Genomic DNA, 111399 nt, shown 5'->3' with positions numbered 1-111399 from the left:
CTCGCCATCCGGCGATAGTGTGGCCAACAGATCGATGCCGGCAAAGCGCGCGAACGCCTCAGCCAGGGTCAGCCGCTCGCACGCGGCGAACGGGTCGGCCTCCCGGCCCCGGTAGACGAACCGGCGTGTGCCGGCGGTCTCGGCGGCAAGCGCCAGAAGCTCGGCGCAATCGGCCATCAACGCCGTGTAGGGCACGCCAGCGCGGTACCATTCCAGCATGGTGAATTCAGGATGGTGCAGAGGGCCGCGCTCACGGTTTCGGAACACCCGGGCGACACTGAGGAGCCGCGTCTCGCCCGCAGCCAGCAGCTTCTTGCAGGCGAATTCCGGGGAAGTGTGCAGGTAGAGCGGCGTCCGCGCGCCACTGCCGCCGATGGCTTCGGTGGCGAAGGCCGAGAGATGCGCTTCGTTGCCGGGTGAGACCTGCAGGCAGGCGGTCTCGGCCTCGACGAAGTCCCGCTCCGCGAACCAGGCCCGGAACGCGGCCAGAATCCGGTTGCGCAGCAGCAGGCGAGGCCTGCGGTCGGCGTGGCGGTCGGGCGCCCACCAGGGCGAGACAGCTCCGGTCACAATCGGTCTCCAGCATGGCCGGCCCCAGGCACGAGCGAGCCGCCCTGAGTGCGACCCAGGCGCGAGGCTGGCCTCCGATCCACCGCGGGGAAGCATCGGTGCCTTTCGCCGAGACCGCCGGGTGAGGTTCGCCGGCTGGCAACCACGCCGCAGATGCGATAGTGGCGGGGCCTGAGATCCAGTGCACGCGCTTGGCGCGTGCCGACCCGCCTTGTCAATGCAGGACCGAATTCCGTGAAGGTGATCGCCTCAACGCTCCGCAAGGGCAACGTCGTCGACAAGGACGGCAAGCTCTACGTGATCCTGTTCGTCGAGAACATCCATCCCGGCAAGGGCACCCCGGTGACCCAGCTCGACATGCGCCGCATCACGGACGGCGTGAAGGTGTCCGAGCGCTACCGGACCACCGAGCAGGTCGAGCGGGCCTTCGTGGAGGATCGCGAGCACACCTTCCTCTACAGCGACGCCGAGGGGTTCCACTTCATGAACCCCGAGAGCTACGAGCAGGTCGCTGTACCGGCGGACGTGGTCGGCGACGCCGCCCCCTACCTTCAGGAGGGCATGGCCGTGATGCTGTCGAGCCATAACGACGTGCCGCTGACCATCGAGTTGCCCCAGCGGGTGACCTTGGAGGTCACCGAAACCGAGCCGGTGCTCAAGGGCCAGACCGCCTCCTCGTCCTACAAGCCCGCCACCCTCTCGAACGGCGTCCGCACCACCGTGCCGCCTCACATCGCCGCCGGTACCCGCGTGGTGGTGATGACGGCGGACGGCGCCTACGTCGAGCGCGCCAAGGATTGATTTGCTAGGGGATTCTGACTGCGAGACGATCATGGCGTGGGCTGGAGATCTTATCTTGCCCGCGCCCTGATCCTGGGATGCCGACGCAAAGCGGGTGGTGATCAGGAGTTCTCCCGATCGTTCGACGATCCCTGAGCGGCTCCTTCGAAGCCCGCGATACGTTCTTCGCTGGACCAAGGCAGTGGGTTGGACGCACCCTGCGCTGTCTTGCAAGGCTGCCGCGGTTCGTATCCTACTTCGGCATTCGAGAGGCCGCCTCGATCGACCCGTAGCAGCCCTGCGATAGGGCCTGTGCCCGCAACCGCTCTGCCGGGCTGAAGGGGCGACCATCCTCCCGGAAAAGATCCTCCTTGATCAGCGCATCGGAGGTGCACCGGGCCGCGATGCGGCAGAGCGGCGGCTCCCCGCCGGTGCGTGTGCAGATCGTCACGTAATCGGCCCGAAACGCGCGGAGACCAGCCATCGGGTTCGGTCCCGTCAGGGTGACGAGACCGGTGAGCAGCCCCAGCAGCACGGGCTGGTGCACGAGATACACGATCAGGCTGTGGCGCCCCAAGAACGTCGCTGCACGCCCAGGTGCCGAACGCGGCGCCCAGTTGCCGAGCCGGGACCGCGCAAGAATCGGCAGGCCGAGCCGCCCGAGGACGATCCCCGACAAGACGAACCCGAACCACGGGAATAACGGCACGTAATCGTTGGTTCGCGGCGTCCCGGAACCAAGGCCGAGGAAGAACAGGATCGGGTCATCGAGCCGAGACCCGTGCACCACGAGCGGTGCGGCGAAGACCGCCATCGTGGCGAGCGCCGTCACCGCCACAGGGGCGAAGAGGAACGGCAGGCCGAGCACGCTCGAGAGGGCAATGCAGTGCAGGATGCCGAAGAACACGTACGCGTCGGGAAACGCGATCCAGGTCCCGAGTGTCACGAGGAGCGCAGCCCCGCCGATCCGCGCAAGCCTCAGCACGGTCTGGCGCGCACGAATGCCGCGCCCGTTCATCAAGACCAGTCCGACGCCGACGAGCGTGAGGAAGGTCCCGGCGATCGTCTCCGCCGCCCGATGGCCCGCCGCCGTCAGCGCGTAATTCTCGGCTGTCAGCCGCAGGAAGCCGAGGTCCCAAAGCGTGTGGTAGCTCGCCATCGCCACGAGGGCCGCCGCCCGCACCGCGTCGATGATCGGGTAGCGGCCTGACCGCGCGGCGCGCGTGGTCGTCTCAGGGGGCGTGGGAAGTGCGGGGGCTATCGACATGGCGATGGGCTCAAACCACGCCTGGACCTCGGACGCCACCGCTGCTCGTGATCGCGCCGCGCCCTTGCCGCGATCGAAACTGCTCTCGAAGACGTGAACACGGGCGCACGAAGGTCGCAAAAACCTGATTGGACGCGATATGGCGGGCGATCCAGATGCCTTGGTGGCGACAGGACGCCCAATTCCGCTCTCCCTGCGACCGATCGACTGTTGCGGACCTGCCTCCCCCAGGCAAGATTGCAACTCGCGAGGGCCCCTATGCCGGTCATATGGGCTTTCCGGGAATCAGGACTTCGTTAATCTTGCTGTGAGAGCGCGCGGCGTGATTCGGTGTAGGTTGCTCGGCCATGTCTGATGAACGCGGATCCGGGCCGCAGAATCCCAATCGGACCGAGGACAGCCGTGTCGCCGAAGCGGCCGCCGGTGAGGACGAGGCACTCGACCTCGTAGAGGTCTCCGGCCGCATCAAGTGGTTCGACGTGTCCAAGGGCTTCGGCTTCATCGTACCCGACGACGGCGCCCCCGACATCCTGCTGCACGTCACCTGCCTGCGGCGGGACGGGTTCCAGGCGGCCAGCGAAGGCGCGCGCATCGTCGTCGAGGCGGTGGAGCGCCCGCGCGGCTGGCAGGCGTTCAAAGTTCTGACTTTGGATCAGTCCGCGGCCGTGCATCCCTCCGAGATGCCGATGCCGCGCACCCACGTCTCGGTCACGCCAACGAGTGGCCTGGAGACGGCGGTGGTGAAGTGGTTCAACCGGCTGCGCGGCTTCGGCTTCCTGACCCGCGGCGACGGCACGCCGGATATTTTCGTCCACATGGAAACCCTGCGCCGCTACGGCATCGCCGAGCTCAAGCCGGGCGACGCCGTTTTGGTGCGCTACGGCGACGGCTCCAAGGGCGTCATGGCGGCCGAGATCCGTCTCGTCGACGGGGCGCTCCCGGCCTCTCACTGACGCCCCATTTCGCGCGCGCTATCTGAATCTGCGGTCGGCACACCGCCCGCGACCGCATTTCCCGAGAGGCTGTCCTTGAGAGTTCTATTCCGCGTCCCGCAAGCGGCGGCCATCGCCTGCCTCATCCTGGTCGCGCCGCTTTCCGTCCATCAGGCCACTGCCCAGAGCGCATCACCGCAGAACGCCGCCAAGACAGAGCCACTGACCATCGCCACCAAGGCCGGGCCGAAGCGGTTCGACGTCGAGGTGATGCGTGACGACGCCGGCCGATCCCGCGGGCTGATGTTCCGCCGGCACATGGCGCCCGAGCATGGCATGCTGTTCGATTTCGAACGCGCCGAACCTGTGACCATGTGGATGAAGAACACCTATCTGCCGCTCGACATGCTGTTCATTCGTCCGGACGGGACCGTGAGCCGGATCGCCGCCGACACCGAGCCGCTATCGACCGCGATCATCCCGTCCGGCAGCCCTGTCTCTGCCGTACTCGAACTCAATGCCGGGACGGCCGCCAAGCTCGGGATCCAGGCCGGCGACCGGATCGAGCACCCTTTGTTCAAGGGTCGCTGAGGCGACTGGGTCTGGCGTGAACGCAGCGGGAACAATGGCCTTGACCGTCGGGATGTTCCGGGCCAATGTTCCGGAATTGTTCCGGCGCTTCGGAGTGCCGGCCTTGCGCGGAGGACCCGATGAGCAACGTGGCCGATGCCGAGCTGTTCGGCAACGACGATTGGTCGGTGAGCGCGGACGGGCTAGAGCACCGTTGCACGGGTTACTTCATCAGCCGGGACGGCCTTACGACGCGGCGGGCCGAAAACCTTTGGGACTGGCCGCTGCAGATGGCCGAAAAGTCCTGGTGCCGGCCAAGCCTGTTTCGCGAGGCATTCCTGGCAGCGCTCGACCAATTCGGAATCGCGCGCGATGCCGACCTGACTCGATCCTTTGCATTGGGCTACGGGATCCGAGCAGTGAACGCATCCACGCCGGACAGCTTCGTAACGCTTGCGGACGTGCTGAAGCCCCGCGCGGCTCCGGCGACGGTCCGTGTCGCGGCCAAGCCGGTCAGGCGCGCACTGGCGGCGGCAGGCGCGTGAAGGTTCGGGTGTGCTGCGGACGCATTTGACCATGGCCGGTGCCGGCGGATAGCCCTCTACGTAGGACCGCGGGAGGGAAGATCATGGCAGACAGCAATCACGCCGAACTCGACGGGCTGATGACACCGCCATTGTCGCGGCGCGGCTTCGTGATGACCAGTCTCATCAGTGGCTTGACTGTCGCGACGACCCGTGTCGAGGCGCAGGCGATTCACACCGATGCCACCGGTATCGAGGCCGGCGAGGTCAAGATCCCCGCGGCAGATGGTCCGATGCCCGCCTACCGGGCGGTACCCAATGGGGCGGGGCCGTTTCCGATCGTGCTGGTGATCGAAGAGATCTTCGGGGTTCACGAGTACATCAAAGACATCTGCCGTCGCCTCGCCAAGGCTGGATACTGCGCCGTCGCGCCCGAACTATATGCACGGCAGGGCGACCTCTCGACCATGACCGATCCCAAGATCATCATCCGGGACATCATCTCGAAGACGCCGGACGCGCAGTGGATCGGCGATCTCGACGCCACCGCGGCTTGGGCCGCCTCCGCTGCCAAGGGCGATGCCGGTCGGCTCGGCGTGATGGGTTGGTGCCGCGGTGGTCGCGACGCTTGGCTGTACGCGGCGCATCGTCGCGACCTGAAGGCGGCGGTCGCATGGTATGGCCCCCTCGGCGGTGATCGGACTGCTATCCAGCCGCGCACAGCCGGAGATGTCGCGGCCGAGATCCACGCGCCGTTGCTTGCACTCTACGGCGGCGCCGATACCGGCATCCCGCCGGCCTCCGCAGAGGAAGCGCGCGACAAGGCCAGGCAGGCGGGCAGGAGCGTCGAACTGGTGATCTACCCGGATGCGCCGCACGGATTCCACGCGGATTATCGGCCGAGCTACCGCAAGGACGCCGCCGAGGACGGCTGGACCCGCGCTCTCGCCTTCCTGAAAGCCAACGGCGTCGGCTGATCAAACCGATCCTGGCGGTCTTACCAGGATGTTCCTGGATGGCTGTGCTTCCCGGGACACGGCCACAACTTGCCGAATATGCCAGGGTCGCAGGAGGATCTGTGCCTGCGCGGGTCCGGCCATTCGCTGCGATCGGAGCGTTGAACCGATCGTCGCGACCGCCGTTCAGCCCCTGTAGAGTGTCCCGGCCCATGAGCGACTCGGTACAGCCCGGACAGAAGCCCGTCATCCTCGTCGTGGAGGACCAACCCGACGAGCGCTTCCTCGCGGCCACGCTCCTGGAGGATACCGGCTTCACGGTGATCGAGGCTGAGACTGCCGAACGGGCGCTCGCCATCCTCAACGACCGCGCGGACGAAGTCAGCGTCGTGTTCTCCGACGTGCGTACGCCCGGACCGATCGGCGGCTTCGAACTTGCGCGGATCATCGGCGTGACCTGGCCGCGGGTCCGGGTGCTGCTGACCTCCGGGGATGCGGGCGACCAGCCGAGCGACCTGCGCATGTCGGCGACCTTCATCCCGAAGCCCTGGCGCGCCGAGGATATTCTGGCCTGGGTCGAGCAGGCGGCCGGTCGTCCGTCGGCGTCGACCGGCCCGGCGGTGATCGGACCGGGCGGAAAATTAATTATGCCGGGTCTGGAAACCTGAGACCTACTCCGGGTTGTACGGCACTCCCGGGGCGCAAGACCCCCGATCCCGAGCAACTCCGTCGGCAGCTCAGATCAATCATGCTCATCGTCGCTGCCAACTACGCCGATTCCCTGCGTCGGCGCTCTTGGGACGCCCATCAGGAGGCCGATCTCCTCGACACGGTGACCGACGAGCTGCGCGCGCACTACAGGCCCATCGCCGATGCCGTCCCAGCCGAGATCCTGGCGCTGGCCGAGCGCCTGGACCGTCCGGAATCCGAGCGCGCTTGCGGCGCCTGACCGATCAGGTCGGGATGAGTCGCCAAGGCCAATGAATCTGCTATTCAGCGCGCTCTGACCTGCCGGCGCATCGCGTCTCTCAGTCGAGCCCCTCATGCGTCTCAATGTTCTTCGCGGATCGTTTGCCGCCGGTGTGATCCTGGCGCTTGCGGGGTTGAGCGTTGCCCAAGCCGCGTCCCCGCCGCCGCAGCCGTCTGAGGGGGCCGGCGGTTTCGGCGACCGCAAGGCGACGATCGTGAAGCGTCTGCTCGGGCGTGGGACCGCGACGACGTTCGCGTTCCACGCTGCGGGCGCCGTCCCGGAGGCCGGCCGGCCCGTGGTTGTGTTCCTGCACGGATGGGGCGTGGTCAATCCGCAAAGCTACGGCGGCTGGATCGACCATCTCACCCGCCAGGGTTGGCTTGTGCTCTACCCGCGCTTTCAGGACGTGAACCGGACGCGCCCGGCCGACGCACCCGGCCTCGCCGAAAGCCTGGTCAAAGCGGCGCTGGCGGATTTGGCCTCGGACGCGGACGCCAAACCCGATCTCGGCCGCGTCGCCCTAATCGGGCACCTGGCTGGCGCCCCGCTCGCCATGGACATGGCCGCCGACGCCAAGCAGCATGGCCTCCCCGTCCCGAAGCTGATCTTCATGGCCGCGCCGGGCGGCATCGCCAGCGGCCCCAAATCGCGGGGAATCGCGCTGACGGAGCTGTCCGGCATCGAGTCCTCCACCCTGCTCATCGCCATGGTCGGCGACAAGGATACCCGGGCGGCGGACCTCGCGGCGAAACGGCTGCTGCGTGAAGCGAGTGCCGTACCGCTGGAGCGTAAGCTGTTCGTGCGCGCCCTCTCGGACGATCACGGCTTCCCCGCTCTGACGGCCACGCTCGCGGCTCCCGCCGGAACCGACACAGCCTATGATGGCGGCGCGATCAAGCCGGGGCCGGATCCAAAGGACGCGGCCAAGGACGCCCCGAAGCCGCCGCCGTTCCGCTGGTCCGCCGATATGGCGTTGACCGGCGAACAGCAGACGCTGGTCGCACAGATCAATATCGCCCGCGTCGACGCGCTGGACTACCTCGGGTTCTGGAAGACCTTCGACATCGCCGCTGCCGCTGCCTTCGCCGGCTCGGACGCGAATGCGATGAAGAACAATCCGCGGCTCGCAGACATGGAGCGCTGGAGCGACGGGTGGCCGGTGAAGCGCCTCTCGGTGGAAACGCCCCGACTGGCGGCGCCGGCGGCCCAGGCAGCCACTCCGGCTTCGCCAGGTAGAAAGCGCTGATCGACAAACACCCGCCTTTCCCTTGGCGTAGGGCTTGCTACTCTGTCCGTGTTCGACACGGGAAACGAAGCATGCCCGAGTTCGTCGCCAGTCTGCTCGCTGCAGCAGCCTTCTGCCTGACTCTCCTTGCGCTGAACGCGCTGACACGATTGCTGATCCAGGCGCATTATGCGCCGGCGGATCTCGGTGAATCCGGTTTTCTCCAGATCGGTGGCGCCCTTGTCATCGCCCGCATCGCCTACCGTCGGGCGCCAAACCGTCAGCTGGACTGAGCGATCGGTTCGTTCCGTGGATTAGACCCAATGGATGGTTGCGGAGGCCCGGCATAGATCGGGAGCGTCTTACCTGAATGGTCGGGCAAGACGCTTTCGCGGCGGGCAGTTGCCTTCGCACGGGCGCCAGGAACTACGATTCCGCAGCCTCAGCCGTCTCTTCACCGTCCGCGACGCCGAGCGCGACTTTCTCGGCCAGCAGGGCGGCCAAGGCGATGCGGATCAGATTGCCTTGCTCGCGATGCGGGTGATCAAGGGCGGCAGTCATGGCGCGACGGTAGCGGTCCTGGATCGCAGCGAGCTGCGTAGCCATGCCGACCTTGGCAGGTGGTTTCACGATGGGCTTAGCCCGCTTCGGCTTCGCCGGCGTTTTCTTCTTTGCGGGTGTCGTGTCCGGCATGCAAGGGCAAGCGACTTGGCCGTTTCGAGGTTCCTCGGCGCATTTCACATGCGGCCTGCTCGGTTCTCGGGCGCGGACTCTCGGAGCCTTGGGCAGGCTACGTCGCCGATCGAGCCGAGGGCGCGGATTGCAATGCGTGCGGACCGGATCGGCCTTGCGGGCTACCTCAGTGATCCGGCGCGCTCCGATCGCGAGGCTGTGCCCCGCTTGCCGCGCTGCCGCTCTGTGTCGGGGTTGTCCGGCACGGCGTTCCATTCAAGGACGCCTCCGGTCGACCGATCAGGGCTCACACGCCACATCGTTGGTCTGGATGCCCGGTGACGTGCTTTCGCTACTCACAATCGCGGTTGCTACACGCCCGTCATCGCGAACAGTTCGAAGCGGCCATCACCCTTGAACGGGGCGATGAAGGTGTGGGGGCGACCCACGATCTTGCAGCTGCACTACCTGAGGAAATCGCCGAACGCGCGGGGGCCGTTCCCGGTCGGGATGGTCGTCAGCACCTTCAGCGTCCGGCCGTCGAGGACGCTCAGCGTGTTGTCACCCCAATTGGCGACGTAGAGGCGACCGCCAGCGTCGGCCGCGATGCCTTCGGGATGATCGCCGACGTCGATATCCGCGAGCGGCTTGAGAGTCGTGAGATCGAAGGCTGTGACGCTGCCGGCATACTGATCGGTCACGAAGCCGCGCCCTTGCGTAAGGGCGATCACATAGGGTCGCCGACCGGTTGGGATCCGACCGATCTCCCGTCCGGCCGCCAGATCGATCACGGAGACGTCGTCGCTCGTGACGTTCGCCGTGTAGGCGCGGCCAGTGGCAGCATCCAGGGTAATTCCGAACGGGTGCTGCCCGACGGGGATGACCTTGGTTTCTTTGCGGGTCCTGGCATCGACCACGGAGACCGTGTTGGCCTCCCGGTTGGCCACGTAGAGCGTCGCACCGTCGGGTGAGACGGCGATACCCGATGGCGAGGCGCCGACCGCGATCTCGCCATCGGGGATCAGGTGGCCGTCGCGCTCGGTCAAAACGAACAGGCGATGCCCGTACCAATCCGCCACGTAGATTTTGACGCCCATCGGATCGGCAGCGACGCCCAAGGGTCCACCCGGCAGCGGCACTTCTGCGGCAACGAGGCCGGCATCGAGATCAAGCACCGCGAGACCGTGACCTTCGGGCCGCGTGACGTATGCACGCTTGCGATCGGGCGACAGGGCGATTCCTGCCGGCGCCCCGTCGAGCTTGATGCTACGCACCACCTTGCCGGCTGCGAGATCGACAATTTCGACCGCGCCGCCAAGCTGCGTCGTCACGATCGCTTCCCGCGCCTGTTCGGCGCGGGCGTGCGTCGCGGTCAGGGACAGGCCGGCGACGAACGCCGCCTGGCCCCATTTGCGGTGACGGCGCAGGTTTTTATCGCAAAACCGCAGGACGCTTTTGCCAAACCCGCGTAGGCTCACGAGCCCTTCTCGACCTTGGCCTTTAAGTTGGCGAGGCTCGCCTTGATCCAGGCACCGACGCCCTTCTCGGAGGCTTCGTCGTTGAGTTCGGGCGGCGGATCGTTGTTCATGTAGCCGCGATAAAAGGCGGCTTTCCACTCGACCTTGGACTTGGCGTCGCCCGCGGGCTCGACCGTGATCGTAGCAGAATAGTCGTTGGCCGGCAGGTCCTTCACATCGACCTTCTCGATGTAGTACGAGAAAAGCTTCTCGTCCGGCTTGTACTTGTTACTAGTCTCTTGAATCTGGTTGCCGTTCTTCAGCGTTAGGGTGCGCTTGAACTTGTTCGGCACGTCGCCGCTGACCTCGGTCTTAATGACGTCCTCCATCCAGTCGGCGTTCTTAACGTCACCAATCACGGCCCAGACCTTGTCGGCCGGGGCGTTGATCTCGATCGACTCGGAAATCTTGCGCCGGGTCGGGCCGTGGGCCTGCGCGGTCGCCGCCACCAGGGCGGCCGTGGCCGCCAGGGCCAGGGTCATTTTCTTCATCGTGTCCTGCTCCTCCCGCCTCCGGGGCGCGGTCCGGCATCGAGATACCGGTTCTACGTCCGAGTGCGTGTCACAAGTGAGTGTCAGAGCCGCATTCGATTTCTCGGATACGGATCTAGCTTGCGTCCCGACCGAGAATGCGCGCTTCGGCCCCGAAAGCCTCAGCGACCTTGTCCTCGATCCAGCCCCAGGCCTCGCGCTCGCGCGGGCCCGCGGTCTTGGTGATGGCGATGGCGAGGTAGGCCATCTCCGTCAACACCTTGTCCGGCTCAAGCATGTGGAGCCGGGTCGAGAGGATCGCCGCCTCGAGCACCGCGGCCTGGGCGCGGTTGTGGCCAATGAACGGTGCGTGGGCGGCCGAATGCACGAGGCGGCCGTGGAAGCGCGGCCGGGTCTCCTGGTCCTCGACCGATGCGACCTGGAACTCGGCATGGCCGAAACTGTCGGCTAGCCGCCGGCCGGCAATGACCGCGCACGCCACGGTCGGCCATTCGCGCCGGCCCGTTACCGCACCCGCGATGACTCTGATGTCCCTCGGGCTCGACGCCGCGAAACACGGATTGGCCTCGAGATTGACGATGGTCGGTGAGGGTCGGAACGGCGCCAGCACGTAGCCGTTTTCCTTGCCGATCAGCCCAAACGGCACGAGATGCAGCTCACCGGACGGCGCAAGCGTGGTGACGATGGTCTCGAGGATCAGCGGCATCGCTCAGGCCCTGTCCGCCGGCACCAGTCGGCCGCAGACCAGCTTGGTTGCGGGCTGCGGGTTCTCTGGCTGCGCCTCGTCGCGGACCTCGACTTCCGAGATCGTCTTTGGGGCGTCGGCATCCGCCTCGGGCTTCACCAGCCGTGCATCGCGGGTACCGGGCGGAGGCGCGTCGGGACCGGAATGGCGGGTGTGTCCGGCCTTCTTGAACGCGGTCGAGTCCTCGACGTCAGCGTCGGCCGCGCAGCCCCAGTCGAGGGCCTCGTCCTGGACGTAGCGCTTGCCGAGCCGCCAGGCGGTCTCGGCCTTGGCGAGCTCGGCTCCGAGATAGAAGGCGTGGGCGCCGTCGCTCCTCACGTCGAGATCGGGGAAGAAGGCCATCGCGTCGGTGCCGACCCTGTGGACGTCGCGGTTGTAGACGTGGATCCCGTCCTCGGCGACCGCGATCCGGTAATTCGGATCCCGGACCTCGCCTGCAGCCTGGGCAACTTCCGCAGCGGTCTGCACGAACGGGCGCTTGTCGTGAAGGGCCAACAGCGCGCTCCCATAGCCTTTCGGCAGGGCGGAGTCGGCCTTGGCCGCGTACATCACCCGCCGGGCGGCGTCGTGCTCCTCGACAGTGCGGCGGGTGTGGTTCGAAACCTGGACGATCAGCACATTGCCGATCGACAGTTCCGAGCACATTCCCACCAACAGAGCGGTGACGCCGAGCGAATCGGCCTCGGTCAGCTCCGTCAGGTTGCCGGTGCCCATCATCATCTGGATGTCGGGCCAGCGGGCACGGGTGTCGCGGTAGCGGCCGATTGAATCCACGAAGCCGTGATGGATCGGCTCCAGGATCGGGTCGGCCAGGAACGGGCGCCCGGCCTTCAGCATCCGCTCGATCGCGCGGTCGAGCGAGGGCAGGTCGTCCGGGCGCAGGGGCACCAGGATCGGCACTGCGTCGGTCTCGAACGCGAGGTCGAGCGTGTCGATGTTCAGGCTGAGCAGGTAATCCGCCCCGGCCCCGGCGCCCCGGGCGAGCTCGTCCAGAGAGAAGGAATCGACGCTCACCTGAAGGCCGGCGCCCTTCAGGGCAGCGACGGAATCCTCGAGATGCGGGAAGGTCGTGTCCGGCAGCCCGCCCAGGTCGATCACGTCGGCGCCGCGGCGGGCCAGGTCGAGCCCTTTTGCCAGGATCTCGTCGGGGGTCATCTTCGAGGCATCGACGATTTCGGAGAAGATCCGCAGGTCGTGCTTCGAAAGGTCCACCTTGCGCCCGGCGAGCCCCAGCCAGGCCGGCAGATCGACCACCTCGTCCGGGCCGCGCTCGACCGGCACATGAAAATGCTCGGCCAGCCGGGCGGTATCGGCCCGGCAGCGACCCGGAAGGACGATCCGGGTCGCGCCTTCGGGAATCTCGATCCGGCGGCGGATGATTTCTTCCGTCATCAGCGCTGCGACCTTAACGCCGGCATCCGCGATGCTCCACCGGATCGTCGCCGGCAAACCGGCCGCGACTTTTTCGAGCCGCGCCCGGGCGAGGCGACCGGTGACGAATACGATGTGCTCGAGGGCGCTCAAACAGCCACCCGCTGGCGGAGTGTGACGTTCCGGGTCGGTCCCCAGATCGCGATCGAGCCGCCGTAGCGTGCAGCGAAAGCGGGGAAGGCGGCATCCATCAGCCCGCTTTGGGCAAGTCCATCGGCATCCTCCTGTGACGATGCGTCGGCCGACTTCACCAGCACGCAGCGTGCGGCACGCATTCGTAGCGCAAGCCAGAGCGCGAGACTGTCGGATGTGACGTCCCAAGTCTCGGGGATGTCAGGGTCGCCGACCTGCAAGTTCGTCGGGTCCCAGACCCAGGAAGTGTCGATGTTCTCCGCCCAAGGCGCCGGGCTACGTGCGAGGCGGGGCTCGATTGAGCAAAAGTCCGCCGCCATGCGACCCATCGCGGCCAGCGCCCGGCGGTGGGCCTCCGCATCGTCGAAGACCTCGTGGATCTGGGCGGCACGGACGGCATCCGCGTAGGCACCACCGCCGGGCACCACGACGCAGCGTCCGTGGAGCCCTGCCGCTACATCTGCCAGAAGGGCGCTGCGGCGGTCCGAATCCGCCGCCAGGCTGCCGCCGATCTTGAGGATTGTCGTCACGCGGCGTCCCGTTGGTTCGGGCGCAGGGCGCGCACGGCCTCGGCGACCCGCAGCGGGTCGATACCGTTGCGCCGGTCCAGGTCGCGGCACAGGCCGCCGCGGAAACCGAAATAGTCGGGGCGGTGCACGCTGAGGGTCGCGATGTCGGTGACCCTGAGTGAACCTGCCAATCCGCTCATCAACCCGTGGCTCCGGCAGGCCGTCGTGAAGGCCGCGAGCGCCTGGGGCTCGACGAGGTCGGTCAGGCGGACGCCGGCCTTTCCGGACGTGTCGATCATCGCACCTGCAAATCCTGCCCGGGCCAGAGCCGGGACGAGGTCCGCCGCCGAGCCGTCTTCGGCGAACAGGACCGCGATCAGGCAGCCGGGGGCGGTCTGAGCGAGGGCAGCGAGCGCCTTGGGATCGCGGCGTTGCGCAGGGGCGAGGCCGGCCTTCACCCAGTCGATCCCGGTGCCGGCCATCGCGGCCACGGATTCAGGCGTCGGGTCTGCCACCGCGCTGGTCACGGCCGCGCCGGCGACGCGCGCCACGATCTCGTTCACCACTGCGGGGGCGAGCGCGCCGAGCGCGCCGCGCTCCGGATCCTTGGCGTCGATCAGGTCGGCCCCGGCGAGCTGGGCGGCCTCGGCCTCGGCCGGATCGCGCACGCTGACGAGGAGGCGGGGCAGGGGGCTTGGCGGAACGGGGTACGCGGACACGGATCTCTCGAAGATGGGCGGCACGCAATCACGACTTGCCGGGCAACGGCTCGGCGAGCAGGCGGTTCTTCACGACCCAGCGCATGGCGTGCGCCCAGGTGTCGTCGGTATCGGCCCGGATCGTCACCTGCCCGCCGCGTACCATCTTGCCGGTTTCGGCCTCGGCGATGGTGACGTTCAGGTTGAAGATCTGGCCGGATCCCTTCTCCACATAACCGGTCACGACGAGATCCGCACCCAGGCTCTTGGCGATGTCGGCCGCGCAGCCGTTGCACTTGTAGAGCGGGCCCTCCTTGGCGACCACGTCGGATTTCGGGGCTGTGTCGATGATATCCAGGCCGGCCTGGTTGCGAAGGGCGTTGCGCAGCTCGTCCGTGACCAGCGTCAACTTCTTGGTGTCGATGGGCCGGACCCGCGTGCCGTAGGTGGCGCCGGGATCGAACAACTCCACCGGGAACACCGCGGCTTTCTCGGCGGCGTGGGCACCGGACGCCCCGGCCAGCAGACACGCGGTCACCGCGCACGATACCAGGTGGTGCATCCTCGGGGCTCCCTCTCGTTGACCGGCGCTGATGCTGCCGGCGGCGTTTTCGCCACTATAGCTCGGGCGAAGGGACAATTTGGCAATGTACATCGGCGCGCCGGTGGCCCACGACACGAACGTGAACGTCCGACCAAGAAGCCGCGGTTGAGCGGCCGGATCCGAAGCTGCTAGAGGCCGCGTCATGCACGATCCTGCACACGCCCCGGCCCGAATTCCCGTCCAGCCTTCGCGTTATCGGACGCAGCGCCCAGTCAGCCTTCGCGTTCTCTTCGCGGGCTGGATGTTGGCGACACCCGTCGCCGCGCAGGCCCAGCAGCCGGCGCCGCAACCGATCGAAACGTCGATCGGCCTGATCTACCGGCCGCAGCCGGCACCGTCCTCGTACGACGCCGAGGCCGCCCCGGAAGACGAGGGGCTGGCCGGCGCCAAGATGGGCATCGCCGACAACAACACCACCGGCCGGTTCACCAAGCAGACCTTCTCGCTCGATGCGGTCGCGCTGAGCGACGACAAGCCCGATGCCGTTGCGGCGGCCAGGGAGCTGGTGGCCAAGGGCGTGCACTACCTGGTCCTGGCGCTGCCGGCGGATGCGGTGCTGGCGGTGGCAGACGCGGTGAAGGACACCGGGGCGGTGGTGCTGAACGCCGGCGCCCCGGACGACCGCCTGCGTGGCGCCGACTGCCGGTCCAACGTATTCCACATCCTGCCGTCCCGGGCGATGCTGACGGACGCCATCGCGCAGTACATGACGGTGATGCGGTGGCGGAAGGTCTTTCTGATCGTCGGGCCGACCGAGGCCGACAAGGCCTATGCCGAGGCCGTACGAAACTCCGCGCGCAAGTTCGGCCTAAAGATCACCGCGGAGAAACCCTGGACCTTCGGGCCGCTGGCCAAGGCGCGGGGCGATACCCCGACCCGGGCCGAGGCGATGGTCTTCACCCGCGGGCTCGACTACGACATGGCGCTCGTGGCCGACGAGGAGGGCGACTGGGGCGACTACGTGTCCTACCGCACCGTCGATCCGCGGCCCGTCGGCGGCACGCAGGCGCTGACCTCGACCACGTGGTCGCCGGTTCTGGAGACCTGGGGGGCCGCGCAGGCGCAGAACCGGTTCCGGCGGCTCGCCTCCCGGCTGATGCGCCCGCTGGATTACCAGGCCTGGGCGGCGATCCGGACCGTGGGCGAAGCCGTCACCGCCAAGAAGACCAACGATCCCGCCGTGCTGACCCCGTACCTGGTCGATCCGGCCTTCAACCTGCCGGCCTACAAGGGTGTGTCGCTGAGCTTCCGCCCCTGGGATCACCAGCTGCGCCAGCCGGTCATCGTCGTCCAGCCCAAGGCCCTAGTCTCGGTCGCGCCGGAGCAGGGCTTCCTGCACCAGCGCACGCTGCTCGACACGCTGGGCGTCGACCTGCCGGAGACCACCTGCAAGTTCAAATGACCGTGTTCTCGCGGGTCGTCGAGCGATTCCATCGCGGGGCACATGAATGTCGCCGCCACCATTGACGCGGGCGGCCCAGGGGGGCCACCTTCCGGAGGCGCGCTCCACCGAGACGGTGTCCTCTCGAAGTCCGAGACTCACGATGAGCCACGAGGTCCAAGAAGCACGGCCCATAATGGAGACCAGGAGCCCCGGCATCAGCGTCAACGATGCGATCGACCGCGCGAAAGAGTGGCTTTTGTCGACGATGTCGACGGAGAACGTCTCGAATCTCGGCCTCGAAGAGGTCGAGCATCATCCAGGATACTGGAATATCACTCTGGGCTTCTCTCGACCGTGGGATGAGGCGCGCAACGCCATATCGGTGCTGAGCGGCACTGTCGTCATGCGCAGGACCTACAAAATCGTGACGGTCGATGAGACGACCGGGGAGATCGTTTCGATGAAGAGCCGCGACGTCGAATAGCGATGCGGAAATACGTTCTGCTCGATACGAACGTCCTCGTGCTGTTCATCGTCGGCGGAACGCGCGCGGACTACATCCGAATCCATAAAAACTGCTCGCGGTTCTCGCGCGCCGACTACGATGCCCTGCTGCTGCATATTTCGGTGGCGGCCGGGGTCATCACCACGGCGCAGATCCTGTCCGAGACCGCCAACCTGCTCCGCCAGGTCCGGGATCCGATCAGGTCTGAGATCGCCGCGTTCTTCAAGCTGTTCGTCTTGCACGTCCGCGAGTTGCAGCCGACGGGCTGGGATGCCGTCCATGACGACACCTACGCGTGGCTCGGGTTCAACGACGCCTCGATCCTGGCCTGTCTGGCTCCAGACCGGGTGCTCATCACGGAGGACGGTAACCTGCACGCTGCAGCACGCACGCGCTCGACTGATGTCCTGCACTTCACAGAGCTGAGGATGTGTGAATAAGCATCGCGGCTGACGCCCTGCGAGGGGAACGCCGGCCACGGCCGCAAACGCCGCAACCCCTCGCAACCGGCCAAGATCGCACTACAGTTGGTGCCAGAAAGTGCCGAAAAGGGCACCCAGGGAAGGAAGTCGTATGCGCCGCCGCGTCGAGGCAGGTCTGAGTGTTGTCGCCCTCGGAGCGGGGCTCGCCCTCTGCGGACCGGCTTTTGCCTACACCGCCTACGTGAGCAACGAGAAGGGCAACTCCGTCAGCGTCATCGATACGACGACGATGACCGTCACCGCCACCTGGAAGGTCGGGCGCCGGCCGCGCGGGATCACCGTGTCGAAGGACGGCAAGGAGGTGTTCGTCTGCGCCAGCGACGACGACCGAATTGACGTGCTCGATGCCAGCTCCGGAAAGGTCGTGCGCTCGCTCCGCTCCGGCCCCGATCCCGAGCAGTTCATCCTCGATGCCTCCGGCAACCCGCTCTACGTCGCCAACGAGGACGACAGCCAGGTCACGATCATCGACATCGAGAAGAACAAGGTCCTGGCCGAGGTGCCGGTCGGGGTCGAGCCGGAGGGGATGGGCCTGTCGCCGGACGGGAAGATCCTGGTCAACACCTCCGAGACCACCAACATGGCGCACTTCATCGACACCAAGACGTTCCAGGTGATCGACAACGTGCTGGTTGACGCCCGGCCGCGCTTTGCCGAGTTCACCGCCGACGGCAAATTCCTGTGGGTCTCCGCGGAGGTCGGCGGCACGGTCAGCGTGATCGACGTGGCGCAGCGCCGGGTGGTGAAGAAGATCACCTTCAAGATCCCCAGCGTGAACGATGAGGCGATCCAGCCGGTCGGCATCCGCATCAACAAGGACGGCACCAAGGCGTTCGTGGCTTTGGGCCCGGCCAACCGGGTCGCGGTGATCGATGCCAAGAGCTACGAGGTCCAGAAGTACCTCCCCGTCGGCCAGCGCGTCTGGCAGCTCGCCTTCACGCCGGACCAGAAGATGCTGTTCACGACGAACGGCACCTCCAACGACGTCTCGGTGATCGATGTGGCCGCCGAGAAGGTGGTCAAGAGCATCCCGGTCGGCCTGCTGCCCTGGGGCGTCGCCATCTCCCCGAACTGATGGGATTTGGGATTTCGCACGGGTGTCTGGCCGGACGCGGCCGGACGCCCATGACGCAGAACACGACCGCCGGACGGGCGGCGCACGGTTTAGGAACGCCATGACGCGGATGCTTCGGATCGCAGCCCTGACCCTGGCCGGCCTGTTCGCCGCCGGGCCGGCCACGGCCCTCGACCTGACCAAGAAGCGCGAGAACCTGCCCGACCTCGTCCTGGGCGACGATCAGGGCAACGATTTCGCGGTCGAGAACAAGGACATCACGCTGGAATCCGGCAAGGCCTACCGGCTGCGCATCGTCGCCAAGGGGCGGCAGGAGTACAAGTTCTACGCGCCCGAGTTCTTCCGCTACATCTGGCTCAACCAGATCGTCATCGAGCACAAGGAGATCCACGGCGGCGGCGCGCCCGATCACCTGGAGTTTGACGATCCCGGCGAGATCGCCGTCGAGTTCGTGGCGATCAAGCCCGGTACCTATAAGTGGGAGGCGCGCGGCCTTGAGGCGAAGGGCATGAGCGGCACGTTGACGGTGAAGTGATGGGTGCCGGGTTCAGAATTTGGCGCAAGGCCAAAAACGCATCTCCCTCCCCCCTCTGTGGGGGAGGTTGGGCCGGCCGTCAGGCCGGGTCGGGAGAGGGGAGCCCGGCTTCAGGACAAGGCTGCGTCGGTATGAAGGTCGCCACCTCATCCTTCACCGTCGCTCCCCTCTCCCGACCCCCTTCGGGGGCCACCCTCCCCCGCAGAGGGGGGAGGGGGTTCGCGCTCTTACTCGTCAGCATCTTTTTGACCACCCCCGCCCTGGCGGCCGACGACGCGGCGTCCTGCGCGGAGGGCATCACGATGATCCGCGACGCGTTGGCGGCGAATCCGTCCGAAGCCGCTCTCCCAAAACTCAAGAAAGCCCTCCGGGTAGCCGAGCGCGAGCAGAAGGAGGGCGAGTTCGACGAGTGCCTCGACGCGGTGACGGATGCCCGCAAGGCGCTGGGCCGATGAGCGAGGCGGCGCTGCAGGTCGAGCATGTCGGCCACCGGTTCGGGGCCCGCGCGGCGCTGGACGACGTGTCGATCACGGTGGAGCGCGGGCGCTTCGCGGCGTTGCTGGGGCCGAACGGCGCCGGCAAGACCACGTTGTTCTCGGTGATCACCCGGCTCTACAACAACCAGAGCGGCCGGGTCTCGATCTTCGGCCATGGGCTCGACCGGGAGCCGTCCCGGGCCCTGGCCCGGCTCGGCGTGGTGTTCCAGGCGCGCACGCTGGATACCGACCTCACCGTCGAGCAGAACCTGCTCTACCACGCCAGCCTGCACGGCATCACTCGCACGGTCGGGAAGCTGCGCGTCGGCGCGTTGCTCGATCGGGTCGGCCTGGCGGACCGCCGTCACGACAAGGTCCGCACGCTGTCGGGCGGCCAGTCGCGCCGGATCGAGATCGCCCGCTCGCTGATTCACCGGCCGGACCTGCTCCTGCTCGACGAGCCGACCGTCGGGCTCGATCTCGAATCCCGGGCCGACATCGTGGCCATCGTTCGCGCCCTGGTGCGCGAGGAGGGTCTGTCGGTCCTGTGGGCGACCCACATCTTCGAGGAGATCTCTCCGGAGGACGAGGCCGTGGTCCTGCACCGCGGCCGGATCGTCGCCCGGGGCCGGGCCTGGGATATCGGCGCGCCGGGCGAGAACCTGGCCGACGCGTTCCGGCGCCTCGTCGCGGAGCCGGGAAGGGCGGCGGCGTGATGGCCGACCGGACGATACGCGCGCTCTCCCTCCCCCCTCTGCGGGGGAGGGTGGGCCGGCCGTCAGGCCGGGTCGGGAGAGGGGAGCGCCGTATCCGGAAGGGTCGCGACGCCAACTACATCCTGCACCGTCGCGCTGCCCTCTCCCGCCCCTTCGGGGCCACCCTCCCCGCAGAGGGGAGGGGGAGGTGCGTGTTTCAGGCCCTCGCTCTCGCTGTGAAATCAAAGGCGTGCCGTTCGACATGGGTCAGTTTACATGACGGCGCCCCTAGCCAACGCCGTCCCCGCGACCCCCTCCCAAAAGACCGCCCGCATGGGCCGGCTGGATGCGGTCGGCTACCTGATCTGCCTCGGCGGCATCGTCCGGCGCGAGTTGCTGCGCTTCTTCAATCAGAAGGAGCGGTTCTTCTCGGCGTTGGTCAGGCCGCTGGTGTGGCTGTTCATCTTCGCCGCGGGGTTCCGCAACACCCTCGGGGTCTCGATCGAGCCGCCCTACCAGACCTACGTGCTCTACGAGGTCTACGTGGTGCCGGGGCTGGCCGTAATGATCCAGCTGTTCAACGGCATGCAATCGTCGCTCTCCATGGTCTACGACCGCGAGGTCGGATCCATGAAGGTGCTGCTGACATCGCCGTATCCGCGCTGGCTGCTGCTGCTCGCCAAGCTGATCGCGGGCGTCTCGGTGTCGATCGTGCAGGCCTACGCGTTCCTGGCGGTGGCGTATTTCTGGGAGACCGACATCCCGCCGCTCGGGTACCTGACGGCGCTCCCGGCTTTCCTGGCCTCGGGACTGATGCTGGGGGCGATCGGCCTGTTCCTGTCGTCGCTCGTCCGCCAGCTCGAGAACTTCGCCAGCGTGATGAACTTCGTGATCTTCCCGATGTTCTTCGCCTCCTCGGCGCTCTACCCCCTGTGGCGGATCCGGGAATCCTCGGAAACGCTCTACTGGATCTGCGAGTTGAACCCGTTCAGCCACGCCGTCCAGCTCGTGCGCTTCGCCCTTTATCTCCAGTTCGAGCCGGTCGCCTGCGCGGTCGTGATCGGCGTGACCCTCGCCTTCTTCGGCATGGCGGTCGTCGCCTACGATCCGGGTCGCGGCATCATGGCCCGGCGCGGCGGCCCGGCCGGCGACGCCACCTAGGGCCGCACGCCGCATCGCGTACCCGGCCTGCGACCCTATCTCCTTATGACCGCACGATGATTTTGGAAGACCGTATTCCACCTTCCGGATCACGCCCCGACGGAACCCGCCCGATGCATAGCCTCGCCCGCCTCCTCGCCCCGGCCCTCGGCCTCGCCCTGATGACGGGCCCCGCGCTCGCGCAGCCGAGGCAGGACCCGGATTGGCCCTGCGTGCAGCGCAAGGTCGCGACCCTCAGCCCGGGCCAGTTCTGGACCGGGCCGGACATCGCCGCGGCCGGGGATTGGGGCAGCGACAACGACGCGGCAGTGCTCGCGCAGAAGATCGCGTCCCGGCGCACCGAGCTGTCCGAGGTCGGTCCGCTCCTCGACGGGTTCGTGGGCAAGCTCGGCGCCGACAAGGACGCCAGGGCCAAGTCCCTGACCCACGTCTACGCGGGGGTGTTCGAGGTCATCAACGCCGAGCGGGACAAGATCATGGGCGGCATCGCGCGCTACGCGCAGGGGCAGCGGCGCATGGCCGAGCGGATCCGCGACGAGGCCGACAAGATCAGCCAGACCAAGGACGCGCCCAGCGCCACGGACGCCACCGAGTTGCCGAAGGACCAGTCCGAGATCGAGACCAAGTTCGCCTGGGACCGCCGCATCTTCCAGGAGCGCAGCCAGTCGCTCACCTACGTCTGCGAGGTTCCGCAGCTCCTGGAACAGCGCCTCGGCGAGGTCGCCCGCCTGATTCAGGCCCGGCTCTGAGGGGCGGTCGCGGACGGGATGAGGGCATTGCCTAAAGATCCCGTTCGGGTTGCCGGATGATCCCTAAGTCGCTGAAATCGTTATCGAAACTGTTGCTGTCAAACCACGTGGGCCGACGTTCGAGTTCGGTATTTCCAAAAGGTTGCTGAAACACGGCACGCGTGGTCTTCAATCAATTGTGTCCTTTTCCTTCACCCGCCAAGAGTGACGCCAAGCTCGGCTGAAACGAGCGTGGGTTCACGGCAAGGGGTTTGGGATGTCATTGAGGGGGCTTCGGAGCAGCCTGATCGCGTCGGCGTCGGTCCTGGGTGGCGCGATGCTGCCCTCGGCCGCGCAGGCGCAGAACGCCGTGACGCTGGGCGAGATCAGCGTCGTCTCGACCTCGCCGGTGGGTTCGGGCGGCGGCAATTCGAGCCGCGTGCAGAACCTCAACGGTCCCGGTGGGCTCGAGCCGGCCGGCTCGGCGCCGCCGCCGATCGGCCCGGTCCGCCTCCGGGGTAGCGAGCAGCCGCTCTACAAGATCCCCAGCACGGTCGAGACCGTGACGGCCAGCGACATCACGGTCGACCGGGGCACCGACAACGTCGTGGCGACGCTCGCCCGCCGCACGCCCGGTCTCAACCTGTCCGATTCGCAGGGCAATTCGAACCGCCCCGACGTGACCTATCGCGGCTTCACCGTCTCGCCGGTCCAGGGCGTGCCGCAGGGCCTCGCCGTGTACCAGAACGGCGTGCGCATCAACGAAGCCTTCGGCGACACGGTCAACTTCGACCTGATCCCCCCGCAGGCGATCCAGCGCATCGACGTCGTCACCGGCAACCCGGTCTTCGGCCTCAACGCACTGGGTGGCGCGGTCAACATCCAGATGAAGAACGGCTTCACCTGGCAGGGTACCGAGATCACCGCGTTCGGCGGCTCGGACGCCCGCACCGCCGGCTACGTCGAGTACGGCAAGGTCTCGGGCCCGTGGAGCGTCTACTTCACCGGCGACGGCCTGAACGACCGCGGATGGCGCTACGAGAGCCCCAGCACGATCGGTCGGCTCTACGGCGATATCGGCTACCGCTCGCAGGATTCCGAGTTCCACCTGATCGGGCTCGCCGCCCGCAGCTTCTTCGGCGCCGCCGCCGCCACGCCGGTGGATTTCAGCCACCGCGACCCGCGGTCGATCTTCACCTACCCGCAGACCACCACCACCGAGGTCGGCACGATCCAGCTCACCGGCCGGGTCGACGTGTCGCCCACCTGGGACCTGGCCGGCAACGCCTACTTCCGCCGCTTCAGCCAGACCTACGTCGACGGCAACGACGGCAACTTCGAGAACTGCAGCACCCGCTCCAGCTTCCGCGGCAACCTCTGCTTCGAGGATGACGGCTTCAGCCAGGGCGCCGGCCAGTCGCAGCTCGCCTTCCGCAACCAGTTCCTGATCCTCGGCCAGCAGAACCAGCGCGTTCCGTTCCGGTCCGGCATCCCGTACGGCACCCTCGACGTGACCAAGACGGAGGCCACGGGCTTCGGCGGCTCGCTCCAAGCGGCCAACCGCGACCGGGTGTTCGGCCTGCCCAACACCTTCCTGGTCGGCGGCAGCATCGATGCGGCCAACTACTCGTTCAAGTCGTCCAGCACCCTCGGCGTGATCAACCCGAACCTGTCGATCACCACGGATCCGAACAACCCCTACTACGGCAACATCCCAGGCCTCGGCACGCCGCAGCTCCGCACCGCGGGCGCCCTCGGCATCGCGCCGAGCTCGGTCAACGGCTCGAACCTCTACATGGGCCTCTACACCCTCGACACCCTGGACGTGACCGACCGGCTGTCGCTCACGGCGGGCGCGCGGCTCAACTTCGCCCGCATCCAGAGCGAGGATCTCACGGGCTTCTCGCCGGACGTGACCGGCACCCATTACTACAACAAGATCAACCCGGTCGCCGGCCTGACCTACCGCTTCACCGACGCGCTGAACCTCTACGGCAGCTACTCGGAGTCGAACCGCGCGCCGACGCCGCTGGAGCTGGCCTGCTCCAACCCGGATCGGCCGTGCCTGCTGCCGAACTCGCTGGTGGCCGATCCGCCGCTCAAGCAGGTCACCGGGCGGACCTACGAGGTCGGCTTCCGCGGTGCGCTGCCGAACACCTATGACGGCGGCATCATCAGCTACAAGATCGGCGCCTTCCGCACCGACCTGTCGAACGACATCCTGTCGCTCGCCACCCCCGGCAACACCGCCCGCGCCTACTTCGTGAACGTGCCCTCGACCCAGCGTCAGGGCATCGAGGTCGGCAGCGAGTACACGGCCGACTACCTGCGGGTCTACGCCAACTACGCCCTGATCGACGCCACCTTCCAGTTCAACGGCACCCTGTCCTCGCCCAACAATCCGCTCGCGGATGACGGCGCGATCAATGTCCGCAAGGGCAACGTCGTGCCGCTGGTGCCGACCCACCAGTTCAAGGCCGGCTTCGACTACTTCGTCACCCCGAACTGGCAGTTCGGCGTCTACCTCCAGGCCTTCTCGGCGTCCTACTTCCGCGGCGACGAGTCGAACCTGAACCGCAAGCTGCCGCCCTACTACGTCCTCAACTTCCAGACGAAGTACCAGGTCACCAAGAACCTCGAGCTGTTCGGCCTGGTCACCAACCTGACCAACAACCGCTACGCGACGTTCGGCACCTTCGCCGAGCCGGGCGCGGTGGCCGGCAACCTGCGGATCAGCGACCCGCGGACCACGACCCTGTCGCAGCCGCTCTCGATCTACGGCGGCATCCGCTACGCCTTCGGCGCCGACCCGGTGCCGATGTCGGCCGAGCCGATCATTCGGAAGTACTGAAGCTGGCAAGTCCCGAAACCATGAAGTCCTGACACCAGGAAATCTCGACGCCCAGAAGGCGTCGGGGCAGGGCGCTCCGCGCGGTCTCCAGACCGGGCGGGGCGCCCTTCGCGTTTTCCGGCCTCGCCGCCGGCGCCTGCCGTGCGGCCTCACGTCTCAGGAACGGGCCCCGGCGCCCCGCGTCTCATTCGGGAGCGCCAGACGCGGCGGCCGGCCCTCGATCCGGCTGGCCGCCTCAGAGCCGGCGCACGATTTGGAGAAACGCCTCGATGATGATGAGATTCGCCTTCGCAGCCCTGGCCCTTGCGGCCGCCACGCCGGCCTGGGCGACCCCGTGCGCCGACGAGGTCTCCACGCTGCAGAAGCGCCTCGACAGCGCGGGCGCCGCCGCTGTGACCGGCACGACCCCGCCCGGTGGCACGACCTCGTCGCATTCCGATAAGGCGCTCGCGACCCCGCCGGCTCTCACCAAGGGCGACGCCGCCGTTAAGCCGACCGCCGCCGGGGTCGAGGAGGCGAAGAAGCTCGTCGCCAAGGCCGCCGCCGAGGACAAGGCCGGCAACGCCGAGGCCTGCCGCAACACGATCATGCAGGCCAAGGAAAAGGCCGGCGCCCTCCCGTAGGGTTTTTGGGATGCATGACGGCTGGTCGGGTCATCTCACCCCGACCGACTCCTCGGATGCCTTCATGTTGCCGAGGCTTTGACCGTCCAGTCCTGGCGGCTTGCCGCCGTCGGACGGGCACCTTCAAGGAGGGGCGATATCCGTTCGGACCCATCGTCTGAGGCGCGATCCCCCGTACCGATAACCTGCGGCGTCATTACGGGGCGCCGTAGGCGAGCCCGGAACCCAGAACCGCTGTCGGTGCAAAAACTTGACGCAGCGATGGCTCTGGATCCCGGGCTCCGCTGCGCGGCTCCGGGATGTGGGCGTACGGCTCGATCGATCAGCTCCTATCGACAGGAAGACCGAACTGTCAGCTCTGAGCAGAGATCGTCATTCAAACCGGGAACTCAGAGCCCGCTCGGCCGAGGGGGCATACGCTGCATCCCTGCACGGAGCCTCTCACGACGCCGCTCGGGCGCTGGGGTCCGTCGCGCGCTGATCAAATCCTCGGTCGCGGAAAAATTTAGATCGCACACGGCGTTCGGTATGGCGCGGCGTTCCGGTTTCTTTACCGCGTCGCGCGATGGCTGGTCCGCCCGGGCTCGGTAGCCCGAGAGGGGCCACGTCATGATCTCGTCGCGTGCCAAGCATCGGGTGTTCGCGTCCGGCTTCCGCGCGATCCAGGCGTTCGGCGCCGATCGCTGGCTGGCTCCGGCCGCCCGCGGCCTCGGGGTGATCCTGACCTTCCACCACGTCAGCCCGGATCCGGTGCCGGCCTTCGCGCCGAACCGGCTGCTCAGCATCACGCCGGATTTCCTGGATCTCACCTTGCGCGAACTCGACGCGCGCGGCTTCGACATCATCGGGCTCGATGCGGTCCCGGACCGGCTAGCCGCCCGGGATTACGGCCCGCCCTTCGCGGTCCTGACCTTCGACGACGGTTACCGCGACAACGTCGAGCACGCCCGCCCGGTGCTGGAACGGCACGGCGCCCCCTGGACCCTGTTCGTGGCGAGCGGCTTCGCCGACCAGCGCGGGCGCCTGTGGTGGATCGAGCTGGAGCGGGCGATCGCGCGGCTCGACCGGGTGCGGATCGACATCCATGGGCGCAGCCTCGATCTGCCGGCCCGCAGCCCGCAAGAGAAGGCGCTGGCCTTCGAGGCGCTCTACCGCGACCTGCGCCGCGGCAGCGAGACCGCGCTCCTCGACCGGATCGCCGACCTTTGCCGGCAGGCCGACCTCGCGCCGGGGGGGATCGCACCCGAGCTGTGTCTGTCCTGGGATGAATTGCGAGCGCTGGGCCGCGACCCGGCGGTGACGTTCGGGGCGCACACGGTCAGCCACCCGATGCTCGCCAAGCACGATACGGCGACCGTCGCCCGGGAGATCGCCGAGAGCCGCGCCCGGATCGAGGCCGAGCTCGGCCGCGCGATCCGGCATCTGTCCTACCCGGTCGGCGACCCGACCTCGGCCGGCCCGAGGGAATTCGCCCTCGCCGCGGATCAGGGTTTCGCCACCGCGGTGACGACGAGACCCGGCCACCTGTTCGCCGACCATGCCGGGCATCTGCGCGCCCTGCCGCGGGTCTCGATCAACGGCTGCCACCAGTCGCGGGCGGCGCTGGCGGGATTGCTGTCCGGCGTCCCGTTCCTGGCCTGGAACCGCGGGCGGCGCCTCAACGTCGCCTGACCGGATCGCTCACGCGATATCGGCCGGTAACGTGTCGTGCGGATCGTGCGCCGCCAAGCCAAGCGGCCGGAAGTGACGGACGTTACGGGTCAGTATCGTCCAGCCGCGACACAGCGCCGTCGCGCCGATGGCGAGGTCCGCCAGGCCGGGGCATGGCCCTCTCGCCTGGCCGCGTCGGACAGGCGGCCGATACACCGGGCGATCTCGAGATCGATCGGCAGAATCTGAGCGCTGTAGAGGTGCAGCAGCGTCTCCAGCCAATCCGACAGACGCGCCGCCTTGCGAGACGCGCCATCCCGGCGGCATTTGGCGATACCGTCCCCGATCTCGGCGATGGTGATCACCGTACGATGCGGGCCGGCGCGGTTTCGGTGCATTCAGGCGATCAGCTCGTCGGCCGGGATCGCCCTGGTCGGTGCGGCCGCCGAAAGGACATTGGTATCGACGAGGGACGCAGGCGTCAGAGATCGATGCGTCTCAGCGCACCGGATCGCGGCGGAAGATCCTCCGTTTCGAGAGGCGCGGCCATCAGGAGCCGGCCGAAGGATGGGACCTGCAGCCGTTGCCACTCTTCGAAGCTGAGCAGCACGGCCTCGGGCCGGCCATGGCGTGTGATGACGGAGGGTTGGCCCTGCCGGGCCTTGTCGATGACGGCCGAGAGCGTCGCCTTGGCGGCCCGCAACTGGATTTCCCGCCATCCGACCCTCCACGACGACATCGGCATCGTAGGGGTGGGGATCGGCGCCGGCATCGCTGCTTGAAAGTCCTCAGCGCCGGCGGCGATGCCGGTAGCCGGTCGAGAACGAGGCGTATTGCCGGCCGCCCCGCCGCGAGCGGTACCGGCCGCGGCGGCCGGCCGCCGCCTCGACGGCCTCGTCCGCCTGGGGCAGCGCCTCGGCCAGGGCCGGGGCGGCGGCCGCGTCGGCCGAGGCGTAGCCGCCCGCCACGTTCTTGGCGGCCGGGCCGAACATCGCCAGGCACTGGTTGTAGGCCAGATCGTTCTTCAGCCGCTCGCACTCCCCGATCGAACGCGGCGTGCCCTGCGCCAGGGCGGAGCACGGCGCGAGCAGCACGGCGAGTGCGGCCAGATGCTTGAGGCGCATGGGCAAGCGATACACGGACGGGTCTCGGTTTCGGATCCGAGGCTTCTGCCGGCCGAGTGCGGCGAAATCGAGGGGTCCGGTTAACGGTCCGGACGCTCCATCCAGCGGATCAGCGGCATCAGCGGGAAGATCCACGCGATTCCGAGGATCGAGTAGAGCACGGCCTGGATCGCCGCCGGGGTCTCGGCGATGCGGCTGTCGGCCAAGGCCATCGCCAGCGGCCCGTACAGGCAGACGAAGGCCAGCATCGCGACCGTGCCGATCAACGTGCGGGTGCGGCGGCGCATCATGGTTCCCCGAAGCCCTGTCTCTCCCTGTGAAGACGGCTATCGCCCGTCGGCCCGGTTGGCAACGCGCGCAGCGCCGCGGGCTGCGGCGCCGCCGACGTTGCCCGCATCCCGCGCTTCCCCTAACGCGTCGCGAGGGCCGGGACATCCGGGCCAACCGCGGAAGGGATGCGCGTGGTGATGAGAGTCTCGGGCGAGCAGCGATCCGGAGCCGTGCGGACCTGGCTCTACCTGATGGCGGCCCTCGTGGTCGCCATGGTGGCGGTCGGCGGCGCGACCCGCCTGACCGGATCCGGCCTGTCGATCACCGAGTGGCGCCCCGTGACCGGGATCGTGCCGCCCCTGTCGGAGGCGGACTGGTCCGCCGAGTTCGCCAAGTACAAGGACACGCCGCAATACAACATCCTCAACCAGGGGATGGGCCTGGCGTCGTTCAAGGTGCTGTACGGCTGGGAATGGGGCCATCGCGTGCTCGGGCGGCTGATCGGCCTCGTGTTCTTCCTGCCGCTGGTCGTGTTCTGGTGGCGCGGCATGATCGGCCGCCGCCTCGGACTCGGGCTGCTCGGCCTCGGGATCCTCGGCGGCCTCCAGGGCGCGATCGGCTGGATCATGGTCGCGTCGGGCCTTCAGCCCGGCATGACCGCGGTGGCGCCGCTGAAGCTCGCCCTGCACCTGACGACCGCCAGCCTGATCCTGGCCGGTCTGGTCTGGCTGGCCGCCGGCCAGCGCAGCGAGGCGGCCGATCCCGCCCCCGGCCGCATCCGCCGGGTGGCCGCCCTGCTGCCGGCCCTGGTCCTGGCGCAGATCTTCCTCGGCGGACTGGTCGCCGGGTCGCATGCCGGCCTCGTCTACAACACCTGGCCGGACATGGACGGCGCCCTCGTCCCGCCGGTGGACAGCCTGTTCGCGATCCGGCCCTGGATCGAGAACTTCGTCGACAACCACGCCCTGGTCCAGTTCGACCACCGGGTCAGCGCCTACCTGCTCGTGGTGGTCGCGCTCCTGCACGCGATCGACGCGCGGATGACCGGTCCGGCCGGCGCGGCCGGGCGTGCCGGGGGCGTCGCCGCCCTGGCCCTGGCCCAGGCCGGCCTCGGCATCGCCACGCTGCTGCTGGCGGTGCCGCTCTGGGCCGCGCTGGCCCATCAGGTCCTGGCGATGGCCGTGCTGACCATGGCGGTGGTCCACGCCCGGCTGAGCCGCGGCACCGGTCTCGTCCGCCGCCCGGCCCGTGAGCCGGTGCTCGGCTTCGAGGGCTTGGTGGGTCGCGGCGCCTGATCAGGGCTGCGGCGCCACCGCCACGCACAACAAGTCTTTCACCACGCGGCAATAGAACCTTGGGATAAACGCCCCGTCAGCACTTTGCATAGGGAACGGTTGAGCCATCTTAAGCTTTAGGCTGCAGGCGTAGCAGGAGGCTTCATGATGTCTCTCGCAGAGGATGGTCGCCCGCTGACCCTGACGTGGCACTACACGCCGCGCGAGATCGTGGCGGACGGGGTGATCCACGGCCTCGGGGTGGTCTTCGGCCTCGCCGGCGCGGCGGCGCTGGTGGCCACGGCGCTCACGGCGCATCTCGGATTCGGCGAGCGGGCCGCGGTGGTGCTGTACGCCACCGCCCTGGTGCTGATGCTGGGCGTCTCCGCGGTCTACAACCTCTACCCGGTCAGCCCGCGGAAATGGCTCCTGCGCCGAGCCGACCACGCGCTGATCTACCTGATGATCGCCGGGACCTACACGCCCCTGGTCGCGCTGGTCGGCTCGGGCATCCGCGCCTACCTGCTGCTGGCGGTGATCTGGCTGGTCGCCCTGGTCGGGATCGCGGTGAAGCTGTTCCTGCCCGGCCGGTTCGACCGGCTATCCATCGCCCTCTACCTGCTGCTCGGCTGGAGCGGCCTGCTCGCCTACGAGTCGGTGATCGCCGCCCTGCAGCCCACCGCCCTGTGGCTGCTGGCGATCGGCGGGCTGCTCTACTCGGTCGGCGTGCTGTTCCACGTCTGGCGGACCCTGCCATTCCAGAACGCGATCTGGCACGGCTTCGTGCTCGCGGCCACGGCCTGCCATTACGGCACGATCTGGGCCAGCCTCAACGGCCTGCCGCTCACGTGAATTGATCCACAGCAGTAAAACTCCGCTTACCTTTCCGTCGAAAAGGCCCATCGGGACGGAGACCGTTTAAGTTTACTGCGACGGTCGCCGCACCACAGTCCCGGGACTGTTATTCCCGGGAGCGATACCGTGGCTGTGAAGCCGAACGACACCCGAATCCCCCAACGCCACCGCGTCCTGCACGTATTCCGCGCGCCGGTCGGGGGCCTGTTCCGGCACGTGATGGACCTCGCCCGCCTCCAGGCCGCGTCGGGCCATGCGGTCGGGATCGTCTGCGACACGTCCACCGGCGGCGAGCGCGCCGCCCGGGCGCTCGCGGACCTGGCCCCGTGCCTTGAGCTCGGCCTCGTGCGGATCCCGATGCGCCGCAACCCGCACCTGTCGGACTGGACCTGCCTGCGGGCGGTCACGCGCCGGGCGGCGGAGGTCGGCGCCACCGTGCTGCACGGCCACGGCGCCAAGGGCGGCGCCTACGCCCGCCTGGCCTCGGCGACCGCGATCCGGGCCTACACGCCGCACGGCGGCAGCTACAATTACCGGCCCGGGAGCGCGCTCCACCGGGCCTACATGGCCGCCGAGGCGGTGCTCGCCCGCAGGACCGACGCGTTCCTGTTCGAGAGCGAGTACGTGGCCGGCCGGCACCGGACCTTCGTGGGCGGACCGGAGCAGGTGACCCGGATCGTGCACAACGGCATCGCCGACGCCGAGTTCGCCCCGGTCCCCCTCGCCAAGAATGCCGCCGATCTGCTCTATGTCGGCGAATTGCGCGAGGCGAAGGGCCTGCCCTACCTGCTCGAAGCCTTGGTCCGGCTGCGCGCCGAGGGCCGGGCGCTGCGTCTGCTGATGGTCGGGTCGGGCCCGGATGCCGAGAGCCTGCGCACCATGGTCGAGCGGCTCGGCCTCTCGGATGCGGCCGCGTTCGAGCCGCCGCAGGCGATCCGGTCGGTGCTGGCCCGGGGCCGGATCCTGGTCGTGCCGTCGCTTGCGGAATCGCTGCCCTACGTCGTCCTCGAGGCCGCGGCCGCCTCGCAGCCCCTGGTCGCCACCCGGGTCGGCGGCATCCCGGAGATCTTCGGGCCGATGGCGGGCGATCTCGTCCCGTCCCGCGACGCCGGGGCGCTCGCGGGCGCGATCCGTCAGGTGCTCGACGAATCCCCGGACGTGCTGACGGCGCGGGTCCGGGCGCTCAGCGAATCGATCCACCAGCGCTTCTCGCTGGAGCGGATGGGGGCCGATGTGGTGTCGGGCTACGCCGCGGCGTTCCAGGCCCGCGCGGACCGCCTCGGCGTCGAAGGCGCGAAGGTCGCGCAGGCCCGCACGGCGTAGGGTCCCTCGCGGACGGCCCCGCGTTTAGGGTTTGCTATCAGGCTCGGATGCAAGAGTTTCCGTCTAAAGCCTGATCTGTTTCCAAAGTCCCGAAACAGATCAGGCGCCTATAGGCCGGGGGACATCGCCCCGGAGGAGCCGTTCGATGAGCGCGTTCGACATCCGCGATCTCCTTGAGGCCACCGCACCGCGCGACGGCCGGGCCGTCCGCGCGCCCGGCGGCGACGCGCCGTCGCCGGCCCTGGGCCCGGCCGCGATCTCGCCTGTCGTCGTGGCCGGCCTGGTGCGGGCCCTGGAATTCGGCCTGATCTTCAGCCTCGGCGCGCTCCTTCACCTGCTGATGCTGCGCGGCCGGGTGCCGTTCGGGCTAAGCTATGCCGGCGCGATCGCGCTGGTGGCCGGCCTCATGATGGCGCTGACCCAGGCCTCCGGCGGCTACCGGATCGCCGCGTTCCGGACCTTCGCCAAGGCCGCGATCCGGTTGATCGCGGCGTGGTCGATGACGTTCCTGATCGTCGCGGCCATCCTGGTCCTGGCCAAGGTCGCCGACCAATACTCGCGCCTGTGGCTCGCCACCTTCTACGGCACCGGCCTCGCGGCGTTGCTGGCCGGACGCTTCACCCTGTCCCGGGTGATCGACAGGCAGACCCGCGCCGGCCGCTTCGACCGCCGCACCGCCATCGTGGGCGGCGGCAAGCCCGCTGAGGACCTGATCGCCGCGCTGGAGGCCCAGAGCGAGAGCGGCATCCGCATCGTCGGCGTGTTCGACGACCGCAATGCCGACCGGTCCGCCGACAGTGTGGCCGGATACCCCAAGCTCGGCAACGTCGACGACTTGGTCGCCTATGCCCGGCAAGCCCGGCTCGACCTGATCGTGTTCACGATCCCGATCACCGCCGAGGCGCGGATCCTCCAGATGCTGGCGAAGCTCTGGGTGCTGCCAATCGACATCCGCCTCTCGGCCCACGCCGCCAAGCTCCGGCTGCGGCCCCGCAGCTACTCGTATCTCGGCTCGGTGCCGGTCCTCGACGTGTTCGACCGGCCGATCGCCGACTGGGACGTGGTGGTGAAGGCGCTGTTCGACCGCTGCGTCGGCCTGGTCATGCTGCTCGCGCTGTCGCCGATCATGATCGCGGTGGCGCTCGCCGTCCGGCTGACATCCCGCGGGCCGGTGCTGTTCCGCCAGAAGCGCCACGGCTTCAACAACGAGCTGATCGAAGTTCTCAAGTTCCGCTCGATGTATGTCGATCAGTGCGATGCCGGCGCCGCCAGGATGGTCACGCGCGGGGATGCGCGGGTGACGCCTGTCGGGCGGTTCATCCGCAAGACCTCGCTCGACGAGCTGCCGCAGCTGTTCAACGTGCTGAAGGGCGACCTGTCTCTGGTCGGTCCCCGCCCGCACGCGCTCCAGGCCAAGGCCGCCAACACCCTGTACGACCAGGTGGTCGACGGCTACTTCGCCCGCCACAAGGTCAAGCCCGGCATCACCGGCTGGGCCCAGGTCAACGGCTGGCGCGGCGAGACCGATACCTCCGAGAAGCTGCAGCGGCGCGTCGAGCACGATCTGTTCTACATCGAGAACTGGTCGGTCCTGCTCGACCTGCAAATCCTGATCACAACGCCGTTCGCGCTGTTCAAGACTGAGAATGCGTATTGAGCTCGGGGTTCGCGAGGCCGATCCCCGGCGGCCGCTCAGCCTGAGGTGTCAGCGCGGCTACGGCGGCGCTGCCCGACCGGGGATCCCGTCATCTCGGGGCCGCGCAGCGGAGCCCGGGATCCAGAGAAGACGACGTCTCAAACGCTCGCACGGGCCGTGTTTCCGGGTTCCGGGCTCGCCTGCGGCGCCCCGGAATGACGCCGCGGGCTATTGGATCTAACGAAGTCTCTGCACGCGAAGGCAGCGTTCGATAGGATCGCATGCTCGAACCAGCCGGTGGAGCCCCGCGGAAAGATTGTATTAGCCAAGGCCGCGATTTGCCGTCGTGTCCAGGTCTTCTCAACCCCCAAGGTCACCGGGCATTCAGCGCGTGCCGCACAAGGTCGGCGCACAGGTTCGGGCCATGCCCGAGCGGGTGGGAGGATCAGATATGGCGACCGGCGTCCAGGTGGCGGGAACGGACATGATCGGTGCGCGTGCGTCCGGAACGCTGACGGCGGAAATCTTCACCGACCTGGCCGCGGCCGAAGCCCTCTGGCGGCGGCTCGAGGCCGATCCGGCCAGCCTGCAGACGCCCTATCAGCGGTATGACTGGGTCTGCGCCTACCTGCGCGCGACCGGTACGGAGGCCGAAGCCCGCATTGTCGTCCTGCGGGATGCCGAGGGCCGGGCCCGCATCCTGCTGCCCCTCGTGCTCGGCCGCAAAGCCGGATTGGTGGTGGCCCGGATCGTCGGCGACACGCACGCCAACTACCACATGCCGCTGTTCGCCACCCGGGACGCCGCCGCAATCTCCGCCGGGGAGGTCACCGCGGCCCTGATCCGCGTGGGGCGGTCGGCCGGCATCGACGCCTACGCCCTGCAGCATCAGCCCCTGATGTGGGAGGGCGCGGCCAACCCGTTCGCGCAGGCCGGCGAACCGGAAGCCAGCGACGCCTACGGGCTGATGCTGGGACCCGACCCCGAGGCCACGGTGCGCCGCGTGTTCAGCGCCGACGCCCGCAAGAAGCTGCGCTCGAAGGAGAAGCGGCTGATCGAGGCCAAGGGCGCCCTGGCCTATCGCCGGGCCGAGACCGCCGAGGACGCGGCCCGTTATCTGACCGCGTTCTACGCCCACAAGGCGGTGCGGTTCGCCGGGATGGGCGTCGCAGACCCCTACGCCGACGATGCGGTTCGCCGGTTCCTGTCGGCGGCCACGTCCGGCGCCGAACCGGCGGTCGAGATTTACGTCCTGTGCCTTGCCGAGAGCGGCCGCGTGCTCGCGACCTTCGGGGGGGCCGTCAGCGATCACCGCTTCAGCGGCATGATGACGGCGTTCGATCCCGACCCGGAGATCGCCCGGTTCAGCCCGGGGGACCTGCTGCTGCAGCACCTCGTCGGCGAGCAGACCGCCCGGGGCCGCCAGGGCTTCGATCTCGGCGTCGGCGAGGCGCGCTACAAGGCGAGCATCTGCGACGAGACCATCGGGCTGGTCGAGACCATCGTGCCGGTGAGCCTGCGCGGCCGGGCCTACGGGCTGATGCGGTTGGGCCTGACCCGGACGAAGCGCCGGATCAAGCGCGATCCCCGTCTCTACGCCGGCGCCGCGAAGCTGCGGACCTTGCTGCGGCGATAAAAACGGCCCGAACGGCTTTCATCGCCGTTCGGGTGATCCGGCAGCGATGACGGACGCATCGTGGCGTGCGCTCACGCGGCGCGGAGGCGGAGCTCGGGATCCGTCGAGCCTGACTGCGCGAAGTGCTCGGCCGCGCGGTCCTGCGCCACCAGGATCTGGCCGGCGCCCGCATCCTCCGCGATGGCGTAGAGGTCGGCGAGCGCCGGATCCTCGGCGGCGGCATTCGACGCGATGATGACACTGTCCATGTAGCCGGCCGTCAGCTCGAGCAGGTCGACGGCGCCCGGCGCCGCCCGAAGGCGGCAGACGACCCATCCGTAAGCCTCCGCCATGGCCTCGAAGGTCAGGCTGAGGGTGTCCGGCTCGTCGAACAGCACGTCGGCTTCGGTGCGCCCGGCGGCGATCCGGTGCAGGCCGCTCTCGCCCGCGGACTGGATCACGTCGAGGAAGGCCGCGTCGCCCGCGATGAGATCGCTGAACCCGCGCTCGGCCGTGCCGGCATGCGGATTGTTCAGGTCGATGGTGACGAGGCTGGCCTTGCGGCCCAGCGCCCGCACCAGGGCGTCGTGCAGCGCGTTCTCGCCCGGGGACGCTTCCGTCTCCATGACGAGGATCCGGTACCCGGACCGGTCGCCGGGCAGGCGGCCCGCGCCCCCGATCCGGGCGATGAGGGGGGCGAGGTCGTAAGCCTCGGCCTGCATCCGGGCGACGGGTGCCGGGGCGGCCGTTGCGGGGACGGCCTCGTCCTCAGACCAGTGGGCCGGGGGCATCGCCTCGGGGAACGCGAAGGTCGGGCGCTCGAGCTCGGGCTCGCGGCGGGGGCGCCGGTCCGAGGTGTCGAACGCCGTGTCCGATTCCTTGGCGTTCCGGCCTCCCTCGGCCAGGAGCGCGCTCGCGAGCACGCCACCCACCGCCAGCATCAGCGTCACCAGCGTCGCGAAGCTGACGATCGGCAGCTTCTTGGGGAACGAGGGGACTTCCGGGGTCACGGCGCGCGAGACGATGCGGGCATCCGCGGGGGTGGCGCTCTCGCCGTCGCGGGCGGCGGCCTCGCGGTAGCGAGACAGGTAGGATTCGAGCTGCTCGCGCTGCGCCTTGGCCTCGCGCTCCAATGCGCGGAGCTGGATCTCGCTGGTGTTGCCCTTCACGACCACGTCCTGCTGGCCGTCCACCGCGGCCTGCAGGCTCTCGACCCGGGAGCCCGCGATCTTCGCGTCGTTCTCCAGCGTGCGCGCGATGCGCTCGGCCGACGTCTTGATCTGGGCGTCGAGATCCTCGAGCTGGGCGTGCAGCTCCTTGATCCGCGGATGGGCCGGCAGCAGCGTGCGGGACTCCAGCGCCAGCTGCGCCCGGACGGCGATCCGGTTGTCGACGATGCGCCGGACCACCTCGTTGTTGGCGACCTCGGTGATCTCGAAGGCGCGGCCGTCCTTGATCAGGTCCTTGATCGCCTTCACCCGCCCGGCGAGGTCGGCCTTCAGGATCCGGGCCTGGGACAGCTGGCTCGACAGCTCGCCGAGCTGCTGGGTGGTCAGCGGCTGGCCGGTCGCGCCGCCGCTGCCGACCAGACCGTTCTTGGCGCGGAACGCCTCGACCTTCGCCTCAGCCTCCGCGACGCGCTTGCGCAGGCCGTCGATGTTGCCGCCGAGCCAGGTCGATGCGTAGCGCGCGGTGTCGACCTTGTCGGCCTCGAGCGAGGAAATGTAGAGCTGCGCGATGGTGTTGGCGCCCTCGGCCGCAAGCTTGGCGTCCTTGGCGCGGAACTCGATCGTCAGGATGCGGGACTTGCCCGCCGGAAAGACCAGCAGGTGCTCGAAATAGGCATCGAGCACGCGGTCCTCGGCCGGGCGGTCGAGGGGGTTGGCGCCGATGCCCAGCATCATCAGCACGCGCTGGACGGGGCCGATGCTGCTCGAGCCCGGATCGAATTCGGGGTTGCCCACCAGCTTCAGCCGGCGGATCGCCTCCCGGGCGAGGTCGCGGGACATGACGACCTGAACCTGGCTGGCCACCGCCTGCTCGTCGATCGGCGCCAGCTGGTCGGCACGCTCCTGGGCGGTGCGGGCGAAGGCCGGATCGCGGCTCTCCAGGATCAGCTTCGCTTCGCCGGTGTAGCGCGGGCTCACGACGTTGACGAAGATGCTGGCGCCCAGCGCGACCACCAGGGTCGGCCCGACGATCCAGCCGATCGAGCGGCGAAGGATCTGTGGCACCTGCGCGAGGCCGACGCCGTCCCGCGGAGAGGTCCGCTGCACGGGCGCGGCGATGGGCGAGCGCAGGCTGATACGAGACATGAATACGCTCTGAGCACGACGGCCGACGGGGCGGCGATCAGTGCCACCCGGGCGCCATTAGAGGATGTTAAGGTTGCTTGAGAGTTAAGGCCCGCCGCGCGCCGCTCTGTTCGGAACAGGCCATCGCGATGATCAAGGTTCATTAACCTTAACAGCCTAGACCGAGGCGAATTGGCACCCATGACGGCGATGGTGATGAACCGGCGCGCTCTTTTCCTCGCACTTGGCTCGACGTTGGCGCTCGGCGGCTGCCTGCGTCCGACCTTCCGGACCGACCAGCTCGATGCCACCGGCACCGGCTCGATCGGCGCGCGCTACCCGCTCTCGGCGGGCGACAAATTGCGGGTGATCGTGTTCGGACAGGACAACCTGTCGAACATCTACGCCGTCGACGGGGCGGGCAAGATCGCCATGCCGCTGATCGGCACCGTGCAGGTCGGCGGCCAGACCACCGGCCAGGCGGCGAAGGCGATCGAGGCCAAGCTGTCCTCCGGCTTCGTGCGCGAGCCGCACGTGACCGTGGAGGTGGACACCTACCGCCCGTTCTACATCCTGGGCGAGGTCACGACCTCCGGCCAATACCCGTTCGTCAACGGCATGACCGTCGAGACGGCCGTGGCAATCGCCGCAGGCTTCGGCCCGCGGGCGGCCCGCGACTACGCGGTGCTGACGCGCGATACCGGCGGCGGGCTGGTGTCGGGCATCGTGCCGATGACCTACTCGGTCCGGCCGGGCGACACGATCGTGGTCAAGGAGCGCTTTTTCTGACGCCCTGTCCGGCGCGACGAGCGCGGCGGCCTGCTATCGCTGATCGCCATCCAAAACTCTCACCTGTTGTGCGGTGCTGCCGAGCAGCGCTCACATCGCAGGTTGAGATCGCGGGTGGGACCTCCGTCTAGACGGGATCCCCGCGGGCATCGGTGGTCGCGGGTTACTGCGCTGGCTGCCACACATTGATGATCCGCATCGCGGTCTGCTGCGGCGGGATCGGTGTCGCCACCGGGGACGCCGGAACCTGGGTGCTGCGCGCGACGACGCGGCGCGCCTCGCTGGCAGGCGACGCGCCCACCGGCGTGAACAATCCGGCGAGTTGCTTGCGCGTCCCCTTGCTGACGAAGCGCGAGGTGTGGACGGGCTCGAAATCGCGCAGTGCGTGGCGCTTGTCGGGACTGCCCGTGAACACCTTGGCGCCGGTGTTGAGGACGACGATGTCGCCCGGCATCAGGGTCTCGTCCTTCATCAGCGCGGCGGCCGCACCGGCCTTCATGTCGATGGGGGTCTGGCGTTCGCTCAGCTCGCTCTCCTTGGCGCGGATCCGCACCGGGAGCGCGGCGTACCGGGTCTGGAGACGGTGCCGCGCGTGGCCGAGCCGCGGGGTCGAACGCCGGTAGACGGCGCGATCCTCGAGGGGCGCGGGGGCCTGCTGGACCGCCTGGGGCGCCGGCCGCGCACCGAACAGCATCTCGAGGAAGCCGATTTCAGCCGCCTGCGCCTGGACGTTCGTTCCCACAAGGAGCCCGGCGGCGGTGATGACGGCCAACGTGCTGCCCGTACGAAACCTCATAACGTCCTCCGGAACTGGCGTCGGTATCGAGCGCCGGACGTTCAACCGCAAGCTGCGCGGGAGGGTTCCGGAATATTAGAGGTCTTGTGGCGAAGTTCGACGAACGTTGCAGCTGCTGCGGTATTCTACCGAATCGTAGCACGATCTATTGTGCAAGATCGGCTCGCATGGCGGGCCGACGCGGCTCAGGCCGGGGCGACCTGTTCGCCCTCGCCGATGCAATCGAGGGCTCGCTCCACGGCGCTGACCGCGTCGAGGAGGTTCTGAACCGTACGCTCGACTTCGAGCGTCGGACGGCCCATCGCGGCGGCGCGGGCACTCACATCCTCGAGCTGCTCGAGCAGGGCGAGGAGATCGCCGGCCACGGTCACGACCTCGCAGCGGGCGAGGCGGGTGACGGTCGGGCGCGGCCGGAAGGGCAGGACATTGCTCATCGCCGACGGTTCTGGCCCGAAAGGACCCGGATTCGCCAGGGGTAAGGACCGGACTTCCGGCAATTGCCGGCCTCTATCCGCCGCTAACGGCTGGAAAGGTAGATTTTCCGTGGCCGCCGCGCATCGGAGGCGGCAGAATCGGTTTACGCCTCTCCGCCGGTCTTGACGGACTTGCCGGCGCGCTGACCATGCCGGCACCGACTTTTCACACTGCGATTCGGCGGCGGATAGTGATCCCTCGCGCGGGTCGGCATCGCTCAGGACCAATCATGCGCTTTACCCTTCTTGCCGTCGCGTTCCTGGCGGTCGGCGGCCTGTGCGCCTGCAACACCGACAGCCCGGACGGGCGCAGCGGCCTCGCCGACAGCTTCCGGCTCGACAATTACCGCGCCTCGAACGACACCAACGGCACCCAGACCCGGCGCGACGTGAACCGCGCCTACACGCAGCCGACCCTGCCTTCGATCGGCAACCGCGGGTTCTGAGCCCCCGGGCGCCCCGTCCCGGAACGCCGGTGCGGGGAAATTTGGTCGGGCGCGGGGAGCCGACCGGTCAGCGCTTCGCGATCGCGTCCGCGAAGGTCGTGATGCGGTTGCGGGCGTAGACCGGCAGGCCGGCACTGATCGAGCTGCCGGTGTTAAAGCTCGAATTGCCCATCAGCACCTGGGCGGGGAGCAGGTTCTTCAGCACGGGCACGCGGGCGTACTCGGCCTTGCGGTCCAGCACGTCGGCCTTGATGGCGAGCGCCATGTAGGTGGTCACCACCGTCTTGGTGGGATCGTTCGGCAACGGCTGGAACACCGCCAGGAACTTGCCGAAGCGCAGGATCTGGTTGACCCAGAAGATCGTCTGCTCCAGCCCATCCGTCACCGGCGTGTCGATCTTGGTCAGCGCCTTCAGGGCCGCCCCCTGGTCGGCGCCGAGCACCCGCAGCTCGCTCTGGAACGCGACATACTCGGCGATCTTCTTGGCCGAGCCCTCTTCGAGCTTGTTGGCGAGCTTCACGCCCAGCGGCAGCTTGCCTTCGAGATCGTACCGGGACTCGATGCAGGCGCCGGCCCCCTCGCACCAGGGCCGGTCCGGGCGCTTGGCGAAGGCGGCGGCCGGGTCCTTGTTCGGCGTCACCTCGCCGGTGGTGATCGCCTTGTGCTTGATCGCCGGGTCCATCTTCTGGACGAAGCCGAGATTGGCGAAAGCCTGGAGGTCGATCGCCTCGGGCGGCCGGGCGACCACGAACCGTCCTTCCGCCACGTAGACTTTCAGCGTCTCGTGCCGCGGCTTGGTCACGCCGTTCACCGTCACGGTGTAGTCCGGCTCCTTGTAGCCGGGGAAGGGCGCCAGCACCGCGGCCTCGGCCGGGCGGACCTTAAGCCAGTCCAGGTACGGGATCAGCCCGTTCTCGGGCGCCGTGGGGTTGTCGCGGTGATCCGTGAACAGGATCTGCCCCGGCTTGAGCGCGGCCGGATCGAGGGCGGTGACCGAGGGCACCTCCTTGATCCGTTCAAGCCCCGGCACGGTGTTGGCGGCCGGACTCTGCGCGCAGACCGGCGCAGCGGCCGTCAGAACGAGGGCGAGGGCGGCAGGAAACTGCGTTCGCAACGGGCATCTCATCGGTCGGAGCGGGTGGGTCAGTAGCCCGGGTCTTCGCCGAACAGGTAGTCCGGGTCGCGGCGGCGCGGCTGGCGCACGCCCTCGTCTCCGAAGGGCGAGCGCGCCGTCTGGCCGGGCCAGGGCCTGTAGGCGTCCTGGCCATAGGAATCCAGATCGCCCTGCGCACGGCGGCTGCGCGCAGCGGGGCGTTCGCCGAAGGGATCGAGCGGATCGGGGGCGGCGCGTTCGCCGGTCATGTTGCCGTAGTAGTCGCCGGCCACGCTCGCGCCGTCCTCGTTGCTGGAGAGGTCGCCGTCCTGCGCATCCGGCCGCATGGCGTAGAGGGTCTCGCGCGGCACCAGGCGGAACTGGGTGTCGGCCATCTGGCCGTCGCCACTGGTTCGGAAATGCTCGATGAAGCCGCCGCCCGCGACCCGCTGGCCGCTATGCGGGTCGATCGCCAGGTCGGCGATGAACGGCCGCGCCTCGGGGGAGGGGCCGCGCAGGGGCGTCTTCGCGATGCCGTTCGCCCAGGCCGCCTGCAGGATGGTGGAGGCGATCGGGACCGAGAGATGCCCGCCGGTCTGACCGCGGCCGAGCGTCTTGCGGCTGCCGTCGGCGTTGTCGTAGCCGACCCAGACCACCACGGTGATCTCGTTGGTGAAGCCCGCGAACCAGGCGTCGTTCTCGTTCTCGGAGGTGCCGGTCTTGCCGGCGACGTAGGCCGACACCTTGGACAGGGCCGCCGCGGTGCCGTGCTGGGTGACGCCCTGCAGCATGGTCTTGAGCTGGTAGAACGCGATCCGGTCGGCCGAGCCGATCCGTGTGGGCTCGCGGGCGGCGTGGGTGTAGAGCGCCTTGCCGTCCCGCTCGACCGATTCGAGCGCGAACGGCGCCGGTCGGGCGCCCTCGTTGGCCACCGCCGCGTAGAACCCGGCGAGGTCGAGCATCCGGACCGGCTGCGCGCCGAGGACGAACGGGTAGTAGGGCTCGCACTCGGCGTAGATCTGCGCCTCCAAGGCGATGTCGCAGACCCGCTTCAGGCTGGCCGGCGCCTTCGGGGCGATGCCCCCCTGCAATAGCCGGGCGGTGACGAGGTTCTTGGAGAATTCCAGGCCCCTGCGCAGGGTCGTCGGCCCGGAGCCGCCGCCCTCGTAGTTCTTCGGCGACCAGGAATCCCCGGATCCGCCGATCGGCGGCAGGGTCACGGCGGAATCCATCACCAGGGTGTTGGGCTGGAGCCCGGCATTCAGGGCGGCCAGGTAGGTCAGCGGCTTGAGGGTCGAGCCGGGCTGGCGCACCGCCTGAGTGACCCGGTTGAGCTGGCTCAGCGGATAGGAGAACCCACCCGCCATCGCCAGGATGCGGCCGGTCTGGTTCTCCATGACCAGGGCGGCACCCTGCACGTTGGGCCGGACCCGCAGCTGCGCCCGGGGCGCGCCGCGCCCCTCCGTGAGCTTGACCCGGACCACGTCGTAGAGCTGCAGCTTGCCCCGGGCGACGCCCGGATCGAGGGTTGCGGTGCGGCCGTCGGCAAGGCCGACCTTCACGGGTCCGCGCCCGGGCTCGAGGACGACGGCGACGGGCCAGTGCACGTCGTACAGGGTCGGCCGCGCGCTCTCCAGGGCCCGCAGCCACACGGGCTTCACCAGCGGCGCCGCCGGGGCCTTGAGCTTGGCCGCCTTTGCGCCCGCCTTGGCCTCGGGCTTCGCGGGGTCCTTCGCGGCCTCGGCCCGGGCCCCCGTCACGCCGGGCGCGCTCTGCACCGAGCCTTCCGGCGCGGGCGTCGCCGCCTGGATCCGGCGGATGCTGTCGGCGAGGTTGAGTTCGGGACCCGTGTAGGTCTGGCGCCCGGTGGCGCGCTCGTAGTTGGCGAGCCCGTCCTGCAGCGCCCCCTCGACGGCGCGCTGGAGCCCGGCATTGATGGTCGAGCGGACCGTGAACGAGCCGGCGGTCAGCGAATCCACCCCTGCGAAGGTGCGGGCCTCGCGGTTCAGGTAATCGACCACGTAGAAGCCCGAATCGCGCCGCGTCGCGTCAACCGGCTTCAGCCCGAGATCGGCGTTGACCGCGCCGGACATCTCGGCATCGGTGATCGTGCCTTCCTCCTTGAGGCGGGCGAGCACGTAGGCGCGCCGTTCGCGCGCCCGCTCCGGGTACTTGTCCGGACTGTAGAAGTTGGGTCCCTTCGGCATGCCGGCCAGCAGGGCGGCCTCCGGCAGGGTCAGCTGCCCGACCGACTTCCCGAAATAGCTCTGCGCCGCCATCTCGATGCCGTAGGCGCCGCGGCCGAGATAGATGCCGTTGAGATAGAGCCCGAGGATCTGCGGCTTCGAGAGGATCCGCTCCAGGCGGGCCGCCACGATCATCTCGCGGATCTTGCGCTCGTAGGTGACGTCGTCGCCGACCGAGAGGTTCTTCACCACCTGCTGGGTGATGGTCGAGCCGCCGGCCGGGCGCCCGGGCGAGGCGAGGTTGCCGATGAAGGCGCGGATCACGCCGCGCTCGTCGATGCCGTGGTGGCTCTCGAAGCGCTTGTCTTCCGCCGCGATGAACGCCTTCTGCACGAGGTTCGGCACCGCGGTGATCGGCACCACGAGCCGGCGGCCGTTCGCCTCGAAGGTCTCGGCGAAGGGCTTGCCCGACCCGTCGAGGATGCGGGTCATGCCGGGCAGGACCTTGTCCCGGAGCGCCTCGGCGGTGGGCAGGTCCTTGGTGGCGTTGTCGTAGAACTCGATGACCTCGCGGGCATTGAACGGCGAGATCGCCGGGTTCTCGCCCTTGCAGAACTGCTTGTAGCTGGTGTTCAGCTCGTCGAGGTTGAGCCCGTGCAGGATCTTCGGCGCCCCCGGCCCGGCGACGCTCGTCGGATCCTCCATGGCGGTGGTGATCAACTCATCGAGATTGATGTCCTCGATGTCGAACGCCTTGCGCATGTGGGCGCAGCCGTCGCGCAGCAGGCGCACGACCTCGGCCTGATCGGTGAACGGATCGAACTGGGTCCGCACCACGTCCGGCCGCGTCGTGACCTGGCTCAGCGTCAGGGCCGTCGCGAACAGCTTGATCAGGATGGCGTTCATGCGGTCCGGATTCGAGGGGGCGGCGGAGCGGGTGCGAACCTCCCGGGTGCGCCGCCGAACTGGGCGAGCACAACGCGGCTGTTTTAAGGAAAAGCCTGCCGGGGTGCCCCCCCCCCCCGCAAGCTTCGCCCTAGCACGTATTGACAGAACGTATTGACATCGAGGGGCGACCGGCCATGCTCGAGTGGGACGAGGCGAAGCGCCGGGCGAACCTCGCCAAGCACCGCCTCGATTTCCGGGACGCGGTCGCCCTGTTCGACGGCCGCCCCCGGCTCGAAGGTCCGGCAGCCATCCGGGACGAGGCGCGCCACGTCACGGTCGGGGTCCTGGGTGAGGTGCACGTCACCCTCGTCTGGACCTGGCGCCTGGATCGGCGGCGGTTGATCTCGTTCAGGAGGGCGCGGCGTGAAGAACGACAAGCATACAGACAGGCATTCGTCGGCGGATCTGACAGCGATGGTTGAGCACGGCGACAGCGAGAGTGACTGGGACGCCGTGAAGGCGCTGACCGATGCCGACGTCGACGCGGCCGTTTCGACCGATCCCGACGAGGCCGATCTGGAGATCGACTGGAGCCAAGCGGTCATCCATCCGGAGTCCCGGAAGAAGATCGTGACCATGCGGGTCGATGCCGATGTCCTGGCGTTCTTCAGGGAACAGGGACGCGGCTACCAGACCAAGATCAACAGCGTGCTGCGCGCCTACATGGATCATGCGCGCAAGGAGCCGGATCGACCCCTTCGATCAGGCGGAACCAATTCCCGCCGGTCGTCGTAGGGTCGCCGGCGCGGCCGGTCCTCATGGCCGAACGGCGCTTCTGAAGGCGCCTCGCGAGGACCGGCATGATCAACGACCTCTGGTACAAGAACGCGGTCATCTACTGCCTGTCGGTCGGCACCTTCATGGACGCCAACGGCGACGGCATCGGAGACTTCGCCGGGCTCGAGCGGCGGCTGGACTACATCCAGGGCCTGGGCGCCACCGCAATCTGGTTGATGCCGTTCCAGCCCTCGCCCAAGCGTGACGGCGGCTACGACATCTCGGATTATTACGGGGTCGATCCCGATTACGGCTCGCTCGGCGATTTCGTCGCCTTCGCACACGCGGCCAAGCAGCGGGGCCTGCGGGTGCTGATCGACCTCGTGGTCAACCACACCTCGGACAAGCACCGCTGGTTCCAGTCGGCCCGTTCCGACCCGGACTCGCCCTACCGCGACTGGTACGTCTGGTCGAAGGAGCGCCCGGCCGGCACCGACGAGGGCATGGTCTTCCCCGGAGTCCAGGAGACCACCTGGACCTACGACGAGAAGGCCGGCGCCTGGTACTTCCACCGGTTCTTCGACTTCCAGCCCGATCTCAACACGGCCAACCCCGAGGTGCTGGCCGAGATCTTGAAGATCATGGGGTTCTGGATCGAGCTCGGCGTGTCGGGCTTCCGGATGGATGCGGTGCCGTTCGTCATCGCCGAGAAGGGGGCCGACGTCGGCGGCAAGCCGCGCGAGCAATTCGACATGCTGCGCGACTTCCGCGAGTTCCTGCAATGGCGCAAGGGCGACGCGATCATCCTGGCCGAGGCCAACATCCTGCCGAAGCAGGACCTCGACTATTTCGGCGACGACGCCGACCGCATGCACATGATGTTCAACTTCCAGGTCAACCAATCGACCTTCTACGCCCTGGCCGCGCACGATGCCCGCCCTCTGGTGAAGGCGATCGAGCGGACCAAGCCCCGCCCGCTCTCGTGCCAGTGGGGCATCTTCCTGCGCAACCACGACGAGCTGGACCTCGGCCGGCTCACCGAGACGCAGCGGCAGGCGGTGTTCGCCGAATTCGGACCCGAGAAGGGGATGCAGCTCTACGACCGCGGCATCCGGCGCCGCTTCGCCCCCATGCTGGCGGGCGACCCCCGTCGCATCCGGCTGGCCTACTCGCTGATGTTCACCCTGCCGGGGACGCCGGTGATCCGCTACGGCGACGAGATCGGCATGGGCGACGACCTGGGCCTGAAGGAGCGGGACTGCGCCCGGACGCCGATGCAGTGGACCGCCGAGCACAAGGGCGGCTTCTCCCGGGCCGAGCGGACGGTGCTGCCGCCGATCGATCACGGTCCCTACGGCTTCGCGCACGTGAACGTCGCCGACCAGCGGCACGACCGGGGCTCGCTGCTCAACTGGATGCAGAGCATCATCCGCCACCGCAAGGAGGCGCCCGAGATCGGCTGGGGCGACGTGACGGCGGTGCCCACGGGTAAGGCCTCGGTTCTCGCCCTGCGCTACGCATGGCGTGGCAACGCCATCCTGTGCGTGCACAACCTCGCGCCAGAGCCGATCGAGATCGCCCTCCGCTCCGGCGTGCCCGAGCCGGAGCCCGACATCCTGGTCGACGTGCTCACCGGCTCGCGCAGCGACGCCGGCCCCGAGGGCAGCCACTGCCTGTTCCTGGAGGGCTACGGCTACCACTGGTTCCGGGTCGGCGGCCTCGACGCCCTGCTGAAGCGGACCCCGGGCTGACGGGCGCCTCGCCCCCGTCCGCCCGGCGCGCTAGGGATGTGCCGGAGCGAGGATGCACATGGTTCGGACCAAACATTACCCCTCGGACGCGACGATCGCGGACGTGCTGCCCGGCCTCGAGGATGCCGAGGGCTACCTGCGCCAGGTGCTGGTCACGATGCGGATGTGCCAGAAGCATTACGGCGACGCCTGGGTCCGGATCGGGGTCACCGGCAAGGCGACGGCGCCGTCGTACCGGGTCGACCGGCCGGACGCGTCCTCCGCCCCGCCCGAAGCCGGAACCACGGAGCCGGGCACGGCGATCTTCGGCGCCTATGGCGGCCGGTCCCACGACCGCTTCACGAAGGTCAACACCGCCGAGACCCGGTGGAGCAGCCGGTCGATGGGCATGGCCGAGATGCTCGCGCTCCACGACAGCCTGCGCCGGCCGAAGGACGGATCGGCCTGAGCGGCCGCGGGGTGCCGCACGGCCGGTTCTGCGCTAGAACCCGGTCCAGAGCGCCGACGGCGGCGCAGCCAACCCGCGGAACCCCATGCCAGGAACGCCCCGCGCCGGGATCATCCCGGTCACGCCCTTCCAGCAGAACTGCACGCTGATCTGGGACGACGCCACCAAGGTCGGCGCCGTCGTCGATCCGGGCGGCGACCTCGACCGGATCGAGGCCGCCATCCGGGAGCAGGGCGTGCGGGTCGAAAAGATCCTGCTGACCCACGGCCATGTCGACCACGCCGCCGGCGCCGACGAGCTGCGCGAGCGGCTCGGCGTGCCGATCGAGGGCCCGCACCGCGCCGACAAGTTCCTGCTCGATTCCCTGCCGGAGACCGCCGCCAATTACGGGATCGGCGAGGGCAGGGCCGTGACCCCCGACCGGTGGCTCGACGACGGCGACGCCGTGACGGTCGGCGAGCTCGGCTTCGACATCCTGCACTGCCCGGGCCATTCGCCCGGTAGCGTCGTGTTCGTGAGCCGGGACGCACGCTTCGCGCTGGTCGGCGACGTGGTGTTCAAGGGCTCGGTTGGCCGCACCGACCTGCCCGGCGGCAACCACGAGCAGCTGATCCGCGCGATCAAGGAGAAGGTCCTGCCGTTGGGCGACGACATCTCCTTCATCCCCGGCCATGGCCCGACCGGCACGCTCGGCGAGGAGCGCGTCTCGAATCCGTTCCTGCAGGGCTGACACCATGGACAAGCGTCGCATCGGCCGCTCCGACCTCCGGGTCGCGCCCTTCTGCCTCGGCGGCAACGTCTTCGGCTGGACCGCGGACGAGGCGACCTCGTTCGCCATCCTCGACCGGTTCGTGGAGCGCGGCTTCGACTTCATCGATACGGCGAACGTCTATTCGCGCTGGGCGCCCGGCCACCGGGGCGGTGAGTCCGAGACCGTGATCGGCCGCTGGTTCGCGGCGCGCCCGGGCACCCGGGACGGGATCGTGCTGGCCACCAAGGTCGGCATGGACATGGGTGACGCCGGCAAGGGCCTGTCGGCGCGCCATATCGAGCAGGCCTGCGAGGCGTCCCTGCGGCGGCTCCAGACCGACCGGATCGACCTCTACCAGTCGCATCTGGACGACGCGGAGGTGCCCCTGGAGGAGACCCTGCGGGCCTACGAGCGCCTGATCGCTTCGGGCAAAGTCCGGACGATCGGGGCTTCGAATTACGGCGCCAGCCGCCTCGCCGAGGCGCTGGCTGTCTCGTCCGCCTCCAGCCTGCCGCGCTACGAATGCCTGCAGCCGGATTACAGCCTCGCCGAGCGCGGCTACGAGGCGGAGCTCGAACCGCTGTGCCGGGCGGAGGACATCGGGGTGATCGGCTACTTCTCGCTGGCGGCCGGCTTCCTCACCGGCAAGTACCGGTCCGCCCAGGATGCGGCGGGACGCGCCCGGGAGAACCGCGTCGCGAAGTACCTTACCCCGCGCGGGCTGGCACTCCTCGACGTGCTCGATTCGGTGGCCCGGGACCAGCGCGCGACGCAGGCCCAGGTGGCGCTGGCCTGGATCATCGCCCGGCCCGGCATCACCGCGCCGATCGCCAGCGCGACGTCGGTGGCGCAGCTCGACGATCTGCTGGGTGCTGCCGAACTGCGGCTTTCCGCGGACGCGATCGCTCGTTTGGACGCGGCCAGCGCGGGCGGCATCGAGGGCTAACGGGGCGTTAAGCGCGGAGCCTCAGAAAAGCGGGTGTACGGGCGCGTGCGAGCCCGTAAAATCGTGCAATCTCAACGCGGAACCCCTATATCAGGTGGACCAAGCGAGAGCGCAGGCGTGGGCGCCCGACGGCGCGAGTCCCTCCGTCGCGAACTGGTCCGCCTGCCCGAGGAATTTCATGGCCGACACCCCTCCGAACGAGCCCGCCGAGTACGGCGCGGAATCGATCCGCGTGCTGAAGGGCCTCGACGCCGTCCGCAAGCGGCCCGGCATGTATATCGGCGACACCGACGACGGCTCGGGCCTGCACCACATGGTCTACGAGGTGGTGGACAACGCCATCGACGAGGCCCTGGGCGGCCATGCCGACCTCGTCACCGTGCAGCTCAACGCCGACGGCTCTGTCACGGTCTCCGACAACGGCCGCGGCATCCCCACCGACATCCACAAGGAGGAGGGCGTCTCGGCGGCCGAGGTCATCATGACCCAGCTGCACGCGGGCGGTAAGTTCGACCAGAATTCCTACAAGGTCTCCGGCGGCCTGCACGGCGTCGGCGTCTCGGTGGTGAACGCGCTGTCGTCGTTCCTGAAGCTCCGGATCTGGCGCAACGGCATGGAGCACGCGATGGAGTTCCGTCACGGCGATGCCGTGGCGCCGCTTGAGATCGTGGGCCCCGGCGAGGGGCGGCGCGGGACGGAAGTCACGTTCCTGCCCTCCACCAACACCTTCACGATGATCGAGTTCGACTACGGCACGCTGGAGAAGCGGCTGCGCGAGCTCGCCTTCCTCAACTCGGGCGTGCGCATCGTCCTGACCGATGCGCGCCATGCCGAGCACAAGCGCGAGGAGCTGTACTACGAGGGCGGCATCGAGGCCTTCGTCCGGTACCTGGACCGGTCCCGCAAGCCGATCGAGGGCATGGCCAGCCCCGTGGTTGTCCGCGCCGAGCGCGAGGGCATCCGCGTCGAGGTCGCGTTGTGGTGGAACGACTCGTTCAACGAGACGGTGCTGCCGTTCACCAACAACATCCCGCAGCGCGACGGCGGCACGCACATGGCGGGCTTCCGGGCGGCGCTGACCCGCCAGATCACCGGCTACGCCGATTCGTCGGGCGTCTCGAAGCGCGAGAAGGTCTCGCTCACCGGCGAGGATTGCCGCGAGGGCCTGACCGCGGTCATCTCCGTGCAGGTGCCGGATCCGAAATTCTCGTCGCAGACCAAGGACAAGCTGGTCTCCTCCGAGGTCCGCCCCGCGGTCGAGAACGTGCTGAACGAGGGCCTGTCGACCTGGCTCGAGGAGAACCCGCAGCAGGCCCGCTCGGTGATGGGCAAGGTCGTGCTGGCGGCCTCCGCCCGCGAGGCGGCCCGGAAGGCCCGCGAGACCGTGACCCGCAAGGGCGCGCTGGACATCGCCTCGCTCCCCGGCAAGCTCGCCGACTGCCAGGAGCGCGACCCGTCGAAGTGCGAGATCCTGCTGGTCGAGGGCGATTCGGCCGGCGGCTCGGCCAAACAGGGCCGCGACCGGGCGTTCCAGGCGGTGCTGCCCCTGCGCGGCAAGATCCTCAACGTCGAGCGGGTGCGGGCCGACCGCATGCTGTCCTCGGCCGAGATCGGCACGCTGATCACGGCGCTGGGCGCCGGGATCGGCCGCTCGTCCACGGACCGGGAAGGCTTCAACCCGGAAAAACTGCGCTATCACCGCATCATCATCATGACCGACGCGGATGTCGACGGCTCGCACATCCGGACCCTGCTGCTGACGTTCTTCTTCCGCCAGATGCCGGAGCTGATCGACCGCGGGCACCTCTACATCGCCCAGCCGCCGCTCTACAAAGCCGAGCGCGGCCGCAGGGCGATCTACCTGAAGGACGAGCGTGCCCTCGAGGACTACCTGATCGACCAAGGGACCGACGGGGCAATCCTGCGGCTCTCGACGGGGGCGGAGTTCACCGGGCCGCAGCTCAAGAGCCTGGTCGAGGAAGCCCGCGGCTTCCGCAACGTGCTCCAGGGACTCCACACCCGCTACGACCGCTCGGTGGTCGAGCAAGCGGTGCTGGCCGGGGCGTTCGACGGGGAGGCGGCATCCCGGTTGGGCGAGGCCGAGGTCCTGGCCGACACGACCGCGCGCCGCCTCGATCTGATCGCCGACGAGATCGAGCAGGGCTGGCAGGGTGAAGCCCACGAGGGCGGCTATCGCCTCACCCGGACCCTGCGCGGGGTCAAGCAGGTCGCCACCCTGGATGCCAGCCTGATCTCGTCTCAGGAGGCCAGGCGCCTGTCCGAGCGCGCCGACGCGTTCCGGGAAATCTACGGCGAGCCGGCGACGCTGATGCGCAAGACCGACGAGACCGTGCTGCACGGGCCCGTCGCGCTGTTCGAGGCCGTCATGGCCTTCGGCCGCAAGGGCCTCCAGCTCCAGCGCTACAAGGGGCTCGGCGAGATGACCGCGCAACAGCTGTGGGAGACCACGCTGGACCGCGAGGTCCGCTCCCTGCTGCAGGTGAAGGTCAAGGACACGACCGACGCCGACGACCTGTTCGTCAAGCTGATGGGCGACGTGGTCGAGCCGCGGCGGGAGTTCATCCAGGACAACGCCCTGAGCGTCGCCAACCTGGACGTGTGATCGGGTTTTCCGGAGGCGACCCGCAACGACGGCGGCCACCCACGTTGGCCGCCGTCGTTGCATTCTGATCGGCGGAACCCGGCTTATCCGGAACACGCCACAAGACCCTGGCAAACGATCGTACGGCGGCGCTTTCGGGATCGGCATGTCGTTCGCGTGACAAATTTCAACGCTCGGGCGCTCGTGTTCCTCGTTTCATGAGATGTAACACTCAAATAGCGCCATGATAGAGATCAGTCCAACGGCGCCTATTGAAAATAGTAAAGCGACACTAGAACTAAAGATTAAAATATTTCAGCGTGGCAAATAAAACTTGTCATTGCGTCAAGCATCGAATGATATCGCGTCGGCTTCGAAAATCGAATCGCCGCGGACCGGACGTCGTTGATGCGCTTGACTATAAAGACCCGACTCGTTGCCCTTCTGGCGATCCTGGGCACGCTGCTGTTGGGCACGACCGCGCTCGGTAATATGGCGCTGCACTGGAACACGCGAAGTCTGCAGACGGTCTTCGAAGATCGCGTCGTTCCGCTCGGTCAATTCAGCGGGTTGCGCGACGCCTACGACAACTTGGTGGAGGCCTCGCGCGCCCTGAGTGGCGGGCGCTCCGATCCGCGTTCGGGGGCCGAGATCATCCAGCGCGCGCAGGCGCAGGCGAAGCGGCAATGGGCCGATTACCTCGCCACGTATCTGACCCCCGAGGAGAAGATCCTCGCCGGGGAGCTCCAGGCACAGATCGACCGGAACGACACGATCATCGGAGATCTCGGGCGCCTCGCCGGCACCAACCAGGCGAGCGCCTATGCGGAACGGCATGTGGACCTCCTGAACGCGATGGTTCGGACTCAAGCCTCCCTTCGAAAGCTGACGGGCTTGCAGATCCGGGAGGCGCGGGAGGCGTTCGAGACCGCGCGGACGACGTCGGGCTGGACCGGTGTCCTGCTCCTCGCCGCCTTCGTGCTTGCCACCGTCGCGATCGTGTACGGCATCGTGACCGTGCTCAAGCAGGTCGCCGGGCCGCTCGCCGGGATGACCGCGGCGATGACCCGCCTGGCGTCCGGAGACGTGGAGGTGCCGGTTCTCGGCGCGAACCGCCGGGACGAGATCGGCGCCATGGCCGGCGCCGTGCAGGTGTTCAAGGAGGCGCTGATCGCCAAGCGCCGTGCCGACGCCGAGGCGGCCACGGAGAACGAGGCCAAGGACCGTCGCACGCTGGCGCTGGACGCGGCCACCCGCACGTTCCGCGGCGAGGTCTCGAAGATGACCCAGACCCTGTCGGCCGCCGCGGAGGAGATGGAGGCGACCGCCCAGGCGATGAGCCGGACCGCCGACCAGACGGCGGCGCAGTCGCTCAGCGTCGCCTCCGGCGCCGAGCAGACCTCGGCGAACGTGCAGACCGTCGCCGCGGCGAGCGAGGAGCTTGCGGCCTCGATCGGCGAGATCAACGTGCAGATCGTTCGATCCTCCGAGATGGCCGAGCGCGCCGCCGCCGACGCCGCCCAGACCAACGCGATCATGCAGGGGCTCGCCGACGGCGCCGAGAAGATCGGCGCGGTGGTTGAGCTGATCAGCGGCATCGCGGCGCAAACCAATCTCCTCGCCCTCAACGCCACGATCGAGGCGGCGCGCGCCGGCGAGGCGGGCCGGGGCTTCGCGGTGGTGGCGGGCGAGGTCAAGGACCTCGCCGCCCAGACCGCCAAGGCCACCGAGACCATCTCCCGGCAGATCGCGGCCATCCAGGGGGAGACCCACCGGGCCGTCGAGGCGATCCGGACGATCTCGACGACCATCGTGGAACTCCGCGCCATCGCGGTCGGCGTCACGGCGTCCATGGAGGAGCAGGGCGCCGTCACCCAGGAGATCGTCCGCAGCGTCACGCAGGCGGCCGAGGGGACACAGGCGGTGACGAGCTACATCGGGGCGGTCACCGCCGCCGTCGGCGAGACCGGAGCCTCGGCGTCGCACGTCCTGATCGCCGCGACGGAGCTCTCGCACCAATCGGAACGGCTGACCGTCGAGGTCGCGGACTTTTTGGCCAAGGTGCAGGCGGCCTGAACGGGCGCGGCGGTCGGACCGCGATCCGACCGACCAGGGCTACGGCGCGCCCGGTTCCGGCAGCCGCATCAGCGGCTCGCCCATGCGCAGGCGGGCCCCCTCCTGGAGGCTGGGCGACAGGGTGAAGCCCGGCGGAGCCAGGACCACGATGGTCGAGCCGTGCTCGAACCAGCCCATCTCCGCGCCCTTTTCCAGGCGGGCGGTGCAGGGCAGGGGGCGGCCACCGGTCCGGCGCAGGGCCACACCCTCCGGCAGGAAGCCGAGACGCAGCCCCGCCACCAGAATCGCCGCCACCGGCACCAGGGTGACGGGGTGGCCGGCGATCCGCAGGCGCAGCACCGCCCGCTCGTTGCGGCAGAACAGGGCCTCGACGCGCTTCAGCGCGATCGGGTTCACGTTCCAGGTGTCCCCCCAGATGTGGCGGACCGTTTCGACCCGCAGGTCGTGGGGGGCGTGGAAGCGGTGATACATCCCGGCGGTCAGCCGCAGGGTCGCGTAGGCGCCGCCCTCGTGGGCGCGCGCCAGCGCCGCGTCGCCCCCGAGCAGGTCGGCGAGGCTGTACGAGAGGCCCTTGATCTGGAGAAGCCGCCCGGCCTCGATCCGGCCATGCGCGCCCAGGATCGCGTCGCTGGGGCTGACCAGGACGTTCGGATCCCCGGCGATCGGCCGGGCACCGGGGCGCAGGGCCCGCACGAAGGCCGCGTGCAGGCTCGGGAACCGTGCCTCCCGGGCGTCGCTGAGATCGACGTCGCAGAACAGCCGCCAGGTGGCGATCGAGACGTCGCGCACCAGGGGCTGCTCGATCCGGCTGAACCAGCCCATGAACCGGGTGGCGAGCCGGCGCGGCAGGCGGTTGGTGAGCAGGAAGTTCAGATCCTCCTGGGCGCCCACCTGCGCCAGGGCGCGCCGTAGCCGCGATCCCGAAACCGTCATCATGCCGTGAACCACCTCCGATACGGCGTGGGGCGATGTCCGCACTCCTCGCCACCCTGTCCGCCACCGCCGCAGCGGCTTTGTTCGCCCTGCCGAAGGCCGCGCAGCGCCTGCAGTTGTCGCGGGCCAAGCATCCGTCCCTGACCGGCCACGCCCGGATGGCCCGGCGCGTGGCCGGGCTGATCCCGCACTACGCCTACTCGCAGCGCGCGTTCTTCCGCTCCGACGATCCGGACGAGACCGTGGCACTGCGGCGGGAGAACGGCTTCGCGCGGCTCTCCGAACTCTACCGCGCACGGTTCGCCCGCACCCGGGCCGAGACCGACGCGGTCCGCGACGGCCTCTCCGACCTGCAATTCACCGGGCTGTACCGGGTGCCGTTCCAGTATGCCGGCCACGTGCGCGCGCATCTCGGCGCCGGGGCCTTCGCGGCGGCCTCCGACGGCGTCACGGTCACGGACCTCGACGGCAACGTCTTCTACGACCTGGCCGGCTCCTACGGGGTCAACCTGTTCGGCGTGGATTTCTACCGGGCCTGCCTGGAGGAGGGCACCGCGAAGGTCGCGGCCCTCGGGCCGGTCCTCGGGCCGCTGCACCCGGTGGTCACCGGCAACGTCGCACGGCTCAAGGCGCTCTCGGGCCTCGACGAGGTCTCGTTCCACATGTCCGGGACCGAGGCGGTGATGCAGGCGGTGCGGCTCGCCCGCTACCACACCGGCCGGCGCCGGATCGTGCGCTTCTGCGGCGCCTATCACGGCTGGTGGGGTGAGGTGCAGCCGGGCATCGGCAACCCGGTGCCGACCCGCGACACGCTCACGCTGGCCGACATGTCGGACCGGACGCTGCGGGTGCTGGGCAGCCGTCGGGACGTCGCCTGCGTGCTGGTCAACCCGCTCCAGGCCATGCATCCGAATGCCGGCGCACCGTCCGATTCCGCGCTGGTCGACAGTGCCCGCAAGGCCGCCTTCGACCGCGCCGCCTATACGAAATGGCTCGCGGCTTTGCGCGCGGTCTGCACGGCCAACGGCATCGTGCTGATCTTCGACGAGGTGTTCCTCGGCTTCCGCCTCGCACAGGGCGGCGCCCAGGACTATTTCGGCGTGCGTGCCGACATGGTGACCTACGGCAAGACCCTGGGCGGCGGCCTGCCGGTGGGGGTGCTGTGCGGCCGGGCCGACCTGATGCGGCGCTTCCGGGACGACCGCCCGGTGGACATCTGCTTCGCCCGCGGCACCTTCAACGCGCATCCCTACGTGATGGGCGCCATGAGCGCGTTTCTCGATCGCCTGGAGACGCCGGAGGTCGCCGCCCTGTACCGCGACCTCGACGCGACCTGGGATGCCCGGGCCGCGCGCCTCAACACGCTGCTGGCCGAGGCCGAGCTGCCGGTGCGGGTCTCCACCCTGTCCACGGTCTGGACGGTCCTCTACACGCGGCCGTCGCGTTACAACTGGATGCTGCAATTCTACCTGCGTGCCGAGGGGCTGGCCCTGTCCTGGGTCGGGACCGGCCGGATGATCTTCAGCCTCGCCTACGACGACGCGGCGTTCGAGGCGGTCGCCGCCCGGTTCGTGGCGGCGGCGAACGCCATGCGGGCGGATGGCTGGTGGGACGGTGGCGCCACGACCGACAAGGCGATCCGCAAGGCGATCCTGCGGGAGGTCGCGGCGATCCGACTGGGCAAACTCGGCGCTCGTCTTGGCCTCCGGGCGCCGGACCAGGTCTGATCGGGTTTCCAAAGGGCCTCCGGCCCTTTGGCAGGGTTCGGGGCGTGCAGCCCCGAGTTTGCAGGGCTCTGCCCTGCACCCGCAAAAGGTCCAGGACCTTTTGAAACCTGGACTTTGCCCGGCATCACCGAGGCGGGGGGAGCCCCCCGGCTCGGCGAGGCCGGGTAACGATCAGGCGCCGTGCTCGTGCGGCTCGTGCTCCTCGACCATCTCACCCTGCAGCAGGGCCAGCGGCGCCCTGTAGTAGAGCTTGATGTCGTGGAACGGGTCCGTGAGGATCTTGGTCGCCCAGACCAGGCCGGTCTGCACGTCGCGCACGAAGAACAGCTGCACCGTGCGGAACAGCAGGCCGGCCATCGCGAGCCACAGCCAGATCCAGCCGACGTTGCGGATCAGGTCGGTGGTCGTCTGGTGCGGCGAGATCAGGCCGAACAGGCTCGGATCGAAGTAGAGCGGCAGCGGCGACAGCGCCCAGATCGCCAGCAGCACGATCTTGCGCTGCAGATTGTAGCCGACCTTGATCTCTTCCTTGTGCTCGTGCGTCGCGTGGTTGACGTGGTCGTAGCCCTTCGGCTCGAAGAACAGGTGGCCCGCCTGCCGGCTCGTCATCGCCAGGAGCCAGCCGATCAGCGCCGCCGTCGCCGGATCCTTGAAGGCCACCGCGTAGGCCACCAAGAAGCTCACGGCGCTGACCACGTGCAGGCTCTGGTTGATCCGGTTGTGGTGGTAATAGCGGTGGTCGTCCCAGCGCTGGACGCGCAGGGTCTCAAGAAAACTCGCCATGCCGTGCTTCTCCGATCGAGGGTGGGGGACGGGTCAGAAGGCGCGCGGTCAGGCGTCGCGCTTGCGCAGGCGGATGAGGGAGAAATGGCCGAGCGGCGGCAGGGCCCGTCGCTCCACGACCTCCACGGGTGCCGTCGCGGCCCAGGCGGCGTAGCGCTCCCAGGAGAACTCGGTCCGCCATCCCAGGCGGCTCGTGATCGGCATCAACGTGTGCTCGATCAGGCGCCGCAGGCCGCCCTCGGCCCCGATCCGGGTGGTGATGACGATCTCGCCGCCGGGACGCAGCACCCGGGCGAACTCGTCGAGGGCCGCCTCGGGGTTCGGCACCGCGGTCACGACGTACTGGGCGACGACCACGTCGAAGGACGCGTCCGCGAAATCGAGATGCTCGGCGTCCATCACGGCGAGGCGCTCGACGTTGCGCAGCGCCAAGCGGGCGACGCGGCTGCGCGCCTTCTCCAGCATCGGCGCCGAGATATCGATCCCGACGATGCTGGCGGCCCGCCGATAGGCCGGCAGCGACAGGCCGGTGCCGACACCGACTTCGAGGACACGTCCGCCGATCCGTTCGGCGGCCGCCGCCGCCAGGGTCCGGCCCTGGGCGAAGACCGGGCCGAACACCAGATCGTAGACCGGTGCCCAGCGGCCATAGGCCTTGGCGACGCCGTCGCGATCGAGGTCTGGACCGAGCGTCGCCGCCCGCGGTGAACCGGTGCCGTGCGTTCCGAGGGCCATGAGGGTCCTGTCTCTCGCTGTCTGTCAGGTTGAGGCGCCCGGCCGCCGGCCGCGCCGCGCGCCGATGGATCCGGGGTTCGGGAAAGGGCGGGCTCAGGCCCGGATCGGAACCGTGCGGGGTTCGAGCCGGCCGCTGGCGGCGCTGTCTCGGGCGGGGGGCGGACGATCCGCCGATGACATCACGGACATCGCGAGCGCCCGGCGATCAGATGGGACGGCGGCGCCGGTGGCGCATCATCAAGCGGAACGTCATCGGCCCCACACCGTATCCCCGCAGCGATCTTTCCGCCGGCAAAGCTATGATTGTCGTTTGACGATGTTGTGACATCACAAAAGGTTCTTTTACCGATATGCACTTCGCTGGCAAAGCATTCGCCGCGAACAAAACCTTTCGGCATCGGGAATCGTCTTGCGCCGCGGCCTTAGAGCCGTTCCCGACCGCGTTGCAAGCGGACCGGCTCGCAGTCCTGGATTCGACCCGCTTACTGATGCCGAACCGGTATCCCGTCGGCGGAAAGCGCTCCGGCAGATGGATGCGTGGCGTTGGAACCGGCATCGCCGACGCGGCGCCCGCCGAAGGGGTCCGGCGTCGAACGCGGCGCGGCGCCGTTCACGATGATGGCAAATGTCCATCCGGACGCCTCAGCGCGCGCGCGTGCATCGGCTATGGTCCGAATACCACACGGCCGGCGGACGGCGTGGCCGACATCATCTCGCCCTGTTATCGACGAGATGTTCCCCGGTATCGGTTGAGAAACGTGGCGCGATCTCGCGCCGAAGGAGTGTTGGGCGTGATCGAACAAATGCGGCGTATGACCCTTGCTGTGGCGGCGCTCGCCGGGCTCTCCGGCGTGGCCGGACAGGCGGAGGCCGCGCAGTGCGGCAACTCGGCGGCCGGGTTCGAGACCTGGAAGCGGGAATTCGCCCAGGAGGCGCGCGGCAAGGCCAGCGCGGCGAGCCTGGCGGCGCTGGAGACCACCAGCTACTCCACGGCGACGATCTCGGCCGACAGGGGCCAGCGCAGCTTCAAGCTGTCGCTGGAGCAGTTCCTGGCCAAGCGCGGCGGCCCGACCATCGTCTCGAAGGGGCGTCAGCTCAAGCGGACCCATGCCGCCCTGTTCGATTCGATCGAGCAGCGCTACGGCGTCCCCCCGGGTCCGCTCCTGGCGATCTGGGGCATGGAGACCGGCTTCGGCGCGGTCCGCGGCAACGTCAACACGCTCTCGGCGGTCGCGACGCTGGCCTATGATTGCCGCCGCTCCGAATACTTCACGGATCAGCTCTACGCGGCCCTGACCCTGGTCGACCGGGGCCTGCTGTCGTCGAGCACCCGCGGCGCCGCCCACGGCGAGGTCGGCCACACGCAGTTCCTGCCCAAGAACGTGCTGACCTACGGCACCGGCGACCTGAACAACGTCAACGCCGCCCTGTCGTCGACCGCGAACTTCCTGAAGGCGCATGGCTGGCGCCCGGGTGCCGGCTACCAGCCCGGCGAGCCGAACTTCGTGGCGCTCCAGGGCTGGAACGCGGCAACCGTCTACGAGCGGGCGATCGCGCAGCTCGGCAAGCAGATCGACAACGATTGAAGCTTGGCTGTTGGCGAATACTGTTCGGGCCAATCGGGTTGTACCGCTATTGGCCCGAAAATAGTCCCGATCGATCCTGAATCGACCACGCAGCTGCCGCAGAAAAGCCGGCCCGGTCCCGCTGTTTCGTCCCGGCGGGGCCGGCCGGCCCATCGATACCCATCGACGGTTCTCAGGGACCGCGGTGGCGATGATCCGGCAGGCGCCCGCTCCGCGACGAGAGCATTGGCGCCCGCATGGCTATCGACTCCGTGCCGCTCGGCGGCCCCACCACCCGGATGGCACGCCGCTCCTGTGCGGGCCCGCTGGCGGTCCTGACCGCGGCGGTCGCGCTGTCGGCCCTGGGGAGCGGGCTTCTTCAGCCGCCCCTTCAACGGGCCGACGACAGGCCGGCCGTTCCCGACCGCCAGAGCATGGGGGTCGAGTCGGCCCCGGATACCGTGCCGCTCGCGGCGGAAGCGCCGGTCGACGAGGCCTGGCGCGACGCGACCGGTGGTCCCCTGTCGCGCTGGGCGTGGTCGGGGATCGAACCTCCCCAGCCCTGTCGATTCCGGCCCCCGTGCCGGAGACCCAAATCACGGAGCCCCCGCGCACGGCGATGACCGTTCCGCTCCCGGTTCCGAGGCCGCCTGAATTCCGGTCCGCGCGCGGACCCGATCTCGGCCGCAGGGCCGAGCGGCGCGTGGCCCGACGCGAGCTGCCGCCGCTTCCGGCACAGCCCCGCGAGGACGACCGCTCGTTCCTGGAGAAACTGTTCGGCGTCGAGCGCGCACCTGCCCTGGCCTACGCGGCCCTCGAGAGCCGGCCGGCCGATCTCGTGCCGCAGCGGCGCATCTCGCCGCCGCTCGCCCCCACCGACACGCGCCCCACGGCCGGGACCGCGATCTACAACATCGCGGCCCGCATCGTTATTTTGCCGAACGGCGAGAAGCTCGAAGCGCATTCCGGCCTCGGGGAAGGCCTCGACGAGCCGCGGATGGTCAACGTGCGGATGCGCGGCCCGACACCGCCCGGCACCTACGACCTCCGGGAGCGGGAGCAGCTGTTCCATGGCGTGCGGGCGATCCGGCTCACCCCGGTCGGCGGCAACGAGGCCGTCTACGGCCGCGTCGGGCTGTTGGCCCATACGTTCATGCTCGGACCGCGCGGTGATTCGAACGGGTGCGTCTCGTTCCGCGACTACGAACGATTCCTGCAGGCTTACCTGCGGGGCGAAATCCAACGCCTCGTGGTGGTGGCTGGCACGCAGGATCCGCTGCCGAGCCTGGCCGCGAGCCCGGCCCGCACCCAGATCGCCCGGAACGGCAACTGAGGCGTCTCGGGCCGGCGCTGGTTCCCGCCATTGCGCATCAGGCGGCGGGGCCCCGGTTCCGTCACAGCGATTCGGCCTTGATGAGCGCCTCCACCGATTGCAGGAAGCTGCGGCGGGCCTCGGGCTTCGCGTCCCGCAGGTACGCGGCGATGAGCGCGAGCAGGTATCCGGTCCCCTCGTCGGCGACCTGGGCGACGGCGGCATCCTGCCCGCCACCGTAGAAGACCGATAACGGGAGGTCCAACGCGTCCGAGATGCGGGCCAGCCGCTCGCTGGGCTCAAACCGGGTGGTGTCGGAATCCCTCGTCATGAACACGTCTCCGGATACCGTCCGCGCAACGAACTGGCATACAAAATTTCAACTTCAATATTCTCCCTGTGAGTCATGTCGCCCGTGTCGACATGATCAAGCAAGATGCAAAATCGACGTCGGTGCCTAAAAACGGCTCACCGCGCCGAATCGATGGGTGTCTTTATACCGATTTGGTTCGATTGCACTAAGCTCGGCCGAGCCTATGCTATGCGATGAAACGACGTTGTGATGTAGCGGCCGTCTGAAATCCGTTCGCGCTTCCCTGCCGGACAGGATCCGATCGACGGGCCGGTTCAATCGGCCGTCAGATGCCGAGGCGACCGATCGCGGGCAGCTTGATGCCCGGACGGCGCAGATCGATCCCGGCGACGCCGCCGAGCAGGTTCAACTCCAGCCCTTCGACCCAGGCGAGCGTCAACCCGAGATAGCCGCCGAGGTTGATCCGGATACCGGTCCCGGACGGCGTCCACCCGATCCAGCGGCCGTCATAGGGAAAGTCCTTGCCGATCGCCGTGGCGGGGAGGCTGGCCCGCATCTCGGGCACCGCCGCCATCACGGCCGCCACGAAGGTGTTCGAGTTCGGACCCGGCCACACCACGTAATCTCCGGGGCGCGCGTAGCGGTACTCGGCCACGGCCTTGCGGATGCGCGGCAGCATCGCTTCCGCGTCGGACCCGTCCGCCGCGAACACGATCTCGGGCGGGTTGCCGAACCAGCGCCCGTCCGGGACGAAGCGGTCGATCCAGATCGGCTGGCCCCAGGCCGTGTAATCGAAGCGCCGGTATCTGCGTTCGCCGGTCCCCTTGATCACGATCCAGCTGTGGGTCGCCACGATCCCGCGCCAGCTCACGGTGCGGGCGGAGAAGATCCGGACGACGGCCGAGGGATTCGATTCGGCCGGCGGAAGCAGGCCGGCGCTGGACCGGTCCGCGGAGCGCCAGTCGCCGCTCGCGCGCAGCCAATACAGCGTGGCCGAGACCGCGACCGGCACCAGGAAGACGAGGACGAGCGCGAGGAACGCGAACCTGAGCAGGGACACGGGTTTGGCCGGGGCGTGATGGACGATGCTTCTCATGTAGGCACGGATCGGGCCCGTTCCCATGCGGCCGAACGGAGCGCGCTGGCCGGGCCCGCGTACGGTCACGACGGCTGGGACAACGCCTCGAGGAAAAGCGTCGTGGCCAGGAGGTCGGCGCACCCGCCGGGACTGAGCCGCGCCGACACGAAGCTGCGATGGATCCTCACGGCGCGGTCACGCCAACCCGGGTCGGCGATTCCCCCCGCTTCGAGGAAATCCGTCGCGGCGGCCTGCGCCCGGGCCAATCCTTCGGCGCCGCCGCGGTGAAGCAGGTTGGTGTCGTCCAGGATCGCGAGGAGCGCGAAGAAACACTGGACCCGTGCAGCCTGGGGATCGTCCGGCGCCTGGGCACGGCCGAGGCGCAGGGCCGGAAGGCCCACGGCCCGGATGGTCGGGAAACCGGCGGCGGCTTCCGCGCTGGCGCCCCCGACACCGTAGCGGCGGGCGGCCCGACCGCCATGGCTGTCGGCGGAAGTCTGCGCCCCCGCGATGGCCCCGCCCCACAGCCGGCCCACGGCCTCGGCCCGGGCCTCGGCCGAGGCCGGGATGTCCCCGGTGACACCGGCGCCGGCACAGATCAGCCCCAGGGCGAAGATCGCGCCGCGATGGGCGTTGACGCCGCCGGTCGCCTCCAGCATCGCCGCCTCGGCCCGCAACCCGATCGCCCGCAGCTCGTCCATTCCAGCGCCTTCGCGGCCGGCCGACACGAGCGCCACGAAGAACGGGCGGATCGCCGCCGCGCTCCGCCGCAGGGTGCCGGCATCCATGTCATGGTGGCTGCCGGAATCGACCGGGCTGACGAGACCGGGCTTGGGCCACGTCTCAAGCTCGTCGATGAGCGCCGCGTGCGCGAGATCCGCCACGCGCTCGGGCCAAGGGTCCGAAGCGTGCTGCATGTCCTGAACGCACAGGTCGAAGATGCGGCCTCTCCCATGCGGCTATGATCGATCGTGCTGCCCGGCCCCGCGCGATCTGCGGCCCGTGCAGATAACGGCTTGTCGGCAACGGTAAGCTGCTACGCACCACCCGCGCAGCGGTCAATCGAACCGCTGCGACGGGCGTCCGAGCGGGCCGCGCCCTCAAAGCCGTCAAAACGTTCCGACAAATCGCTCCGGCAATTGCCAAAGATCAGGCGCCTGCGCCCAACTCTTGCGCTCGATAGCGTCGGCGAATAGTCTCTTCGTCGTTTCGAAGAGATTTTCCCCGGCGCGCAGCTGGATGCGTCGTCTCGTGAGTCCGGCAAGCTCGGTCTTGATATGATCCCGAAACTCTGACGGCGGAATGGCGTGGTGCGAATCCGGAATACTGATCGGTGCGGCGGCGTTGCGCTTCTTCTGGCGCTCGAACAAGATATCGTTGTCGCAATGCGCAAGATGAAACAAGAACAGATCGCCGAATTTCGGTCGATGATCGTGGACGACACAGTGAAAACCGATATGCCAATCGGTACGCTTTGAGATCAGCGTCGCCTTGCAGAGGGACGAGATCGAGCGGATATATCCGCGTTGCAGCGATATCGGCCGCTGGAGGTCGATCGGTGCCTCACCCTCGACATGGCGGACGTCGGCGCCGAACAGATCGAGGACCGGCGGCACATCCCGCGACGCGATATAGTCCGACAGTGATGATGCGGCATCCGGGTCGGCAACGACCAATTCGTCGGTATCGGTGAAGAGCACGCATTTGAAACCGATGAACAACGAAGCACAAAAATCGCGAATTGTATTCACGCGCGCCCATTCGTCCAGCGGCGTCCTGGGCAACCGGATCCGGTTCGCTGGGATCCCCATCGTCGAGCCGTCATCGGATCCGTGATCGAGAACGTAACAGTTCTCGGCCCCGACCTGCCGGTCGTAATGCCTCAACCACAGCGGTAACATCGTGCTTTCATTGTAGGCCATGGTGACCACGGCGAGCGGCCTTTTCTGCACCGGACCTTTTCCTCCGCAACGAAATGTCGATCCTCCGCCGCCATCGTACGCGGCGGCACGCTAATGAGGAGCTAAGCTGAACATGGAGCGAGCGCCGCAACTGTTGCGATCTCTGAGCAAGGACGCGCGGATCATCGAGATCGGACCCAGTTTCAATCCACTTGCTCCGAAGCGCGACGGTTGGAACACGATCGTCGTCGACCACGCGTCACGCGAGGACCTCCTCCGGAAATACCATGATCAGACGATAGATCGGATCGAGGAGGTCGACATCGTCTGGACCGGCGGTTCTCTTGCCGATGCGGTCCCGAGCGATCAGCATGGACGTTTCGACGCCTTCATCGCCAGCCACGTCATCGAGCACACCACCGACATCGTGACGTTCCTGAAGGCCGCGGAGACGTTGCTGAAGCCGGATGGCGTCGTGATCCTGGCCGTGCCGGACAAACGCAAGTGCTTCGACTTCTACCGCCCGCTCTCCGGCACGGCAGACGCGATCACGGCGTTCCTCGAGCGCCGGGACCGGCACACGCTGCGCACGCATATCGACTACGCCTTGAACATGGCGTTGAAGCCGGGCGGTGCCGGCGCTTGGGCCGCCGGCGACTGCCAGCCGGCCGAACCGGTCTGCCCGCTTACCGACGCACCGCAATGGCATGCGGCCGCCCAGCGTCCCGATTACACCGACGCGCATGCCTGGGTGTTCGTGCCGTCGAGCTTCAGCCTGATGATCCTGGAATTGTCGCTGCTCGGCTATCTCGATCTTGCGGTCGAGGACATCCAGGAGCGGCATGCGACGGAGTTCTTCGTCTGGCTGCGCAAGGGTGCATCGCGCCCCTCCGACGACGAGGCCCAGCGGCAACGCACAGCCCTTATGCAGCGCGTGATCCTGGAACTGGCCGATCAGGCACGACAATTACCGGACGGGCCGCTCAGCGAGACGGCGGCGACTTTGCGCGACCGGCTCCTGCGCGCCGAATACCGCACGGCAGCGCTGAAGCGAGTGCTCGCGGCCGTGCAGGCCAGCACCAGTCGGTTCGGCCTGAAGCGCCGCCGGTTCAGGGAGCTGATCGCACTCGCCGGCCAGGACGTTCCCGCGAACGCCCTGGCTCCGATCCAGCACCAGATCCTGCTGAACGAGGCGACGAAGATCCTGCACTTGCGGAAAGCCTCCGACGATCCGGCGGGGCCCGGTGAGGACGATCCGACGCTGGCCGACAACGCGGTCCTGGTCGTGCCGATCGGCGCGGCGCAGTTCGCGGATCCGCTCCTGGCCGCCGAGCTGGCGCGGGAACGCCAGCGGTCGCTGGCTGTGCGGGTCGTGCTCGAAGCCGTGTCGAAATCCCTGGGCCCCCGCTCCTGGGACAAGAAACGGTTCAAGGCGATCATCGCCAAGGCCGCCCAGGAGACGCCCACCGAGGGCCCGGTCGCAGTGCGTCACGCGGTGCTGGCGGAGGAAAGCCGGAAGGTTCTCGGCGTCCCCCTCGCCTGAGGTGTCAGCGCGCCGGGGGCGCCCAGATTGCGAGGGCGGACGCGTCCACCGGACGGGGCAAGAGGCGTTCGGCCCGGAAGGCGTCGGCGATCTTCTGCTGCTCGGAGAGGCCGGTCCGGGTCACCGGCTCCACCCGGTAGCTGCGCCGCGCGTTCGCCCGCAGGATCACCTCCGGTTCGATCTTCCACAGGGGCGCCAGGCGCGCGGCCGCGTCGTCCGGCTGCGCCTTCACCCAGGCGCCGGTCTCGGCCAGCTGGACGAACAGCGCGGCAAGCACCGGACCGTTGGCGGCCACGTAGGGGTCGGCCGCGAGGTAGTAGCGCTTGTATTGTGACAGCCCGGTGCCGTCGCGCAGGACCCGCGCGCCGGATTGCTGCCGGGCGGCGGACAGGAACGGATCCCAGGCGACCCAGGCCTCGACGCCGCCGCTGGTGAGCGCGGCCCGGCCGTCCGCCGGCGTCAGGTAGGCCGGGGTGATGTCCTTGAAGGTCATGCCCGCCTCCGCGAGGGCGGCGAGCAGCAGGTAATGGCTGCCTGCACCCTTTGTGACGGCGACCCGCTGGCCGCGCAGGTCGGCCACTGTCTTGGCGGGCGAGGCTTCGGGCACCAGGATCGCCTGCGCGTCCGGGGAGGGCGCTTCCTGGGCGATGTAGGTGATCCGGGCCCCGGCTGCCTGCGCGAAGATCGGCACGGTGTCGGCCACGTCGGCCGAGACGTCGATCTGCCCGGCGTTCAGCGCCTCCATGATCGGAAGCCCGCTCGTGAATTCGTGCCAGGACAGCGCGGTCCCGTGGGGTGCCAGCGCCTTCTCCAGGTTGCCGTTCTGGCGCAGCAGCGCGATCAGCGTCGAGGACCGCTGGTAGCCGATCCGCAGTACCGTGGCCGCCCGGGCGGCGCGCTGAGGCGTGAGAAGGGCGACTGCGGCAAGGCCGGCGATCAGGCTTCGGCGGGAGGCGGGCATCGGGTGATCCGAGGTGGGGAGCGATGACGGCACTCTACCACCGGGCGCGGGCCTCCGGGGCAAGCGGCGGGTGTGACGCAGCCGGCCGATCCCGATCAGGTCGCCTGGCCGAGGATCTCCAGGATCGTCCGGCGCAGGCGAATGAGGTCGGGATCGTCCCTGTAGCGGGGGTAGGGGACCTCGACCGGGATTTCCGCCCGGATCGCGGCCGGGCGGTCGCCGAGCACGATCACGCGCTCGGCCAGGATCAGCGCCTCTTCGACGTCGTGCGTGACCAGCACTGCCGTGAAGCGTTTCTCCTGCCAGAGGCGCAGGATCTCGGCCTGCATGGCCAGCCGGGTCAGCGCGTCGAGCTTGCCCAACGGTTCGTCGAGGAGCAGCAACCGCGGCTCGTTGACCAGCGCCCGGGCCAGGGCCGCCCGCTGGGCCATGCCGCCGGAGAGTTGGTGCGGATAGGCGTCCGCGAAGCCGGACAGCCCGACGAGCCCCAAGGCCTGCTCGATCCGCGCCGCGCGGGCCGTCCGGCCGACGCCCTGGGCCTCGAGCCCGAGCGCCACGTTCCCGCGCACGGTCCGCCAGGGGTAGAGCGTCGGATCTTGGAAGACGAGCAGGCGGGACGGATCCGGCCCCTCGACCAGCTGGCCGTCGACCGTGATGGCGCCCTGGTCGGGCGGCTCCAGCCCGGCGACGAGCCTCAGCAGCGTGGACTTGCCGCATCCCGAGGGGCCCAGCAGAGCCACGAACCCGCCCGGCGCGACGGTGAGGCTGACGCGATCGAGCACCGACAGGGGCGCGCCGCGGATATCGAAGGCGTGGCTCACCGCCTCCGCGTGCAGGCTCGCGCCGAGAACCAGGTTCGCTGGACGTTCCAACGCGTCGGCTACCATTGCACCAGCCCCTTCTGCCACGCGAGCAGGCGGTCGCGCAGACGGAACAGCAGGGTGATCAGCGACGAGCACATCAGGGCCATCACGATCAGCGCCGCGTACATGTTGGCGTAGGCCGCCCAACCTTGCGCCCATTGCAGGTACCAGCCGAGGCCCGATTTCACGCCGAGCATCTCGGCCACCACCAGCACCGCGAAGGAGCCGCCGAGCCCCATGAACAGCCCGACGAAGACGTGCGGCAGCGCTGCCGGGATCGCCACCCGCAGGATGAGGAAGCTGCGCGAGGCACCGAGCGTCCGCGCCACGTCGAAATAGGCCTTGTTGACGCCTGCCACCCCGGACCAGGTCAGCACCGTCACCGGGAAGCCGGTGGCCAGAGCGACCAGGAAGGTGCTGGCCGACCACGAAGACGGGAAGACGAAGAAGGCGAGCGGCAGCCACGCGGTCGCCGGGAGCGGGCCGACGAAGCGCAGCACCGGATGCGCCCAGTAGCCGACCGCCTTGGAGGTTCCGATGGCGACGCCGAGGACGAAGCCGACGCTCGACCCGATGGCGTAGCCGCCCGCCAGCAGGATCAGCGAGTTCAGCGTGCTGCCGCCGAGCTTTCGCCAATCGTCGAGGAATACCTCCAGGATCGCCTGGGGCGGCGGGAAGAACGGCATCGGCAGGAGATCGAGCTTCGCCGTGACCAGTTCCCAGTCCAGAAGGGCGACGGCCACCGCAGCCAGCCACGGGCTCCCGTGCCGCAGACGCGCCCCGATCGTGCCGAGCGAGCCGGCGAGGAGACCCAGCGGCAGCAGCGCGAGCCCGATGGCTGCCGATCCCTGCGCGAATACGGCCGTCCTCGGGAAGTCGCCCGCCTCGGGCAACTGCGATGTCAGGCCCGCGAGCGCCAGCCAGGCGAGGCCGGCCAGGACGATGCGCCAGGGCGGACCAGAAAGGCGAGCGGGTTCGGCGGCGGTGCTGCGCGGGGCCGTCCCGGCGGTGATGCTTCCGGACATGAGGCGGCTCAGCTCAGCACGTCGGCGTAGATCCGCTCGGCGAACTTCGCCGTATCGGTCGAGCGCTTCAGGACGTTCACCAGCTTCAGCTCATCGCCGTAACGGGCGAGTTGCTCCTTGAGACGGCCGCCGACCGGACTGTCGCCGTGCTGCTGGCTGCGCAGCATCGTGGCCAGATCCTCGATGGATCCCTTGCCGCCATACCCGGCAAAGGCCTTCGCGGCCGCTTCCGGGTTCTCGTGGACGGCGTGGCCGCCCTCCAGGATCGCCCGGGTAAGGGACGCGGCGACCGCCCGGTCGTTCCGCAACAGGCTGCCGCGGACCGCCACGACGCAGCAGGTGCGGTCCGCGTATTCCCCCGACAGGTTCGTCGCGATCTCGGTGAAGCGCGGGTCCTTCAACCAGATCCAGGTGCGCGGGTCGCCGTCGGCCAGGGCCTGCGCCTCACCCTTCTGCACGGCGAGATTCAACAGGTCGGCCGGGTATTGCCGCCACGTGACGCCGCTGTCGGGGTCGATCCCGACCTTGGCCAGCTGAAGGCTGAAGAAGTTTTTGGCTGGGCTCGCCTGGTCGCTGATCGCGATGGTCTTGCCCTTGAGCGATTCGATGTCGGTGATGCCGCTGGACCTGTCGGCCAGCAGCCTCAGGCAGCCGCCATGCAGGCCGGCGGTGATCTTCACGTCGAAACCCTGCTCCAGGGGCTTGAGCCAGCGTAGAGCCATGCCGATCCCGGCATCAGCTTTGCCCGTTGCGATGGCCTCCAGGAGGGCCTCGGTCGCACCGCCGAAATTGACGAACTCGACGTCGAGGCCGTGCTTGGCGAAGATGCCCTGCTCCTTGGCGAGCGGGGCGGCGGCGGTGCAGATCGCCGTGGCGTTCCAGGCCAGCTTGACCGGCCGCAGCGGGCCCGATGGAGCCTCGACCGCCGCTGGCCGGCAGAGCGGACCGGGATCGAACGGCGCGCCGGGTCCGGGCGCCCAGGCCTGGCTCGCGCCCATCCCCAAGCCGAACGGGGCGGCCATCGCGGCGACGCCCGCCCGCAGCATCAGACGGCGCGAGGGTATACGGCCGCACGCTTCGGATCCCGAATCTGACGGGTCGTCGATCATCGCACGTCTCCGGGCCGCGCGAACGCGCGGTAGGCTGGGCCGACGCAGGAGGTGGCCCGACCGCGCGGCCGAGCACATCGTGCATCCTCAATTCGGGTGAATGATCCGTCGAGGGATCAACGGATCCAATATTCAGTCAGGCCGACGCCGAGTCAATGAAAGCGTCTTCTGATCTTTTCGTGGACTCGGAAACGTTTTTCGCTTGCTTGCCCGAAAGACGCGGATGATCTCCAGCGCCGCCCCCGGCGGCGGATCACTTCAGGCGGTGCCGACGCGATATTGGCGTGGCGGCTCGGTGCCGTTCACCGCGAAGGCGCCGACGATCCGGTCCCGGTAGATCCGTGGGTTGTGCGACGCGATGGTGCGGGCGTTGCGCCAGTAGCGGTCGAGGCCGAGCCCCTGCTTCACCGCCGAAGCGCCCAGCGCGTCGAACAGGATCGTGGTCGCCTCCAGCACGAGGTTGGTGACCACCGTGACCGCCTGGTTGACCTCGACATCGGCGAGCGCCGTGGCGCGCACCGCCTGCGCCTCGGTCCCCCGGCCACCCGCGTCGCGGTGCAGCTCATGTGCGCGCTGCAGGGCCTCGGCCGCCTTCAGCGCCACGGCGCCGGCCGCGTAGGCGTTGCCGCGCACCCGGCCGACCACGGCCAGGATCTGCGGATCCTCGGCATTCCGCCCGGCATTGCCGTGGCTGTAGACACGGGTCCGCTCGGCCACCAGGCGCCCGACATCCTCGGCGGCGGCACGCCCGATGCCGGCGAGCGTCGCGAGGTGGACGAGCTGGAAGAACGCCATCGCGTAGGGGAAGCGGGCCGGATCGGGCTTGATCAGGTCGGGCGGCAGGACGACGTCGTCGAACCGGATCGTGCCGCTCGCGGTGAGCGCCTGGCCGAACCCGTCCCAGTCGTCGACGATCGCGACGCCGGGCGCCCCGGTCGGGACAGCCGCCACCAGGGCCGCCCCGTCCTCGTCATCGGCCGAGAGGTGGATGTAGTCCGCGAACAGGGAGCCAGTGGTGTAGAATTTTCTGCCCGACACGACCCGCTCGGCACCCCGCCGACGGACAACCGTATCGAACTGGCCGACCTTGGCGGATCCGGTCTCGGAGACACCGCTGCCCACGGTCTCGCCGGCGGCGATCCTGGCGATCCAGCGGGTCCGCCAGTCCGGCGCGGTCGAGCCGAGCACGTCCTCGGTGAAGCCGAAATGGGCGCGCAGGGCGTTGGTGACATTGGAATCGGCCTGCGACAGCTCGATCAGCAGGTTGAACAGCTCGGGCAGGCTGGCCCCGTGGCCACCGGCCTCGGACGGCAGGCGCAACGTGGTGAAGCCGACCTCCTTCAGCCACCCGATCTCGGCATGCGGCAGGCGGTGCGTGCGGTCGCGCTCAACCGCGGTGGCGCGGATCCCGGCGAAGGTGGGCCGGAAGCGCGCGGCCAGATCCTCGTAGCGCTCGCTCGGGCCAGCGCCCCAACCCGCATCCCACTGCGCCATCGCCTGAAGCTTTCCACGTTGATCGACGCTGCCGAAAACCTGCAGGCCTTCGGGGCGGGACCTATGGATTCGCCAAGTCGAGCCACGATCTCAAGCCGGATCGCGGGAAAAACGACCGTCGTCGATCGATTTGGAACCTCGATCTCCTGACGAACGACTGCATGAACGCGTGGTTCTCGCGGCGCGCTCTTCGGCGGAACATCGTTCGAGCCGGAAAGCGGCACGCTCGGCCCAGTCCGGACTTATCGAGGCCCCGCGCGCGGAAAACGCTCAGCGGTGCCGCCGGACGAATCGCGTCGCGAACCACGGCCGGGTGCGCGCGGGGCGGTGCGTCCGCTACCAGCTCGGCAGCACGGTGCTGCCGAACGTCTTCTCGATGAACGCCTTGACCTCGGGGCTGCGGTAGCTGTCCACGAGCGCCTTCACCCAGGGCTGGTCGCGGTCGGCCTCGCGGACCGCCAGGAGGTTGACGTAGGGGCCCTTCGGCTCCTCCTTCAGGATCGCGTCCGAGGGCTTCAGGCCGGCGGGCGTGGCGAAGTTGGTGTTCACCGCGGCGGCGTCGACATCGTCCAGGGACCGGGGCGTCTGCGCCGCGTCGACCTCGATGAACCGGAGCTTGCGCGGGTTCTCGACGATGTCGGCCACCGTCGGCTTGAACCCGGTGCCGGCTCTCAGCTTGATCACGCCCTTGTCCTGCAGGAGCAGCAGCGAGCGGCCGCCATTGGTCGGGTCGTTCTGGATCGCCACCGTGCCGCCGGTCGGCACCGCGTCGAAGGTCTTGTGGCGCTTCGAGTAGATCCCGAGCGGGAAGTTCACCGTCGTGGCTGCGGCGACGATCTTGTAGCCGCGGTCGGCCTTCTGATTGTCGAGGAAGGGCTGGTTCTGGAATGAGTTCGCCTCGATCTCGCCGGCCGAGAGCGCCTCGTTCGGCACCACGTAGTCGGAGAACTCGATGATCTGCAGGTCGAGGCCGTTGCGCGCCGCGACGGGTTTCGCCGCCTCGAGGATCTGCCCGTGCGGCCCCGGCGTGGCGCCGATGCGGACACGCTTCAGGGCCTCCGCGTGCCCGATACCGGGCATCATGAGGAGGGCGGCAAGCACCAGGCGACGCAACATGGCGGACGATCTCGCGATTTCGGGGCCGACGTCTTATGCGGATCAGCTCTGGCGGTGGCGCCGGTTGAGCCGGCGCGCCAGGCGCTCGCCCGCACTCTGGAACACCTGCACGAGCACGATCAGGACGACCACGACCGCCAGCATCATGTCGGGCCGGAAGCGCTGGTAGCCGTAGCGGATGCCGAGGTCGCCGAGCCCGCCGCCGCCGACCGCGCCGGCCATGGCCGAGTAGCCGACCAGCGACACCACCGCGAGGGTCAGCCCCAGGACGATGCCGGGCAGCGCCTCCGGGATCAGCACCTTGCGGATGATCTGCGCCGGGCTCGCCCCGAACGCCCGGGCGGCCTCGACCAGGCCGTGATCGACCTCGCGGATCGCCGCCTCGACCAGCCGCGCGATGTAGGGCGTGGCCGCCACCGTCAGCGGCACGCTGGCGGCATAGGTTCCGATCGAGGTGCCCGCCACCAGGCGGGTGAACGGAATGATCGCCACGACCAGGATGATGAAGGGCGTCGAGCGCGTCGCGTTGACGATCACCCCGAGGGCAGCGTTCAGCGCGGGCGCCGCCAGCAGCTCGCCGCGCTGGCTCGTCGCCAGGAACACCCCCAGCGGCAGGCCGAACAGCGTGCCGATGGCGGCCGCGAGCGCCACCATGGTCAGCGTGTCGGCGGTGGCCTGGACCAGGAGGGCGATGAGTTCAGGCGACACGGGCGGCTCCCTGCGCGACGTCTTGGGCGACGTCCTGGGCCGGCGGGAGATAGCCGAGGAATTCGGCCGGGATGCCGAGCGCGGCGAGATAGGCCTGGGCCCGCGCGGTGACGTCCGGCCCCGGCGACAGGCCGAGCGCCAGGGAGCCAAAGCGCCGGCCGGCGATCTCGTCCACCGCGCCGGCCAGGATCACCGCCTCGATCCCGGTCTCGCGGGCGAGCCGGGCGATGATCGCAGTGTCGGCCTGCGCCCCCGCAGCGCGAGGCGCAGCACCGGCACGCCGCCGGGGCGCGGATCGGCGGAGATCCGTTCGGCCAGCGCGGCCGGCAGGTCGAGGCCGACCTCGCCGGCGAGGAGGCTGCGGGTCACCTCGGCCTGCGGCCGGGTGAACACCTCGTAGACCGTGCCGCGCTCCACGATCGCGCCGTGGTCGATCACCGCGACGTCGTCCGCCACCGCCCGGATCACCGACATCTCGTGGGTGATGAGCACGATGGTCAGGCCGAGGTCGCGATTGATCCGCTTCAGCAGCGCCAGGATCGCGCGGGTCGTCTCCGGGTCGAGGGCAGAGGTGGCCTCGTCCGAGAGCAGCACGTCCGGCTCGGTCGCGAGCGCCCGCGCGATGCCCACGCGCTGCTTCTGCCCGCCCGACAGCTCCGCCGGGTATCGCCCGGCCTGGGCCTCCAGCCCGACGCGGGCGAGCAGTTCCGCCACGCGGGCGCGGATCGCCGCGCGTTTCCAGCCCGCGAGTTCCAGGGGGAGGGCGACGTTGTCGGCCACATTCCGCGAGGACAGCAGGTTGAAGTGCTGGAAGATCATGCCGACCCGGGCCCGCACGGTCCGCAATTCCCGCTCGGGCAGGCTCGACACCTCCGCGTCGCCGACCATCACCCGCCCTGCGCTCGGCCGTTCGAGGCCGTTGATCAGGCGGATCAGCGTCGACTTGCCCGCACCGGAGCGCCCGATCACCCCGAGGATGGTCCCCGCCGGAACGGACAGGTCGATCCCGGACAGCGCCGTGACCAGCGCCGCGCCCTTCCGCGCCGGATAGGTCTTCGAGACGTTCTCGAACCGGATCAGCGGCACGTCGGCGGGTTCGCGGGGCGACGGCAGGGTGGACACAGCCTGTGGGTGCTCCTCGAGCGGGACCCGCGGGTCCGCAATATGATCGGGTGATCTGAGAGCAAGCTGTATGACGTTCGACGCCGAGCGGGGTCAAGGAAAGCCGGGTACATAGTTCGCCGCCGGCAGAGACTATTTTTTCACAATCCTGCTAGACGGCAGAGAATTATTCCATCTCGCATCGGCGGGCGACTGCACTCGCGGCCGAGAGAGCAGCGAACAGGTCCGCCGAAAACTCTGTCTTCAGAAATCTCCGTCCCCCGTCTTGCGGATCATGGAGAACGTCTGCTCTTCGAATCGCTGCGCATTCGAAACCTTGTTTCATTGATCGCACCCCGCCCGCGGGTTTCAATAGTGATCGCGCACTTTAGCCACCGTCGAACCGGCCCTTTCGGTTTCGGCACGCACGCGGACGGGCGCTGGCCGACCGGAGACCACCATGACCGACGATATGCCCGCTGGAAGGTCCCCGTCCCGCCGAAGCCTCCTCTTGGCCGGTCTGGGCGCGGCGGCGTTGCCCCTCGCGTCGCCCGCGGTGCTTGCAGCGGCGCGCGAGGTGAAGATCAGCATGCAGCGCTCCTCGGTGCTGTTCACGATCCTCAAGGTGAAGGGCACCCTGGCCGAGCGCTTGGCGCCGCTGGGCTTCACGCCGACCTGGCACCTGTTCACCAACGTCCTCGAACCGATGAATGCCGGCGCGGTCGACATCCACGCCGACGTCGCCGATGCGGTGCCGATCTTCACGCAGTCTGCGCGGGCGCCGCTGACCTTCTACGCCCGCGAGCGCGGCGCGCCGGCCGCCGAAGCGATCATCGTGCCGGCGAACTCATCGATCCGCACCGTCGCCGACCTCAAGGGCCGAACGGTAGGCGTCTCGCGCGGGTCCGGCAGCCATTACGTCCTGGCCGCGGCGCTGAAGAGGGCCGGCCTCGGCTTCGACGACATCCGGCCGGTCTATCTCCAAGCGCCCGAGGGGGCCGCCGCGTTCGAGCAGGGCAGCCTCGATGCCTGGTCGATCTGGGACCCGTTCCTGGCCTTCGCCGAGGCCAAGCGGCCGGTGCGCACCATCGCCGACGGAACAGGCCTGACCAGCTACCACCGCTATTACCTCGCGAACGACAGCTTCGTCGCCGCCCATCCGGAGGTGGTGGCCATCGTGTACCGGGCCCTTGTCGAGGCCGGCCAGTGGGCGAAGGCCAACCCGGATGCGGCGGTGGCGCTGCTCGCCCCCGTCTGGGGCGACCTGCCCCCCGCCGTCGTGGCCGCGGCCAACGCCCGGCGCACTTACCTGGTAGAGCCGGTGGAGCGAGCTCAGCTCGGCGAGCAGCAGGCGATCGCCGACACCTTCCTCGACGCCAAGTTGATCCCGCGCCGGATCGACGCCACCGCCATCCCGGTCTGGACGCCGCCGGCGGAGAGGGGCTGACTCGATGGCCGACGCACCCCGTTTCGGCATCTGGGCCGCCGTCCACGGCTCCCGGGCCGCCCACCACGACCCCGACGAGCCGGACGACGCGAGCTGGGAGCGCAACCGCGCCCTGGTGCTCGAAGCCGAGGCGCTGGGCTTCGATTCCGTGCTGGTCGCGCAGCACACGATGAACCCCTACGACGAGGCGCGCGACCAGCTCGAAGCCTGGACCGCCGCGGCGGCCTTGGCGGCCCTGACCCGGCGCATCGAGATCATCGCGGCGATCAAGCCGGGCCTGTACCACCCGGTGGTGCTGGCCAAGATGGCCCTCCAGATCGAGCATATCAGCGGCGGTCGCTTCGCGCTGAACCTCGTGAATGCCTGGAACCGTGCCGAGTTCGAGCGGGCCGGCCTACCGTTCCCGGCCCATGACGACCGCTATGCCTACGGGCGTGCGTGGATCGGCCTCGTGGACCGCCTGATGCGGGGTGAGCGCGTCACCGCGTCGGACGCGCATTTCCAGGTCCAGGACTACCAGCTTCGCCCGGCCGGCACCCATCGGCCGCGGCCTCGGATCTATGTCGGCGGCGAATCCGAACCCGCCCGGGCGCTGGCGGCCGACCATGCCGACGTCTGGTTCATCAACGGCCAGCCGCTGGATGACGTCCGTGAATTGATCGCCGACATGCACCGCCGGCACGCGGCCAACGGGCCTTTGCGCTACGGCCTCTCGGCCTTCGTCATCGCCCGCGAGACCGACGCGGCGGCACAAGCCGAGCAGGACCGCCTCCTCGCCCTGGCGCAGCGCGACGCGGCGTTGCGCGCCGACACCCGCGCCCGGACCGATACGGCGAGCGTGATGTTCGCCAAGACCGACGCGGCGGCGAGCCGCCATGTCGGCACCAACGGCGGCACCGCGGCCGGGCTGGTGGGCAGCTACGAGACGGTGGCGGCCCGCATCCGCGCCTTCCACGAGGCCGGCATCGCCCTGTTCATGCTGCAGTTCCAGCCGTTCGAGGCCGAGATGCGCCAGTTCGCCGAGCACGTCCTGCCGCGCGTCCGCTGATCCGGGACCTTCGATGACCGCGCAGCGCCAGCTTCACCTCAACGTCAACCTGCTGCATTCCGGCGTCTATCCCTCGGCCTGGCGATTGCCGGACAGCCGGCCGGACGCCTTCATCGACATCGACCACTACGTGCGCGTCGCCCGCATCGCGGAGCGGGGCAAGTTCGATGCGATCTTCCTGGCCGACACGCCGGCGATCAACGACCGGATCGACTACCGGCCGTTCATGGCGCTCGAACCGACCATCGTTCTGGCGAGCGTGGCCGCTGCGACCACCCATGTCGGGCTGATCGCCACTGCTTCGACCAGCTACAACGAGCCCTACAACCTGGCCCGGCGCTTCGCGACGCTCGACCTCGTCAGCCGCGGCCGGGTCGGGTGGAACGTGGTGACCACGGCGGATGCCGCCGCCGGCCGTAATTTCGGCTTCGCCGGGGTTTCCGAGCACGGGGCGCGCTACGCCCGCGCCCGCGAGTTCACGGAGGTCGTCCACGCCCTCTGGGACAGCTGGGAGGACGACGCCCTGGTGGGCGACAAGGCGAGCGGGCGCTTCGCCGACGGCGACAAGGTCCACGCGATCGACCATCGCGGCGTCCACTACAGAGTCGCCGGCCCGCTCACCGTGCCGCGCTCGCCTCAGGGACGCCCCGTGACCGTCCAGGCCGGCGGCTCGGAGGACGGCCGCGCACTGGCCGCCGCCACCGCGGACGCGGTGTTCTCCCTCGCCCAGACCATCCCGGACGGCGCGGCCTATGCGGCCGACTTGCGTGCCCGGGCCGCGCGGTACGGCCGCGATCCGGCCGCCATCGTGGTGCTGCCCGGCCTCGCCACGGTGATCGGCGCCACAGAGGCCGAGGCGCGTCGGCGCCAGGACGCGCTGTGGGAGCTGGTTCCGCTGGAATACAGCGTGGCGCGCCTTGCCGGGACGCTCCGGATCGACCCAGAGCGACTCCACCTCGACAAGCCGCTGCCCGATCCGCTGCCGCTGCCGCCCGATGCCAACCACACGATGTTCGCCGGCACCGTCGCGCTGGCCCGACGGGACAATCTGACGGTGCGTGCGTTGCTCCGCGCCCTCGGCGGCGGGGTCGGGCACCGCATCGTCGTGGGCACGCCAGAGCAGATCGCCGACGACATCGAGACCTGGTTCCGGGCGGGCGCCGCCGACGGGTTCAACCTGATGCCGGACGTCCTGCCGGAAGGCCTCGAAACCTTCGTGGACGCTGTCGTACCGATCCTGCAACGGCGCGGTCTGTTTCGGAGGGAGTATGGCGGCGTGACGCTCCGGGACCATCTCGGCCTCGATCGCCCGGCCTGGAAGCCTGCCGCCAACAGGGTTTAGCTGCTCACGACCCTGACGGGCGCCAGCGAGCTCCGCATCCGCCACCGAGCCATAAGAAAACCCGCCACGTCACTGAACGGGCGGGTTGAAACGAATGGTAGCGGGAGAGGGACTCGAACCCCCGACACGAGGATTATGATTCCTGTCATCTAGGCCTTGCCGCCCCAGTTTCGGCACCCCGTAACCCCTGATCCCCTACGCGGACGTTTACCACGGACCGTTTTCGGCCTTGCCCTCGGGGCCCGCCGCCCCAGGTTGCCGCCCCAGATCCGCCCCAGTTTCTCCGGTGTCCGCCCGTGGCCGTCAAGCTCACCCAGAAGTCCGTCGATGCTCTCGTCGCCGAATGCGTGAAGGGGTTCCAGCCCCGGGACGTCATCGACGACGGATGCGTCGGCCTGATCCTGCGCCTCAAGCCCCGCGGGGCATCCTGGGGACTCAAGCTGGAACGGGGAGGTTCGACTTTCCGGCTCAAGATCGGAACCCCCGGCGTCCTGACCCTGGCCCAGGCGCGCCTGATCGCCACGAAGGCCGTGGAGCGGGTAGAGAGCCGGATCGGGGTGCCCGACCTCGATTGGCTCCACCGCACGTTCGCCGAGCTCGGGCTGGTCGAACCGCCGGCGCCGGACGGCAAGCCGCCGAAGTCGCCCGAGCTCGTCGCGGAGATCGCCGCCGACTTCAAGGACGCCCCGTTCTGGACGTGGGAGCAGGCCCGGGACGCCTACCTCGCCGAGGTGGCGCGCATCCGGCGCCACGACACTTGGAAGGACTACCGGACGATCCTGCACATGCGCGAGCTCGATCCTTTGAAGCAGGTCTGGCGGGTCAAGCGGATCACGCGCCAGGACCTCGCCGGCATCGTCGCCGGGGTGCATGCGAGCGGCCGCGAACGCCAGGCCGAGCACCTCGCGAGCGTCCTGCGCCCGTTCTGGAACTTCATGGCGCAGGACCACGTCCGGACCCGATCCGGCGTCGAGGCGACCATGGCCGGCCTGAAGGCCCCGGAACGGTCCTCCGGGACGAAGCTGCGCGCCAACGGGAAGGTGGCCGGCGGGTACACTGCCACGCCGGCCGAGACCGGTTTCGTGGTGGCCGTGTCCCGTGCGGGCGCCATCGAGCGGTCGCTCGGCATCGCCATGGAACTCCTCGTCGCGACCGGCCAGCGCCGGCGCGCGATCAGCACCGCGCTGATCGCGGACTTCGTGCAGTGGGACGAGGCACCCGGGTGGGGCGTTTGGTCGATGGGCCCGCTCCACCGCAAGACGGCCGACCGGCGCCAGGACAAGCACCGCCACTGCATCCCGCTGCCCCCCGCCCTGTGGGGGCGAATCCAGGCCCAGGTCGAGATCGCCCGGACCGGGGGCAGCCCGTACCTGTTCCCGCAGATCCGGGCGAGGAAGGCGGGGGGACCGGCCGACGGCCACATCTCCCCGGCCGGCATCAACCACCGGCTCCTCGACCTCGGCCTTCGCGCGAGCCCCCATGACCTGCGCCGGTGCCTGACGAACACGTGCCAGCGGAAGTTCCGGATGGCCCGGTCCGACGTGAAGCTCGTCATCGACCACAACGAGGGATTCCGCAGCGACGACGTCCTGGAGGGGCACTACACGGAGGACGACCGCCTCGACCTGAAGCGCCCCGTCATGGAGCGATGGTTCGCCTGGGTCGAGGAGCAGGCCGCCGCGGCCGCGCTGCCGGACCTCGCCACGTTGCGGGCCCAGATCGCCACCCGGCGCCGGGAGCGCGAGGCGGCCGGCAAGGCCCGGATGGCGGCCGCGAGGCAGGCCTCCGAGGACGCCACCCGACAGGCCGCCTGATCCTTATGCGCACGATAGAACGGTTTGGACCGTCTTATGTGGTGAACATAACAAGAACCGGCTGATCCGGAGGCCCTTATGCGCATGGGGGTGACCTGCGAAACCACCCCAGGCCGGCCCATCGGCCGAGGATCTCCGTGCTGTCCCACGAGGCCCATTAGGCCTTCCTTCACCACGACCGCACGCCACGCCCAGGGTCGCCTTGACCGCGGGAATCCGGAGCTGCGACCCTGCCGATTCCCGACGCCCCAGAGGCACCGATGAAACGCCGAATAGCGCCCCCCCTCACCGACGAGATCCCCCCGGGGGCGTGACGCCGTGCGCGCGCAGCCCTTCTCCACGGAGGCTGCCATCATGAAGACCAGCAAGAAGCATCAGCAGACGTTCGTCTCCCATCGGACGTGGTTCACGTCTGACACGCATTTCGGTCACCGCGGGGTTCTCGGGATGGAGAGCCGGCCATGGTCCGACATCGCCCGGCACGATGACGACCTCGTCCATGCGTGGAATTCAGTGGTCCGCCCCGGGGACGATGTCTTCCACCTCGGCGACTTCGCGCTCAATTCCAGCAAGGAACGATGCCAGGAGGTGTTCGCGCGCCTGAAGGGCTTGAAGCACTTGATCATCGGGAACCACGATGGTCCCCGTCACATCGAACTTCCCTGGGCGACTGAGCCCCAGGTGCTGCGCACGATCTTCGTGGACCGCCAGCGCTGCGTCCTCTGTCACTACGGCATGCGGACCTGGGACGGGATCTGGGGAGGGGCCATCCATCTCTACGGGCACTCGCACGGGAGGCTGCCGGGCACGTCCCGTTCCCTCGACGTCGGCGCGGATGCCTGGGGGTACAGGCCCGTGTCCCTGACGGAGATCCTGCAGCGCATGGCCGAGACGCCCCCTTCCGATCAGGAGCTTTTCATCACCAGCGAGAAGGCGCGGCGGGAGAAGGACGGGTCGCCTGGCCCCGAGAATGGCGACGTGGAATGAGTGAAGGCCCCGGAGCGATCAGGGGCCTTCTGCTATCCGCCCTCGATCTCGTGGGCGATCTCGGCGGCCTCGGCGGCCCGCTCCCTGAGGAGCCGGGCCAGCACGGGCCCAACCCAGGGTGGGATCTCGCGCTGACCCTGGGCCCACCGCGACACCCGGCGGGGGTCCATCGTGTCCCTGGTTGTCAGTTGAGCGGCGGCGCCGTCTCAAAGGCAAGCGTATCCATTGGCCAGCATGCCACAATGGCCGCCGGCCGATTCTCTCCATTCGTCAATGATCGTCGGTCACGGGAACGCTAAGGATTTGGTAGTTCGGCTGCGGGCCCGCGTGCTCCTCGGTCCCGATCAACGTCACCATTTCGCGCGCGTACCGCACGGCACCGCGGCCCTCATCCCTGATCGCATTCCTGCGAAACGGTTGCGCCTCTTGGCGGTCGCCGTACGCGATCAGCAGCATCTCCAGCCAGTACCATGTCGGCATGAGCAGGACACCCGCACCGGCCAGAGCCCAGATCTCCTTTCTCGAATCGAGGAAATCCTGGCACCCCTTGACCCACTTAAACGTGAGCCGCTCCTCAGACGGGATGACGGCGATCACGTAGGGCGTCGTCTTGACGGACAACGTCATCGCCGCGACCTGCTCCTTCATCGTCGGAAGCGCCCGCTGCTTTTCGAGGACCCTCAGCGAGGAGTCCCACATATGCACGGCCAGCCTGGGGGGGATGTAGATCCCCATGCGCGGGTAATTCGCGTCCGTGGCCATGCGGGTGACATGGAACTCGGACCAGAACTTGGCCCTGGCGGTGCGCCCCGGCGTCGGCTTGGTCCAGGTCTTTAAATTTTCCATTGCGGCGGCCTTCTGCTGTGAACCCCTCGGGGCGTGAGCAAGAAATAGCCGAGTATAAACGCCGAAGAAAAGCGCTCGATGGTGTTAAGGTAAAAATATCGCCTCGGGCAGACTATCGAATGGGGCGCTGTCTGGCAATCTGCACTCGGCTGCTTGCGGACCGATTTCAAACTGATTGCGCTGTTTGCGCATCTGAACCGCTATTGTTGGTTAACGCACGCCTTATGTCGTGAGGTGTTTGACTTCCTCCTTGGCTGTCTGTGCCAGTCCCGGAAGAAGCTCTCCACAAGCTGTCGCGTTAGCTTCCGATCACGGTCTCCCTTGGAGATCATCCGTGCCTCGTCCTTAGCCCCGAATAGGATGCCTGGAACTCGTTCACGTTGAGCGCACGGAGGGCGACCTCGGCCGACGCGATGTGCCCCGCGTATCGGCGGGGGACGACGTACTCGTATTGCTCGGGCTGGCCAGCATCGCGTGAGAGGCAGGCGAGCGTGTTTTGCACGGTCAGATGCGCTGCGGCAGTGACGCGGATCGTCCGGGCCGACTCTCGCTGCGCCATGAGAAGGCTCGCCCTCAGGAGTGGCACGACGCAATACTATGCCCCCTCACGTCGTCACCGCCATCCCGCACGGTGCCGAGGCCGTCCCATCGCGGCGCCATGCAACCGGGCACTCGCCAGGTCGGGATGCCGGAAGACGATACGAGACGTCTCCCGGCAGACGACGGCGTGCGTCGCTCGCGGCATCAGGCTGCCTCCTCCAGGTCGGGCGTCAGGTTCCGCAGCAGTATCTCGACGGCTTCGACGCCAAGGACCTGCCCCGCCTGGGCCAACAGCTGGTTCGCCTGAATGACCTGGCTGATCGCCTTGGCCCGCTGATCGGCAATCGCGTCGGGGACGGCATCGAGCGGCTGGCCGGAGGGATCGCGCTATTATTTGTTGGCCTTCTCAATGGCCATCCATCGCGCCTCCGCGGCGAGGAGCTCGGCGTGCTGCGCGCGGACCTGCCCGGCGAGCGGGTGATCAACGTGGCGCAAGTACGGCGCGAGCCTCGACGCCCCGCCGGAGCAGGAAGCGGCCCGAGAGCCGGCGGCGCGGGCCGTCTCCTCAGGATATCTTGGCACCTTCCCATCCCTCGTCGTCAGCTTGGCCGGCCGGGCTAGGATCTCCGCCGTGCCGGCCAGAGCGCTCCGCAGGCGCTGGTCGACATCGGCCGCGTCCGCGACGGCATCGCAAATCCGGGGCACCGCAACCTGGGAGGCCTCATCATCGATCTCGTCGATCTCGTCCGTCATTGGTCATCCTCGTGTTGGGGGAAAGCTGGCGAAGCCCCGGAGCGATCCGGGGCTACCGCTTCAGGCTTGCGCCTGCTGCATCTCCTCTTGGAAGAATGCCATCGCCGTCTCGGTCGTCTCCTCGTCGAAGATCGCGCGGACGATGATCGCGCCGTTCCCCGGGGCGGAGCGGCAGGCGTCCATGATCTGAGCCCACGTACGGTCGTAGTCCGCGGTCCGCCAACGAGTGGGCGGCACGTCGAGCGGACGCGTCACCCCAATGTCGCAGGCCTCATCCGGCCCGTGGTTCCAGACGGTCTCCGGCCACAGCATGAATGTGTCGTGCATCCAAAAGTTGTGGTCCGCCATCCGTTCGAGGATGTCGCGCTGCGCGATCCCCTCTTGCTGTGTCTTGTTTCCGCTCATCCTGATGAACTTTCTGGTTCTCGAAGGTCAGGCCCGACCGGCAGCCGCCGATCAGGCCGGCGGGTGGGCCTAGTCCCAGTAATCGGGACCCATGGCGTCAATCGCGTGGTCGCGCTTGTTGGCGATGCCCAGCTGCAGCCTCATCTCCGCCCGCTTCCACTGCGCCCCCATCTGGTAGCAGGTCTCCCCCTGGGCCTCGTAGCACTCCTCCAAGATCCACGAGACCATGCCGTAGTAGCCGTCGCCGAAGATGTCGTGGATGATCCCATCCGCGACCTTCGTGCGGAGATCGTACCGGCGCTTGTGCGCCGCCTCCGAGTTGTCCCGGTCCTCGGGGTCGTCGAAAATTCCGCTGTACAGGGCATCGCCGATCCTGAAGAGCACGTCCTCGGGATCGAGGAACGCGTCGCGCTTGCCGGGCGGATTCCTGACGACGACACGGATCTCACGCTCCTGGGCCAGCGCAACGGCCGCAGGATCACCGGCCTCGACACGGGCGACCCAGTACCTGAGCGCGTTGTAGGCCCCGTCGGGCAGCTCCCAGACGAACTCGTGCCTGTCAGTCGCCCCTTCACGGGCACCCACCTCCGGCCACGTCTTGGGCTCGTGCTTGCCGGGCTCCCTGGGCGGATTGAACGTCACGTCCCGGCGCCTCTCGTAGGGCTCGCCGGGGATGAGGTCGGGGACAGGGGGGAGTGGGCGGCTGAAGATGGACGTGGCCATGGTGCTCTCGCTGCGTGTTGTGCGGCCCGTAGGCGGCATGCGCAGGAGCTAGCCTGGATCGCGAAGAAAAAGACAGCACAGAACGAGGCTGTGGTTAATACCATGCGGTAGTTAATCTCAATCTGCCAGTTAGTCCCCCTCCTTGCAAGAGGAGGTCCGAGTTACGGTTAACGAGACCTTGCCGAAATGCTCTGGTTTCTCACGCTCTCCATCAGACCCGGGGCCTCCGCCTCGACGCCGTCCGCCAGGGCCCGGGCCTGCTCGATCAGGACCTCGCGCAGGGTGCGGTTCCTGGCCGGCGGCGGGCCGGCATCCGGGAGCGGCGCCACCGCATGCACGACGCGGCATGCCCCCCGGATGACGGGTGGAAGGCGGCGGGGGATGATGGGGACGATCATGCTGCGGCTTCCTGCGGGGCCCGCGCCTGGGCCTGGGCAATCGGCGTGATGTGATGGAGGCTCGCCCACCGCGTGAGCGGGCGGTCCGTCCGTCCGCCCGGGTACGCCCGCTTCCTCCAGGCGGCCCGGGCGTAATCCAGGCTGGCGTGCCGGCTCACGATCACGCGCGTGGCTTGGCACACGATGGCGTGGGTGGCCTTCGCCATCAGGCCCTCCCTGGGACGCTGACGATCCTGGCGGCCATGTCGCGGAACTGGCACCAGGCCTCCGCATCCCCGCCGAATGTCATCGTGCCATCCCCGTAGAACACTCCGAGGATGTCGGTGTCGTACCGGAGGCTGCCCCGGAGCCTGTTGGGAGCGTCCTCCGCGGCGACGTCGACGCCCGCCTCGGACTGGCGCCTGCTGCCGTCACCGAGGATCTGGGCGATCAGCACCGAGGCCCAGCGGGCGGCCTTCTTGGTTTCGGTCTTATGGCCCCCCGGAGCGAGATGGACCTTCCCATCCTGAAGCGCTTTCCACGTCCTATCGGACATGCCCGACCAGTCGCCAACCTGGGTGGCTCGCCGGGCGTCGAACAGCGTCCAGATGTTGCCCTGAGACCCGTCCGGGGAACCCCTGCCGAGCGCGGCGGCGACCTCGGCCGCGCTCGCATTGCTCTTGTGCATCGCCTCCCGCGCGGCGTGGTACCCGGCCGTGTCGCCCTGCCGCTCGATCAGGGCCTGGCTTGGGCCGACGATGAAGGTCCGCGGTGCCAACTCGTCCGGAGCAAGGAACCGGTCATCCTCCCAGCTGAAGGCGGGCCACCGCTCCCTGTCCTTCGCCCACCGGAAATCCGCAGCGGCGGCCTTTGCTGCCCTGGTCACCGGGGCGACGTCGGAGCCCTCAGGCAGACGGACGGCCTTGGAGTAGAACTCGGGCCATCCAACGCGCACGACGTATTCCCGCTGATCGGGGACCGCATCAGGAACGGCATCGAGGGGCTCGCCATACGAACGCTCGATCTCTCGCTCCAGAGCGTCGCTCCCGACGGTCACAGCCTCCTGGCTGAGGGGGACGGATTCGGCGAAGGCTCTGATCACCGCCTCGGCCTCCGGCGTTAGCTCGTACGTCGCGCCCTCGACGGTCTCGGCCGCCCAGCGGTCGACCCGCTCGGTCACCGGGATGACCTTGGCCGCGGCGATCTCACGCCCCCAGTGACGGGCGCCGGATCATAGGAGACCCTGTCGATCTGCCCGAACTCTGCGTGACGCTGCTTCTCGGTGCTGCCATCCGGCACGCGGTAGGTCACCTCGACGATGCGCCCGGTCGGCACCGCCTTGCCGGCGAGGAGGTCCTGCAGCTTGCGCAAGCTGGCGTCGTCGCCGGTGATGGCGAAATCGGTCCTGAAGTCTGAGGTCTCTCTGCGCACGATGGCGCTCTTTTCATGTGTGGGGATGGCCTCGGGATGCGCCCCTGCCGCCGGGCGCACGACGGGATCGGCTACTGGTCGGCCTGCCGCGGTGCGGGCACGCCGGCCTTCCCGTCGTCGACGCCGGTGGCGGCTGCGGCCATCGCGAGGCCGGCGAACGAGACGGCGAAGGCCCCGAACCAGAGAAATCCGAACCACATCGTGATCAGGAGCTCGTGGCCGTGCCTGGCGACGACGAAGAGGATGGTGACCGCGAAGGCTGCCGAGACGGAGACGCGCCCGGGGCCGCCGGCGACGAGAGTGAGGAGGGACCGCATCCGCGGAGCTCCCCGGCGTAGCCGTAGGTGTCCACGAACAGGTCGCGGAACTCGCACGGGTGCATCTTCGGGAGGAAGCTGCGAATGATCTGCCGGGTGGCGAGCTTCGGGCTGTCGGAGGAGAACGGCGCGTCCGCCGCCTCCATCATGCCCGTGTCCCACTCGATGATCGCCGCGGCGAGGCGCAGGGCATCCTCGGCCGGCGTCTCGTGGGGCAGCAGCACCGTGAACTGGTTCGCCGCCACGACGTGGACAACGCGGACGTAGTCGTCGCCGAGCTTGGCGATGCCGGTCGTCACGTCCGGATCGAGGGGCCCGAGGGCGAGGGTCTCGTCGAGGTTGAGGTTGACGGTGCCCATCACGAGACCCTCCCTTTCTGATCGGACGGACGGTTCTTGGGGTTCTCGGAATCGTAGATGTCGGGGCGCTGGCCGGTCAGAGACGCCAGCCGGCGGTAGAGCCCCTCGACGCATTCGAGCGTCACGGTGACAGCGTACGCGTCGTCGCTGCCTCCCTGCAGGGCCTGGCGCGCCCCCGGGTTCTGCGTGCTCCGCAGCAGTTCGCGCAGCCAGCCCAGGTCGGAAAGACGCGGGTCCTCCAGGCCGTCCTCACCATGGATGGCGGCCTGGAAAACGCCTCGCCTGGGATCGTCCTTCGGGAAGACCCTGTAGCCGGCCGCGTCGAGGGCCTCACGCACGACGGTCGCCGCATCAATCGGCGCGGTGCCGTAGATCTCGCGGATCGCGCCGGTGAGGGCCTCATCGATCTCTTTGGTCTCTTCGCTGCGCACGGGGCGCTCTCCTTTGTCTGGGGATGCGTGATCGGATGGTGGCGCCCCTGCCGCCGGGCGCGTCGACGGGGCGGCCTCAGGCGGCGACGGATTCGGGGGCGGCGGAGTAGGAGGCAGCCATCTCGGCGACCCGCGGACCGTCGAGGATCTCGCGCACCCTCGCGATGGCCGCGAGCAGGCTGGTCGGATCGTCGATGCCGACCTGCTTAGCCAGCTCGACCACATCCTCCTCCCTGTCCCCCGAGAGGTCGAAAACGGTATCGAGCCCGATGAGGGCCTGAAGTGCATCCGTTTGCGTGGAGTGGATGACGTTTATGCCCCGCTCCTCAAGGCGCAGCAGGATGCGCTCGGCGACCTCGTTGGCCGGGCGCCTGCCCGAGGCGGCGATTTCGCCGGCGATGTGCGCGTGGGCCTGTTCGCGCAGGGTGGGCTTGCTCATGACTACCTCGGGAATGGGGGTGGGGATCGTGGGGCCACTCTCGCCTGGCGCGTCGACGGGAGGGCTCAGCCGTGGGCGCAGGGCCAGCACCGCATGGGCGCCTCGGGATGCCGTTCGAGGACGACGCCGTCCTGGATGTGGAATTCCTGACCGCAGCCCTGGCAGCCGAAAACCGGCTCGGGGGTGGGCTCGTCGAAGCGCTCGTCGTCGGAGACGAGGTAGTCCATGTCGATGTGCGTGCGGCGTCCCATGCCCATGACCGTCTCCTGATGTTCCGGGGCTCAGCAGCCGGGCGGTGGGGCATCGGCACGGCGACCCGCGATTGCCGCCAGATCCGCTCGCCTGATTTCGGGGCGGATCGGGTCGTCCCGGTCGAGCGCAGCAACAACGGCGGCGTGCGCCTCCTCCTGTGTCTCCGGCCGGGATGCGGCGGCCCGGGCCTCGACGAGGGCGGCGTCGAGGGTGCGGACGGCCCAGTGCGCCGCCTGCAGCAGCACGGATTCGACGTGCCGGATCTCCTCGGCCACGGCGTCGCCACCCGGGCCTGATGTGCGGGAGCGGGTCTCGATCAGGACTTCCGACAGGCGCTTGCGGGTCGCGACGGCATCGAGGGCGACGAGGCCGTCGACGAAGGAGCGGTGGGCCATCAAGACGCCCTCGCGACGAGAACGGTTTCGCGCGTGACGCCGAGGGCCGCGAGGATCGACCGCCCGGCCGCCCGCCTGCCCGACAGGACGGACGACACGTCATTCGCATTGACGCCGACGGCCTCCGCCCAGCGGCGCTGGCCGCCTGCCTGATCGACGGCCTCACGCAGCAGCGCGACGACATCCTCACGCGACACGACAGTCACGGGCACGACGATGGGCTGTCTCGCCATGGCGAGAGCTCTCCTGGAGGGGTGTTGCTGTGACGAACGAACCCCGAGGCAAGACCCCGAAATCGTCCTGGCCATGAAGGTAGGACATGGTCAAATGCATTGCAAGATGGCAAACTTGCAAAGGCGGACGAATTCAAAGTCACAGCTTTTCTTGTCTCTTTTTAACCGGACAAAACTCCCGATGGCGACCCGCCTATCCTTCGAGTTTCGTGGGATTAGCCATCTCATACTTGCCTGGGGCTTCCCTCTCAGGCGCACGCACGGAAGGACTGAGATGCCCATCTTCAAGGTTACGGTTCCGAATTTTGTCTCGCTTCACCCAGTCGTGGCTCGCCGCGGCCGCCTCGACGTCGAGCCGGGGTTCCCCACGCTGGAGATCCTGAGGACGGAGGACGAGCGCTCGATCACGTATCGTCGCGTGATCGAGATCGACGCTCCCGAGGGCGCCATCATCTTCATGCGCGATCCGGTCTGCCGGGGTGGCTCGCACCACCGGGCCGTCGGCGGCGAGCTCGTGCCGGTGGGCTACCGCGAGGCTTTGGACGAGCTCGATCCGGAGGGGGTTGCCCGGCGACGCTATGAGGCCCGCCTCGGGACCCTGCCGAGAAAGCCGAAGCGCATGGTTCTGCCCGAGGGAAGCGATGATGAGTGGGTGCCCGGCGACACGTATCCCGACGTCACGTGGGAGGGGGCGTTCGTGACATGCACAGCCAGGCGAGGTCGCCAAGTTTGGTACAGGGCAACGACCTTCGATGAGATCGTGGCACTCGGGGTCAACCCATGATCGGGCTGGTCGATTTCATCACCAGCAGGACAATTGAGACGTCGACCACCGAACAGGAAACCCACCCCATCATGCGCACGATCATGAAGCTCATGGCCCTCATCGCGGCCGCCATGGCCACCACCGTCCAGGCCGTCTGGGAATCCGGGCGCTGGGTCCTCCGGTCCGTCCGGTCGGCGTTCGCTCCCCCCGTCGGCGCGCACGCCGAGGTCGAGCAGGCCCTCGACGACATCGCTGACACCGCCCAGCCGGAAGGCCTGCCCAAGGTCGCCAAGGCCGCCCTGCTGCCGCACGAGGAGTGGGGCCAGGTGGCCTGCGCGTACGCCATGTCACGCCTCGGCACGCATCCCGAGCCCGCCATGCGGCACTTGGACGAGGAGACCCGGGGCTGGCTCGAGTCGCTTACGGACAGCGAGTGCAGCCGGGTCATCCTGCACGGCCCGGCACGCATCGAGCAGCACATGAGCGGCATCAAGCCGATTCACGATTTCCGCCTCTGCACCGCCCCCGTCGACGCCTCGAAGGATTGGGTCATCGTCGGCGACAGGGTGGAGTACCGGGGCCGCATCGCCCAGACCCTGCCCCCCATGACGAAAGACGAGCACCAAGCCTTGGTGGACGAGGTTTTCGCCGAGCTCGTCCAGGAGGCCGAGGAGAAGGGGACCGCCTACGCCCCGGCCTGATCGATCACATCTCAGGACACGAAGAAGCCCGCCCCGGTAGACCGGCGGCGGGCTTCTTTTTGCCTGCGACAGGGTGTGATACTGAAGCCTGTGGATAACTCAAAATAACCGTTGCGGGTTTCCCTGTGCACACACGGTGTGCGCACATGTGCTGACGTGCGCACACCGTCATGCTGCCCGGCGACGGGCCTGCCCGAGAGCCAGGATCATGGCCTCGCTACGGGCGGCGCGGGCGTTGGCGCGGGCGAGCTCGGCCCGCAGCGCGGCGTTCTCGTTCACGAGGGCGGAGTTCTCCACCTGTGTCGTGAGGACGAGGCGCTTGAGGCTCTCGACGACCCGGCGGACGCGCTCGACGGCACCGAGGTTGCGGGCAGCCTGGGCCTCGTCGGCCTGCGCCTGGGCGAGGATGCGGTCCTGCCGGGCGGTGGCGAGAACGCCCGCCAGACCGTATGCGAGGCCGTCTGCGGTCGATCCGATCTGATGTGCGTTCATGGCGTCCTCCCCGTCTGTGGAGTGACGATCTCAGCTCCGGATTCCGTCGTCCAGCTGCGATTCCCACTGTGGTAAAGCAATCCCTGGCCCCGACTGCGCAGACCCTCAACTTTTGAGAGGGCCTTCAGGTCTGGTGTTCGTATGTGCCCGAGCGTCCCGTTACTCCTTCAGTCTGTAACGGGGAATCCGCATTTGGTAACGCGAAGTCCCGGATGTGCGTATGCCCCCCAGTGGACCGCTATGAAGCCAATCGGGTCGGAGAAGGCCGTGTCGGCCGTAGCCGCAGTCGTGAGGGTGAGGACGTCGCCCACGTTGAGGAAAGCCGGGTAGCCCGAGGTCGTCGTGAAGGTGGCCACCTTCGCCCCGGCTGCGAACGCCACGGTGCCGATGACGCTCCCGTTCAGCGCCAGGTTGAGCGTCACCGCGGCCGCCGGGGCCGTCCCCGCCTTGGCGTTAGAGCCGTTCGTCGCGGTCGTCCCAGTCTGGTTGGGCCCGATGTAGCTGTCATTGGCGATCATGCTGTCGTGCGGCGCATCCGGCGCCGGTCATGGCGAGGCGTTTAAAGTCTTGACGGATCTCCAGTCGAGAGCTTGGAGAGTGGGCTAGGGGAAGGTCGGGACGGTCTCCGTCCTGCGGGCACGCTCTTCCAGGCCCGACGCAAAAGGTCGGCTTCCAGGCGGCCGCATTAGGCAGTGATCGGGAGCGGAGGACGCATGAAGGCCCTTCGTCGGCTGCGTGCCGGAAGCCTTCATCTCGATATGGGGGCTCAGGGGCAACCGGTACTCGCGGTCGCAGATCCGCAGGACCTTAGGCTATTGCGCGGGTCTGATAGGCCCGCACTGTCCGACGTCAGCACCTGTGGGACAGATTGAGGGTCTTCACGAACGGAGGATGGCTGGTTCATCGTAGCCCCTGAGGAGCGAAGATGAAGCAGACATCCGGACCGGCCAAGAAGCCGGCAGAAGCGGTGATCAAGGACATCCGCCGGGCCACACGTCGACAGTTCTCGTCCGAGGAGAAGATCCGTGTGGTGCTGGAAGGCTTGCGCGGCGAGGACAGCATCGCCGAGCTGTGCCGGCGCGAGGGGATCGCCGCCTCGATGTACTACGGCTGGTCCAAGGAGTTCCTAGAGGCGGGCAAGAAGCGCCTGTCTGGCGACACGGCGCGCGCGGCAACGACGGACGAGGTGCGGGATCTGCGCCGCGAGACGGGGGCGCTGAAGGAGATCGTGGCTGATCTCGTGCTGGAGAACCGTCTGCTTAAAAAAACGTATGGCCCGCCCCGTCTGCAAGGTCGTCGATGAAGGTGCCTGTGACCGGTCTGCACAAACGTATCCGGCATGTCGGCACGGTGGCCGCCGCCAAGATGGAGAGCCGCACGTCCCGGGCCTCATAAGCAATTCGGCCTCGGGGGCCGCTTTTTTTGCCAGGCTTCCGGAACGCCGCTCGACCGTCAGGCCATCTTCACTGTCCTCCCGCAGACCTCGTGGACCCGGGCCGAGCGATCGCGCTCCGCCTCAGGTCAACCTCTTTTGATGCCCTATGCGAGGGCCGGCTCCGGCTGCCGCTCGAAGCTCACTCCTTTGCGCAGCGTCGCCCAAGCGATCCGCGCGAGCTTGGCGGCGAGCGCGACGACCACGACGTTGTAGTGCGCCCGCGCCAGCAGACCGCGCAACCATCGGCCGGTCGCATCCTCGACCTTGGACAGTGAGGCCAGCGCTGCGCGCGCTCCATGGATGAAGAGCCCACGCAGATAGGCGTTACCCCTCTTGCTGATGCCGAGCAGCTTCGGCTTGCCGCCGGTCGTATGCTGTCGGGGCACGAGGCCAAGCCAGGCCGGCAGGTCGCGCGCGGACGCGAAGGCGCTTCCGTCATCGACGGCTGCGCGCAAGGCCGTGGCCGTCATCGGCCCGACGCCTGGGATCGACACCAGGCGACGTGCCGCCTCGTCGGCGCGGGCATGCGCCACGAACTCTCGGTCGAGCGCTTCGATACGGCCGTCGAGGCTCGCCCACTCCTCACGGATCTCGGCGACGAGAGCTTGGATACGCGCGCCAATCTGCGCCTGGGGATCCGTCAAGAGAATGCCGACCGCCGTCTCGAACTTGCGGCGGCCTTGCGGGAAAACGAGACCGCGCTCCAGCAGGATCGCGCGGAGCTGGTTCATGAGCATGGTGCGCATGCCGACCAGCCGAGACCGGACCCGGTGCAGGCTCTGCATGTCGAGTTGCTCCTGCGCCTTGAGGAGCACGAAGCGCATCGTCGGACGTGTGGCGGCCTCGGCGATCGCTTCGGCATCACGGTCGTCGTTCTTCTGCGCCTTGACGTAGGGGCGGACATACTCGGGCGACATCAGTCGGATGGTATGTCCCTGCGCGGCCAGCAGCCGCCCAAGGTGATGGGCGCCGCAGCAGGCCTCCATTGCGACGACACAAGCGGGCAGCTTGGCCGTGAGGCCGACGATCGTCTCACGCCGTGCGCGACGACGCAGAACCACCGTACCGGCTGGGTCGAAGCCAACCAGGCTACAGCTGTTTTTGCCAAGATCGATACCCAGCACGGCGACCGAACTCTTTGCCATTCCCGATCCCTCCATTCCTCCAAGGCAGCAGCATGCCACCAACGGTTCGGTGAGGGGCGGGCCATCCCATAAGCATGAGCGGGGCTGGGGGCGACGAGGCATGAGGTACCCGGCCCCCGAGAAGCTGGAGATCATCCGGCTCGTCGAGCAATCCCACCTGCCGGTGCGTGCCACCCTGGACAAGCTCGGCATCACCCGCTCGACGTTCTACCGGTGGTACGATGCCTACCAGCGCGGCGGCCCCGAGGCGTTGAATGACCATCCCTCAAGGCCGAGCCGGGTCTGGAACCGTCTACCTGCAGAGATCCGCGAGCAGATCGTTGCCCTGGCTCTGGAGCAGCCTGAACTCAGCCCGCGTGAGCTGGCGGTGCGCTTCACAGACGAGCGTCGCTACTTCGTCTCGGAAGCGACCGTCTACCGGTTACTCAAATCGCAGGACCTGATCACAAGCCCAGCCTATATCGTCATCAAGGCCGCCGACGAGTTCCGCGATAAGACCACCGCGCCCAACCAGCTTTGGCAGACGGACTTCACCTACCTGAAGGTCGTTGGCTGGGGCTGGTACTACCTGTCGACGGTCCTGGACGACTTCTCACGCTACATCGTGGCGTGGAAGCTGTGCACGACGATGCAGGCCAGCGACGTCACCGCCACGCTCGACCTGGCGCTGGGTGGCCTGCCTCCTGAAAAGTGGTCCTCCCTGAGGTATGGCTTCAAGCCATGTGGAGGATATTTTCATGGGACGGAAGAAGCATACAGCTGAAGAGATCGTCGCCAAGCTGCGTCAGGTCGATGTCTTGGTTTCGCAAGGACGCAAGGTTGCTGAAGCAATCCGATCCATCGAGGTGACGGAAGTCACGTACTATCGCTGGCGTTCCGAGTACGGCGGTCTGAAGGGCGATCAGGTCAAGCGGCTGAAGTCCTTGGAGACTGAGAACCAGCGTCTTCGTCGAGCGATCTCCGACCTGACCCTGGAGAAGCTGATCCTGAAGGAGGCCGCCTCGGGAAACTTCTGAGCCCGGCTCGCCGCCGGGCTTGTGTCGACTACGTCGTTGCCGAGCATGGCGTCTCGGAACGCTTCGCCTGCCGTGTTCTGGGCCAGCATCGTTCGACACAGCGCAAATGCGCCGTCTTGATCGAGGACGAAGCCGCCCTGACGGCTGCGATCATCGCGTTGGCCCTGCAGTACGGCCGTTACGGCTACCGTCGGATCACGGCCTTGCTCCGGCGCGACGGCTGGACGGTGAACGTGAAGCGGGTCGAACGGATCTGGCGACAGGAAGGCCTTAAGGTCCCCGCTCGCCAACCGAAGCGGGCACGCCTCTGGCTCAACGATGGCTCATGCCGACGACTGCGACCGGAGCGACCGGACCACGTCTGGTCCTACGACTTCGTCGAGCACCGCACGCATAATGGGCGCAAATACCGGATGCTGAACGTCATCGACGAGTTCACGCGCGAGTGTCTGGCAATCCGTGTATCTCGCAAGCTGAAGGCACTCGACGTGATCGATGTTCTCTCGGATCTGTTCAGCCTGCGCGGTGTGCCGGGTCATATCCGCTCGGACAATGGGCCGGAGTTCATCGCTAAAGCCGTTCAGGACTGGATCGCGGCGGTGGGATCGACGACCGCCTACATCGAGCCGGGCAGTCCGTGGGAGAACGGCTATTGCGAGAGCTTCAACGCGAAGCTGCGGGATGAGCTCCTCAACGGCGAGGTGTTCTACACCCTCAAGGAGGCCGGCGTCGTGATCGAGCAATGGCGTAGGCACTACAACAGCATCCGGCCGCACTCGTCGCTCGGCTACCACCCGCCTGCACCGGAGGTCGTCATCTGGCCAACGGAACCGAGCAGATCAGCGCCGCTCGCTCACCCCGCCATCGTCACACGGCCGACGATGCACTAACTTCGAACCTGGGCCACCGAATGGGGGCAGGCCACCTGGGGTATCGCCGGGCGTTCCCGTCAGGAACATGGCCGTTCCCGGCACCCGTTGGATCGAGCCGGTCTCCGCCATCCGCGTGAACTCGGAGAGCGGCACGCGCCGACGGTGGATCTCCTCGGCGATCAGGGCCGAGCCGCGCCGCCAGGTCCACATCGCCGTGACCAGGGCGGCGCCGATGGTCAACGGCACCCAGCCCCCGTGCAGGATCTTGAGCGCGTTGGCCGAGAGGAACACCAACTCGATGAGTAGGAACGGCGCGATGACCGCGGCCGCGACCGCAGGCGACCAGCGCCAGACCTTCCAGGCGACGACGAACAGCAGGCAGGCGGTGATGACCATGTCGCCGGTGACCGCGATGCCGTAGGCGGCCGCCAAGCCGCTCGACGACTTGAACAGCACCACCACGAACACGACCGCGACGAGCAACCACCAGTTCACCCGAGGGATGTATATCTGCCCCTTCTCGGTCTCGGAGGTGCGCAGGACCCGCATGCGCGGCAGCAGGCCGAGTTGCATCGCCTGCTGGGTGATCGAGAAGGTGCCGGTGATCACCGCCTGGCTGGCGATGACCGTCGCCACGGTGGCGAGTAGCACCATCGGCAGCAGAGCCCAGGACGGATAGAGCAGGAAGAACGGGTTCTCGGCCCGCTCGGGGTGGGCGAGCAGCATGGCGCCCTGGCCGAGATAGTTCAGGGCGAGCGCCGGCAGCACCAGCCCGAACCAGGCCGCGCGGATCGGCGTGCGACCGAAGTGTCCCATGTCGGCGTAAAGCGCCTCCGCGCCGGTCACAGCGAGGAACACGGCACCGAGCGCCAGCAGGCCGGCCGTGCCGTGGCTCAGGATAAACGATACGCCGTGGGCGGGGTTAAGCGCACCCAGAATGCTCGGGTCGTCGACGAGGTGGCCCAGGCCGCCCAGCGCCATGACGATGAACCAGAACGCCGTGAGGGGGCCGAAGAAGGTCGCCACCCGCGCCGTCCCGTGGCTCTGCAGGGCGAACAGCCCGATCAGGATGGCGAGGCTGATGGGCAGGACGTACGGGTCGGTGGCCGGGGTCACCAGCTTCAGCCCTTCGACCGCAGAGAGCACTGACATGGCCGGAGTAATGATGGCGTCGCCGAAGAACAGTGAGACGCCGACCATGCCCAGCACGATCACGAACCCGCCGGAATGGCCCAGCGCCCGCTGGGCGAGCGCCACGAGGGACGGCGTGCCGCCTTCGCCGTCGTTGTCGGCCCGCATCACCAGCAGCACGTACTTGAGCGTGACGATGAGGATGAGCGCCCAGAGGATCAGCGAGACGACGCCGAAGACCATCTCGCGGGTCGGCGCGTGCCCCCCTCCGGCGGCGGCGTGGAGGGACTCCTTCAGGGCGTAGAGCGGGCTGGTGCCGATGTCGCCGTAGACTACGCCGACCGAACCGAGCGTCAGCGCCCAGAACCCCGCCCTCGGGCCATGTCCCTCATCGGAGGGCAGCGGGGTCTCGGACTTCGCGAACTCGGTCCTGGCGATTGCGGGCATCCACTGGCTCCACGTCAGCGAACGCGGGAAGCTCGCAAGGCAAGCCTCCAACGGCCTGGGGCCGGGAACGTTCAGGTAACACGAAGACGAATGTCCCCGTTCAGGCAGGCCGTCGCGACGTATGTCTTGAGGACTGAGAAGTAGACGCCCGACCAGCCGGAGTTCGCGATGGCCAGCGCCAGGGCGGCGCTCGCCATCAGGATCAGGCCGCCTGAGGCCTCGCCCCGGAGGACGTTACGCAGGGCCGAGGTCGGGCGAAGGCGCCGCGGCATGGGCATAGATCTCCCGCGCTGGCGGCCCGACCAACGCTGAAGCCTGCCGGTCCGAAGGTCGGACCGCGCACCCATGGCCGGCTATCGCATTCGTTGGCCTATCCGGCAATCCGAAGCCCGGAGCGTCCCGGGACGGTTCATGTCATGCAGCCCGGCCCGCCGCACCGACGCCGACTTGGCTGACGCTCCAGTGCTCCAGGTGCTTGTAGACGATGACCTTGTTCGCGAGTTGGGCACCGTGCCGGCTGCAGAAGCCTTCGAGCTGCTCGCGGGTGCCGATCAGTTCGACGCACATGGTCAGCTCGGGGTTGAGCGACTCGGCGCCGTCGTCCTGGATCGGCCCATGGTTGCTGTAGCCGTGGTGGGACTGGTGGGCGACGGCGTTCATGAGGCCCTCCGCCTTGGCCTGGGCGACGAGCTCCCGATAGAGCGGCTTCGAGCCAGAGAACCACCGGCCCTTGCCGGCGCCGCCGCGCTCGCCCGGCTTCATGTAGATACGGATCATGCCGGTGTCGGCGGCGACGACGCGATGCGATGGGGTCATGACGTCTCCTCGGTGATGGGGCGCTCGGCCAACGGTGCGACGGTCGGCACCCGGCCCGTACGGGCCTGGCGCAGGGTCATGCCGTCCGGGATGTTGGCCGCCGCCGACTTCGGGACCGCGATGCGCTGCGACAGGTAGATGCCGTTGTGACCCGAGCAGAGGTAGGCCAGGAAGCACGCGACGGCGAGATAGACCCCGTGCGTGGCGCCGAAGAGCTCGATGCCCATCAGCGTGCAGGCGAGCGGCGTGTTGGCTGCGCCGGCGAAGACCGCGACGAACCCCAGCGCCGCGAACAGGTCCACCGGCGCGCCGAGCGGCCCGGCCAGGGCGTTGCCGAGCGCGGCCCCGATGAAGAACAGCGGCGTGACCTCGCCGCCCTTGAACCCGGCGCTGAGGGTCACGACCGTGAACAGGATCTTCAGGGCCCAGCTCCAGGGATGGATGTCCGGTCCGAAGAAGGTGTTGATCGTGAGCCCGTCGGGCGTGGCCGCCGAGACGCCGAGCCCGAGGTAGTCGCGCGTCCCGAGGGCGTAGACGAGGCCGATCACTACCAGGCCGCCGATCACCGGGCGAAGCGGCCCGTACGGGACCAGGCGCTTGAGCCATCCGCCGAGGAGATGGTTGGCCTCCGCGAACAGCAGCCCGGCGAGGCCGAACGCGACGCCGGCGAGGGCGACCTTGGCCAGGAGCAGCGGATCGACGGTCAGGGCCTTCGCGCCGCCGGCGAGGAAGTCCACGTGGTAGAAGCCGTGGTGGATGCCCCAGGCCTGGCAGGTCCAGTCGCCGACCACCGCGGCAAGGAGGCAGGGCACCAGCGCGGCGTACTCGACGCGACCGACCGCGAGCACCTCCAGCGCGAACACCGCGCCGGCGATGGGCGTGCCGAAGACCGCGCCGAAGCCGGCGGCGATACCCGCCATCAGGAGCACCCGGACCCCGGCCGCATCGACCCCGAAGAGCTTGCCGAAGGCGCTGGCGAGGCTGCCTCCCATCTGGACGGCGGTACCCTCGCGCCCGGCCGACCCGCCGAACAGGTGCGTGACGATGGTGCCGAGGAAGATAAGCGGCGCCATCCGGAGCGGCACGCCGCCATCCGGCTCGTGGATCTCCTCGACGATGAGGTTGTTGCCGCCTTCCACGCTCTTGCCGAACAGGTGGTAGAGCAAGCCGACGGCACAGCCCCCGAGCGGAAGCAGGAACAGGAACCAGGGATGGTCGAAGCGCGCCTGGGTGGCCGCGTCGAGGCTCCACAGGAAGGCCGCGCAGAGGGTGCCGACCGCCGCGGCCATCGGCAGGAGGATGGCCGACCACCGCGCCACCGAAACGGCATGGGCGTGCCGCGTGCGGACGAACGCCGCGAGGTTCAGGCTGTCGAAGAGATTTTGGAAGGTCGCGCGCATGAGTCCCCCTTGTTGCGGCGCCGCAAAAGGTAGGAGTCATTAGCCCAGGGGGCGGTTTGGCCGAAAGGCCCGGCAGATTCCATTGCCGTGGACGGGAGATGCCTTCGCCTCGCCCGTTCGTCAAGATCCAACTCCCGCGCGCCCGGGCCCCATCCCGAGTGGGGATGGGGCCCGGGTCGTTCGCAAGCATCACGAAAGACGGTGGCTGGTCCAGGTTCCGGGACATGTCTATGCCCTCCGCGGCCGAGGCCGGCGCGTTCGACGCCGGCCCGGGGCGGAGCGCATCCCATGACCCTTTCCTGGCGCGGAGCCGTCATCACCTTCCAGGTGACCTTCACCGAACTCTTCATCGCCGCGACGGTGATGATGGCCGGGGCGTACCGGTTCGGATGGCGCAGCGTCCTGGCGGGCTCCATCCTCGGCGGGCTGGCGGCGTCGATCCTCGCGGTCGTCCTGCGCAAGGCGGCCTACCTCCTGGCCCTGAACGTCCTGGATTGGGTCTCGGCGGTCTTGCTGCTCGGGTTCGGCCTGTACCTGCTCTACGAGTTCATCGACGGGCTCTCGAAGCGCGATGCCGGCACGGCCCCCGGCTCGACGGACGCGAACTGGTCGCGGCCGATCAACGCCGCGGGCCTCGGCGTCGCCGCCTGGGCCCTGGTCGCCGAGGGGCTTGAGATCCTGGTGGTCTGGCTCGGCGTCTCGCTTCGGGAGGGCGCGGGAACGGCGACCCTCGGGGTCGGCATCGGGGTCGTGCTCGTGGCGACCTTGGCTTTCGCCCTCGGCGGCACCGGGATCTTCCGGAAGGTGCCGCCCTACCTCCTCGACGGGGTCGCGGCCCTCATGGTGACGGCCTACGGCGCCTATTTCCTGTCCCTTGCCGTGACCCGCGCGTGATCGGTCGACGAAGGGATTGACCCGGACGACGGATTAATCCACGTTCCCGGACGTGGGATGGGGATGAAGCTCCCCGATAACTGCCGGCCCCCTATGGGCCGGACGATAGCTTCTACCGAGCGCTTCGGCGCGGGTAGAGCTATGTGTTGACCCGCACCGTCACGCTCATGACCGCAACCGGATCGCCGCAAGGCGGTCCCTCATGAGCCGACCGATGACCCTGCCCGATCCAAGACCGTCCTGATGCCCGCCGTCGCCCACCAGGCGCGGTCCGGGCCTTTTCCCGTTCGCGCACGAAAAAAAGGCGGAGCCATAAGGCTCCGCCGCGACCAGGGCACACGCCTCCGAGCGGTCACAAGAATACATGTGCTTAGGTCTAGTCTGTCGCAGGAATAAGGATAGCCACTCGATAGTCTGAGTCAACGCAAAAAAGCGATGTCTCGGAATAATAAAGAGCAGCATCTTTATTTAAAAAACAGCACTATTTGCGCCCCTGATAAAGCCATGGCTTTTTCGGGCGACGGTGTATTGGCCAAATCAGTATCCGCATGATAATGACTGGATAATTCTGTCGCACTTAGAAAATGCTTATTGCGCTGGTCTTATAATTCGATACTTCTACCGGCGCTCCACTTGGGCTCCCGGACGATGATCTTGGGGCTCAAGGGGAATGCAGCCCCGGTCCGGGGCCCGGCGCGGAAGCGCGCAGGGCCGACACGTCGCCGCCGACGGACCGGGATGCGGTGACGAAACCCCTGGCGGACACAACGTCCGGGTTCGAACGCTCAAATGGAGGAACACCTATGAGGAAGATCGCCCTTGCGGCGTCCGTCGCCTACGCCGCGACGCTCCTGCCGGCCGCCATGCCGGCCATCGCGAACGAAAACCTGATGAAGCTGATGCAGGACCCCAACCAGTGGGCGTTCCCGGGCCTCGACTACACGAACCAGCGCTATTCGAAGCTCGACCAGATCAACAAGGACAACGTCAAGAACCTCCAGGTGGCCTGGACCTTCTCGACCGGCGTGCTGCGCGGCCATGAGGGCGCCCCGCTCGTCATCGGCAACATGATGTACGTCCACACCCCGTTCCCGAACATCGTCTACGCGCTCGACCTCGACCACGAGGCCAAGATCGTGTGGAAGTACGAGCCCAAGCAGGACCCGTCGGTGATCCCGGTGATGTGCTGCGACACGGTCAACCGTGGCCTGGCCTACGCCGACGGCGCCATCATCCTGCACCAGGCCGACACCACGGTCGTCTCGCTCGACGCCAAGTCCGGCAAGGTGAACTGGTCGGTCCAGAACGGCGATCCGAAGAAGGGCGAGACCAACACCGCCACGGTGCTGCCGGTGAAGGACAAGGTCATCGTCGGCATCTCGGGCGGCGAGTTCGGCGTACGCTGTCACGTGACCGCCTACGACCTCAAGTCCGGCAAGAAGGTCTGGCGCGCCTACTCCGTCGGCCCGGACGACGAGATGCTCGTCGACCCGGAGAAGACCACCTACCTCGGCAAGCCGGTGGGCAAGGATTCTTCGCTGAAGACCTGGGAAGGCGACCAGTGGAAGACCGGCGGCGGCTGCACCTGGGGCTGGTACTCGTACGACCCCAAGCTCGACCTGATGTACTACGGCTCGGGCAACCCCTCGACCTGGAACCCCAAGCAGCGTCCGGGCGACAACAAGTGGTCGATGACCATCTGGGCGCGTAACCCCGACACCGGGCAGGCCAAGTGGGTCTACCAGATGACCCCCCACGACGAGTGGGACTACGACGGCATCAACGAGATGATCCTCACCGACCAGAAGGTCGACGGCAAGGAGCGCCCGCTGCTGACCCACTTCGACCGCAACGGCTTCGGCTACACCCTGGACCGCGCCACCGGCGAACTCCTCGTCGCCGAGAAGTTCGATCCGGTCGTCAACTGGGCCTCCAAGGTCGACATGGACAAGGGCTCCAAGACCTACGGTCGCCCCCTCGTCCAGGCCAAGTTCTCCACCGAGCAGAACGGCGAGGACACCAACTCCAAGGGTATCTGCCCGGCCGCGTTGGGTTCGAAGGACCAGCAGCCCGCCGCCTACTCGCCGAAGACCAACCTGTTCTACGTGCCCACCAACCACGTCTGCATGGACTACGAGCCGTTCCGGGTGACCTACACCCCGGGCCAGCCCTACGTCGGTGCGACCCTGTCGATGTACCCCGCGCCGAACAGCCATGGCGGCATGGGCAACTTCATCGCCTGGGACGGCGTGAAGGGTAAGATCGCGTGGTCCGATCCCGAGCAGTTCTCGGTCTGGTCGGGCGCCCTCGCCACCGCCGGCGACGTTGTCTTCTACGGCACGCTCGAAGGCTACCTGAAGGCCGTCGACTCCAAGACGGGTAAGGAACTGTACAAGTTCAAGACCCCGTCGGGCATCATCGGCAACGTGATGACCTACCAGCACAAGGGCAAGCAGTACGTCGGCATCCTGTCGGGTGTCGGTGGCTGGGCCGGCATCGGCCTCGCGGCCGGCCTGACCGATCCGAACGCCGGCCTCGGCGCGGTGGGCGGCTACGCCGCCCTGTCGAGCTACACCAACCTCGGTGGCCAGCTCACCGTCTTCGCCCTGCCGAACTGATCGGTCGCGAACACCAAGGAGCCTAGGGTGCCGGTGCGGGTCCTCCGCGCCGGCATTTCCCTGTCCGCACCACCCTTCGCCCGGAGCCCGCGTGATCGCCTCTTCAGTACCCCCGCCGGGGCGATGTCTCGTCCTCGTCCGCCATGGCCAGAGCCAGGCCAACGCCGACGGCCTTTTCACGGGACTGCTCGACTCACCCCTCACCGAGCGGGGCCGACAGGAAGCCTGCTCGGCCGGGCTGCGGCTCAAGGACGAAGGATTTCGCTTCGCCTCAGCCTTCACGTCGACCCTCGCGCGGGCCATCGCGACCTCCCGGCTGGCGCTCGATGCCCTGGGGCAGGCCGATCTGGTGCCCCTCCGGGATACCGCCCTGGACGAGCGCGACTACGGCGACCTCAGCGGCCTTGGCAAGCAGGGCGCCTACGAACGTTTCGGGGCGGAGCGGATCGAGGGCTGGCGGCGCTCCTACAAGGGTCAGCCGCCGAACGGCGAGAGCCTCCGGGACACCGTCGCCCGGGTCGTGCCCTTCCACCTGAGGCATATCCAGCCGGCGGCGATGCGCGGTCCGACGCTGGTCGTCGCCCACGGCAACTCGTTGCGGGCCTTGGTGATGGTGCTCGAAGGACTTTGCCCAAGGGAAATCGAATCCGTCGAGATCGCGACCGGATCGATCCGGGTCTACGAGTTCGGTCCGGATACCACCATCGCATCCCGCCGCATCATCGACTGAGCTCCGGCTCCGTGCCCGTTCCGGATCGAGCCGGTGCGGCCTCGGCTCCTTCCCGCTCGATCTTGCCGCGGGATTGAAGCCAGAGGGCGAGGATCCAGCAGGACACCGCCCAGGCCGCGCCCACGCACCATCCGGCGAGGACATCGCTCGGGTAGTGCACGCCGAGGTAGATCCGGCTCAGCCCAACCGCCACCGTCAGGAACACGCTCAGGCCCATGAAGTACGACTTTACCCGGCGGTCGGCGCTCCCTCGGGTCAGGAGGACGCCGAGTGTCAGGAAGGTGACGGTGGCAAGCGTTGCGTGACCGCTCGGGAAGCCCGGCGTGAAGACCCGCACCGCGTTCGGGAAGTCCGGCCTGGGGCGGTCGATGCCGTACTTGAGCAAGGTACTTGCGATTGTGCCGCCGAGGACCGCGGCCACCATCACCATCGCGAGGTCGCGCTTGCGGACCAGCATGAGGTAACCAACGGTCGCGGCCGAAAGGAAGCCGAGGAAGACGAAGCTTCCCAGCGCGGTGACGTCCCGTCCCGTCTCCTGCACCCAGGCCGGTCCTATGGGGATGGCGAGATCCTTGCCCGTTCGAAGCGCGGTGAGCACCGCCAGGTCGAACCGTGCCGTTCCGCCCTCGATCACCTCGTCGGCGAGAAGCCCGAAGCCGAGGAGCAGTGCCACGACGAGGAAGGCGCCCGCCGCCAGCCCAAAGTCGCGCTGCCCCATGCGTGCTAGGAGCGATGGGGTGATCCCGGCGGCCTTGATCCCATCGGTCGCGACCGGCAGCGAGGGCCGGGTCATCGCGGCGCCCCGGAACGCCTGAGGACGCTTTCCACCAGGATCAGGCCAAGCCCTCCGAACAGGAAGATCGCGGCCGATGTCGTGCCGGCCTGTCCGTAGGCGCGCACCAGCCAAGCCGCCCCGACCCAGGCGACGATGGAGGCGGCGAAGCCGACATCGTCCACGACCAATCCCAGGAGTTCGCGAAGGACGGTTCCGAGCCAGTGCATGCGGATGCCTAGAGGTTGGGGAGGGGACGAAGGGCGCCGGCACGTCGACGGCACGTCGGCACGGCCAGAACCGAGAGGCCGAGGAAGCCCGCGGTCAGCGCCGCGACCGCCCAGTCGCCGCCGGGCCAGTCGAGGCCGATGCCCTCGCCGACCCAGAACGCGCCGAAGGCCGACAGGAGGACGCCGACTGTGAACTTGAGCGTGTTCTCCGGCACCATCGACAGGGGGCGGTGAAGCGCGACGCCGAGCGCCACCACGACGATCAGGGCGCCGAGCGCCCCGAGGCTGGCGGGGACCAGGAGTCCCGCCCCGCCCGCACCGACGGCGACGACGATGAAGACGACTTCCAGGCCTTCGAGCATGGTGATCTTGAAGGCGGTGGTCACGGCCACCGCATCCCATCTAAGGCGGCCGCCGCCTCCGGTGCCCAGCGCGGCCGCCTGCTTGCCGTAAGCCTCGTCCTCGTCGTGCAGGGCGATGACACCGGCGGAGCGGAGGATGGCCTTCCTCAGCCAACGCATGCCGAACAGCAGCAGCAGGCCGCCGACGACGAGTTGTACGTCCCGCAGGGGGATGCGGGTCAGCAGCGGGCCGATGAGCAGCACGATGGCAAGGAGGACGGCTAGGGCGCCCGCGGCGCCCGCGAGGGCGTTCTGCCAACCCCGGGTCGCGCCGACGGCGAGCACGATGGTGAGGGCCTCGACGAACTCGACGATGGAGGCGAGGAACGCCGCAAGTGCCGTGGGCCATGCATGCACCCAGTCGATGGCCATTCCGATCCTCCCTACCGCTCGACCGCTTGGCCGGACGCGGTTTCCGTCGGGAGGAATTGTCGCTCTTGCTACCGATGTCAACGTTATTGTAGAAAATGCTACATCATGGTTCCAAACGGGGCACCACCAACTGGCGGAGGCGAAGCCGATGGCGGACGAGTTCGGCGACACGGTCCGGCGGCTGATGCCATCCCTGTCCCCCGCCGTTGCCCGGGTCGCGGGTTACCTGGATCAGAATCGGGCGACGGTTCTCGCAAGCTCGGCCCAGCAGATCGCCACGCATCTCGCGACATCGGACGCGACCGTGATCCGCGCCGTCCAGGCGCTGGGGTTCGATGGCCTGCCCGATCTCAAGCAGGCGCTCGCCGCCGGACTCGACGGCCGACGGACGCCGGCGACCGACATGCGTCGAACGCTGGCGGAAGTCGGCGCCACCACCGGCGATGCCATCGATGCCGTGCTGGAAGCGCACCGGGAGGGGATGGAAGCGCTCCGGACGGAGGACGGACGCGCGGGTATCCTCGCGGCGGTCACCGCCCTGCATCCAGCGACCCGGATCGGCGTCTTCGGGATCGGCCCCTCCGCGCATCTTGCCCGGTACGTGGCCTTCCAACTTACGCGCTCGGGACGGCAGAGCCTGCTTCTCGATGCGACGGGATGGTCGCTGGCCGACCAGTTGCTGGGCCTGCATGCCGACGACGCGGTCGTACTCCTGGCCTACGGCAAGCCCTACCGCGAGGTGCAGGCCGTGATGGGCGAGGCGCACCGTCTGGGCCTGCCCGTGGTCCTCGTGACCGACACGGAGACCAGCACCATCGCCCGCAAGGCTACGGTCGTGCTGTTGGCCCGTCGCGGCCGCGCGAACCAGGTCGCCCTTCACGCCACCACGCTCGTCGCCCTGGAGGCCGTCATCCTCGGCCTGGCCGCGGCCGAGCGCGACACCGCCCTTCGGCAACTCGCCAACCTCGACCGGCTGAGGAAGCTGATCGGGTCCTGAGCGGCAGCCGTGACGCCGCCGACCCATCGACCTGACGGAGGACCCATCCATGGCCGACGACCGAACCGGTATCGAAGCGAGCAAGGTCCCGGAGATCACTCTGGCCTTCTGGGGGATCAAGATCGTTGCCACGACCCTGGGCGAGGTCGGCGGCAACGCCGTCACCCTGACGTTGGGTCTGGGCTACCTCGTCGGCACCCTAATCTTCGCGACCCTCCTGGCTGTCGCCGTGGCGGCCCAGATCAAGGCCAAGCGGTTTCACCCGTCCCTGTACTGGGCCGTCATCACTGCGACGACCTTGGCGGGAACGACGATGGCCGATCTCTTCGACCGGTCGCTGGGCATCGGCTACCTTGGCGGGTCGCTATCCCTCCTCGCGCTCGTGCTGGGCTCGCTCGGCCTCTGGTACAGGTCGGAGGGGACGGTCGCGGTCGAGACCGTCTCGACCCCGAAGGTGGAATGTTTCTACTGGCTGACCATCATGTTCTCGCAGACGCTCGGCACCGCGTTGGGCGACTGGATGGCCGACGACACCCCACTCGGCTACAACGGAAGCGCCCTGCTGATCGCCGGCGCCCTGGCCGTCACGGCCGGTCTCTACTTCTTCACGAAGACCTCCCGCACGGCGCTGTTCTGGGCCGCCTTCATCCTGACGCGTCCGCTCGGTGCGACGGTCGCGAACTCGCTCGACAAGCCCTCTGCCCAGGGTGGCCTGGGGATCAGCGACCTGACCATCTCGGTGGTGCTCGCTGCGTTGATGGTCGTATGCGTTCTGGTCGTTCCCCAGAGGGCCGGCCACCATCCGGCGTCGGCTTAGCCTCGACGTTCCGAGGAAGGCCGAGGCGGGAATTTCGCGGGTCGTCGATTTCTGTGCCCCCACCCTTGAGGCAGATCGAGGACCGGCGTCGCTCCCATGTGAGCCTTCCCCCTGATCGCGAAAGCGTCGGGGATACGGTCGCGCGGATCGTCCCGTCCCACCTGACACTCGTCCAACGGGCCGCGATGCGGGGCGCGGGCGCGGTCCCCGGCCAGGGCAAAGCGTTGCGGGCGTCGGCGATGGTGCCGAAGGGCCTTTGGCCTAGAGAGGTCGAGGGTCATCGAGGTCGCGACCTCCCGACGAACGCCGCAAACCTGCCGACCCGACTTTCGGATTGCGCACCCGAGGGGCCTGTCGCACCGGCGGATGAAGACGGCAGCCCGCATCCGTCCGCCCTTGCGAAGGATGACGCCACGGTCAGTGGCCGCCCACGGCGAAGGTCGCCCCCGGCTTGTCGTGGGTGCCGACGCGCTCGACCATCGTGGCCGTCGCCTCGTTCATGCCGACGACATCGACCGCGATGCCGTGATGACGGAACTTCAGCACGACCCGGTCGAGGGCGTTGATGGCCGAGATGTCCCAGAAGTGCGCCGCCTGCAGGTCAGTCACGACCGCCCGCAGGGCCTCCTCGCGAAAATCGAAGGCGGCGTGGAAGGCTTCGGCCGTCGCGAAGAAGATCTGCCCGTTGACCTGGTAGGTCCGCACGTCGCCCTCACCGTGGGACGACCGGACGGCGAAGAACCTCGTGACCTTGTGGGCGAAGAACAGACCGCTGAGGACCACGCCGAAAAGGACGCCCTTGGCGAGGTCGTGGGTGGCGACCACCACCGCCACGGTGCCGAGCATCACGAAGCTCGACGCCTTCGGGTGGGTCACCAGGGTCCCGAGCGACTTCCACTGGAAGGTGTTGATGGCATGATTATCACCGCAACGAGGGCGGCCATCGGGATCCGGGCCACGTAGGGACCAAGCACGACGATCAGGAACAGCAGTCAGGATCTATGGGCTTGCTGCGGACACGACGATCACGGCCCGCTGGATCGACGGGTGAATCCGCCTGTCGGCCCCCCACAATGAGTCTCCGCAAACTCTGAAGGGGTTTTCGTCTCATCTATTTCGGCGATGAAAAGCATCTAATCATTCCGTTGGAGTGAATGAACGGGACCTGGGATCCTCCGGCATCACCTCGGAGCCATCCATGTCCGCGCCCAGACTTTTCTCCCACTCTCGTTCGATGCGTGCCTTGGCCGGCATCAGAGCCATCCTTCCGGGACTGGGCCTCTGCGTAGCGGTCACCGCCGCAGCGATCGGCTTCGAAGCCGCCGAGGCGCATCTGTTCGGTCGTGCCTGGCTCGAAGCCCTGGTGCTGGCGATCCTGCTCGGCAGCGCGATCCGCACCATTTGGACCCCGTCGCAACGTTTCTTTCCCGGCATCGCCTTTGGGGCCAAGACCGTGCTGGAGATCGCGGTCGTACTACTCGGCGCGTCGCTCAGCCTCGCGACGATCCTCGCCGCCGGACCGGGCCTGCTCTTCGGCATCGCGGGCGTCGTCGTCGTGGCGATCCTGTCGAGTTACGGCATCGGCCGAGCGCTCGGGCTGCATCCGCGCATGGCGATCCTCGTCGCATGCGGAAACTCGATTTGCGGCAACTCGGCGATCGCGGCCACGGCACCGGTGATCGGCGCCGACGGCGAGGACGTCGCCGCCTCCATCGCCTTCACCGCGGTGCTGGGCGTGCTGGTGGTGCTCGGCTTGCCGCTGCTGGTGCCGCTGCTCGGTCTGTCGCCGATGCAGTACGGCGTGCTTGCCGGCCTCACCGTCTACGCCGTCCCACAGGTCCTCGCCGCCACTGCGCCGGTCGCGGCGCTCAGCGTCCAGGTCGGAACCCTGGTGAAGCTCGTCCGGGTGCTGATGCTAGGCCCGGTCGTCCTGGTGCTCTCGCTCGGCGCAAGCCGGCTGCGCGAGGAGACCGACGAGGCCGCCCCCGGCGTCACCGCCGGCGACCGCCCGGCCCGCGGCGGCCTCGCGATCCACCGCCTGGTGCCGTGGTTCATCCTCGCCTTCCTTGCGCTCGCGGGCCTTCGCTCGGCCGGGCTGGTCCCGCAGGTTGCGCTCGCGCCGATGTCGGAGACCGCCAACGTGCTGACCGTGGTCTCGATGGCGGCGCTCGGCCTCGGGGTCGACGTGCGCAGCGTCGCCAAGGCCGGCGCGCGGGTGACCCTCGCGGTGGTCGCCTCGCTCCTTGCGCTGGGCGCCGTCAGCCTCGGCCTGATCCACGTGCTCGGCCTCGTCTGATCCGCGCTATGGCATCGATCCGAATTCTTGATGAAAGAACTGCCGTGACACGTTCGTCCCAATCTTCGTCCGAGGCGGTTGCGCAGGCGACGGGATGGTTGATGGGGCCGGGTCGCGAAGCGGCGGACGCGGCAGCCCTTCTCGACGGGTTCAGCGCGTGCCTCTCGGGGCTCGGCCTGCCACTGGCCCGCGCCACCACCCACGCGCCGACCCTGCATCCGTCGTTCCGTTGGGTGATGCGCGTCTGGCATCCAGGAGCGTCGAGCCTAGCCCTGCGTCGCCGCCACGGCATCGAGGGCACGCCGACCTTCCACGGCAACACCGTCGAGCACGTGGTCGAGACCCGTACCCCGTTCCGATGCCGTCTCGACGGGGATGGGCCGCTGCCGTTTCCCGTGCTCGGCGAGCTTCGCACCGAGGGTCTAACCGACTACCTCATCGTGCCGCTGCGCGCCGCGCGTGGACGCATGGGCGCCGCCTCCTGGGCCACGGCGAGACCGGGCGGCTTCACGCCGATCGAGATCGACACGTTGCTGGCGCTGGTCGAGCCGTTCTCGCTGCTGTTCGAGATCAAGGCGCTCGACGACATGCTCGGCGCGGTGCTGAGCGCCTATGTCGGGCGCGACCCGGCGCGGCAAATCCTGGCCGGCACGGTGCGGCGCGGCGACGTACGCTTGATGCGGGCCGCGATGATGCTGACCGACCTGCGCGGGTTCGGCGAACTGTCCGACCGGCAGAGCCCCGACCGTGTCGTGGCCGCCCTCAACCGGATGTTCGATGGCATCGTGCCGGCCGTCGAGGCGGAAGGCGGCGAGGTACTGAAGTACATCGGCGACGGGCTACTGGCCGTGTTCGATGCCGATCGCGACGAGGCCGCGGCGCGCCGTGCCGCCTTGCGTGCCGCCGAGGCCGCACTCGCTGCGCTTGCGACCCTGCGCGACGGTGACAGGGCTGCCTTCGAGGTCGGCGTCGCACTTCATGTCGGGGAGATCGCCTACGGCAATATCGGCGGCGGCGACCGGGTCGATTTCACGGCGATCGGCCGCGATCTCAACGTGCTCGCCCGCGTCGAGCGCCTGTGCAAGACCTACGACACGCCGCTGATCGCCACCGACACCTTCATCGACGGATTGGCGCATGCCCTCGAACCGCTCGGCATTGTCGCCCTGCGCGGTTTCGCCGAACGGCACGCCTTGTTCGGGCATCGCAGGACCGCGCCCGTCGAAGCGCCGGCGGCGTGACGCTTAAACGGCCTCCGTCACCACAGAGGCGGAGATCGAAAATTTCTGAACCATCGCATCGGGAGATCGTTCGCATCGCGAGAGACCGTTGGTGGGAATAAATCGCATCCCGTAGCATCTCCTTGGTCGCAAGAAATCGCCACGGGCCCAGTGCCCTCGAACGCATCGACGCCGACATTCTTTAAAGGGGGAAACCATGCACGGACTGGACAGACCGATGAACCGCCGCCTCGTCCTGGGTGGCCTAGGGCTCGGCAGCCTCGGCGCCGCCATACCGGCCTGGGCGGCAGGCTCGGTGAAGCTTCCGCTGCCTGGCGGCCCGGACGAGCGGGCGCTGACCACCGCCTTTCCGGGCAAGGCCGAGATGATCCTGCAGCGCACCCATCCGCCGCTGCTGGAGACGCCGTTCTCGGTGTTCGACGAGGGCGTGTTCACCCCCAACGATCGCTTCTACGTGCGCTGGCACTGGGCCTCGATCCCGACCGAAGTCGACGCCGGCACCTTCCGGCTCAAGGTCCACGGCCACGTCGAGAAGGAACTCTCGCTCTCCCTCGACGCCATCGCCGGCCTGCCGCGCTTCGAGATCGCCGCGGTGAACCAGTGCTCGGGCAATTCGCGCGGTCTGTTCGAGCCGCGGGTGCCCGGCGCGCAATGGGCCAACGGCTCGATGGGCAACGCCCGCTGGACCGGGGTGCGCCTCAAGGACGTGCTCGAAAAGGCCGGGGTGAAGGCCGGTGCCGTGCAGGTGCGCTTCAGCGGCCTCGACGAGCCCGTGGTCGACGACGCGCCGGACTTCAAGAAGTCGCTCGATCTCGACCACGCCAACAATGGTGAGGTGATGATCGCCTACGCGATGAACGGCGAGCAACTTCCGCTGCTCAACGGTTTCCCGCTCCGCCTCGTGGTGCCGGGCTGGTACTCGACCTACTGGGTCAAGATGCTGTCCGACATCGAGGTGCTGGACAAGCCCGACGACCAATATTGGATGAAGACCGCCTACCGCATCCCGGACGTGCCGGGCGCCAACATCAAGCCCGGCCAGACCGGCTTCAAGACGGTGCCGATCAACAGGATGGTGCCACGCTCCTTCGTCACCAACCTGACCGATGGCGCCAAGGTGGCGGCTGGAACGCCGGTGGCCATCCGCGGCATCGCTTTCGGCGGCGATTGCGGGGTGAAGGCGGTCGAGTTCTCCGGAGACGGCGGAGCGACGTGGTTCCCGGCGCAGCTCGGCGCGGACGAGGGCCCCTACAGCTTCCGCCGCTTCGACGGCAGCTTGCCGGCGCTGCTCTCCGGCACCCACACGGTCAGGGTCCGCTGCACCAACACCAACGGCGTCGCGCAGCCCATGGACCGGGTCTGGAACGGCGCCGGCTTCATGCAGAACGGCATCGAGGCCGTGTCCTTCCAGGCCGCTTGAGGAGACCAGCCATGCACCCGATCCGCCCTGCGGCCCTCGTCGCCGCGCTCATACTGTCTCCCCTGGTGGCGCTCGCCGCCCCGGCTCCCGAGCCGATGCGCTTCACCTCGCAATCGATCGAATTCCCGACTTCCGACCGAATGTTCCCCGACGGACCGGGGGCCGAGGCGGTCAATAACAACTGCCTCGCCTGCCACTCGGCTGGGATGGTGCTGACCCAGCCCAAGCTCACGAAGGCGCAGTGGACCGAGACCGTGAACAAGATGGTCCACGTCTACAAGGCGCCCGTCGATCAGGCCGACGTGCAGACCATCGTCGACTACCTCACGGCGTTGAAGCCGACGCCCTGAACCCCCGAATCCCGAGGCCGCTGCGCTATTTCGCCGGCCTCGGGGAATAAACCGCGCCTTCTGGCGTCTCCTCAGGGCGATGCACGGCCGGCCCGGCCTTGCACCACGGATTTCCGATTTCGAACCAGCCCTCACGGCAGGCCCCGGCCGCCGAACGAGCGCGCATGCCCGAGAGACCCGCTTCATGACCCATATCCGCACCAGCCTCCGCACCCTCCTCGCCGGAGCCGCCTTGCTCCTAGCCCAGGCCCAGCCCGGGTTCGCCGCCGGCTTCGACGGCGCGATCAAGAACAACGCGCTGGCGCTGAACGCCGCCGGGACCGTCGCCGCTGTGTCGAACAGCGAGGAGAGCGCCGTCGTCGTCTACGACGTCGCCAAGGGCACGGTGCTGCGCCGCCTCGACGGCTTCGTCACGCCGCGCAACATCGTGTTCGCGCCGGACGGCGCCCGCTTCTACGTCTCC

The 111399-nt window shown here is 68.4% G+C and carries 115 protein-coding genes, 1 tRNA gene, 6 pseudogenes and 2 riboswitches (2 of these 124 cut by a window edge); of the genes and pseudogenes, 60 read left to right on the top strand and 62 right to left on the bottom strand.

Features of this window, described 5'->3' with window-relative positions; all coding sequences use genetic code 11:
• A protein-coding gene (gene epmA, locus FVA80_RS14505) for an EF-P lysine aminoacylase EpmA (RefSeq protein ID WP_147906744.1) crosses the window boundary here: on the bottom strand, positions 1–570 show its 5' portion. The gene continues 486 nt to the left of window position 1, outside the view; only the first 570 of its 1056 coding nucleotides appear in the window; the start codon lies at positions 568–570; its stop codon lies off the left edge, out of view.
• Between the two features lie 234 nt (positions 571–804).
• On the opposite strand from epmA, the gene efp reads away from it, so the two are divergent.
• Entirely contained in the window at positions 805–1371 is a 567-nt protein-coding gene (efp, locus tag FVA80_RS14500) for an elongation factor P (RefSeq protein ID WP_147853941.1), read from the top strand.
• A 232-nt stretch (positions 1372–1603) separates the two neighbouring features.
• Here the strand turns inward: efp and FVA80_RS14495 are convergent, their stop codons facing one another.
• Positions 1604–2617: a heparan-alpha-glucosaminide N-acetyltransferase gene (locus FVA80_RS14495; RefSeq protein ID WP_147906745.1), complete on the bottom strand. Its 1014-nt coding sequence runs from the start codon at positions 2615–2617 to the stop codon at positions 1604–1606.
• A gap of 347 nt (positions 2618–2964) precedes the next feature.
• Here FVA80_RS14495 and FVA80_RS14490 point away from each other — a divergent pair, with 347 nt between their 5' ends.
• From FVA80_RS14490 to FVA80_RS14455, 8 genes are all read left to right on the top strand, one after another.
• Positions 2965–3570 carry a cold-shock protein gene (locus tag FVA80_RS14490; RefSeq protein ID WP_147906746.1) on the top strand — a complete coding sequence of 202 codons (606 nt, stop codon included), beginning with the start codon at positions 2965–2967 and terminating at the stop codon, positions 3568–3570.
• 75 nt (positions 3571–3645) lie between these two features.
• Positions 3646–4140 (top strand): DUF192 domain-containing protein, encoded by a 495-nt coding sequence (locus tag FVA80_RS14485; RefSeq protein ID WP_187193689.1) that lies wholly within the window; start codon positions 3646–3648, stop codon positions 4138–4140.
• A 119-nt stretch (positions 4141–4259) separates the two neighbouring features.
• Positions 4260–4664 carry a hypothetical protein gene (locus FVA80_RS14480; protein WP_147906748.1) on the top strand — a complete coding sequence of 135 codons (405 nt, stop codon included), beginning with the start codon at positions 4260–4262 and terminating at the stop codon, positions 4662–4664.
• Between the two features lie 83 nt (positions 4665–4747).
• Positions 4748–5620 carry a dienelactone hydrolase family protein gene (locus FVA80_RS14475; protein ID WP_147906749.1) on the top strand — a complete coding sequence of 291 codons (873 nt, stop codon included), beginning with the start codon at positions 4748–4750 and terminating at the stop codon, positions 5618–5620.
• A 191-nt stretch (positions 5621–5811) separates the two neighbouring features.
• Positions 5812–6267: a response regulator gene (locus tag FVA80_RS14470; RefSeq protein WP_147906750.1), complete on the top strand. Its 456-nt coding sequence runs from the start codon at positions 5812–5814 to the stop codon at positions 6265–6267.
• Positions 6268–6347: 80 nt separating this feature from the next.
• Positions 6348–6548, top strand: a complete 201-nt coding sequence (locus tag FVA80_RS14465; RefSeq protein ID WP_147906751.1) for a hypothetical protein — start codon at positions 6348–6350, stop codon at positions 6546–6548.
• A 94-nt stretch (positions 6549–6642) separates the two neighbouring features.
• Positions 6643–7815, top strand: a complete 1173-nt coding sequence (locus FVA80_RS14460) for an alpha/beta hydrolase (RefSeq protein ID WP_147906752.1) — start codon at positions 6643–6645, stop codon at positions 7813–7815.
• A gap of 71 nt (positions 7816–7886) precedes the next feature.
• A complete protein-coding gene (locus FVA80_RS14455) occupies positions 7887–8087 on the top strand; it encodes a hypothetical protein (RefSeq protein ID WP_147906753.1) in 201 nt (66 codons plus the stop codon).
• A gap of 133 nt (positions 8088–8220) precedes the next feature.
• On the opposite strand, the gene FVA80_RS14450 is transcribed toward FVA80_RS14455, so the two are convergent.
• From FVA80_RS14450 to FVA80_RS14415, 8 genes are all read right to left on the bottom strand, one after another.
• Positions 8221–8487, bottom strand: coding sequence for a hypothetical protein (locus tag FVA80_RS14450; protein WP_147906754.1), 267 nt, complete (start codon positions 8485–8487; stop codon positions 8221–8223).
• A 443-nt stretch (positions 8488–8930) separates the two neighbouring features.
• The gene (locus FVA80_RS14445; RefSeq protein WP_246692420.1) at positions 8931–9848 is read right to left on the bottom strand and encodes a YncE family protein; all 918 of its coding nucleotides are present in this window, start codon (positions 9846–9848) and stop codon (positions 8931–8933) included.
• A 92-nt stretch (positions 9849–9940) separates the two neighbouring features.
• A complete protein-coding gene (locus tag FVA80_RS14440; protein WP_147906755.1) occupies positions 9941–10474 on the bottom strand; it encodes an SRPBCC family protein in 534 nt (177 codons plus the stop codon).
• Positions 10475–10589: 115 nt separating this feature from the next.
• A complete protein-coding gene (locus tag FVA80_RS14435; RefSeq protein WP_147906756.1) occupies positions 10590–11180 on the bottom strand; it encodes a DUF447 domain-containing protein in 591 nt (196 codons plus the stop codon).
• Between the two features lie 3 nt (positions 11181–11183).
• A complete protein-coding gene (locus FVA80_RS14430; protein WP_147906757.1) occupies positions 11184–12743 on the bottom strand; it encodes a DUF6513 domain-containing protein in 1560 nt (519 codons plus the stop codon).
• Positions 12740–13312, bottom strand: a complete 573-nt coding sequence (locus FVA80_RS14425; RefSeq protein WP_147906758.1) for a uridylate kinase — start codon at positions 13310–13312, stop codon at positions 12740–12742. The genes FVA80_RS14430 and FVA80_RS14425 overlap by 4 nt, the downstream gene beginning before the upstream one ends.
• On the bottom strand, positions 13309–14010 hold the full coding sequence (locus tag FVA80_RS14420; RefSeq protein WP_147906759.1) for a (5-formylfuran-3-yl)methyl phosphate synthase: 702 nt from the start codon (positions 14008–14010) through the stop codon (positions 13309–13311). Before FVA80_RS14420 ends, FVA80_RS14425 begins: the two co-directional genes overlap by 4 nt.
• A 28-nt stretch (positions 14011–14038) precedes the next feature.
• Positions 14039–14551: a DUF3280 domain-containing protein gene (locus FVA80_RS14415; protein ID WP_147906760.1), complete on the bottom strand. Its 513-nt coding sequence runs from the start codon at positions 14549–14551 to the stop codon at positions 14039–14041.
• A 283-nt stretch (positions 14552–14834) separates the two neighbouring features.
• On the opposite strand from FVA80_RS14415, the gene FVA80_RS14410 reads away from it, so the two are divergent.
• The 12 genes from FVA80_RS14410 to FVA80_RS14355 all read left to right on the top strand — a co-directional run bounded on the left by FVA80_RS14410 (position 14835) and on the right by FVA80_RS14355 (position 26779).
• A complete protein-coding gene (locus tag FVA80_RS14410; RefSeq protein ID WP_246692399.1) occupies positions 14835–15995 on the top strand; it encodes an ABC transporter substrate-binding protein in 1161 nt (386 codons plus the stop codon).
• A 142-nt stretch (positions 15996–16137) separates the two neighbouring features.
• Positions 16138–16461 (top strand): hypothetical protein, encoded by a 324-nt coding sequence (locus FVA80_RS14405; RefSeq protein ID WP_147856335.1) that lies wholly within the window; start codon positions 16138–16140, stop codon positions 16459–16461.
• A 38-nt stretch (positions 16462–16499) separates the two neighbouring features.
• Entirely contained in the window at positions 16500–16922 is a 423-nt protein-coding gene (locus FVA80_RS14400; RefSeq protein WP_147906761.1) for a hypothetical protein, read from the top strand.
• A 133-nt stretch (positions 16923–17055) separates the two neighbouring features.
• Positions 17056–18039, top strand: coding sequence for a YVTN family beta-propeller repeat protein (locus FVA80_RS14395; RefSeq protein WP_147906762.1), 984 nt, complete (start codon positions 17056–17058; stop codon positions 18037–18039).
• 100 nt (positions 18040–18139) lie between these two features.
• Positions 18140–18574: a hypothetical protein gene (locus FVA80_RS14390; protein ID WP_147906763.1), complete on the top strand. Its 435-nt coding sequence runs from the start codon at positions 18140–18142 to the stop codon at positions 18572–18574.
• A gap of 239 nt (positions 18575–18813) precedes the next feature.
• Positions 18814–19029, top strand: a complete 216-nt coding sequence (locus tag FVA80_RS14385) for a hypothetical protein (protein ID WP_147906772.1) — start codon at positions 18814–18816, stop codon at positions 19027–19029.
• Entirely contained in the window at positions 19026–19766 is a 741-nt protein-coding gene (locus FVA80_RS14380; protein ID WP_147906764.1) for an ABC transporter ATP-binding protein, read from the top strand. The genes FVA80_RS14385 and FVA80_RS14380 overlap by 4 nt, the downstream gene beginning before the upstream one ends.
• 255 nt (positions 19767–20021) lie before the next feature.
• Positions 20022–20906, top strand: coding sequence for an ABC transporter permease (locus FVA80_RS14375; protein WP_147910668.1), 885 nt, complete (start codon positions 20022–20024; stop codon positions 20904–20906).
• A gap of 113 nt (positions 20907–21019) precedes the next feature.
• Positions 21020–21655, top strand: a complete 636-nt coding sequence (locus FVA80_RS14370) for a hypothetical protein (RefSeq protein ID WP_147910669.1) — start codon at positions 21020–21022, stop codon at positions 21653–21655.
• A gap of 256 nt (positions 21656–21911) precedes the next feature.
• Positions 21912–24485 (top strand): TonB-dependent receptor, encoded by a 2574-nt coding sequence (locus FVA80_RS14365; protein WP_147910670.1) that lies wholly within the window; start codon positions 21912–21914, stop codon positions 24483–24485.
• A 269-nt stretch (positions 24486–24754) separates the two neighbouring features.
• A complete protein-coding gene (locus FVA80_RS14360; RefSeq protein WP_147910671.1) occupies positions 24755–25108 on the top strand; it encodes a hypothetical protein in 354 nt (117 codons plus the stop codon).
• A gap of 609 nt (positions 25109–25717) precedes the next feature.
• Entirely contained in the window at positions 25718–26779 is a 1062-nt protein-coding gene (locus FVA80_RS14355; protein ID WP_147910672.1) for a polysaccharide deacetylase family protein, read from the top strand.
• 89 nt (positions 26780–26868) lie between these two features.
• On the opposite strand, the gene FVA80_RS32190 is transcribed toward FVA80_RS14355, so the two are convergent.
• The 4 genes from FVA80_RS32190 to FVA80_RS14335 all read right to left on the bottom strand — a co-directional run bounded on the left by FVA80_RS32190 (position 26869) and on the right by FVA80_RS14335 (position 28169).
• Positions 26869–27156: a hypothetical protein gene (locus tag FVA80_RS32190; protein WP_348644646.1), complete on the bottom strand. Its 288-nt coding sequence runs from the start codon at positions 27154–27156 to the stop codon at positions 26869–26871.
• Positions 27157–27239: 83 nt separating this feature from the next.
• Entirely contained in the window at positions 27240–27530 is a 291-nt protein-coding gene (locus FVA80_RS14345; protein WP_246692398.1) for a type II toxin-antitoxin system Phd/YefM family antitoxin, read from the bottom strand.
• 16 nt (positions 27531–27546) lie between these two features.
• Positions 27547–27882 carry a hypothetical protein gene (locus FVA80_RS14340; protein WP_187193724.1) on the bottom strand — a complete coding sequence of 112 codons (336 nt, stop codon included), beginning with the start codon at positions 27880–27882 and terminating at the stop codon, positions 27547–27549.
• 80 nt (positions 27883–27962) lie between these two features.
• Complete coding sequence (locus FVA80_RS14335; RefSeq protein WP_147857771.1) at positions 27963–28169, bottom strand: DUF2842 domain-containing protein; 207 nt, start codon at positions 28167–28169, stop codon at positions 27963–27965.
• A 180-nt stretch (positions 28170–28349) separates the two neighbouring features.
• Between FVA80_RS14335 and FVA80_RS14330 the strand changes: the two genes are divergently transcribed.
• The 5 genes from FVA80_RS14330 to FVA80_RS14310 all read left to right on the top strand — a co-directional run bounded on the left by FVA80_RS14330 (position 28350) and on the right by FVA80_RS14310 (position 34876).
• Entirely contained in the window at positions 28350–29447 is a 1098-nt protein-coding gene (locus tag FVA80_RS14330; RefSeq protein ID WP_147908300.1) for a COX15/CtaA family protein, read from the top strand.
• 147 nt (positions 29448–29594) lie between these two features.
• Complete coding sequence (locus FVA80_RS14325) at positions 29595–30278, top strand: hemolysin III family protein (RefSeq protein ID WP_147857090.1); 684 nt, start codon at positions 29595–29597, stop codon at positions 30276–30278.
• A gap of 129 nt (positions 30279–30407) precedes the next feature.
• The gene (locus FVA80_RS14320) at positions 30408–31604 is read left to right on the top strand and encodes a glycosyltransferase family 4 protein (protein WP_147908299.1); all 1197 of its coding nucleotides are present in this window, start codon (positions 30408–30410) and stop codon (positions 31602–31604) included.
• Positions 31605–31749: 145 nt separating this feature from the next.
• The gene (locus FVA80_RS14315) at positions 31750–33261 is read left to right on the top strand and encodes an undecaprenyl-phosphate glucose phosphotransferase (protein ID WP_147908298.1); all 1512 of its coding nucleotides are present in this window, start codon (positions 31750–31752) and stop codon (positions 33259–33261) included.
• A gap of 430 nt (positions 33262–33691) precedes the next feature.
• Positions 33692–34876 carry a GNAT family N-acetyltransferase gene (locus tag FVA80_RS14310; RefSeq protein WP_147908297.1) on the top strand — a complete coding sequence of 395 codons (1185 nt, stop codon included), beginning with the start codon at positions 33692–33694 and terminating at the stop codon, positions 34874–34876.
• A 71-nt stretch (positions 34877–34947) separates the two neighbouring features.
• Here FVA80_RS14310 and FVA80_RS14305 read toward each other — a convergent pair whose 3' ends face one another.
• The gene (locus tag FVA80_RS14305; RefSeq protein WP_147908296.1) at positions 34948–37170 is read right to left on the bottom strand and encodes a GumC family protein; all 2223 of its coding nucleotides are present in this window, start codon (positions 37168–37170) and stop codon (positions 34948–34950) included.
• 189 nt (positions 37171–37359) lie between these two features.
• On the opposite strand from FVA80_RS14305, the gene FVA80_RS14300 reads away from it, so the two are divergent.
• A complete protein-coding gene (locus FVA80_RS14300; RefSeq protein ID WP_187193723.1) occupies positions 37360–37938 on the top strand; it encodes a polysaccharide biosynthesis/export family protein in 579 nt (192 codons plus the stop codon).
• A gap of 163 nt (positions 37939–38101) precedes the next feature.
• On the opposite strand, the gene FVA80_RS14295 is transcribed toward FVA80_RS14300, so the two are convergent.
• Positions 38102–38734, bottom strand: coding sequence for a hypothetical protein (locus FVA80_RS14295; protein ID WP_147908295.1), 633 nt, complete (start codon positions 38732–38734; stop codon positions 38102–38104).
• A 185-nt stretch (positions 38735–38919) separates the two neighbouring features.
• Positions 38920–39168, bottom strand: a complete 249-nt coding sequence (locus FVA80_RS14290) for a hypothetical protein (protein WP_058194484.1) — start codon at positions 39166–39168, stop codon at positions 38920–38922.
• A gap of 269 nt (positions 39169–39437) precedes the next feature.
• Here FVA80_RS14290 and FVA80_RS14285 point away from each other — a divergent pair, with 269 nt between their 5' ends.
• Entirely contained in the window at positions 39438–39653 is a 216-nt protein-coding gene (locus FVA80_RS14285; protein ID WP_147908294.1) for a hypothetical protein, read from the top strand.
• Positions 39654–39720: 67 nt separating this feature from the next.
• Here FVA80_RS14285 and FVA80_RS14280 read toward each other — a convergent pair whose 3' ends face one another.
• Positions 39721–40779, bottom strand: a complete 1059-nt coding sequence (locus tag FVA80_RS14280; RefSeq protein ID WP_187193688.1) for a hypothetical protein — start codon at positions 40777–40779, stop codon at positions 39721–39723.
• Positions 40780–40796: 17 nt separating this feature from the next.
• Entirely contained in the window at positions 40797–43838 is a 3042-nt protein-coding gene (locus FVA80_RS14275; protein WP_147908292.1) for a transglycosylase domain-containing protein, read from the bottom strand.
• 176 nt (positions 43839–44014) lie between these two features.
• On the opposite strand from FVA80_RS14275, the gene FVA80_RS14270 reads away from it, so the two are divergent.
• The 8 genes from FVA80_RS14270 (at position 44015) to FVA80_RS14235 (ending at position 53171) form a co-directional block, all read left to right on the top strand.
• The gene (locus tag FVA80_RS14270; RefSeq protein WP_147908291.1) at positions 44015–44302 is read left to right on the top strand and encodes a BrnT family toxin; all 288 of its coding nucleotides are present in this window, start codon (positions 44015–44017) and stop codon (positions 44300–44302) included.
• Positions 44244–44615, top strand: coding sequence for a BrnA antitoxin family protein (locus FVA80_RS14265; RefSeq protein WP_246692397.1), 372 nt, complete (start codon positions 44244–44246; stop codon positions 44613–44615). Before FVA80_RS14270 ends, FVA80_RS14265 begins: the two co-directional genes overlap by 59 nt.
• Before the next feature lie 65 nt (positions 44616–44680).
• Positions 44681–46348, top strand: a complete 1668-nt coding sequence (locus FVA80_RS14260; protein WP_147908290.1) for an alpha-amylase family protein — start codon at positions 44681–44683, stop codon at positions 46346–46348.
• Between the two features lie 58 nt (positions 46349–46406).
• Positions 46407–46796, top strand: coding sequence for a hypothetical protein (locus FVA80_RS14255; RefSeq protein ID WP_147908289.1), 390 nt, complete (start codon positions 46407–46409; stop codon positions 46794–46796).
• A gap of 85 nt (positions 46797–46881) precedes the next feature.
• Positions 46882–47526 carry an MBL fold metallo-hydrolase gene (locus FVA80_RS14250; protein ID WP_147853884.1) on the top strand — a complete coding sequence of 215 codons (645 nt, stop codon included), beginning with the start codon at positions 46882–46884 and terminating at the stop codon, positions 47524–47526.
• 4 nt (positions 47527–47530) lie between these two features.
• On the top strand, positions 47531–48493 hold the full coding sequence (locus tag FVA80_RS14245; protein ID WP_147908288.1) for an aldo/keto reductase: 963 nt from the start codon (positions 47531–47533) through the stop codon (positions 48491–48493).
• 178 nt (positions 48494–48671) lie between these two features.
• Complete coding sequence (gene gyrB, locus FVA80_RS14240) at positions 48672–51116, top strand: DNA topoisomerase (ATP-hydrolyzing) subunit B (protein WP_147908287.1); 2445 nt, start codon at positions 48672–48674, stop codon at positions 51114–51116.
• 387 nt (positions 51117–51503) lie between these two features.
• A complete protein-coding gene (locus tag FVA80_RS14235; protein WP_147908286.1) occupies positions 51504–53171 on the top strand; it encodes a methyl-accepting chemotaxis protein in 1668 nt (555 codons plus the stop codon).
• Between the two features lie 39 nt (positions 53172–53210).
• Here the strand turns inward: FVA80_RS14235 and asd are convergent, their stop codons facing one another.
• Positions 53211–54107, bottom strand: coding sequence for an archaetidylserine decarboxylase (gene asd / locus FVA80_RS14230; protein WP_147908285.1), 897 nt, complete (start codon positions 54105–54107; stop codon positions 53211–53213).
• A gap of 32 nt (positions 54108–54139) precedes the next feature.
• Here asd and FVA80_RS14225 point away from each other — a divergent pair, with 32 nt between their 5' ends.
• Entirely contained in the window at positions 54140–55831 is a 1692-nt protein-coding gene (locus tag FVA80_RS14225; RefSeq protein ID WP_147908284.1) for an aminotransferase class III-fold pyridoxal phosphate-dependent enzyme, read from the top strand.
• A gap of 171 nt (positions 55832–56002) precedes the next feature.
• Here FVA80_RS14225 and FVA80_RS14220 read toward each other — a convergent pair whose 3' ends face one another.
• Positions 56003–56614, bottom strand: a complete 612-nt coding sequence (locus FVA80_RS14220) for a hypothetical protein (protein ID WP_147908283.1) — start codon at positions 56612–56614, stop codon at positions 56003–56005.
• Between the two features lie 48 nt (positions 56615–56662).
• The gene (locus FVA80_RS14215; protein ID WP_147855540.1) at positions 56663–57349 is read right to left on the bottom strand and encodes a methyltransferase domain-containing protein; all 687 of its coding nucleotides are present in this window, start codon (positions 57347–57349) and stop codon (positions 56663–56665) included.
• An 803-nt stretch (positions 57350–58152) separates the two neighbouring features.
• On the opposite strand from FVA80_RS14215, the gene FVA80_RS14210 reads away from it, so the two are divergent.
• Together FVA80_RS14210 and FVA80_RS14205 are read left to right on the top strand one after the other, a co-directional pair.
• Positions 58153–58935 carry a lytic transglycosylase domain-containing protein gene (locus FVA80_RS14210; RefSeq protein WP_187193687.1) on the top strand — a complete coding sequence of 261 codons (783 nt, stop codon included), beginning with the start codon at positions 58153–58155 and terminating at the stop codon, positions 58933–58935.
• A gap of 236 nt (positions 58936–59171) precedes the next feature.
• Positions 59172–60247 (top strand): annotated as a pseudogene (locus tag FVA80_RS14205) (tlde1 domain-containing protein).
• A 61-nt stretch (positions 60248–60308) separates the two neighbouring features.
• Here FVA80_RS14205 and FVA80_RS14200 read toward each other — a convergent pair.
• The 4 genes from FVA80_RS14200 to FVA80_RS14185 all read right to left on the bottom strand — a co-directional run bounded on the left by FVA80_RS14200 (position 60309) and on the right by FVA80_RS14185 (position 63569).
• Entirely contained in the window at positions 60309–60557 is a 249-nt protein-coding gene (locus FVA80_RS14200; protein ID WP_147908280.1) for a hypothetical protein, read from the bottom strand.
• Between the two features lie 307 nt (positions 60558–60864).
• A complete protein-coding gene (locus FVA80_RS14195; protein ID WP_147908302.1) occupies positions 60865–61599 on the bottom strand; it encodes a DUF3750 domain-containing protein in 735 nt (244 codons plus the stop codon).
• Positions 61600–61700: 101 nt separating this feature from the next.
• Positions 61701–62534 (bottom strand): triphosphoribosyl-dephospho-CoA synthase MdcB, encoded by an 834-nt coding sequence (mdcB, locus tag FVA80_RS14190; RefSeq protein ID WP_147908279.1) that lies wholly within the window; start codon positions 62532–62534, stop codon positions 61701–61703.
• Positions 62535–62726: 192 nt separating this feature from the next.
• Positions 62727–63569, bottom strand: coding sequence for a glycosyltransferase family 2 protein (locus FVA80_RS14185; protein ID WP_147908278.1), 843 nt, complete (start codon positions 63567–63569; stop codon positions 62727–62729).
• A gap of 82 nt (positions 63570–63651) precedes the next feature.
• On the opposite strand from FVA80_RS14185, the gene FVA80_RS14180 reads away from it, so the two are divergent.
• Positions 63652–65061, top strand: a complete 1410-nt coding sequence (locus FVA80_RS14180; RefSeq protein ID WP_147908277.1) for a methyltransferase domain-containing protein — start codon at positions 63652–63654, stop codon at positions 65059–65061.
• A gap of 4 nt (positions 65062–65065) precedes the next feature.
• Here the strand turns inward: FVA80_RS14180 and FVA80_RS14175 are convergent, their stop codons facing one another.
• The 8 genes and pseudogenes from FVA80_RS14175 to FVA80_RS14140 all read right to left on the bottom strand — a co-directional run bounded on the left by FVA80_RS14175 (position 65066) and on the right by FVA80_RS14140 (position 73459).
• Complete coding sequence (locus tag FVA80_RS14175; RefSeq protein ID WP_147908276.1) at positions 65066–66022, bottom strand: aliphatic sulfonate ABC transporter substrate-binding protein; 957 nt, start codon at positions 66020–66022, stop codon at positions 65066–65068.
• A gap of 95 nt (positions 66023–66117) precedes the next feature.
• Complete coding sequence (locus FVA80_RS14170) at positions 66118–66909, bottom strand: ABC transporter ATP-binding protein (RefSeq protein WP_147908275.1); 792 nt, start codon at positions 66907–66909, stop codon at positions 66118–66120.
• Complete coding sequence (locus FVA80_RS14165) at positions 66903–67910, bottom strand: ABC transporter permease subunit (RefSeq protein WP_147908274.1); 1008 nt, start codon at positions 67908–67910, stop codon at positions 66903–66905. The genes FVA80_RS14170 and FVA80_RS14165 overlap by 7 nt, the downstream gene beginning before the upstream one ends.
• Before the next feature lie 8 nt (positions 67911–67918).
• On the bottom strand, positions 67919–69019 hold the full coding sequence (locus tag FVA80_RS14160; RefSeq protein ID WP_147908273.1) for an ABC transporter substrate-binding protein: 1101 nt from the start codon (positions 69017–69019) through the stop codon (positions 67919–67921).
• A gap of 258 nt (positions 69020–69277) precedes the next feature.
• Complete coding sequence (locus FVA80_RS14155) at positions 69278–70513, bottom strand: acyl-CoA dehydrogenase family protein (protein WP_147908272.1); 1236 nt, start codon at positions 70511–70513, stop codon at positions 69278–69280.
• Between the two features lie 336 nt (positions 70514–70849).
• On the bottom strand, positions 70850–71629 hold the full coding sequence (locus FVA80_RS14150) for a MetQ/NlpA family ABC transporter substrate-binding protein (protein WP_147908271.1): 780 nt from the start codon (positions 71627–71629) through the stop codon (positions 70850–70852).
• A gap of 42 nt (positions 71630–71671) precedes the next feature.
• Positions 71672–72337 carry a methionine ABC transporter permease gene (locus FVA80_RS14145; RefSeq protein ID WP_147908270.1) on the bottom strand — a complete coding sequence of 222 codons (666 nt, stop codon included), beginning with the start codon at positions 72335–72337 and terminating at the stop codon, positions 71672–71674.
• Positions 72327–73459 (bottom strand): annotated as a pseudogene (locus FVA80_RS14140) (methionine ABC transporter ATP-binding protein). Before FVA80_RS14140 ends, FVA80_RS14145 begins: the two are co-directional and overlap by 11 nt.
• A 439-nt stretch (positions 73460–73898) precedes the next feature.
• Here FVA80_RS14140 and FVA80_RS14135 point away from each other — a divergent pair.
• Genes FVA80_RS14135 through FVA80_RS14125 form a run of 3 tightly spaced genes read left to right on the top strand, consistent with a single transcriptional unit; the run spans position 73899 to position 77275 of the window.
• Positions 73899–74885, top strand: coding sequence for an ABC transporter substrate-binding protein (locus tag FVA80_RS14135; RefSeq protein ID WP_147908268.1), 987 nt, complete (start codon positions 73899–73901; stop codon positions 74883–74885).
• A gap of 4 nt (positions 74886–74889) precedes the next feature.
• Positions 74890–75933 carry an LLM class flavin-dependent oxidoreductase gene (locus FVA80_RS14130; RefSeq protein WP_147908267.1) on the top strand — a complete coding sequence of 348 codons (1044 nt, stop codon included), beginning with the start codon at positions 74890–74892 and terminating at the stop codon, positions 75931–75933.
• A 13-nt stretch (positions 75934–75946) separates the two neighbouring features.
• Entirely contained in the window at positions 75947–77275 is a 1329-nt protein-coding gene (locus FVA80_RS14125) for an LLM class flavin-dependent oxidoreductase (RefSeq protein WP_147908266.1), read from the top strand.
• A 95-nt stretch (positions 77276–77370) separates the two neighbouring features.
• Here FVA80_RS14125 and FVA80_RS14120 read toward each other — a convergent pair.
• Positions 77371–77439 (bottom strand) — tRNA-Ser (locus FVA80_RS14120).
• A gap of 132 nt (positions 77440–77571) precedes the next feature.
• On the opposite strand from FVA80_RS14120, the gene FVA80_RS14115 reads away from it, so the two are divergent.
• Both FVA80_RS14115 and FVA80_RS14110 read left to right on the top strand, forming a co-directional pair.
• Positions 77572–79089: an integrase family protein gene (locus FVA80_RS14115; RefSeq protein WP_147908265.1), complete on the top strand. Its 1518-nt coding sequence runs from the start codon at positions 77572–77574 to the stop codon at positions 79087–79089.
• Between the two features lie 354 nt (positions 79090–79443).
• Positions 79444–80076 carry a metallophosphoesterase gene (locus FVA80_RS14110; RefSeq protein WP_147908264.1) on the top strand — a complete coding sequence of 211 codons (633 nt, stop codon included), beginning with the start codon at positions 79444–79446 and terminating at the stop codon, positions 80074–80076.
• Positions 80077–80108: 32 nt separating this feature from the next.
• Here the strand turns inward: FVA80_RS14110 and FVA80_RS31930 are convergent, their stop codons facing one another.
• The 16 genes from FVA80_RS31930 to FVA80_RS14040 form a co-directional block, all read right to left on the bottom strand.
• Positions 80109–80231, bottom strand: coding sequence for a hypothetical protein (locus FVA80_RS31930; protein WP_281408714.1), 123 nt, complete (start codon positions 80229–80231; stop codon positions 80109–80111).
• A gap of 115 nt (positions 80232–80346) precedes the next feature.
• On the bottom strand, positions 80347–80922 hold the full coding sequence (locus FVA80_RS14105; RefSeq protein WP_147908263.1) for a hypothetical protein: 576 nt from the start codon (positions 80920–80922) through the stop codon (positions 80347–80349).
• A gap of 930 nt (positions 80923–81852) precedes the next feature.
• Entirely contained in the window at positions 81853–82215 is a 363-nt protein-coding gene (locus tag FVA80_RS14100; RefSeq protein ID WP_147908262.1) for a hypothetical protein, read from the bottom strand.
• Positions 82216–82275: 60 nt separating this feature from the next.
• Complete coding sequence (locus tag FVA80_RS14095; RefSeq protein WP_147908261.1) at positions 82276–82620, bottom strand: hypothetical protein; 345 nt, start codon at positions 82618–82620, stop codon at positions 82276–82278.
• Positions 82621–82689: 69 nt separating this feature from the next.
• Positions 82690–83343, bottom strand: a complete 654-nt coding sequence (locus tag FVA80_RS14090) for a hypothetical protein (RefSeq protein WP_147908260.1) — start codon at positions 83341–83343, stop codon at positions 82690–82692.
• A gap of 167 nt (positions 83344–83510) precedes the next feature.
• Positions 83511–83741 (bottom strand): hypothetical protein, encoded by a 231-nt coding sequence (locus tag FVA80_RS14085; RefSeq protein WP_147908259.1) that lies wholly within the window; start codon positions 83739–83741, stop codon positions 83511–83513.
• The gene (locus FVA80_RS14080; protein ID WP_147908258.1) at positions 83738–83947 is read right to left on the bottom strand and encodes a hypothetical protein; all 210 of its coding nucleotides are present in this window, start codon (positions 83945–83947) and stop codon (positions 83738–83740) included. The genes FVA80_RS14085 and FVA80_RS14080 overlap by 4 nt, the downstream gene beginning before the upstream one ends.
• Positions 83947–84900, bottom strand: coding sequence for a hypothetical protein (locus FVA80_RS14075; protein ID WP_147908257.1), 954 nt, complete (start codon positions 84898–84900; stop codon positions 83947–83949). Before FVA80_RS14075 ends, FVA80_RS14080 begins: the two co-directional genes overlap by 1 nt.
• The gene (locus FVA80_RS14070) at positions 84897–85151 is read right to left on the bottom strand and encodes a hypothetical protein (RefSeq protein WP_147957838.1); all 255 of its coding nucleotides are present in this window, start codon (positions 85149–85151) and stop codon (positions 84897–84899) included. The genes FVA80_RS14075 and FVA80_RS14070 overlap by 4 nt, the downstream gene beginning before the upstream one ends.
• A 71-nt stretch (positions 85152–85222) precedes the next feature.
• The gene (locus FVA80_RS31925; protein ID WP_281408713.1) at positions 85223–85351 is read right to left on the bottom strand and encodes a hypothetical protein; all 129 of its coding nucleotides are present in this window, start codon (positions 85349–85351) and stop codon (positions 85223–85225) included.
• Between the two features lie 5 nt (positions 85352–85356).
• Entirely contained in the window at positions 85357–85830 is a 474-nt protein-coding gene (locus tag FVA80_RS14065) for a hypothetical protein (RefSeq protein WP_187193686.1), read from the bottom strand.
• The gene (locus FVA80_RS14060) at positions 85827–86258 is read right to left on the bottom strand and encodes a hypothetical protein (protein WP_147908254.1); all 432 of its coding nucleotides are present in this window, start codon (positions 86256–86258) and stop codon (positions 85827–85829) included. Before FVA80_RS14060 ends, FVA80_RS14065 begins: the two co-directional genes overlap by 4 nt.
• 76 nt (positions 86259–86334) lie before the next feature.
• Positions 86335–86697: a hypothetical protein gene (locus FVA80_RS14055; protein ID WP_147908253.1), complete on the bottom strand. Its 363-nt coding sequence runs from the start codon at positions 86695–86697 to the stop codon at positions 86335–86337.
• Between the two features lie 65 nt (positions 86698–86762).
• The gene (locus tag FVA80_RS14050; RefSeq protein WP_147910903.1) at positions 86763–86954 is read right to left on the bottom strand and encodes a hypothetical protein; all 192 of its coding nucleotides are present in this window, start codon (positions 86952–86954) and stop codon (positions 86763–86765) included.
• Between the two features lie 24 nt (positions 86955–86978).
• Complete coding sequence (locus FVA80_RS14045) at positions 86979–87344, bottom strand: hypothetical protein (protein ID WP_147910902.1); 366 nt, start codon at positions 87342–87344, stop codon at positions 86979–86981.
• Positions 87344–87577, bottom strand: coding sequence for a transcriptional regulator (locus FVA80_RS14040; RefSeq protein WP_147910901.1), 234 nt, complete (start codon positions 87575–87577; stop codon positions 87344–87346). Before FVA80_RS14040 ends, FVA80_RS14045 begins: the two co-directional genes overlap by 1 nt.
• 274 nt (positions 87578–87851) lie before the next feature.
• Between FVA80_RS14040 and FVA80_RS14035 the strand changes: the two genes are divergently transcribed.
• On the top strand, positions 87852–88361 hold the full coding sequence (locus FVA80_RS14035) for a hypothetical protein (protein ID WP_147910900.1): 510 nt from the start codon (positions 87852–87854) through the stop codon (positions 88359–88361).
• Positions 88362–88432: 71 nt separating this feature from the next.
• Positions 88433–89044 (top strand): hypothetical protein, encoded by a 612-nt coding sequence (locus tag FVA80_RS14030; protein ID WP_147910899.1) that lies wholly within the window; start codon positions 88433–88435, stop codon positions 89042–89044.
• A 168-nt stretch (positions 89045–89212) separates the two neighbouring features.
• Here FVA80_RS14030 and FVA80_RS14025 read toward each other — a convergent pair whose 3' ends face one another.
• The gene (locus FVA80_RS14025; protein ID WP_147910898.1) at positions 89213–89536 is read right to left on the bottom strand and encodes a hypothetical protein; all 324 of its coding nucleotides are present in this window, start codon (positions 89534–89536) and stop codon (positions 89213–89215) included.
• A 167-nt stretch (positions 89537–89703) separates the two neighbouring features.
• Positions 89704–90054, bottom strand: a complete 351-nt coding sequence (locus FVA80_RS14020; RefSeq protein ID WP_147910897.1) for a hypothetical protein — start codon at positions 90052–90054, stop codon at positions 89704–89706.
• 407 nt (positions 90055–90461) lie between these two features.
• Here FVA80_RS14020 and FVA80_RS14015 point away from each other — a divergent pair.
• Positions 90462–90803: pseudogene (locus FVA80_RS14015) on the top strand (transposase); the annotation flags it as partial.
• 272 nt (positions 90804–91075) lie between these two features.
• Here FVA80_RS14015 and FVA80_RS14010 read toward each other — a convergent pair.
• Positions 91076–92095, bottom strand: coding sequence for an IS110 family transposase (locus FVA80_RS14010; protein WP_147957837.1), 1020 nt, complete (start codon positions 92093–92095; stop codon positions 91076–91078).
• Positions 92096–92186: 91 nt separating this feature from the next.
• On the opposite strand from FVA80_RS14010, the pseudogene FVA80_RS14005 reads away from it, so the two are divergent.
• Both FVA80_RS14005 and FVA80_RS14000 read left to right on the top strand, forming a co-directional pair.
• Positions 92187–92786: pseudogene (locus FVA80_RS14005) on the top strand (helix-turn-helix domain-containing protein); the annotation flags it as partial.
• A gap of 67 nt (positions 92787–92853) precedes the next feature.
• Positions 92854–94022, top strand: a protein-coding gene (locus tag FVA80_RS14000; protein WP_147910994.1) for an IS3 family transposase whose coding sequence is annotated in 2 segments (ribosomal slippage) — positions 92854–93118 and positions 93118–94022 — 1170 coding nt in all. Because the reading frame shifts where the segments join, the coding sequence is not laid out codon by codon here.
• A gap of 57 nt (positions 94023–94079) precedes the next feature.
• On the opposite strand, the pseudogene FVA80_RS13995 reads toward FVA80_RS14000, so the two are convergent.
• The 4 genes and pseudogenes from FVA80_RS13995 to FVA80_RS13980 form a co-directional block, all read right to left on the bottom strand.
• Positions 94080–95582, bottom strand: a pseudogene (locus tag FVA80_RS13995) (KUP/HAK/KT family potassium transporter); the annotation flags it as partial.
• A 71-nt stretch (positions 95583–95653) separates the two neighbouring features.
• Positions 95654–95854 carry a Na+/H+ antiporter NhaA gene (locus FVA80_RS13990; RefSeq protein WP_243924977.1) on the bottom strand — a complete coding sequence of 67 codons (201 nt, stop codon included), beginning with the start codon at positions 95852–95854 and terminating at the stop codon, positions 95654–95656.
• A 142-nt stretch (positions 95855–95996) separates the two neighbouring features.
• Complete coding sequence (locus FVA80_RS13985) at positions 95997–96398, bottom strand: DUF190 domain-containing protein (protein ID WP_147762561.1); 402 nt, start codon at positions 96396–96398, stop codon at positions 95997–95999.
• A complete protein-coding gene (locus FVA80_RS13980) occupies positions 96395–97798 on the bottom strand; it encodes a voltage-gated chloride channel family protein (RefSeq protein ID WP_147908759.1) in 1404 nt (467 codons plus the stop codon). The genes FVA80_RS13985 and FVA80_RS13980 overlap by 4 nt, the downstream gene beginning before the upstream one ends.
• Before the next feature lie 23 nt (positions 97799–97821).
• Positions 97822–97894, bottom strand: a riboswitch (Fluoride riboswitch).
• Between the two features lie 192 nt (positions 97895–98086).
• Here FVA80_RS13980 and FVA80_RS30555 point away from each other — a divergent pair.
• The 3 genes from FVA80_RS30555 (at position 98087) to FVA80_RS13965 (ending at position 102040) form a co-directional block, all read left to right on the top strand.
• Positions 98087–98692 carry a TMEM165/GDT1 family protein gene (locus FVA80_RS30555; RefSeq protein ID WP_187193685.1) on the top strand — a complete coding sequence of 202 codons (606 nt, stop codon included), beginning with the start codon at positions 98087–98089 and terminating at the stop codon, positions 98690–98692.
• 50 nt (positions 98693–98742) lie between these two features.
• Positions 98743–98814: riboswitch (Fluoride riboswitch) on the top strand.
• Between the two features lie 741 nt (positions 98815–99555).
• Complete coding sequence (gene xoxF5 / locus FVA80_RS13970) at positions 99556–101310, top strand: lanthanide-dependent methanol dehydrogenase XoxF5 (protein WP_246692419.1); 1755 nt, start codon at positions 99556–99558, stop codon at positions 101308–101310.
• Between the two features lie 94 nt (positions 101311–101404).
• The gene (locus FVA80_RS13965) at positions 101405–102040 is read left to right on the top strand and encodes a 2,3-bisphosphoglycerate-dependent phosphoglycerate mutase (RefSeq protein ID WP_187193722.1); all 636 of its coding nucleotides are present in this window, start codon (positions 101405–101407) and stop codon (positions 102038–102040) included.
• Here FVA80_RS13965 and FVA80_RS13960 read toward each other — a convergent pair.
• From FVA80_RS13960 to FVA80_RS13950, 3 genes are read right to left on the bottom strand one after another with little or no spacing between them, the layout of a single operon-like run.
• A complete protein-coding gene (locus FVA80_RS13960; protein WP_147908762.1) occupies positions 102030–102833 on the bottom strand; it encodes a phosphatase PAP2 family protein in 804 nt (267 codons plus the stop codon). The genes FVA80_RS13965 and FVA80_RS13960 overlap by 11 nt on opposite strands.
• Entirely contained in the window at positions 102830–103042 is a 213-nt protein-coding gene (locus tag FVA80_RS13955) for a hypothetical protein (protein WP_147762555.1), read from the bottom strand. Before FVA80_RS13955 ends, FVA80_RS13960 begins: the two co-directional genes overlap by 4 nt.
• Before the next feature lie 8 nt (positions 103043–103050).
• The gene (locus tag FVA80_RS13950; protein ID WP_147908763.1) at positions 103051–103815 is read right to left on the bottom strand and encodes a TMEM165/GDT1 family protein; all 765 of its coding nucleotides are present in this window, start codon (positions 103813–103815) and stop codon (positions 103051–103053) included.
• Between the two features lie 148 nt (positions 103816–103963).
• Between FVA80_RS13950 and FVA80_RS13945 the strand changes: the two genes are divergently transcribed.
• Positions 103964–104812 (top strand): MurR/RpiR family transcriptional regulator, encoded by an 849-nt coding sequence (locus FVA80_RS13945; protein WP_187193684.1) that lies wholly within the window; start codon positions 103964–103966, stop codon positions 104810–104812.
• Between the two features lie 49 nt (positions 104813–104861).
• Positions 104862–105629 (top strand): hypothetical protein, encoded by a 768-nt coding sequence (locus tag FVA80_RS13940; RefSeq protein WP_147908765.1) that lies wholly within the window; start codon positions 104862–104864, stop codon positions 105627–105629.
• A gap of 417 nt (positions 105630–106046) precedes the next feature.
• On the opposite strand, the pseudogene FVA80_RS13935 reads toward FVA80_RS13940, so the two are convergent.
• A pseudogene (locus FVA80_RS13935) lies at positions 106047–106621 on the bottom strand (STAS domain-containing protein); the annotation flags it as partial.
• 206 nt (positions 106622–106827) lie between these two features.
• Between FVA80_RS13935 and FVA80_RS13930 the strand changes: the two are divergent.
• The 5 genes from FVA80_RS13930 to FVA80_RS13910 all read left to right on the top strand — a co-directional run.
• A complete protein-coding gene (locus FVA80_RS13930; protein WP_187193683.1) occupies positions 106828–107925 on the top strand; it encodes a putative sulfate exporter family transporter in 1098 nt (365 codons plus the stop codon).
• Positions 107926–107933: 8 nt separating this feature from the next.
• Positions 107934–109166 (top strand): adenylate/guanylate cyclase domain-containing protein, encoded by a 1233-nt coding sequence (locus tag FVA80_RS13925; RefSeq protein WP_246692396.1) that lies wholly within the window; start codon positions 107934–107936, stop codon positions 109164–109166.
• 196 nt (positions 109167–109362) lie between these two features.
• A complete protein-coding gene (locus tag FVA80_RS13920; protein ID WP_147908767.1) occupies positions 109363–110586 on the top strand; it encodes a molybdopterin-dependent oxidoreductase in 1224 nt (407 codons plus the stop codon).
• Positions 110587–110597: 11 nt separating this feature from the next.
• On the top strand, positions 110598–110936 hold the full coding sequence (locus FVA80_RS13915) for a cytochrome c (RefSeq protein ID WP_147908768.1): 339 nt from the start codon (positions 110598–110600) through the stop codon (positions 110934–110936).
• A 184-nt stretch (positions 110937–111120) separates the two neighbouring features.
• A protein-coding gene (locus tag FVA80_RS13910; protein WP_147908769.1) for a beta-propeller fold lactonase family protein crosses the window boundary here: on the top strand, positions 111121–111399 show its 5' portion. Its footprint extends 705 nt past the window's final position; only the first 279 of its 984 coding nucleotides appear in the window; its start codon is at positions 111121–111123; its stop codon lies off the right edge, out of view.

Origin of the sequence: Methylobacterium sp. WL1 (genome assembly GCF_008000895.1) — a bacterium.
GTDB lineage: Bacteria > Pseudomonadota > Alphaproteobacteria > Rhizobiales > Beijerinckiaceae > Methylobacterium.
Note: the sequence above shows the minus strand (reverse complement) of the source record. Positions and strands in the feature narration are given on the sequence as shown.

Coding starts and splice junctions, on each gene's coding strand:
- FVA80_RS14495 (WP_147906745.1), bottom strand. CDS start 2,617: ATGTCGATAGCCCCCGCACTTCCCACGCCCCCTGAGACGACCACGCGC.
- FVA80_RS14490 (WP_147906746.1), top strand. CDS start 2,965: ATGTCTGATGAACGCGGATCCGGGCCGCAGAATCCCAATCGGACCGAG.
- FVA80_RS14480 (WP_147906748.1), top strand. CDS start 4,260: ATGAGCAACGTGGCCGATGCCGAGCTGTTCGGCAACGACGATTGGTCG.
- FVA80_RS14475 (WP_147906749.1), top strand. CDS start 4,748: ATGGCAGACAGCAATCACGCCGAACTCGACGGGCTGATGACACCGCCA.
- FVA80_RS14470 (WP_147906750.1), top strand. CDS start 5,812: ATGAGCGACTCGGTACAGCCCGGACAGAAGCCCGTCATCCTCGTCGTG.
- FVA80_RS14465 (WP_147906751.1), top strand. CDS start 6,348: ATGCTCATCGTCGCTGCCAACTACGCCGATTCCCTGCGTCGGCGCTCT.
- FVA80_RS14460 (WP_147906752.1), top strand. CDS start 6,643: ATGCGTCTCAATGTTCTTCGCGGATCGTTTGCCGCCGGTGTGATCCTG.
- FVA80_RS14455 (WP_147906753.1), top strand. CDS start 7,887: ATGCCCGAGTTCGTCGCCAGTCTGCTCGCTGCAGCAGCCTTCTGCCTG.
- FVA80_RS14450 (WP_147906754.1), bottom strand. CDS start 8,487: ATGCCGGACACGACACCCGCAAAGAAGAAAACGCCGGCGAAGCCGAAG.
- FVA80_RS14440 (WP_147906755.1), bottom strand. CDS start 10,474: ATGAAGAAAATGACCCTGGCCCTGGCGGCCACGGCCGCCCTGGTGGCG.
- FVA80_RS14435 (WP_147906756.1), bottom strand. CDS start 11,180: ATGCCGCTGATCCTCGAGACCATCGTCACCACGCTTGCGCCGTCCGGT.
- FVA80_RS14415 (WP_147906760.1), bottom strand. CDS start 14,551: ATGCACCACCTGGTATCGTGCGCGGTGACCGCGTGTCTGCTGGCCGGG.
- FVA80_RS14410 (WP_246692399.1), top strand. CDS start 14,835: ATGTTGGCGACACCCGTCGCCGCGCAGGCCCAGCAGCCGGCGCCGCAA.
- FVA80_RS14405 (WP_147856335.1), top strand. CDS start 16,138: ATGAGCCACGAGGTCCAAGAAGCACGGCCCATAATGGAGACCAGGAGC.
- FVA80_RS14395 (WP_147906762.1), top strand. CDS start 17,056: ATGCGCCGCCGCGTCGAGGCAGGTCTGAGTGTTGTCGCCCTCGGAGCG.
- FVA80_RS14390 (WP_147906763.1), top strand. CDS start 18,140: ATGACGCGGATGCTTCGGATCGCAGCCCTGACCCTGGCCGGCCTGTTC.
- FVA80_RS14380 (WP_147906764.1), top strand. CDS start 19,026: ATGAGCGAGGCGGCGCTGCAGGTCGAGCATGTCGGCCACCGGTTCGGG.
- FVA80_RS14375 (WP_147910668.1), top strand. CDS start 20,022: ATGACGGCGCCCCTAGCCAACGCCGTCCCCGCGACCCCCTCCCAAAAG.
- FVA80_RS14370 (WP_147910669.1), top strand. CDS start 21,020: ATGCATAGCCTCGCCCGCCTCCTCGCCCCGGCCCTCGGCCTCGCCCTG.
- FVA80_RS14365 (WP_147910670.1), top strand. CDS start 21,912: ATGTCATTGAGGGGGCTTCGGAGCAGCCTGATCGCGTCGGCGTCGGTC.
- FVA80_RS14360 (WP_147910671.1), top strand. CDS start 24,755: ATGATGATGAGATTCGCCTTCGCAGCCCTGGCCCTTGCGGCCGCCACG.
- FVA80_RS14355 (WP_147910672.1), top strand. CDS start 25,718: ATGATCTCGTCGCGTGCCAAGCATCGGGTGTTCGCGTCCGGCTTCCGC.
- FVA80_RS32190 (WP_348644646.1), bottom strand. CDS start 27,156: ATGCACCGAAACCGCGCCGGCCCGCATCGTACGGTGATCACCATCGCC.
- FVA80_RS14345 (WP_246692398.1), bottom strand. CDS start 27,530: ATGCCGGCGCCGATCCCCACCCCTACGATGCCGATGTCGTCGTGGAGG.
- FVA80_RS14340 (WP_187193724.1), bottom strand. CDS start 27,882: ATGCGCCTCAAGCATCTGGCCGCACTCGCCGTGCTGCTCGCGCCGTGC.
- FVA80_RS14335 (WP_147857771.1), bottom strand. CDS start 28,169: ATGCGCCGCCGCACCCGCACGTTGATCGGCACGGTCGCGATGCTGGCC.
- FVA80_RS14330 (WP_147908300.1), top strand. CDS start 28,350: ATGAGAGTCTCGGGCGAGCAGCGATCCGGAGCCGTGCGGACCTGGCTC.
- FVA80_RS14325 (WP_147857090.1), top strand. CDS start 29,595: ATGTCTCTCGCAGAGGATGGTCGCCCGCTGACCCTGACGTGGCACTAC.
- FVA80_RS14315 (WP_147908298.1), top strand. CDS start 31,750: ATGAGCGCGTTCGACATCCGCGATCTCCTTGAGGCCACCGCACCGCGC.
- FVA80_RS14310 (WP_147908297.1), top strand. CDS start 33,692: ATGGCGACCGGCGTCCAGGTGGCGGGAACGGACATGATCGGTGCGCGT.
- FVA80_RS14305 (WP_147908296.1), bottom strand. CDS start 37,170: ATGTCTCGTATCAGCCTGCGCTCGCCCATCGCCGCGCCCGTGCAGCGG.
- FVA80_RS14300 (WP_187193723.1), top strand. CDS start 37,360: ATGGTGATGAACCGGCGCGCTCTTTTCCTCGCACTTGGCTCGACGTTG.
- FVA80_RS14295 (WP_147908295.1), bottom strand. CDS start 38,734: ATGAGGTTTCGTACGGGCAGCACGTTGGCCGTCATCACCGCCGCCGGG.
- FVA80_RS14290 (WP_058194484.1), bottom strand. CDS start 39,168: ATGAGCAATGTCCTGCCCTTCCGGCCGCGCCCGACCGTCACCCGCCTC.
- FVA80_RS14285 (WP_147908294.1), top strand. CDS start 39,438: ATGCGCTTTACCCTTCTTGCCGTCGCGTTCCTGGCGGTCGGCGGCCTG.
- FVA80_RS14280 (WP_187193688.1), bottom strand. CDS start 40,779: ATGAGATGCCCGTTGCGAACGCAGTTTCCTGCCGCCCTCGCCCTCGTT.
- FVA80_RS14275 (WP_147908292.1), bottom strand. CDS start 43,838: ATGAACGCCATCCTGATCAAGCTGTTCGCGACGGCCCTGACGCTGAGC.
- FVA80_RS14270 (WP_147908291.1), top strand. CDS start 44,015: ATGCTCGAGTGGGACGAGGCGAAGCGCCGGGCGAACCTCGCCAAGCAC.
- FVA80_RS14260 (WP_147908290.1), top strand. CDS start 44,681: ATGATCAACGACCTCTGGTACAAGAACGCGGTCATCTACTGCCTGTCG.
- FVA80_RS14255 (WP_147908289.1), top strand. CDS start 46,407: ATGGTTCGGACCAAACATTACCCCTCGGACGCGACGATCGCGGACGTG.
- FVA80_RS14250 (WP_147853884.1), top strand. CDS start 46,882: ATGCCAGGAACGCCCCGCGCCGGGATCATCCCGGTCACGCCCTTCCAG.
- FVA80_RS14245 (WP_147908288.1), top strand. CDS start 47,531: ATGGACAAGCGTCGCATCGGCCGCTCCGACCTCCGGGTCGCGCCCTTC.
- gyrB (WP_147908287.1), top strand. CDS start 48,672: ATGGCCGACACCCCTCCGAACGAGCCCGCCGAGTACGGCGCGGAATCG.
- FVA80_RS14235 (WP_147908286.1), top strand. CDS start 51,504: ATGCGCTTGACTATAAAGACCCGACTCGTTGCCCTTCTGGCGATCCTG.
- asd (WP_147908285.1), bottom strand. CDS start 54,107: ATGATGACGGTTTCGGGATCGCGGCTACGGCGCGCCCTGGCGCAGGTG.
- FVA80_RS14225 (WP_147908284.1), top strand. CDS start 54,140: ATGTCCGCACTCCTCGCCACCCTGTCCGCCACCGCCGCAGCGGCTTTG.
- FVA80_RS14220 (WP_147908283.1), bottom strand. CDS start 56,614: ATGGCGAGTTTTCTTGAGACCCTGCGCGTCCAGCGCTGGGACGACCAC.
- FVA80_RS14215 (WP_147855540.1), bottom strand. CDS start 57,349: ATGGCCCTCGGAACGCACGGCACCGGTTCACCGCGGGCGGCGACGCTC.
- FVA80_RS14210 (WP_187193687.1), top strand. CDS start 58,153: ATGCGGCGTATGACCCTTGCTGTGGCGGCGCTCGCCGGGCTCTCCGGC.
- FVA80_RS14200 (WP_147908280.1), bottom strand. CDS start 60,557: ATGACGAGGGATTCCGACACCACCCGGTTTGAGCCCAGCGAGCGGCTG.
- mdcB (WP_147908279.1), bottom strand. CDS start 62,534: ATGCAGCACGCTTCGGACCCTTGGCCCGAGCGCGTGGCGGATCTCGCG.
- FVA80_RS14180 (WP_147908277.1), top strand. CDS start 63,652: ATGGAGCGAGCGCCGCAACTGTTGCGATCTCTGAGCAAGGACGCGCGG.
- FVA80_RS14175 (WP_147908276.1), bottom strand. CDS start 66,022: ATGCCCGCCTCCCGCCGAAGCCTGATCGCCGGCCTTGCCGCAGTCGCC.
- FVA80_RS14170 (WP_147908275.1), bottom strand. CDS start 66,909: ATGGTAGCCGACGCGTTGGAACGTCCAGCGAACCTGGTTCTCGGCGCG.
- FVA80_RS14165 (WP_147908274.1), bottom strand. CDS start 67,910: ATGTCCGGAAGCATCACCGCCGGGACGGCCCCGCGCAGCACCGCCGCC.
- FVA80_RS14160 (WP_147908273.1), bottom strand. CDS start 69,019: ATGATCGACGACCCGTCAGATTCGGGATCCGAAGCGTGCGGCCGTATA.
- FVA80_RS14155 (WP_147908272.1), bottom strand. CDS start 70,513: ATGGCGCAGTGGGATGCGGGTTGGGGCGCTGGCCCGAGCGAGCGCTAC.
- FVA80_RS14150 (WP_147908271.1), bottom strand. CDS start 71,629: ATGTTGCGTCGCCTGGTGCTTGCCGCCCTCCTCATGATGCCCGGTATC.
- FVA80_RS14135 (WP_147908268.1), top strand. CDS start 73,899: ATGACCGACGATATGCCCGCTGGAAGGTCCCCGTCCCGCCGAAGCCTC.
- FVA80_RS14130 (WP_147908267.1), top strand. CDS start 74,890: ATGGCCGACGCACCCCGTTTCGGCATCTGGGCCGCCGTCCACGGCTCC.
- FVA80_RS14125 (WP_147908266.1), top strand. CDS start 75,947: ATGACCGCGCAGCGCCAGCTTCACCTCAACGTCAACCTGCTGCATTCC.
- FVA80_RS14110 (WP_147908264.1), top strand. CDS start 79,444: ATGAAGACCAGCAAGAAGCATCAGCAGACGTTCGTCTCCCATCGGACG.
- FVA80_RS14105 (WP_147908263.1), bottom strand. CDS start 80,922: ATGGAAAATTTAAAGACCTGGACCAAGCCGACGCCGGGGCGCACCGCC.
- FVA80_RS14100 (WP_147908262.1), bottom strand. CDS start 82,215: ATGACGGACGAGATCGACGAGATCGATGATGAGGCCTCCCAGGTTGCG.
- FVA80_RS14095 (WP_147908261.1), bottom strand. CDS start 82,620: ATGAGCGGAAACAAGACACAGCAAGAGGGGATCGCGCAGCGCGACATC.
- FVA80_RS14090 (WP_147908260.1), bottom strand. CDS start 83,343: ATGGCCACGTCCATCTTCAGCCGCCCACTCCCCCCTGTCCCCGACCTC.
- FVA80_RS14085 (WP_147908259.1), bottom strand. CDS start 83,741: ATGATCGTCCCCATCATCCCCCGCCGCCTTCCACCCGTCATCCGGGGG.
- FVA80_RS14080 (WP_147908258.1), bottom strand. CDS start 83,947: ATGGCGAAGGCCACCCACGCCATCGTGTGCCAAGCCACGCGCGTGATC.
- FVA80_RS31925 (WP_281408713.1), bottom strand. CDS start 85,351: ATGTGGTTCGGATTTCTCTGGTTCGGGGCCTTCGCCGTCTCGTTCGCC.
- FVA80_RS14055 (WP_147908253.1), bottom strand. CDS start 86,697: ATGAGCAAGCCCACCCTGCGCGAACAGGCCCACGCGCACATCGCCGGC.
- FVA80_RS14050 (WP_147910903.1), bottom strand. CDS start 86,954: ATGGGCATGGGACGCCGCACGCACATCGACATGGACTACCTCGTCTCC.
- FVA80_RS14045 (WP_147910902.1), bottom strand. CDS start 87,344: ATGGCCCACCGCTCCTTCGTCGACGGCCTCGTCGCCCTCGATGCCGTC.
- FVA80_RS14040 (WP_147910901.1), bottom strand. CDS start 87,577: ATGGCGAGACAGCCCATCGTCGTGCCCGTGACTGTCGTGTCGCGTGAG.
- FVA80_RS14035 (WP_147910900.1), top strand. CDS start 87,852: ATGCCCATCTTCAAGGTTACGGTTCCGAATTTTGTCTCGCTTCACCCA.
- FVA80_RS14030 (WP_147910899.1), top strand. CDS start 88,433: ATGCGCACGATCATGAAGCTCATGGCCCTCATCGCGGCCGCCATGGCC.
- FVA80_RS14025 (WP_147910898.1), bottom strand. CDS start 89,536: ATGAACGCACATCAGATCGGATCGACCGCAGACGGCCTCGCATACGGT.
- FVA80_RS14020 (WP_147910897.1), bottom strand. CDS start 90,054: ATGATCGCCAATGACAGCTACATCGGGCCCAACCAGACTGGGACGACC.
- FVA80_RS13990 (WP_243924977.1), bottom strand. CDS start 95,854: ATGCCGCGGCGCCTTCGCCCGACCTCGGCCCTGCGTAACGTCCTCCGG.
- FVA80_RS13985 (WP_147762561.1), bottom strand. CDS start 96,398: ATGACCCCATCGCATCGCGTCGTCGCCGCCGACACCGGCATGATCCGT.
- FVA80_RS13980 (WP_147908759.1), bottom strand. CDS start 97,798: ATGCGCGCGACCTTCCAAAATCTCTTCGACAGCCTGAACCTCGCGGCG.
- FVA80_RS30555 (WP_187193685.1), top strand. CDS start 98,087: ATGACCCTTTCCTGGCGCGGAGCCGTCATCACCTTCCAGGTGACCTTC.
- xoxF5 (WP_246692419.1), top strand. CDS start 99,556: ATGCCGGCCATCGCGAACGAAAACCTGATGAAGCTGATGCAGGACCCC.
- FVA80_RS13960 (WP_147908762.1), bottom strand. CDS start 102,833: ATGACCCGGCCCTCGCTGCCGGTCGCGACCGATGGGATCAAGGCCGCC.
- FVA80_RS13955 (WP_147762555.1), bottom strand. CDS start 103,042: ATGCACTGGCTCGGAACCGTCCTTCGCGAACTCCTGGGATTGGTCGTG.
- FVA80_RS13950 (WP_147908763.1), bottom strand. CDS start 103,815: ATGGCCATCGACTGGGTGCATGCATGGCCCACGGCACTTGCGGCGTTC.
- FVA80_RS13945 (WP_187193684.1), top strand. CDS start 103,964: ATGGCGGACGAGTTCGGCGACACGGTCCGGCGGCTGATGCCATCCCTG.
- FVA80_RS13940 (WP_147908765.1), top strand. CDS start 104,862: ATGGCCGACGACCGAACCGGTATCGAAGCGAGCAAGGTCCCGGAGATC.
- FVA80_RS13930 (WP_187193683.1), top strand. CDS start 106,828: ATGTCCGCGCCCAGACTTTTCTCCCACTCTCGTTCGATGCGTGCCTTG.
- FVA80_RS13925 (WP_246692396.1), top strand. CDS start 107,934: ATGGCATCGATCCGAATTCTTGATGAAAGAACTGCCGTGACACGTTCG.
- FVA80_RS13920 (WP_147908767.1), top strand. CDS start 109,363: ATGCACGGACTGGACAGACCGATGAACCGCCGCCTCGTCCTGGGTGGC.
- FVA80_RS13915 (WP_147908768.1), top strand. CDS start 110,598: ATGCACCCGATCCGCCCTGCGGCCCTCGTCGCCGCGCTCATACTGTCT.